This window comes from Xanthomonas hortorum (genome assembly GCF_024339125.1).
Lineage (GTDB): Bacteria > Pseudomonadota > Gammaproteobacteria > Xanthomonadales > Xanthomonadaceae > Xanthomonas > Xanthomonas hortorum.
Genome location: NZ_CP101417.1, coordinates 4976962 through 5089595, shown reverse-complemented (window position 1 = coordinate 5089595; position 112634 = coordinate 4976962). Strand labels below are relative to the sequence as shown.

Sequence of the window (112634 nt, the reverse complement as noted above, 5' to 3'; positions counted from 1 at the left end):
TGGAAGATATCGGCGGTGTCGGCGTGGATTTCCAGCGTGCCCTGGGTGATCACCACATTGCCGCTGAAGCGGCACTTGCCGCTGTCGTCGAGCATGTTGCAATCGTTGGCGTTGGAATCGATCGCCATCGGCTGATTGCGGTCGCTGGTCTTGGCCATCGCAAGGGCGGGCAACAGCAGCGCGGCAAACGCCAGTTTAGCGGGCAGCATTCGGTTCATAGCGGGTCTTGACCTGAGAAAGGAGCTTGTACTGGCGTGATTTGAGGTCGGCCTCGAAGCCGACCCCGCTCTGCATGATACCCGGCCGGCTCATGCTCACCGGGGCGGCGGTCTTGGCGAGGTTCTGCTGCGGGAACACGTCCAGGCTCTGGGTGCGGAACGTGGTCGGCGGCGTCGCGCCGGTGGTGGGGCTGTCGCCGGAGACATCGCCACGCAGGCGTAGTTCGTCGCCCTTGGGACTGATCCAGCCGGTCTTGGAACGTAGCGTCCACGGTTGGTTGGCGTTGTCGGGCAGCAGAAACACCGGCGTGGTGATGTCCGAGGTCTGGTCGGCGCGGTTGCGGTGCATTTCCGGCGCACGCAGCGTCATCGATTCCTTGCCGGTTTGCTTGTCCAGCGCAATCAGTTCGAAATCGCGCAACACGTAATCGGCGCGCGAGTCGTCGACCGCCGCCGCGACCGGGCGCGCGCGCTGTTGCCATGCCGACCAGCCGGAGATCACGGCGGCGGCGAACAGCACCACGCCCAGGGTGGTGCGCCAGTTCCAGCTCATGCGGAGAACCTTTCGATGATGCGCTCGACCTGGCCTTGCGCGGCCAGCACCACATCGCAGACCTCGCGTGCGGCACCTTCGCCGCCACGGACCCGGGTGTGCCACTGCACGCGCTCGGCGATCCACGGATGGGCGTTGGCGGGTGCCACCGGCAGGCCGACCGCCAGCAACGCCGGCAGGTCGGGCAGGTCGTCGCCCATGAACAACACCTGGTCCAGCGACAGGCCATGCTCCTGGCACAGGGCCAGCACCGCCAGGCGCTTGTTCTTGACCCCGATCTGCACATGCAGGCCCAGATCCTGGCCGCGCTTTTCCGCCGACAGGCTGGCGCGCGCGGTGATCAGCGCAACATGGATACCGGCGTGGTCGAGCTGCTTGAGACCCTGGCCGTCCAGCACGTTGAAGGATTTGCTCTCGTTACCGGCGTGGTCGTAATACAGGCGGCCGTCGGTCAGGGTGCCGTCGACGTCGAAACAGGCCAGACGAACGCGCGCGGCGCGGTCGATCAGCTCGGCGGGCAGGTGCTGCAGTGGGGAATAGGGCATCGGTACGAATCGGTGAGAACGGGGGTTCCAACGTTTGAAACTGAACCTGTTAAACCACCTTGGCGCGCAACAGGTCGTGAATGTTCAATGCGCCGACCGCGCGCTGCTGCGCATCGACCACGATCAAACCGTTGATCTTGTAATCCTCCATCAGCCGCGCGGCCTCGGCGGCCAGCTGGTCGGCGCTGATGGTGCGGGGGTTGCGCGTCATCACCTGCGCAATGCCGGCGCTGCGCACGTCGATGTCGCTGTCCAGCGCGCGGCGCAGGTCGCCGTCGGTGAACAGACCGATCAGGCGCCCCTCGTTGTCCACCACCGCGGTCATGCCCAGCCGCTTGCGGCTCATTTCCATCAACGCCTCGCTCAGGCTGGCGTCCTCGCGCACGCGCGGCAGGTCATCGCCGCTGTGCATCACGTCGGTGATATGCAGCAGCAGGCGCCGGCCCAGGCTGCCGGCCGGATGCGAGCGCGCGAAGTCATCGGCGGTGAAGCCGCGCGCGTCCAGCAGCGCCACGGCCAAGGCATCGCCCATAGCCAGCGAAGCGGTGGTGCTGGAGGTGGGCGCCAGATGCAGCGGGCAGGCTTCGGCGGAGACGCTCACGTCCAGATGCACATCGGCAGCCTGGGCCAGCGAAGAGCTCGGGCGCCCGGTCATGGCGATGATCGGGTTGCCCTGGCGCTTGAGCACCGGCAGCAGCATGCGCACTTCGTCGGATTCGCCCGAATACGACAGCGCCAGCACGATGTCGGCCTCGGTGATCATGCCCAGGTCGCCATGGCCGGCTTCGCCGGGATGCACGAAAAACGCCGGGGTGCCGGTGGAGGCCAGGGTGGCGGCGATCTTGCGCGCGATATGTCCAGATTTACCCATGCCGGTGGCCACCACGCGCCCACGCGAGGCCAGTACCAGCCGGCAGGCCGCGGCGAAGTCGCTGCCGATCCGCGCGCCTACGCCGGCCAGCGCCTCGCGCTCGATCTCGAGCACGCGCTGGCCACTGGCGACCAGGCTGGCGTCGCTGACGGTGGCGGTGGGCAGGTGCGAGACGGCCATGCGGGACTCGGGTGAAGAGTAGAATGTGCGCTCATTTTATGAGGAAACGCCCTTTGGACGCCGAAACCATCCGTAAACTCATCGAATCCGGCTTGCCCGAAGCCCGCGTCGACGTGCACGGCGACGACGGCGTGCACTTCGAGGCGACCGTGATCAGCCCCGCATTCGCCGGCAAGGCGCCGTTGGCGCGCCACCGCATGGTCTACGCGACCCTGGGCGAGTTGATGGGCGGGGCGATCCACGCGCTGCAGCTCAAGACGCTGACCCCCGACGAAGGCTGATGCGTTTGTCGGGCCTTGGCTGGTCGGGCTGCTCATCCGCCTCGATCGCAAGCGCCCGGCAGGCTCCCGGCGACTCCTCTCATTCCCCCGACATTCTTTTCAGATTCCCTGAGATCCCATGGCAAAAATCGTAGTGACCGGCGGCCACGCGCTGCACGGTGAAGTCAATATTTCCGGCGCCAAGAACGCGGTGCTGCCGATCCTGTGCGCGACCCTGCTGGCCGATGCGCCGGTGGAGATCAGCAACGTGCCGCACCTGCACGATGTGATCACCACGGTGAAGCTGCTCAGCGAGCTGGGCGCCGAGGTCACCATCGACGAGGGCACGCTGGCCAAGGGCCGCTCGATCCTGGTCGACCCGCGTTCGGTCACCCATCAGATCGCGCCCTACGAGCTGGTCAAGACCATGCGCGCCTCGATCCTGGTGCTCGGTCCGCTGCTGGCGCGTTACGGCAACGCCGAAGTGTCGCTGCCTGGCGGCTGCGCGATCGGCTCGCGCCCGGTCGACCAGCACATCAAGGGCCTGCAGGCGCTGGGTGCGGACATCAACGTGGAAAACGGCTACATCAAGGCCACCAGCAATGGACGTCTGAAGGGTGCGCGTTACGTGTTCGACATGGTCAGCGTCACCGGCACCGAGAACGTGCTGATGGCTGCGGTGCTGGCCGAAGGCACCACGGTGCTGGAGAACGCAGCGATGGAGCCGGAAGTCACCGACCTGGCCGACTGCCTGATCGCGCTCGGTGCGCAGATCGAAGGCGCCGGCACGCCGCGCATCGTGGTGCAGGGCGTCGAGCGGCTGGGTGGCGGGCATCATGCGGTGCTGCCGGATCGTATCGAGACCGGCACCTTCCTGGTCGCTGCGGCAATGACCGGCGGCAGCGTCACCGTGCGTCGCGCGCGTCCGGACACCCTGGATGCGGTGCTGGACAAGCTCACCGAAGCCGGCGCCACCATCACCACCACCGCCGACAGCATCACGCTGGACATGCATGGCAAGCGCCCGCGCGCAGTGAGTCTGACCACTGCGCCGTACCCGGCATTTCCGACCGATATGCAGGCGCAATTCATGGCGCTCAACTGCGTGGCCGACGGTGTGGGCGTGATCAACGAAACCATCTTCGAAAACCGCTTCATGCACGTCAACGAACTGCTGCGGCTGGGTGCGGATATCCAGGTCGAAGGCCACACCGCGATCGTGCGCGGCGCCGAACGCCTCAGTGGCGCGCCGGTGATGGCAACCGATCTGCGCGCTTCGGCGTCGTTGATCCTGGCCGGGCTGGTCGCCGACGGCGACACCACCATCGATCGCATCTACCACCTGGACCGTGGTTACGAAAACATCGAGGAGAAGCTGGGGGCGCTGGGCGCGACCATCCAGCGCACCGCATGATCCTGCGCGGACGCTTCACCACCCGCCGCAAGGTGCTGCTCGGCGTGATCGTGCTGATCCTGGCGTGGCTGGCCTACGCCTGGTCGGTGGGCATGGCGATCACCCAAGGCGTCGAGTTCAAGGACATGGACTGGAACAACGACGGCACTGCCAGCCGCGACGAGATTGCGCAGTCGTTCTACGCGGTGGCGGTCAAGAAGACGGTCGAAGGCAAGCGCCATTGCGACCTGTTCTATTGGCGCAGCACCGATGCGCAGATCCGCGTGGATTGCCGCACGGTGTTCAGTACTGGCGATGACAAGGCTGCGGGCAAGCCCTGAGGCGTGACTAGGTCGGCGCGGATGGATCACTTTTGCAGCAAGTGATAGGTCCGTGCGGATAAGACCACTTGTGGAGTTGCTGATCTGGGACTTCGTTGCAGGGCCCTTGCCCGCCCACCATCGCGGGACACGCCGCAAGTACGTCCGTGTAGGCTCTTACGCGGCATCCATGCCGCGTAAGAGCCCGCGACGGTGAGCGGGCAAGGACCAGTAGAGAGTGTCGGTGTGCATGGTGCAGGCAAGGCACGAGATCCGCGTTCAGATAACGGCGCTTTTTGTCATCTTTCCAACGCAAGCCGATCGACGGCCAAGCTTGTAATAAAGCAACGGTTAACTCTGCTTGTAAGAAAGCAATCGATTAACTCTCTGGTGCGGTGTCCTCGCCGATTGCGGGACCGTGTGGCGGCATGGATGCCGCCACCGAGCCCCCAGGGACGGGTTCACGGCGTGTCCCGCGAGCGGTGAGGGCACCGCGCCCTCGACTCAGTAAGCGTTTGACTGCACTAAACAACTTCACGACCGGAACTGCGGTGGCAATCAAACCGTTGGTCGAAGGTTCGGCGCACTCAGCGCAGCGCCTTGATGGTCAGGTCCAGCGCGTCCTGGCCCTTTTCCTTCTGCAGCAAACGTGCCGGCACCGGTAGGTCCTTGACCACCCAGGCGATCAGTTCCTTGTCGCCGTCCACGCGCGACACCTTGGTCGCCTGTTCCTGCTTGCCGTTGACGGTGATGGTTTCCTTGCCGACAACCTTGTAGCTCATCGGCTTGATGCGGCCTTCGTCCACCATGCGGTAGTTGAGCGGCTTGCCGGCGGCCAGGTCGCGGGTGATCGCCAGGTTGATCAGCAATGCATCCATGTCGCCGGGCTGCAACTTCACCGGGCCACGGCGGTCTGGCTTGATGTCTCCGCCCCAGGTGGCCTGGCTGGTCTTCCAGTCGTAATTGGCAGTGACGTTGCGGCGCTTGACCATCATCGACGAGGTGTCGTTGCTGCTGACCGGGCGCAGTTGACCGTTGCTCTCTTCGAACACGGTGCTTTGGGTCAGATTGGCCAGCTGGTTTTGGATGGTAAGCGTGTAGCGCCACTGCTTGTCGCCGGCCGCGGCCAGAGTCATGGTGCCGTTGGCCTGCATGCCCATGTAGTTGGCCGAATAATCGGCCTGGAACGGCTGCACGGCAAATGCGGGCAGGCTGGCCACGGCCAGTGCGGCAGCGGCAATCAGCGAAGATGTGCGGGAAATGGATTTCATGGCTCAGGCTCCTTGGTATTCGACCAGGCGCAGATCGACCTGATCCTCACCTTTGTCACGTTGCAGGATGCGCACCGGCGTAGGAACCCCGTTGGCGATCCAGAGGATGGTTTCGTTGTCGCCGCTGTTGACGCGATACACGCGCAACGCGTCGTAGCTCAGATCGCCGACCTGCACCACTTCGGTGGCATCTGCGACCTTGTAATCGTATTTGCGCACCCGGCCGACATCGACGTAGCGATAGCTCAGGCTGCGCCCGGGTTGCGCGTCGCGCATTAGCGACAGGTTCAACGACAGCGCGCTCTGGTCGCCACGCTGCAGCGGAATCGGCTGTTGGCGCTCTTTCTTCAGATCACCGTCCCACTGCGCGCTGGCGGTCTGCCAGTTGTAGACGCCGGTGACCTTCTTGCCGAAGAACATCGCCTTGCGCACGGTGCTCTGGCTCAGCGGCACATAGGTGTCGCCATCGACCTGGAACACGGTGCTCTGTTCCAGGTTCAACCCCAGGATGCTGGCAAAACCCTTGCGGCCGCGCACCGACATGTCGATGCGCCACTGGCTGCCCTCGCCGTGGCTGACCTGCATGGTGGCATCGCCGGCTTCCTTGCCGCGATAAAACGCCTGGTAGGTCGCAACGAAGGGTTGCAGTGGCGGTGGCGTCCAGGTGCTGGCAGGCAGTGCAGCTGCAGAGGCCGGCGCAGCCGGCGGCGCCGCAACCGGAGCAGGAGTAGCTGGCGCAGGCACGGCAGGGGCCTGTTGCGCACGGCCGGTGCCGGCTTGGGCGAGCAGGGCGGTGGTCAACAGCGCGGCGGCGATCGGGATGACGTTCATGCGCTGAGAGCGGGGCACGTGGCCCGCGAGGATGTCCGAGGCAGGATGAGGAGGGCGTATCCGCATTCAGGCGAGTGCGGTGTCATCGGACTCTAGTCGCAGTGGCGTAAACAGGCACTGACCGTCGATGTGGACGCTGTCGCCGTGCACCGCCACGCGCCCGCTGGCGAGCAGGTTCAGCGTGGCCAGCAGCAACGGGTGTTCACGCGCCAGCACGCGGGCGGCCAGCTGCTCGGCGGTGTCGTCGGGCAGCACCGGCACGCGCGCCTGTGCGATCACCGTGCCGGCATCCAGTTCCGGCACCACCAGATGCACGCTGGCGCCATGCTCGGCATCGCCGGCCTCCAGTGCGCGGGCGTGGGTGTGCAGGCCGCGGTACTTGGGCAGCAGCGAGGGGTGGATATTGAGCATGCGCCCGGCGAAGCGACGCACCAGCGGCTCGCCGAGGATGCGCATGTAACCGGCGCAGATCACCCAATCCGGCTGCGCGGCGGCGATGGCATCGCCCAGCGCGGCGTCGAAGGCAGCGCGGTCGGCGAAGTCGCGTGGGCTGGCGCTCCAGCGCCGTTCCTCGCGCACCTTCTGCAGGACCGGCGCCTGCGGGCGATCGGAAAACACCCCGACCACCTCTGCCTGCAGGCGGCCGCAGGCGATCGCATCGAGGATGGCTTGCAGATTGCTGCCGCGGCCGGAAGCCAGCACGGCCAGACGCAGACTCATTCGGTCGGATTCGCTGATGTCATGGGGCAGTGCGTGTCACGCTGCAGCGGTGACAGGCACGAACAGTGCCCTGACCTGCGGACGCAGCAGCACTACCGGCTTAAATACGTCGAGCACGGTGCCGATGGCAGGAAGGAGCAGGAACTGCCGAGTGAGTGAGGAAGCGTCCATGCAGTCTCCTGGATTAACCGATCCGCACGCGCTCATCGCCCTGCGCCGTCACTACCTGGCCAATGCGCCAATGCGCCAGCGACTGCGCATCCAGCGCCTGCTCCAGCGCGGCGGCCTGCTCGGGCGCGGCGATCAGCACGAAGCCAATCCCGCAGTTGAAGGTGCGCCACATTTCCGCATCGGCCACCGCGCCTTCGCGCTGCAGCCAGGCGAATACCGGCGGCAGCGTCCAGGCCTTTGCATCGATGTCCAGGCCCAGACCATCGGGAATCACCCGGATGATGTTTTCGGTCAGCCCGCCGCCAGTGATGTGCGCCATGGCGTGGATCGTCTGGCCGTGCGACTTGAGCAGCGCCAGGATCGGCTTGACGTACAGCGCGGTCGGCGCCATCAGCGCATCGATCAGCTTGACGCCATCCTCCAGCACCAGCTCGGCCGGGGCGCCGGCGCGCTCGTAGATCTTGCGGATCAGCGAATAGCCGTTGGAATGCGGGCCCGAAGAGGCAATGCCGATCAGCACGTCGCCTGCACGTACCTGCGCGCCATCCAGCAACTGCGATTTTTCCACCGCGCCCACGGTGAAGCCGGCCAGGTCGTATTCGCCCGGCGGATACATGTCGGGCATCTCGGCGGTTTCGCCGCCGATCAGGGCGCAGCCGGACAGCTCGCAGCCGAGCGCAATGCCCCCGACCACGGCTGCGGCGGTGTCCACGTCCAGCTTGCCGGTGGCGAAGTAGTCCAGAAAGAACAGCGGCTCGGCGCCCTGCACCAGCACGTCGTTGACGCACATGCCGACCAGGTCGATGCCGATGGTGTCGTGCCGGCCCAGCTGCTGCGCCAGCTTGAGCTTGGTGCCGACGCCATCGGTGCCGGACACCAGCACCGGCTCCTTGTACTTGCCCGACAGGTCGAACAAGGCGCCAAAACCGCCCAGGCCACCCATCACCTCCGGCCGGAAGCTGCGCTTGACCAGCGGCTTGATGCGTTCGACCAACGCGTTGCCGGCATCGATGTCGACACCTGCCTCACGGTAGGTCATGGGCGAGGGATTGGAAGGCGTTGGGCTGGTCACGGGCGGGGAGGGCTCGGCTGTAAAGGCGGCGATTTTAGCAGCCACGTTGGCGCTGGCGTCCCATTCGGGCAACAATTCACCCGGATACGCTTAAGTCATGGAACCGTCGATGCGCCGCAGTCTCGCTTTCTTTCTCGCCCTCGTGGTCGCCGCGCCCGTGCTGCCGGCCTTCGCACAGGCCGATCTGCGTACCGAAGGCGATGTCGCCAAGGCGCAAAGTGCCTACGATGCCGAGGTACCGGTCAATAGCCAGAGCGAGTCCGATCGCCCCGGTGCCCTGGCGCGCGCGCTGGGCGCGGTACTGGGCAAGGTCTCCGGTGATCGCGGTGCGATGAGCCGCCCCGGGGTGTCGCAGGCGCTGCGCAATGCGCCCAACTACGTCGAACACTACGATTACCGCCAGGATCAGGGCACCTCGCGCACCGGTGCGCCGACCTTCCGTACCACCCTGGTGGCGCGCTTCCGGCAAACCGATGTGGACAGTCTGATCGCGGCACTTGGCTTGCCGGTGTGGCCGCTGCCGCGTCCCAAGCCGGTGCTGTGGTTGGCCATCGACGACGGCAGCGGTCCGCGTCTGGTCAGCGTGACCCAGGCCAATGCCGCGCGCAGCGTGCTGGACCGGGCCATCGAGCGTGGCTACCGGCTCGGCCTGCCCAGTGGCGCGGCCGCCGAGCAGGCACTGGCCGGCGCGATCTGGCGCAAGGACACCGCTGCGGTGTCGCGCGCATCGGCCAAATACAGCCCGCCGATGCAGCTGATCGGCAAGCTCTACCGCACCGACGCCGGTTGGACTGCCGACTGGGTGTTCGTCGACAACGGCAACGTGCTGTCCAGCTGGACCAGCAACGATGGCGACGCGCGACGCGCGATGGCCGCCGGTGCCGACGGTGCGGCTGATGCCTTGGTCAAGCGCTATGCCAAGCGGGTGGACTCGGGCGTGCCCGGCGTCTATCGCGCGGTGATCACCGGTATCACCAGCGCCGACGATTACTTGCGTGTCTCGGCCGCGCTGCAGGGCGTGTCGGTGGTGCGCAGCATCCGCCCGGTCAGCGCCAACGGCGACCGCATGGAAGTGGATCTGGAATTGCTCACGGGCATTTCCGGCCTCAACCGTATGCTCGGCGACAACAGCCCGTTGGTACCGGTGTCGGTACCGACCGAGGGCCCGATCATTCTCGAAAACGAGCACGCCGAGTACCGCCTGAAATGACTTTGACTCCCGAAGCCGAAATTGCCCTGTTCCTGCGCCGCCTAAAGTGGGTGGCGGTGATTGTCGGCGTGCTGTGGGTGGTCTCGCTGCTGTCGCCGATCCTGACACCATTCGTGCTGGCGTTGCTGCTGGCCTGGCTGGGCGACCCGCTGGTGGACCGTATCGAGCGTGCCGGGCGCTCGCGCAACATGGCGGTGTCGTTGGTGTTCGTGCTGGCGCTGCTGCTGTTCGTGCTGGCGCTGATGATTCTGGTGCCGATGATCGAGCGCCAGATCATGACCTTGATCGACGCGCTGCCGCAGATGCGCACCTGGGCGATCAGTACCGCGATTCCGTGGCTGGAAGCCAAGACTGGTGTGGAGCTGATGGGCTGGCTGGACCCGGAGCGTCTGATCGACTGGATCCGCAGCCATTGGGAGCAGGCCGGCGGTGCCGCCAAGACGTTCTTCGGTTACGTGCAGCGCTCGGGCTTTGCGATGGTGACCTGGGTGATCAACCTGGCGTTGCTGCCGATCCTGGCGTTCTACTTCCTGCGCGACTGGGACCGCCTGGTCGAGCGCGTGGCGGCGGTCATCCCGCGTGCCTACATCGGCACCGTTAGCCGGCTGGCGCTCGAATCCAACGACGTGCTCGGCGGCTTCATCCGCGGCCAGTTCCTGGTGATGCTGGCGCTGGGCGTGATCTACGCCACCGGCCTGTCCATCATCGGGCTCAATCTGGGCCTGCTGATCGGCATTATTGCCGGCTTCATCAGCTTCATTCCGTATCTGGGCGCCACCACCGGCATCGTGCTCGCCTTGCTGGCAGCAGTGGTGCAGGCACAGGGTCTGGATCTGAAGTTGCTGATCGGCGTGGGCGTGGTGTTCACGGTCGGCCAGTTACTGGAAAGCTATGTGCTGACCCCGCGTATCGTCGGCGACAAGATCGGCCTGCATCCGGTGGCGGTGATCTTCGCAGTGATGGCGGGCGGCCAGTTGTTCGGCTTCCTCGGCATGCTGCTGGCGCTGCCGGTGGCAGCGGTGGCCAACGTGTTGCTGCGCTACGCACATGAGCAGTACACCCACAGCGATCTGTACGCAGGCGAGCGCGCCGGCATCGTGCTGCAATCGGGTACTACCGAGCGCAGCGTGATCGTCGAACCCGGCAAGGACGCAGATCGGTTGTGAGTGTTCCGCAGTTGCCACTGGCGTTGCGCGCGCCGCCGGATCAGCGCTTCGATAGTTACATCGCCGCGCCCGAGGGGTTACTCGCGCAATTGCAGGCCTTGGCTGCGGGGCAGGTGAGCGACTGGCTGTATCTGGCTGGCCCCGCCGGCACCGGCAAGACGCATTTGGCGTTGTCGCTGTGCGCGGCGGCCGAGCAGGCCGGCCGCGCTTCGGCCTATCTGCCGCTGCATGCGGCGGCAGGTCGATTGCGCGATGCGCTCGAAGCACTGGAAGGGCGTAGCCTGGTCGTGCTGGATGGTCTGGACACCATTGCCGGGCAGCGCGACGACGAAGTGGCTTTGTTCGATTTCCACAACCGTGCGCGCGCTGCCGGCACGACGCTGCTGTACACCGCGCGGCAGATGCCCGATGGCCTGGCGTTGGTACTGCCGGATCTGCGCTCGCGGCTGTCGCAATGCATTCGCATCAGCCTGCCGGTGCTCGACGATGCGGGGCGTGCTGCGGTATTGCGCGATCGTGCGCAACGGCGCGGGCTGGCATTGGACGAAGCGGCAATCGACTGGCTGCTGACCCATAGCGAACGCGAACTGGCCGGGCTGGTGGCCTTGCTGGATCGGCTGGATCGCGAATCGCTGGCTGCCAAGCGCCGTATCACTGTGCCGTTTTTGCGGCGGGTGCTTGAGGGTCGTGGGTCTTAGAACGGCTACTAAACGACTGCGTTTACCGCGTGTTCCGAGGGGTCTTGAACACTACTGATATATCAGTTTCAGAGCGGCTGATCTGGTGTTTGGCTGCAGGGCCCTTGCCCGCCCACCGTCGCGGGACACGCCGCAAGTACGTCCATGTAGGCTCTTACGCGGCATCCATGCCGCGTAAGGTCCCGCGACGGTGGGCGGGCAAGGACCAGTGGAGATGGTCGGTGCGCATGTCAATGCAGTCAGAGCAACAGGCAGGCTTTCATCCAACCACCGACCAACTTTCTGGTGCGGTGTCCTCGCCGCTTGTGGGACCGTGTGGCTGCATGGATGCCGCCACCGAGCCTCCACGGACGGATTCACAGCGTGTCCCGCAAGCGGCGAGGGCACCGCGCGCTCGACTGACCATGTTTTTGACTTGCAGCGGTTGAATGCGTCTAAACAACATAAGTCGCTATCTTTGTTGCTGTGAGCTGATTGAACGGTGTTGATGCGTCGGTTGCAGAGCGGCTGATCTGCGGTTTGTCTGCAAGGCCCTTGCCCGCCCACCATCGCGGGACACGCCGCAAGTACGTCCGTGTAGGCTCTTACGCGGCATCCATGCCGCGTAAGGTCCCGCGACGGTGAGCGGGCAAGGACCAGTCGAGATGGTCGGTGCGCATGGTTGCAAGCAAGGCATGACGGGTGCTGTTTGAATAATGCCGCGTCCGATCAGCTTCGCAACGCAACGAGATCAACAGGCAGGCTTCCAAGAGAGTAACCGACTCACTTTCTGGTGCGGTGTCCTCGCCGATTGCGGGACCGTGTGGCGGCATGGATGCCGCCACCGAGCCTCCACGGACGGATTCACGGCGTGTCCCGTGAGCGGCGAGGGCACCGCGCACTCGACCGACTAGCTTTAAACGCCCTAAACGCCGCGACGACTTGAAATCTCCGCGGCCAACACGTTGCCGCCATCGATACAACCTTCAAGAGGTTTTGTCAGCCGCTCTCGATTGCGGATTTTTGCAGGTGTATGGTGCGATTAGCTGCCGTCGTGCAGCAGTTCCGCATCCAGTTCCGCCAACCGCTGCGGTGTGCCCACATCGGTCCAGCGTCCCGGATGGTGGAGTCCGTCGATCAAACCTGCCGCCATCTGCGCGCGCAGGATCGGTGCCAGCGCAAACCGCGGTGCTGTGCCGGTCTGCTCTGGTAGCTGGCCGATGACCGATTGCCAATCGCGTAGCAGTGCAGGCCGATAGACACCGATGCCGGCGTAAGTGTGGGTTGCAGGCAGATCGGCGCTGACCTTGCCATCAGCCTGCAACGCGAAATCCGCTCGCGCCGCATACGCAGGTTGATCGACCAGCACCAGTTGCGCCAGTCCTGCCGGCGCGCTCGACAGCCGCGCGAAATCGAAGTCGGTCCAGATATCGCCATTGACCAACAGAAACGGCGCATCGCCCAGCAACGGCAACGCATGCAGCATGCCGCCACCTGTCTCCAGCGGTGTGGCGCCCTCAAAGGAATAGGTCAGGCGCAGCCCGAACGCACTGCCGTCGCCCAGTACTTGCGGAAATTGCTCGGCCAACCACGAGGTATTGATCACTACCTCGTCTACGCCCAGCGCGGCCAACTTGTGCAGATGCCAGACGATCAGCGGCGTGCCGCCGACCTTCAACAACGGCTTGGGCGTGCGTTCGGTGAGCGGGCGCATGCGCTCGCCAAATCCGGCCGCGAAGATCAGGGCCTTCATGCGCCGGCCTGTGTGGAGCGTGCCGCCAAGGCAGGTTTGACCAGGTCTTCCAGTAGCCCGATCAGCGGCGCCAGTTCGCTGTAGCGCGGCAGCACGTCGTCCAGATAGGCGATGAAGCGCGGCACGTTATCCAGATACCAATTTTTGCCGTCGCGATGGCTCAGGCGCGAAAAGATGCCCAGATTCTTCAGGTGCCGCTGCACGCCCATCCAGTCCGCATCGCGCAGGAAGTGCGCCAGCGGCGGCACCGGTAATCCGGCCGCTAGGGCACGTGCGTGATAGCGCTGCAGCCAACTATCCACGCGTGCGATCGGCCAACTGACCGAGGTGTCCTTGAACAGACTGATCGGGTCGTAGGCGATCGGGCCGATCACGCAGTCCTGAAAATCCAGCACCGCCGGTCCATTGCTGACCGGCATCAGATTGCGCGGCATGAAATCGCGATGGGTGAACACGCGCGGCTGCGCCAGTGCGTTGTCCATCAAACGGCGCTGCACCAGTTGCAGTTGCTCAGCGTGCTCGCAGCCCAGCTGCAGCCCCAGATGGCGACCGAGAAACCATTCTTCGAACAAGCCGGCATCGCGTTGCAGCAGCGCCTCGCCGAATACACCGCTGTCGGCGGGCGGTGGAATGCGCTGCAGCAGCAACAACTGATCAATCGCGTCATCCAGCAACGCGTCGGCATTTGCGTCGGTCAGTACCTGTGCCAGCGTCGGTACGCCCAGGTCTTCCAATAGCAAGAATCCGGTTTCAAGATCTTGCGCAAGCACTAGCGGCACCCGCACGCCGTGCTCGTCGAGCAGTGCATGCATGCGCAACCACGGCGCCACATTTTCCAGCTCGGGTGGCGCATCCATCAGGATGCGATCCATGCCGCTCCCTTGGGTACGCCAATAACTGCGAAATCCCGCATCGACCGACGCGCGTTGCAGGGTGACCTGCGGATCGTTCAACGTGTGCCGCGCCCATTGCAGACGGAGCGCATCGCGCGCGGTATCGGGAAGCAACGATGACGTCATGAGTAACTGCTGTGTCGTGAAGTGAGGCGCCGCCACGTCAGAGTGGCGGCGGGTCGATCAACGCTTGCTGCCGCTGAACAGGCGCAGCAGTGCCAGGATCGCGATCGCACCCAGCAATGCACCGAGAAAGCCGGCCGGTTCGCCGGCGTGGTACCAGCCCATGTAGCGCCCGAACCAGCTGGCGACCACCGCACCGGCAATGCCCAGCACGATGGTCAACAGGCAACCCAGGCGCTGCGTGCCCGGCGTAATGAAACGGGCCAGCAACCCGACCACGAAACCGACCAGAATGATGTAAAGCCAGCTGTCGCTACCGAAGAGATTGTTCATCGCAGGCACTGAGGTAAGTGGGATCGGCAGACTAGCACTTCACTAAGAGCAAGCTTCAAGCCCCTCTCCCACCGGGAGAGGGGTTGGGGTGAGGGTACGCAGCAAGGCGATGCGTAAGAACCACTCAGCCAAACGACCCACGCCCCTGCGTACGACCCCTCACTCAGTGCGATCTAGCACTTCCATCGCTCAGCGCACGCCGATGGCATGCGTCGGCTAAACCGCTAACTCAGCAGCAGCCATGCCCGCCGTGACGGGTACCGCTGTCGGCAGCCACCGGCGAGCCGCTGGTCTCGCCGCGCAGGCAGGCGGCGTGATGCTCGGCAATCACCTTGGCCACGCAGGCGGTCATGCGCTTGCCCATCGGGATGTGCAGGAACTCATTCGGGCCATGTGCGTTGGAATGCGGGCCGAGCACGCCGGTGATCATGAACTGCGCGCCGGGGAACTTCTCGCCAAGCATGCCCATGAACGGGATCGAGCCGCCTTCGCCCATGTACATGGCCGGCTTGTCGAAGAACGCCAGGCTGGCGTCGTCGATGGCTTTTTCCAGCCACGGCGCCATCTCGGGCGCATTCCAGCCGGACGATGCCTTTTCCAGTTCCAGCGTCACCTGCGCGCCGTTGGGCGGGTCGCGCAGCAGCGCTTCCTTGAGCAGTTCGCCACAGGTTTTGCCATCGGCAGTCGGCGGCAGACGCAGCGACAGCTTCACTGCGGTCTGCGGACGTAGCACATTGCCGGCCGAGGCCAGCGGCGGCATGCCGTCCACACCGGTGATCGACAGCGCCGGGCGCCAGGTGCGGTTCAATACCAGTTCGGTGAGGTCGTCATGCATCGGTACCAGGCCCTCGACCATCGGGAATTTGTCGAAGATGGCCGTATCCAGCGTCGCCGCTGCGGCTTTGGCCTGGGTCAGTCGCTCGGCCGGCACCTCCACATGCAGGCCTTCCAGCAGGATGCGGCCGCTGGCTTCGTCCTCGATGCGCGAGAGCAGCTGGCGCAGCAAGCGGAAGCTGGACGGCACCACGCCGGAGGCATCGCCCGAGTGCACGCCCTCCTCCAGCACCTTCACGCTCAGGTTGCCGCCGGTCAGGCCGCGCAGCGAGGTGGTGCACCACAGCTGCTCATAGTTGCCGCAGCCCGAATCCAGGCACACCACCAGCGACGGCTTGCCGATGCGCTCGGCCAGATGGTCGACATACGCCGGCAGGTCGTAGCTGCCGGATTCCTCGCAGGCTTCGATCAGCACCACGCAACGCGCATGCGGCAGCCCCTGGGTGCGCAGCGCCAGCACCGCCGCCAACGAACCGAAGATCGCGTAACCGTCATCGGCGCCACCGCGCCCGTACAACTTGTCGTCGCGCAGCACCGGCTCCCACGGGCCAAGGTCGGCGTCCCAGCCGGTCATTTCCGGCTGCTTGTCCAGGTGGCCGTACAGCAGCACGGTGTCGTCGCCCGATTCGGCGCCGGTGGCCGGAATTTCGATGAAGATCAACGGCGTGCGGCCTTCCAGGCGCACCACCTCGACCTGCATGCCGTCGATCGCCTGCGCCCGCGCCCAGGTTTCCATCAGGGTGACCGCCTGCTCCATGTAGCCATGCGCAACCCAGTCGGCGTCGAACATCGGCGATTTATTGGGGATGCGGATGTAATCGACCAATTGCGGGACGATCTCGCGGTCCCACGTGTCGCTGATGAATTGGTCGATCTTGGCGCTGTCCATGGAGACTCCGAATACGTGACGTAGCGGCACATTCTACGCCGGGGCCTGCTGGCCGCCTTTGCGAGGGGAGGGGGTAGGTATTTCCCTACAAGGCGGCGCGCAGTTCACCTGCTGTGTGAAAAGTTCGTTGGCGATAGGATTGCTGCATGTGGCGCGGGACACTGGCTCCGCCGGCAGGAATGCTGGCTAGGACCATCACCCAAGCCACAAGGAGCGTTGCAATGAAGTCATTTACCGTAGTCCTGAAGTCCCTGCTACTGGCGTTGTTGTTGTCCTCGAATGCGTATGCACTCGACAAGGTCGATATCAACACCGCGTCTGCTGAGGAATTGGACAAGGTGCTGACGAATGTCGGGCGATCAAAAGCCGAGGCAATCGTCGAGCACCGTCAGGCAAACGGTCCCTTCAAAAGTGCCGAGGAACTGGCACTGGTCAAGGGCATCGGACTCAAGACGGTCGAACGGAATCGAGACCTGATCGAAGTAGGAGCCACGATGGCTCCCGCCAAGAAGGCTGCCAAGGGGGCGGCGGTGAAACCGGTGGGACGGCGTTAAGGGGAAGGGATCCTAGATACGGTTCGACGCGAGGATGCGTGGCCGCAACCTAACTGGACAGGATGTCCGGGGGATGGCTGGAAGCCGACAAGGACGTGGAATCGCCCGGTGTTGCACTTGGATGTGCAGCCGGGCGTTTTTCGTTTTGGGGTCGCATGAGTTGCGAGCGCACACATGCGTAGATGACTGCAGGGAAGTGGCGGTTGCAGCATGAGGCGCCAGTCAGGGCATGAAGCGTAAGTCACAGCATCTAGCGTGAGGTAAAGGCCGCTATGCGTGTACCGCTCATGCGCATAACGCAGCGGCACGTTGGCCACACATGACGGTCCCAGCGCAACGCTTGGGGCACAATGCGCCAATGCAGCTGACAGACCTGAGCAGCCGGGTGATTCCGGCCACCGACTACCGGCGCGAGCGATGGCGCAACCAACTGGGCTGGACGCGCGAGATCCTGCGCCTCGGCGATGCCGACGCGTGGTCGCTGCGCTTGTCGATCGCCGAGATCGAGCAGGATGCGGTGTTTTCTGCTTTCCCAGGCATCGATCGCGAACTGGTGTTGTTGCATGGCAATGGCATGCGGCTACGGTTTGGCGATGGTGCGAGTGTCACCGGCACTGGCAGTAGCAATAACAGTAATAGTGGCAGTGGCAATAAAGGCGATGGCGGCGGTAGCAACGACGGCAGCGGCGCGGACCGCGGCGGCCATGATGTAGGCGCCGACGGCGGCACCGATGCGCCCGGCAGCAGTGAGCGCAGCTACGACTTGCTGCCGCCCTACCAACGCGTCCGATTCGCTGGCGAAGAAGCGGTCAGTGCAACGCTGCTCGACGGGCCGACCCAGGATTTCAACCTGATGTGGCGGCGCGATGTATTGCAGGCCGAGCTGCTGCATCGTCCGCTGGTCGGCACCATGCTGTTCTTTGCAGATCTGGGCAGCGCGTGGGCGATCCATCTGCTCGCCGGTCAGGCCAGCTTTGGACGCGATAGCGGCTTGCCACCTATTGTGGCCGGAGATACTGCCTGGCTCAGTGCCTCCACGCGCACCCGCTATGTGCTCGATGGCGGTGGCGAATTGCTGGCGATCAGGGTGAGTCCGGTTTAGTTGTCGGTCGTGCGTGCGATCACGCAGTGTCCGTGTATTGGTCGAGTTCTGGTTTGAGAGCGGCTGACAAAACTACTTCAGGCCGGTCTATTGCGGAGCCGCTGATTTGCCGCTTGGCTGAAGGGCCCTTGCCCGCCCACCGTCGCGGGACACGCCGCAAGTACGTCCCTGTAGGCTCTTACGCGGCATCCATGCCGCGTAAGGTCCCACGACGGTGAGCGGGCAAGGACCTGTCGAGATGGTCGGTGTGCATGGCTATTTGAAATGCCGCTTGGTGTGGAAGTGATTGGACAGTGCGGATAGATCAGTTGCAGAGCGGTTGATCTTCCACTTGGTTGCAGGGCCCTTGCCCGCCCACCCTCGCGGGACACGCCGCAAGTACGTTCGTGTAGGCTCTTACGCGGCATCCATGCCGCGTAAGGTCCCGCGAGGGTGGGCGGGCAAGGACCAGTGGAGATGGTCGGTGTGCAAGATGCAAGCAATGCATGAGGTGCGTTGTTCGGATAGCGCCGCGGCCGATCAGCTTCGCAACGCAAAACGCAACGCGATCAATAGGCAGGCTTTTACCCAACTACCGACCAACTCTATGGTGCGGTGTCCTCGCCGATTGCGGGACCGTGTGGCGGCATGGATGCCGCCACCGAGCCCCCAGGGACGGGTTCACGGCGTGTCCCGCGAGCGGCGAGGTCACCGCGCCCTCGATCAACCAGACTTTGACGTTTTGTTAGCCGCTCTTAGTGCCAACCAACGCTACTCGCGGTTCCGGGCAGCATTCATTCTGGACATCTAGGACATCGACGGATACTCCGTTGATGGCCGTTCGTCAGGTGGTGTTAGCCACCTTCAATACACGTCGCGGCGATAGCGCCCTTTGCGCAGCAGGTCTTGTCTTACATCGGTGCCAAGGATTGACTCAAGCGTCTGGTCGACTTCGGGTGCCATGCCGCGCAGGCTGCCGCAAACGTAGATACAGGCGCCTTGATCGACCCACAGACGTAGGTGGTCTGCGGAAGCGGCCAGTGCGTGTTGTACGTAGCGCACTGACTGTTGTTGATCGCGCGAGTACACCAGATCCAGACGGTCGATCCAGCCATCGCGTTGCCACTGCTGCAGCTCGTCGGCATAGAGCGCGTCGTGGGCGGCATTGCGTTCGCCGAACAGCAGCCAGTTGCGGCGTGCACCGGCTGCGATACGGGCGCGCAGATGGGCGCGCAGTCCGGCGATGCCGGTGCCGTTGCCAATCAGCAGCATTGGTTGTTCGGGCGCAGGCGGGTGGAAGCCGGAGTTGCTGCGCAGGCGCAGCGCAATGGACGTGCCGATGCGTGTGTGGATGCAGAGCCAACCACTACCTAGGCCCAGGCTGCCGTCGGCATGCCGGTGCTCGCGCACCAGCAGTTCGACGTGGCCTTCTTCGGGAATGGATGCGAGCGAATAGTCGCGATGGGGTAGGGCGGCAAGACGGCGCACCAATGCATCTGCGTCTAGCGATGAAGTTGTGCTTGTAGCTGCACCTGTATCAGTGGCTGTGACTGTGTCAGTACCTGGGCCGATTTTGACTTTGGCATCGGCATCGGCATCGGTGCCAGCACCAGCACTTGGGCCGGGGCCGGCAATGGCACCCACATCGACATCGACATCGACATCGACATCGACGGGAAGTTGCACGCCGCTGAGCCATTCGCGCAGTGTGCGGTCGTCAAAGCACTGGGCACCATCGCGCTGGTTGCGTTGCAGCCAGGACTCCACCGCATTCGGTGCGTTGTGCGGAACGATCTCCGCGATATCGCCTGCGCTCCATTGCGGCAACAGGCCATCGCTGGGCGTCAAACGCAGTCGGTAAATCGGTGCGCCCGCACTGCCGGGATTGACGTGGACACGCTCGTGTAGCTGCCAGGCGGTGTAGGCCGGCAGGCTCCAGTCGGGTTGTGTCGCAAGTGCTGGCGCCAGCTCTGCCAGACGCCGTTGCCATTGCTGCAAGGCGCGCGGGTCGGCGTTGTCGACCTCGATGCGTTGGAACAAACGGGTGGCGCCGCGTGCCTGCAGGCGATCGTCGATGCGTCGGCCAAATGCGCAAAATTGCGTATAGCCACGGTCACCCAGCGCCAGCACGGCGTACTGCACGGCCTTCAGATCCTGCGCATCACCGGCCAGCCAATCGCGCTCGGCTGCTTGCGCATGATCGGGTGCATCGCCTTCGCCGGTGGTGCTGACGATGCACAGCAGCCGCGGCACACGCGTGAGTTGATCGACATCGACAGCATCCAGTGGCAGTGCGTACGCACCCACGCCTGCCGACTGCAGCGCGGCCACGCTGCGTTCGGCCAGTTCACGCGCAAATCCGGTCTGGCTTGCCCAGACGATCAGCACGCCGCTGGCGTCTGCGCGCCGTGCGCCCACGCGCCGGCGTGCACGCAACAGCACGACCGTGCACAGGCCCAGGTAGAGCGTCAGCCCAAGACCTGCCAGCTGCCAGCGATGCGGGGTTGGTGCGCTCCACCATGCACCAGCATGCAAGCCGCCCAGCCAGCCGACGATGGCTGCAAGGGCAAGCAGAACCAGCCCGTTGCCAAGCCACACGCGGAGGTTATTGGCGGTCATGACGCAGCCAACTGCTGCTCGAAGGCCGGACTCATGGATTCAAGCAGAACGCCGTCCTTGCGCGTAAGAAAACGCACGGCCAACGCTGCAGTGCGTGCATAGGCAAGACCGGCATCGACGCCAAGCACGGTCATCGCAGTGGCCCAGGCATCGGCCTGCATCGCATTGCGTGCGAGCACGGTCACCGCTGCAGGCGCATGCGGAACGGGCGTGCCGATGCGTGGGTCGAAGGTGTGCGCATAGCGGATGCCGCCGGCATCGAAGCGGTGCCAACGATCGCCGGACGTGGCGACCGCCAGTCCGTCCAGCGACAGCACACGTGGCGGCAATGCAGCACCGGCGTCTTCGTCGGGTGCGGATTCGACCAGCACGCGCCACGCACTGCCATCGGGCTTGCGTCCGTAGCCGAACAGTTCGCCGCCCACTTCGATCAATGCACTGTCGATGTCGGCCCGCAGCAACGCGCGATGCACGCAGTCCACACCGAATCCCTTTGCAATGCCGGATAGATCCAGCGCCAGTGCGCCGGGCTGCCGCACGCGCATGCCGTCCAGTTGCAGACGTTGCCAGCCGCAGCGTGCGCTGGCCAAGGCGATCTGATCGGCTGCAGGCACTTGCCGTCGCCCGCCCGAGGCACCGAAGCCCCACAGCTCGACCATCGGGCCGACCGTGGGGTCGAAGGCACCATTGCTGGCTTGTGCGATCTGCAGCGCTGCGCTCAGCACGGTATGGAATTCATCAGGTAGGGTTTGCCACTGACCCGCAGCCGCGCGGTTGTAGCGGCTGATATCCGAATCCGCTTCCCAGGTGCTCATCTGCGCGACCACCCGATCGAGTGCGGCCTGGATGCAGGCATGCAACGGATGCAGATCGCGCCCGCGCGGCGCAATCAGTTTCACGCTCCAGGTGGTGCCCATGCTGCGGCCGCCGAGGGTGGCGATGGCGTGGTCGGCGGAAGACGATGCAGGCATGGAGAAATCTTATGAAGGCGGCGCGGCAGGATGCACGATGGGTGCAGCCCTGCCGCATGCGTGCGGATTACTGCGGCAGCACTTCCAGCGTGGCGACGTAACCCAGACGACGCTGTTTGGCTTGCGGCAGCGAGGTTTTCTTGTCTTCGGTGGTGGTTTCCAGCCAGTACATGCCGGCTTCCGGCCAGGTCACGCTGAAGCCGCCCTTGGCATCGGTCTTCAGCTTGATCTCGTTCTGCGCATCGCGATAGCGGGTGCCGCCGCGCACGATTTCGATCTCCAGCCCAGCCGCCGGCTTGCCATCCAGTTGCAGCGTGAACTGCGCCGCTTCGCCGACGACCAGATCGTTGGGATGGGTCACCGGGATCAACTCGATGCCCTTGCCGCTGGGCTTGAAGACCGTGGTGGTGGGCGCACCGCGGGTGACGAAGGTTTCCACGCGATTGAAGGACTGCGAGACCTGCAAATCCTGAGCATTCTTCGGCACCTCGGTGGCGAAGCGGGCTTCGTCGCCGCGCCAGCGCTTGGGCTTGCCGTCTTCTTTCCAGTTGGCGAACAGGCCGGCGTTGACGATGCTGAGCTTGTAGGTGCCGGGCTGGGTGAGTTGCAGGTCGAACACGCTGCGGTACTTGCCAGTGGCCGGAGTTTCCGGCTTGAGCGCGCTGCCATCCGGGGCGGTAATGCTCAAGTTATCCAGGCGCAGCGGCACGTGATTGAAGTAGAACAGGTCGTTGGAGACCGCTGCATCCACCGTGATCCACGGCGCTTCACCGGCGATGACGGTCTGCGACGGCAGCAACCAGGCCTTGTGGGCGAGTGCACTGACCGGCAGTGCGGCGAGCATGGCGATCAGGACGAGAGAACGTTTCATGACAACTCCTTGAAGGACGATGAGGACGGTGAATCACGTGTCTGATCAGCGCGAGGGTACGGCGCTGCGTGGATGCGTGGGAAGCGATATGTCTTTGCCAAAGCGATGAAGCGCGCGTGCGCCGTTACTTGCAGCGCACGCTCTGTGCGGCTGCCAACAACAGCGCAACGCTCAAGGCTTTGCGACCAGGCTGACGGCACCGAGCTCGCTGCTGCCGCTGGCCTTTGCGGTTTGCGAAGTCGTCGCCGGCCAGGTGAAAGGCACCTTGACCAATTCGCGTCCGCCCACTTCGCGCGCGGCTTCCACTACCAGCGTGTACTGGCCGGCCGGCAGCGACTTCAGCGCACCCTTGGTATCGGTGAACGACAACGCATGCGCGCCGGCCGGACGGGTGGGGCCGGTGACGCCATCGACCGGCACATCCAGCGTGCGACCGCTCTTGCGCCACCACTGGCGCAGATCCGGCAACCACTTGGTGCCGTGGCCTTCGGCGGTGTCCTTGGATTGATACCAGACCGACAGATTGGCAGCGACTTTCTGGTCTGCACCTTCCAGCCAGATCGCCACGTACGGGCGGTGATATTCGGCGACGTTGAGCTTGGGGATTTCGACATTGATGTCGAGCGTGGCCGCATACGCCGGCATGGCGAGCAGGCCGCTCAGGGCGATGGTCAGGGTGGCGCGCATGATCGTCTCCGGTGGGAAAAAGTCAGTGGATCAACAGCAGGGCGAGCAGCAGCGGAATCAGCAGACCCAGGCCGACCAGCGGCCAGGTCATGCGGCGCTGGCGCGCATGCAGGTGCAGCAGGAACAGCCCGGTGATGCAGAACACCAGGCAGGCGATGGCGAACACGTCGATGAACCAGCCCCAGGCCGGCCCCGCATTGCGTCCCTTGTGCAGATCGTTGAGATAGGCGATTGCGCCACGTCCGGTGCGTTCGTACTCGATCGCGCCGGTGCTGCGGTCAAGGCTCAACCACGCATCGCCACCTGGCCGTGGCAACGCGACATACACCTCGTCGGCCGACCATTCGCCGCTGCGTGTGCCGACGCTGATATCCAGTTCGCGCCCCAGCCATTGCGCCACCCGCGGCGGCAGCGGTGCATTGCCGTCCTGCCGGTTGCCCAAAGTCTTGAGCAAGGCAGGCGGCAGCGTGAGCGTGCGGTGTTCGGTCGAAGGGCTGGCTTCGATGCGCGCGGCGTGATTCAAGGTCAGCCCGGTGAGGGTAAACAGCAGCATGCCGATCAGGCATAGCGCCGAACTGATCCAGTGCCATTGATGCAGCATGCGCAGCCAGAAACCGCGACGTTGCTGGGTGGTGGCCATGGTGTCGTTGGAGGTCGACATGCTGCGCTCAGGCCGCATTCGCTGCGGCGGATACCTGCAGCAGCACTTGCCGTGCAGCGATTTCGCTCAGCAATGCCTGCAAGCGTGGATGGCGCGCACTCGCCAGCAGCGGTGTGAGTTGTTGCAGAAAGCCGGCATGCCCGCCTGCGATCGCACGTCGCATCCAGTATTCGGCCTGATCGAGGTCGCCACCATCTGCCAGCAAGGTGGCGTAACTGGCCTGGCCGCGAAAATCGCCTGCTTCGGCAGAGCGGCGATACCAGTCGCGCGCAGCGATTGGATCGGCATCGCAGGCCAGGCCCTGGTCGAGATAACGCGCCAGAAAGTTCATCGATTTGGCATGCCCGCGCTCGGCAGCAGTGCGGTACAGCGCCAACGCCTGCGCGTGGTCCTGCGCCAAGCCACGTCCCGAGCCATATAGATGCGCGAGGTTGTACATGCCCCAATCGAGCCCGTGCTCGGCGGCGCGGCGATACCACAGCGCGGCCAATACGATGTTGCACGCGGTGCCGAAGCCCAGTTCATGGCAACGCCCCAGCTGATTCATCGCTTCCGCATGCCCGGCGTTGGCGGCGACTTCGTACCACAGCATCGCCATGGCCGGATCGGCCGCGACGCCGCGACCTTCGGCGTACATCTGCGCGAGCAGCAGCTGTGCATCCACATCCTGGCGCGCAGCGGCCTTGCGCAGCAGTGCCGCCGCTTGATCGGGTTGCGTGCGCAGCAGGTCGATCAGCTGCGCGGTATCCAGTGCGGGCTCAGACATCGGCCCATTGCCGCAACAGGTTGTGATACACGCCAGTGAGCTGGATCAGCGAGGGATGGCCGGGGGTGTCTTGCGTCAGCCGGCGGATCGAGACATCCAGCTCGAACAACAGGCGGCGCTGCGCATCGTCGCGCAGCATGCTTTGGGTCCAGAAAAAACACGCCACGCGGGTGCCGCGGGTCACCGGCATCACCCGATGCAGGCTGGTGCCGGGATAGATCACCAGGTGCCCGGCCGGTAGCTTTACCGATTGCGTGCCGTAGGTGTCTTCGATCACCAGCTCGCCGCCGTCGTAGCTGTCCGGGTCGCTGAGAAACAGCGTGGCGGAAACGTCGGTGCGCACAGGGTCTGCGCCGCCGCGACTACGGTCGTAGCGGATCGCGTTGTCGACGTGATACCCGAACGATTGCCCGCCGCTGTAGCGATTGAACAATGGCGGATAGATGCGCCGTGGCAACACCGCCGAGAAGAACGTGCTGCTGCGCGCCAGCGCCTCCAGCACCAGCGCGCTGGCGTCGCGTGCGATGGCGCTGTCTTCGGGCAATTGCGCGTTGTCCTTGGCCTGCGCCGACTGATGGCCGGCGGTGATGCGGCCGTCTGCCCAGTCGGCCGCATCCAGCCGCGCACGCAACTCGCTGAGTTGCGCGGGAGTGAGGACATCGGGAATGGGCAGCAACATGCGCAGATCTCCACGCCGCCCGCACTGTGCGGGCGACGTGCCGGAGGCTTAGAAACTAAAGGTGGCGCTCAACACCGCCGAGCGACCATCGCCCGGCAGCGCCCAGCCATTGCCGGCAGTGACAGTGCCTGCCGCGTTGACGGTGAGGTTGTTGCGGATGCTGGTGTAGTACTCCTCGTCGAACAGGTTGTTGACGTTCAACTGTAGGCTGAGCCAGTCGTTGACGCGCAGGCCGACCATCGCGCGGTGCACCCAGTAATCGTCGGTCTTGACGTAGCCGGCCGCCGAGGAATTATTCGGATAGAAGCCGCCTTGGTAGGTGACGCCGTAGCCGAAGGTCCATTGGTTGAGCTGATAGGTGGTCCAGATGTTGCCGGCATTGCGCGGCGTCTGCACCAGCTCGCGCCCGGCGATGGGATCGCCGGTGAGGCTTTCGGTGCGGTTGGACACGCTCTGCAGCACTTCGCTATCGAGGAAGGTGTAGTTGGCGAAGATCGACCAGCGCTCGGTCAGGTAGCCGGCCGCGCCCAGCGCGATGCCGTCCACACGGGCCTTGCCGTCCAGCACCTGCTCGGGGATCAGCGGGTCGCCGCTGTTGACCTTGTAGTTTTCGCGCTCGTTGCGGAACACCGCCGCGGTGAGCGCCAGACGCTCGTTCAACACGTCCCACTTGCCGCCCAGTTCGATGTTGACCGCGCTTTCCGGCTCGACATTGCAGTTGGCGCCGGCCGTGGCGGTGGCGATCGGCGTGCACGAGCCGTTGACCGAGGCCTTGGACGGCGTCTTGCTGTTGGCGTAGGACAGATACAGGCTGGCGTTCTCGACCGGCTTGAACACCAGACCGGCGCGATAGGAGAACAGGTCCTCCTCGCTGCCGGCCGGGAAGCCCGGGGTCACACCAGTGACATCGCCGGCGGCGTTGACGGTGTAGGTGGTGCTGTCGCCTTCGTTGTGCTCGTAGCGGCCGCCCAGGTTGAGCATCCACTGCTCGTTGAACTGCAGCGTGTCGAACAGATACACCGCCTGATTGGTCAGGCTGCCCTTGCTGCGGCCGGTACGGAAGTAGTTCTGCGGGCCGGTCCAGATGTTGTACGGATTGTCGAACGACTGCAGCGGATAGGTGATGCCGGTGGTGGAGCCATCGGCGTTGCGGAAGATCGAACCGCTATTGAGCTCGAAGTCTTCCTTACTGAAGGCCACGCCGGCCACCAAGCGATGCTCGATCGCGCCGGTGTGCAGGGTGGCTGTCAGGTCGGTCTGGCTGTGCGCGATGAAGTTTTCCGTCTCGCGGACCAGGCCACGCGGGCCGCTGTTGGGGTTCCAACTGGCCGCCGGCTGGCCGACGCAGGCGCGGCCGGTGTACGGGTCGGTGCCGTTGGGCAGGCACCAGGTGCCCTGCGGTGCGGTGGCATTGGTGGTCTGGTCGACGCGCTGCACGCGCGCCAGGCTGCGCAGTTTGACGTTGTCGTCGAAATCCATTTCCAGCACGCCGGTCAGCATGTCCACGTCGATTTCCTGACGCGAGGTATTGCGGTAACCGAAGAAGGTTTCCGGGTCCACGCCCGGCAGCGGGCCGTCGTTGAACGGGCTGAGTGCGAACGGCACGCCGTACTGCGGCAGGTTGTTGTCGTGCTGGTGCAGGTAGCTCAGGGTGAAGCGGGTATCCGAGCCCAGGCCAAACGCCACCGACGGCGCAAAGCCCCAGCGATGACGGAACTCCTCATCGCGCCCCGGCACGTCCTGGGTGTGGCCCATCGCGTTCAGGCGCACCGCGGTGCCGTTTTCGAAGTCGTAATTGCTGTCGGCGGTCAGCCGGCCATAGCGGTCGCTGCCGCCACCGACCACGACGTTGGTGAAGTCGCCCTGGCCGGCGGTCTTGGTGACCAGATTGATGTTGCCGCCAACCGAGCCGGCGCCGGACATCGCCGAGTTGGCGCCGTTGATCAGCTCCACCGCTTCCAGGTTGAAGGTGTCGCTGCGGCTGTACTGCGCGCTGTCGCGCACGCCATCGGTGGTGATGTCGCTGCTGGCGGTGAAGCCGCGCAGGTTGATGCTGTCGCCATAGCCACCGCCGCCTTCGCCGGCGCCGAAGGTGATGCCGGGCAGGGTGCTGAGCACATCGCGCAGCGACAGCAGGTTCTGCTGGTCCATGGTCTGCTTGGTGACCACGGTGATCGTCTGCGGCGTGTCGCGCAGGGCCTCGGTGTACTTGGGCGAGGATGGTTTTTGCGCGCGTTCCTGCTGCACCCGGATGGCATCCAGATCCACCGCGCCCGGAGGTGCCGGCGCATCGCCAGGCTGGGCGAAGGCAGGAGCGGACAGCGTCAGCAGCACGGCCGAGGTGAGCGGGGAAATCCTGGGAGTCATGAGGTGTCTCGAAGAGGAAAGCGAGGCTCCGGCCTGGCGATGGCTCGGCGGATGCGGGGATGGGGTGAGGATTAAAAAAGGTGGATCGACAGTGCGCGCCGGCTAGCCCGATGCGATGTGCTGGCATGACCCGATGTCGCACACGTCAAGGCGCCGCGCGGAAGGGCGCAGGCGGGGCGAACGCAGGAGAAAACGGTCTGGCAGAGCTGGGCGCATGGGATCGCAGGGCAGGCCAGTTGTTAAGAAGGCCTGAAGGGCTGCGATCTTAAATGCAAATCATTCTTCTTTGCAATCTTTGTCTTCGGCCGACGTCGCGCCGTGGTTCCCGCTGCCTGAAGCGTTGTGGCAGCAAGGTTTGTGCGCTATTGAATTGGCGGACCAAACTACAATTGGCGGACGAACCTACTTCACGCCTGTCTGCTGGCCGCTAATCTGCCACTTCGCTGCAGGGCCCTTGCCCGCCCACCATCGCGGGACACGCCGCGAGTACTTTCGTGTAGCAGCGATGACCGCCGCATTAGCAGCTGATCTGCGCTTGGCTGCAGGGCCCTTGCCCGCCCACCATCGCAGGACACGCCGCAAGTACGTCCGTGTAGGCTCTTACGCGGCATCCATGCCGCGTAAGGTCCCGCGACGGTGAGCGGGCAAGGACCAGTCGAGATGGTCGGTTTTCATGGCTTTCAACAAAGCAACCAGCAGACTTTCTGGTGCGGTGTCCTCGCCGATTGCGGGACCGTGTGGCGGCATGGATGCCGCCACCGAGCCCCCAGGGACGGGTTCACGGCGTGTCCCGCGAGCGGCGAGGGCACCGCGCGCTCGACTCCCTAGGCTTTTTGACCTTGGCTTCTACGGCCAAAGCCACGCCACGATCACAGCCACAGCCGACCTGCCGCACTCACTGATCTAATCGCTCTCAGCGGTCGTCGCGTGCCCAGATGCCGCCGTGTTCGCGCTTGACCGGAAATTTGGGCACGGCGGTGTAGGCGGGTGCGCACAACGGGCGGCCGTCGCGGATATCGAAGCGGGCGCTGTGCAGCAGGCATTCGATGGTGCCGGCCGCCGGGTCGAACGTCCCGGGCGACAACTCGTAGTCTTCGTGGCTGCAGCGGTCTTCCAGCGCATACAGCTCGCCGTCGAGGTTGAAGACCACGATCGGGGCGTCGGTCACCTCGTCCCAGACGGTCTGCAATTCGCCGGGCAGCAGCGCCTCGCTGGCGCAGACGAAGGTCCAGTTCTCGCTCACAGCGCTGCGCCGCCGAGCGGTTTTTCCAGTACCTCGAAGCGCAGGTCCTGGCGCAGCGGCACGCCGAAACGCACGTCGCCATACGGAAACGGCTTGGTGATGCCGGTGCGGCGATAGCCGCGTCGCTCGTAAAAGGCGATCAGCTCATCGCGGATGTCGATCACCGTCATACGCATCACCGGAAGCTGCCACTCGCTGAAAGCGATGCGTTCGGCTTCGGCCAACAGCGTCTTGCCGAGCCCGCTGCCTTGCAGCGACGGGTCGACGGCAAACATGCCGAAATACCCGGCGCCGTGGTCGTCGGCGATATGCGCGCAGGCCAGCAGTCGCCCGTCTTGTTCGACCAGCAGCACCAGGCTGCGGTCACGCAACAGGTCTTCGCGCAGCACGGTGGGATCGATTCGTGCGCCGTCGAGGAAGTCGGCTTCGGTGGTCCAGCCAACGCGGCTGACATCGCCGCGATAGGCGGAAGTCACCAGCGAAACGAGGGCGTCGATATCGTCGACTGTGGCGGTGCGGAAGGTGGTGGTCTGCATGGGGAGCAGTTTAGCGGGAGTCGGGATTGGGGATTCGTCAAAGCGCAAGAAACGCTGTTTCTTGTGCCTTGCCGGATGCCCGAATTGGGGCGTTGCTCTGAGTCTATCGTGGGGGCACGTGCGCCAGCGCACGGACGTCTGGCGCAAGCACCGCAACTCGGCGAAAGGTTCTCCGAATCCCTAATCCCGACTCACCAATCACTGCCTCAAGCCAGCAGCCGACGCACCTTCACCAGCGCAGCAACAAAGCGCTCGATCTCGTCGTGCGTGTTGTAGAACGCCAGCGAGGCGCGGCAGGTGGCGGCAACGCCGTAGTACTGCAGCAGCGGGTGTGCGCAATGCTGGCCCGAGCGGATGGCGATGCCTTCCAGGTCGAGCAGGGTGGCCAGATCATGCGCATGCGCGCCTTCGATCAGGAACGACACCACTGCGGCCTTGTCCGGCGTGGTGCCGAAAATGCGCAGGCCCTCGATACGCTGCAGTTCTTCGGTGAAGTGTGCGAGCAACTCGGTTTCGCGTGCTTCCACGTGCGCCAGCCCAACCGACTCCAGGTAATCCACTGCCGAGCCCAGGCCGATGAAACCGGCGATGTTGGGCGTGCCGGCTTCGAACTTGTGCGGGGCATCGTTGAACACCGTGCCCTCGAAGCTGACTTCCTTGATCATCTCGCCGCCGCCTAAAAACGGCGGCATTGCCTGCAAGTGTTCGCGACGTGCCCACAGCGCGCCGGTGCCGGTCGGCCCGCACATCTTGTGGCCGGTGATGGCGTAGAAATCGCAACCGATGCCGGCCATGTCGATACGCCGATGCGGCGCGGCTTGCGAGCCGTCCACCACGGTGACGATGCCGCGTTTGCGCGCCTCGCGGCAGATCTCGCGCACCGGGTTGACCGTGCCCAGCACATTGGACACGTGCGTGATCGCCAGCAGCTTGACCTCCGGCGTCATCGCCTTGCGCAAGGCATCCAGATCCAGCGCGCCGTCTGGGGTGATCTCGGCCACGCGGATGGTCGCACTGGTGCGTTGCGCCACCAGTTGCCACGGCACGATGTTGGCGTGGTGCTCCATGCGCGAAATCAGGATCACATCGCCGGCGCCCAGGCGCGGCAGCGCCCAGGAATAAGCGACCAGATTGATCGCAAAGGTCGTGCCGCTGCACAGCACCAGCTCGTCGGCGCGCACATTGAGAAAACGTGCGAGCTTGCTGCGCGCGCCTTCGAACGCATCGGTGGCTTCGGTGCCCAGCGCATGCACCGCGCGGCTCACATTGGCGTTTTGACGACGATAGAACTCGTCGGTCGCGGCAATCACCTGCAGCGGCTTCTGGCCGGTGTTGGCGTTGTCGAAGTAGATCAGCGGCTTGCCGTGCACCTGCCGCATCAACAACGGGAAATCCGAGCGCACACGCTCCCAATCCGGCGCGGCCAGTTGCGGGACGGCGGGCGCGTTCATGCCACGCCTGCCGAGGTCAGTGCGCGGTCCAGCTGCAGCGCCAGTACCGCAGTCAGCGCGGTGGGCAGCACGCGCAGCGGCTCGTGGCAGAACGCGGCGCTCAGCAAACGCTGTGCATCGGCCTGCGGCAGACCGCGCGAGCGCAGATAGAACAAGGCGTTGTCGTCGAGCTGGCCGACGGTGGCGCCGTGCGCGGCCTGCACTTCTTCGGCATCGATCACCAGCACCGGCTGGGTGTCGATCTCGGCATTGGCCGACAGCAGCAGATTCTTGTTCGACAGCCGCGCATCGCTGCCGTCGGCACCGGGGCGAATGTGGATGCCGCCGTGAAACACCACACGGCTGCGATCGGCGCCCACGCCGCGCCAGACCAGCTCGCAGCTGGTATCGCGTGCAATGTGCTGGATGCCCAGACGCGTATCGACATGGCGACGGCCGTTGCCGAGCAGCACGCCATTGGCGGTGAGCTGGGCGTTGTTGCCTTCCAGGCGCACGTTGAGCTCGTGCCGCGACAGGTTGGCGCCCAGTTCCAGATCCACGCGCTGGTAGCGCGCATTGCGCGCCAACACGGCATCGGTACGCAACAGCGAGGTGGCGTGCGCACTGTCGGCCTGCACGCGGGCATGCGACAACACCGCATCCTGGGCCAGATGCACATGCATCAGGCTGTTATCCAGATGCGCGGCATCGCCGACATGCAGGTGATGCTCGACCACGTTCAGCGCCGCGCCGGCACGTAGTTCGATCAGGTGCCGGTGGTGCCAGGACAGGTCGTGCTCGCCGGCCACGCTGATAAAGACCAGCTGCAGCGGAATATCGATCTGCGCGCCTTCCTGCACGCGCACCAGCACGCCTTCGTCGGCAAGCGCGGCATTCAGACGGGCGAAGATTTCATCGCTGCCTTCGAAACGGCGACCGAGCAGCTGCTGCGCGTCATCGCTGGCAGCCAGCGAGGCAGACAAGGTCTCCAGCTGTACGCTGTCGGGCAGCGTCGAAAGGTCGCTCAGTGCGTCGGACGGGCGCCCGTTGACGAACACCAGCCGTGGCGAGGCGATATCGTCCAGCACGGAGGCATCGACCAGCGTCGGTACCAAGGGCGCCGTCTGAAAACTGCGCCGCTCCAGCTGCCGCAGCGAGGTGTATTTCCAGGCTTCGGCGCGCGGGCCGGGCAGGCCGGTCTGCAGCGCGGCATCGAGTTCGGCACGCCGTACATCGTTGCCGCAGAAACCGCGTGCGAGGGATTCCAGCAGGGCGCTCATCAGGCAGCCGCCTCGGGCACCACGCGGTCCTTGAGGAAGTGGTAGCCGTGTTTTTCCAGCTCCAGCGCCAGTTCCGGGCCGCCGCTCTGCACGATGCGGCCTTCGGCCAGCACATGCACCACGTCCGGGGTGATGTAATCGAGCAGGCGCTGATAATGAGTGATCACCAGGAACGAGCGCTCCGGCGAGCGCAGCGCGTTGACGCCGTCGGCCACGCTCTTGAGTGCGTCGATATCCAGGCCCGAATCGGTTTCGTCCAGGATGGCGAGCTTGGGCTCGAGCACGGCCAGCTGGAAGATCTCGTTGCGCTTCTTTTCGCCACCCGAGAAGCCTTCGTTGACGCCGCGATGCAACAGCTCGTCCTTCAGATGCAGTACCGCCAGTTTCTGGCGCACTAGCTTGAGGAACTGCATCGAGTCCAGCTCTTCCTCGCCACGCGCCTTGCGCTGCGCGTTGAGCGCGGCGCGCAGAAAATAGGTGTTGTTGACGCCGGCGATTTCAACCGGGTACTGGAAGGCCAGGAACAGGCCCGCAGCGGCGCGTTCTTCCGGCGGAAGGTCGAGCAGGTCCTTGCCTTCGAACTGCACGCTGCCTGCGCTGACTTCGTAGCCATCGCGCCCGGCCAGCACATTGCCCAGCGTGGATTTGCCCGCGCCGTTGGGCCCCATGATGGCGTGCACCTGGCCCGGCTTGATGTCCAGCGACAGGCCTTTGAGGATTTCTTTGCCGGCGATGCTGGCGTGGAGATTGTTGATCTTGAGCATATTCGTATCCAGTGATTGAGCCCCTCTCCCGCCGGGAGATGGGTTGGGGTGAGGGTTCGTGCGAAGCAGCGTGCTGTTTGGGTGCACCTGGCTTCGCCCGTACCCTCATCCGGCGCTGCGCGCCACCTTCTGCCGAGGGGAGAAGGGGAAAGGTGTCAGCCGACGCTGCCTTCTAAGGAAACTTCCAGCAGCTTCTTGGCTTCCACTGCAAATTCCATCGGCAGTTCGCGGAATACCTGCTTGCAGAAACCGTCGACGATCAGCGACACCGCATCTTCCTGGCTGATGCCGCGCGCGCGGCAATAGAACAACTGGTCGTCGCTGATCTTGGAGGTGGTGGCCTCGTGCTCGACGGTGGCGCCGGGATTCTTCACCTCGATATAGGGGAAGGTATGCGCGCCGCACTGCTTGCCGATCAACAGCGAATCGCACTGGGTGTAGTTGCGCGCGCCATCGGCGTTGCGATCCACCTTGACCAGACCACGATAGGTGTTCTGCCCGCGCCCGGCGCTGATGCCCTTGCTGACGATCTTGCTCTTGGTGCGCTTGCCGATGTGGATCATCTTGGTGCCGGTATCGGCCTGCTGACGATGATGGGTGAGTGCCACCGAGTGAAACTCGCCCACCGAGTCGTCGCCCAGCAGCACGCAGGACGGATACTTCCAGGTGATCGCCGAGCCGGTTTCGACCTGGGTCCAGGTGACCTTGCTGCGGTCGCCACGGCATTCGGCACGCTTGGTGACGAAGTTGTAGATGCCGCCAACGCCGTTTTCATCGCCCGGGTACCAGTTCTGCACGGTCGAATACTTGATCTCGGCGTCTTCCAGCGTCACCAGCTCGACCACCGCCGCATGCAGCTGGTTTTCGTCGCGCATCGGCGCGGTGCAGCCTTCCAGATACGACACATACGCCTTGTCTTCGCACACGATCAAGGTGCGCTCGAACTGGCCGGTATGGCCGGCATTGATGCGGAAATAGGTGCTCAGTTCCATCGGGCAACGCACGCCTTTCGGGATGAAAACGAAGCTGCCATCGGAGAACACCGCCGAGTTGAGTGCGGCGAAGTAATTGTCGCCAACCGGCACCACGCTACCCAGATACTGTTTGACGATCTCCGGATGTTCCTTGATGGCTTCGGACATCGAGCAGAAGATCACGCCCTTTTCGGCCAGTTCCTTGCGGAACGTGGTGCCGACCGAGACCGAATCGAATACTGCATCCACCGCCACGCCGGCCAGCCGGGCCCGCTCGTGCAACGGCACGCCAAGCTTGTCATAGGTGTCGAGCAGTTCCTTCGGCACGTCGTCCAGCGAGGCGTACTTCGGGCCCTTGGGCGCGGAGTAATAGCTCAATGCCTGGAAATCGATCGGGGAGATCTGCAACTTCGCCCATTCCGGCATCGGCATCTTCAGCCAATGCCGATATGCCTCAAGACGCCAGTCGGTCATCCATTGCGGCTCTTCTTTCTTGGCCGACAAGGCACGGATGACGTCCTCGTCCAGGCCGGGCGGGAGCGAGTCCGATTCGATGTCGGTGATGAAGCCGGCGTCGTAACGTCGGCCCAGCCGTTCGATAATCTCGGCGTTCTGCGGGGGAGCAAGTTCGGTGGCCATCGGGCTGCCTACAGGTCAGGTGGTCGCGACGCGTGCGGCGATGGAACGCCGACTGCTGTCGCCAGGGAGAGAGAGAGGCTGCAACATCTGTGCGAGCGTGACGCGACGCAATGCATCGCCGACCACGTCGTTGATCAAACGCCAGTTAGAGCGCACCCCGCATGTCTGCGCGATGCCGCACTGGCTGTGGTCCTGGCTGCATTCGGTGATCGCCAGCGGGCCTTCCATTGCCTCGACGATTTCAACAAGCGTGATCTCGCTGGCCGCGCGTGCAAGCCGGTAGCCGCCATGCACGCCACGCAAACCTTCGACCAGGCCCGCTTGCGACAACGGTTTGAGAATCTTGCTTACGGTCGGCGCTTCCAGGCCGGCCTGCTCGGCCAGCTCGCTCGCGCTGAGCACCTGATCGCCGCGTGCAGCCAGTACGGTCAGCACGACGGTGGCGTAATCGGTGAGTTTGGTGACGCGCAACATGAGGAGGCCAGGTAAATCCTAAAGCGGACCGAAATTGTACTCTTTCGCGCAGGGCAGGGCCAACCGCGCGGTTCAGCCGCCGGCAAGCGTTGGACGTTGCCGTTGGCAATGCGCTTGTGCTTGGCGCATCGCCGCGCTGCGGTCACAATGAGCGGCCCCATCACTGGACCCCGTTCATGTCGCGCAAAGTTGCCGCCCGCAAGTCACGTATCCACGGCAATGGCATGTTCGCCCTCGCCGCGCTCCGCAAGGGCGAGCGCATCATTCAATACAAAGGGCGCCTGCGCACGCATGCGGAAGTGGATGCCGATGACACCGGCGATGTGGAAAGTGGCCACACCTTCCTGTTCACGCTCAGCGACGACTACGTGCTGGATGCCAACTACGAAGGCAACGTGGCGCGCTGGATCAACCACAGCTGCAAGCCCAATTGCGAAGCGGTGATCGAAGAGGCCGAAGGCGACGATCGCAGCAAGGACAAGATCTTCATCGAGGCCAAGCGTGCGATCAAGGCCGGCGAAGAGCTCACCTATAACTACGGCATCACGCTGGCCGAGCGCCACACACCGCGTTTGAAGAAGATCTGGGAATGCCGCTGCGGCTCCAAGAACTGCACCGGCACGATGCTGCAGCCCAAGCGCTGAGCACGCGCGTGCCGGCATCGCGATGATGCGATGCGCACTCTCTTTCAGGAGTGCGCAACCGGGAATGCGCAATACGCGGGTTCGACCTGCATGCTTACGCAGTCGATTCACCTGTTAATGGATCGCTTCCAACAACAGCGTCACCGTCTTCCCAGACGTCTTTCGCAACAAAGGCCCGGCGATCGATGCGCCGGGCCTTTGTGTGTGTGCAACGCCTGCCGCGCAGTGGCACCGGTCAGCGAGCCCCGCGCTAGCGCAGCGCGGATCGTCTACTTGCCGGAAAGCGCTGTCGCCGGCACCAGTTGCTCGATGTTCTGATTGAAGTTCACCGCCACCCGTCCGTTCTGGATGCCCACCGACTCCACCTGCACATTGCCCATCACCGCCGCGATCGCCGGGTCGATACGATAGATCGGCTCCTTGCGCGCGTAATCGGCCAGCCAGGCATTGAGCAACTGGCGGGTGCTGTGATCAAGCTTGGCGCCGGCATTGGCAGGGCGGAAGTCATCGATGGTGGGTTGATCAAGATAAAAGCCTTGCTTGGCCACGTCGTAGCGCAGCGCACTGGTCAAGGTCACGTTGCCGACCGGTGCCGGCGCGCCGCCCGCGGTGGCCAGGGCCAGATCGAAGGCCATCTTGAGCCGGTCGCCCGGCGGCAGCGACAGCGCCGGATTGCTGACCGTCATTTCGACCAAGCCACCCAGTGCGTCATGCGTCTGCGGGAAGCGGCCACCCAGGAATTGCTGCAGATCGCTGCCCTGCACACTGATTTGATGTCCCTGGATCTGCGGCGTGGCCCAGGCACCGGTGACGGGCATCGCCAGGGCGAGGGCGAGCATGGATCCGGCAAGCGAACGCAGTTTCATCGGGTGACTCCGGTAGCAGATGACATCACCTTAGTCTGCGCCGGTGAACCACGGGTTAGCGCAGCACCGGCTGCAGCGTTGCCGAATAGATCTCCCATGTGTCGCTGCCGGCGCGGGGTTGGAGTCGATACGCACCGACCAGACGCTGCGTGCCGGCGGTGGTATGCACGGTCAGTTGCACCGGTACTTCGATCAGCTTGGGCGGATGCTGCTGGTCCAAGGCAATGGGTGGATCGTTGTTGATGCGCATCGATTGGATGTTGGTGATGCCGCGTAGCGCTGCGTCATCCGGCACCGGTGAGGGACGACCCCCGGTCCACAGCGCATCGGCATCCGCGCGTGCCGCGCCGGGTAGTGCGCCCAGATACCGATGCACGGTGGCGCTTGCTTTGGCCAAGTTGCTGCGCGCTGTGGCGTCGTTGGGGTCCGGTGCCGGCACCAGTGGTGCAGGCGCTCCAGCGTTGGTGACTGTGCCTGGAGTGCCTGTCACAGCCTCGGTTGGCGACGAGGGCGCAGCAACAGGCGTGCGTTTGTCTTCGGTGCGCTGACAACTGCAGCCAGCGATTGCAGCGGCAAATACTACGATTCCAGCCCAGCGCATGGCGCGTCCCCATCCCCGATGCGCGCAGTGTAACGGTCCGCGCAATGCGGCGATGCAGGCCTCAAGCGCCTGGCGTTGGGTGCACACGCTGCAGGCGCTCCAGCAGCAGTTGCAGCTTCGGCCGCAATACATCCAACGCATCGCTGGGCTGCGCGCGCGGGCGGGCGGCCAGATCTTCCAGCAGCTGCGAGCCGACTGTCAGCGCGGCGCATTCATCGCTGCTCAGGTCGCGGCGCAGGTGCAACTCTTCGAGCAGCCGCATCCAGTCGGCGCGCGAGCGCTGTTCGAACTCGATGGTGCAGCGGTCGTCGCAGGGGCGGCCATCGCTTTCGATGGGCGTGACCGTAATGCGATAGCGTTTTCGGGGCATGGAGATGGCGTCGTTGCTGGGCTGTCTCCACCATAGGCGCAGCGTGCGGTGGCCTCGATAGGGCAGGCCATGACGCAGTGTTCCAACATGTTCACTGTGCCGGCTGTGGTGCGGGTTTGCGCAGCAGCGGCAGCGGATCGTACGCACCGTTGCGCCCATAGACCCCATAGTGAAGATGCGGCGGCGTGCCGCGCGCGTTGCCGGTGGTGCCGACCATGCCCAGCGGTGTACCGGGCTCGACCACATCGCCGACCTCCAAGCCTGCGGCCCAGTCGTCCAGATGCGCATAGTAATGCCACTGCATGGCCGGCCCCAGCACCCAGACCTGCTTGCCGCCAAGGCCTTGATCGCGAATGGCGCTGACCACGCCGCGGGTTGCAGACAGCACCGGCGTGCCGCGTGGCGCGAAGATATCCACACCGGCATGGCTGCGATCGCGGCCCCGCGGCGCGCCGAAGGTATCGGCGATGCGGCGTGCCTGCACGCCTTCGACCGGAATCTGCAAAGACGTCGGCGGCGGCATTCGTGACAGCTCCCAGCTGGTGCGCAGCTGCTCGGCGATCGGCAACTGCCAGGCCCAGCGTGCGGCGACACCCAAGGCGCACAGCAGGGCGACCGACACCAGCAGGCGGCGCACGCGGCGTGCGGGGCTGCGGGCGGTGGACAGCGGTGTAGTCGATGGAGGGTGGGGCGATGGATCGGTCACATGCACCTGCTGGGTTGCGAATGAGCAGGCAGGGTAGGCAAGCGGCGATGAGCGGCATGTGGGTAATCACGCATGCGGTATCGCGCGCGCAAAAAAAAGACGGCCCGCAGGCCGCCTTCGTTACACCGGATGCGTGCTCGATTAGAGCGCGGCGTCCTTCAACTTCTTCAGCAAGCGAGCCTTGACCTTGAAGCTGGCCGGCTTTGCGGCAAAGGTCTGCTCTTCCTTGGTGAAGGGGTTGATGCCCTTGCGCTTGGGCTTGGCCGGCACATGGACGCTGGTCAGCTTCAGCATGCCCGGCAGAGTGAACGAGCCGGCGCCCTTCTTGCTCAGCGAGGAATGTGCAACGGATTCCAGCGTCGCCAGAACGGCGCGGACGTCCTTCGGAGCCAGCTGTGTGGATTCGGCGATGTGCGCGACCAGGCCGGTCTTGCTCAGTGCTTCCTTGATCGGCTTCGGCGCGGCGGACTTGGCAGCGGCGGCCTTCGCCGGCTTTGCGGTCTTGGTGGCGGCGACCTTTTTCACTGCCTTTTTGGGGGCAGCCTTCTTAGCGGCGGTTTTTGCCATGAGTTATGTATTCCGTATTCGTAGGTGGTGTTGGGTCTGCCGACCCAGTCGGCAACGCGAAATGTAGGGCAACTGCTGCGCGCCGCCAATAGGCAAACGATGAAACAACGCGAAAAAAGCGTCTTTCGACGGGGATTCGTTCACCAGCGGCAGAAAACGCGTACGAAACGCATTGTCGAGTCGGTTGCGATGTGCGCGTTGACGAAGCGTCTGACGCAGAGCAGCAGGTCTTCAGCGCGAGCTTGAGTGCATGATCGAGCAGGCGATCTGGTGTCGGGTGTTGCCGAAATCTGCGGCTGGCTGATGGCGTTGGTCGGCATGGCCAGCGCGGATGGATCGCCGTTATGCAGGATCCATGCAGTGCCGACGGATCGATTGCATACCTGCAATCAGCTTTGGTTGCGAGGAAATCCTGCGCTTCTTCGTTAGCGGATTCGCTAATCGTTGGCGGCCGACAGGCTACGGCCGCGCTCGGTGGCTGCGGCGATTGCGCTTGCGGTGAGCGCTTCGAAGCCGCCGGCCTGGAATGCCTCGATCGCCGCCTGCGTGGTGCCGTTGGGCGAGGTCACGCGGTGGCGGAGCTGCTCCGGTGCTTCGCCGGATTCTGTCAGCATGCGCGCGGCGCCAAGCACGGTTTGCAGCACCAGCGTGCGTGCGGTGTCGGCGGGCAGACCCTGCGCTTGCGCGGCAGCCTCCATCGCTTCGGCCAGCAGGAAGACATAGGCCGGGCCGCTGCCGGAGACGGCGGTCACCGCGTCCATCTGCGCTTCGTCGTCGATCCACACGGTGACGCCGGCGCTATCCAGCAAGCGGGTCGCCTGCACGCGTTGCGCGTCGGAAACGCGCGCAGTGGCGTACAGCGCGGTGACGCCGGCGCCGAGCAGGGAGGGCATGTTGGGCATTGCGCGCACTACTGCCACGTCACCGCCCGACCAGCGCTGCAGTTGCGTTGCAGTGATGCCGGCAGCGATGGACAGCAGCAGCGGCTGCTGCGCCTGCGCAAGGTCGGCCAGCTGTGCGCACACCGAAGGCAGCACCTGCGGTTTGACTGCCAGTACCCAGATGGCCGCTCCGTCCACGGCGGTGCGGGCGTCTTCCACGGCGTGCACGCCGAAGTCGCGCGATAACGCCTCGCGCAATTCGGCAATCGGCTCGGCCACGCGGATGCTGGCTGCGGGCACGCCTTGCCGGATCAGCCCGGCAATCAGGCTGCGCGCCATGTTGCCGCCACCGACGAACGCGGTGATTGCAGCGTTGGGATGCGAAGACGCGGGCGAAGAGGGCAGAGTCATTGCAGCACCTTAGGTCAGAAAGAGTCGGTGATCGGCGCGCGAGGCCGATCAGGACGCGGCGGCAGGCGACGAGGCGCGTTCGCCAAACAACGCGGTACCGACGCGCACCATGGTGGCACCGGCCGCGATCGCTTCGACGAAATCCGAACTCATGCCCATCGACAAGGTATCCACCTGCGGATAGCGGCCCTTGAGGTCTTCGAATAGCGCCTGCATGCGCGTAAACGCAGCCGCGCGCCGTGCCTGCTCGGGAAACGGCGCGGGAATCGCCATCAGCCCGCGCAACTGCAGACGCGGTTGCAGCGCGATGTCACGGGCCAGCGCATCGATCGCCTCCGGTGCGCAACCGTGCTTGCTGTCCTCGTCGTCGATATTGACCTGGATCAGCACGTTCAACGGCGCGCGATCGTCCGAGCGGTAGCGCGCCAGCAGCGGGATCAGTTTGGCGCGGTCCACGGTCTGTATCCAGTCGAAGCAGTGGCTGGCCAGTTCGGCCTTGTTGGATTGCAGGTGGCCGATCAGATGCCATTCCAATCCCAGCGCATGCAGTTCGTCGATCTTGGCCTGCGCCTCCTGCACGTAGTTTTCGCCGAACGCCTGCTGGCCTTGCGCCGCCAGCGCCTGGATTGCGCCGGCGGACTGGGTCTTGGAGACCGCCAGTAGCCGGGCGGGACGCCCAGCGGCGTTTTCCGATGCGACTCGGATGCGGTCGAGAATCTGCTGCAGCGACGAGGCCGGCACGTGGCGCCCTTGGCTTGAGGGAGGACCGCCTATAGTGAGGCCAGCGCCCTGGTCCTTCCAGCAGGTGGTGCATTCGGGGCAGCGCATGGGCGCCGATGTCCGGTCTGTTGGCCACCGGACATCGGTTTGCCGCACGCGATCTATGCAGGTGCCAGGTCAGTTGTAGTACCAGGCCTTGCCGAGATTCTGGTTGAAGTTATTGTCGATGAAAGGAACGTTGGCGGCACCGAAGTTTGTGTACGTCAATGCATCCTTCACCCATTGATCCATCGATTCCCATGCGATCAGCGGCTGCATGCCACCGACCGGGTTGTAGGGACCGATGAACATCTCATGGTTGGTCGGCCAGGTACTGCCGTAGACCACCTTGGGGTGATTGTCGCGCAGGCTGGCAGCGGGATTGCGCAGGTAAGAGTAGTTGCCATGTGCCGAGTAGGAAAGGGCATACACCGTCGGCCGCGGCACCGATGGATTGTTGATCCAGACGACGATGCTTTCCCAATCATGGCGATGTCCCAAACCACTGGATGGCGAGTCTTTCGGGAAGTACCAGCTGTACATGATGGCCCAGACGCCCCGGTACCAGCCCGAGCGCACGTAGACCTGGCCGGGACTGTGGCTGCAGCCGCCATTGGACGCACCGGTGGGCTTCAAACCCTTGCTCGGATGCCCCCACTGGTCGACTGCAGGAAACGGCACGCAGCCGTTGTGCACGAACAGGCACGGCCGGTAATCCCAGTCGCGCTGTCCGATCGGGCCTGCGGGAACCTTCTCGGGGATGGGTTTGATGTCGTCGTGGTTCCAGGCTTCGTTCGCATGTGTGACAAAAGGGCAAAGCAAAGCGACGACGCTGGCGATCAGCAGCGATTTCATGGTGTTTCACTCATTGGGGAGGGCGCTGCAACGGATGCAGGAGCGGTCGCCAACGTGTGCCGCGGGCCGTATCTATGCCGGGCCCGGGCAACGCGTCATCGTTCAGTCCGCTCTGCCTGCGCCATTGTGCGCAGCTGGATTGCGTCACGATGTTGTGTGGATGACAGCTTGAATTTCAGGCGCAACTGCGCGGCCGGACGGTGCGTTTGCGCACAATCGGCACGCAGCTGGATCGCGCAGCGTCGTGCGGCGATCGGCGCGTGGCCGGCCCTTGCGCAAGCTGGAGATGATTGCGGGGTCTGGAGAACCGGCCTCGCAGCTTTACCGTTCATGCCGGCATGGCTGCCGGCGCGACGATTGCTGGGCGTAGGCAGGTTCTGCCGTGAATCTGGCGGGCTGGGCTGGCCGCAGTGGACGCCGGCAGCAGGCGGCCAGTTCGCTGCAATGAAACCGATGCGCGGACTCTTCCAGGGCGGGGGCAGAACGCTATACTGCCGCTCGGGGAGTACCTTCCAATCGCAGCCTAGGGGAAAAGCAGCGCATGGATATCGCTGAACTATTGGCGTTTTCTGTCAAAAATAAGGCATCGGACCTGCATCTGTCGGCCGGCTTGCCGCCGATGATCCGTGTCGATGGCGATGTCCGTCGCATCAATATTCCGGCGTTGGACCATAAGCAGGTGCACGCGCTGGTGTACGACATCATGTCGGACAAGCAGCGCCGCGATTACGAGGAATTCCTCGAGGTCGACTTCTCGTTCGAGATTCCGTCGCTGGCGCGCTTCCGCGTCAATGCGTTCAACCAGAACCGTGGCGCCGGTGCGGTGTTCCGCACCATTCCCTCCGAAGTGCTGACGCTGGAAGACCTGGGCTGCCCGCCGATCTTTCGCCAGCTGATCGACCAGCCGCAGGGCCTGATCCTGGTCACCGGGCCGACCGGTTCGGGCAAGTCGACCACGCTGGCCGGCATGATCGACTACATCAACAAAAACGAATACGGCCACATCCTCACGGTCGAGGATCCGATCGAATTCGTGCACACCTCGCAGAAGTGCCTGATCAACCAGCGCGAAGTGCACCGCGACACGCACGGCTTCAACGAGGCGCTGCGCTCGGCCTTGCGCGAAGACCCGGACATCATTCTGGTCGGCGAATTGCGCGATCTGGAAACCATCCGCCTGGCGCTGACCGCTGCGGAAACCGGCCATCTGGTGTTCGGCACTCTGCACACCAGCTCGGCGGCCAAGACCATCGACCGTATCGTCGACGTGTTCCCGGCCGGCGAAAAGCCGATGGTGCGCTCGATGCTGTCCGAATCCCTGCGCGCGGTGATCTCGCAGGCACTATTGAAGAAGGTCGGCGGCGGACGCACCGCCGCCTGGGAAATCATGGTCGGCACCCCGGCGATTCGTAACCTGATCCGCGAGGACAAGGTGGCGCAGATGTATTCGTCGATCCAGACCGGCCAGCAATACGGCATGCAGACGCTGGACCAGCATCTGCAGGACCTGGTCAAGCGTAGCCTGATCACGCGCAACCAGGCGCGTGAGTACGCCAAGGACAAGCGGATATTCGAGTAGCCGGGATTCGGGATTCGGGATTCGCAATGGCGATCTCCCGGACCGGACCCCGCTCTTGCGAATCCCGAATCTCCCATCCCGAATCCCTGCTCCAAAGGAGCGCGCCATGAGCACTATCGACTTCACCTCGTTCCTCAAGCTGATGGCGCACCAGAAGGCGTCGGATCTGTTCATCACCTCGGGCATGCCGCCGGCGATCAAGGTCAACGGCAAGATTAGCCCGATCACCCAGACACCGCTGACGGCGCAACAAAGTCGCGATTTGGTGTTGAACGTGATGACACCGTCGCAGCGCGAAGAATTCGAAAAGACGCACGAGTGCAACTTCGCCATCGGCGTGTCAGGGGTCGGGCGTTTTCGTGTGAGCTGTTTCTATCAGCGCAACCAGGTCGGCATGGTGCTGCGCCGGATCGAAACGCGCATCCCCACGGTGGAAGAGTTGAGCCTGCCGCCGGTGATCAAGACGCTGGCGATGACCAAGCGCGGCATCATCATTTTCGTCGGCGCCACCGGTACCGGTAAGTCGACCTCGCTGGCGGCGATGATCGGTTACCGCAACCAGAATTCCACCGGACACATCATCACCATCGAAGATCCGATCGAATTCGTGCACAAGCACGAAGGCTGCATCATCACCCAGCGTGAAGTCGGCATCGACACCGATAGTTGGGAAAACGCGCTGAAAAACACCCTGCGCCAGGCGCCGGACGTGATCATGATCGGCGAGGTGCGTACCCGCGAAGGCATGGATCACGCGGTGGCATTCGCCGAAACCGGCCATCTGGTGCTGTGCACCCTGCACGCCAACAATGCCAACCAGGCGATGGACCGCATCATCAACTTTTTCCCGGAAGATCGCCGCAATCAGCTGCTGATGGATCTGTCGCTCAATCTCAAGGGCGTGGTCGCGCAGCAATTGATTCCGACTCCGGACGGGCGCAGCCGCCGCGTGGCGATGGAGATCATGCTGGGCACCCCGCTGGTGCAGGATTACATCCGCGACGGCGAGATCCACAAGCTCAAGGAGATCATGAAGGAGTCCACCAACCTGGGCATGCGTACCTTCGATCAGAGCCTGTTCGAGCTGTATCAGGCCGGCGAAATCAGCTACGAAGACGCGCTGCGCTATGCCGATTCGCAGAACGAAGTGCGCCTGCGCATCAAACTCTCGCAGGGCGGCGACGCCAAGACCCTGGCGCAGGGGATGGATGGTGTGGAGATTGCCGAGGTTCGGTGAGTCGCCCAGGACCGCTGCGCATTGGTGCACTCTGGTGCATGGCCGCGGCATAGCACGCTGAAGAAATTCACCTGCACAAGGGTCCCGGGACTTGGCGCTTCATGTCTGCGCACAGGCGTCTGCTGCAAAAAGACAGGGTAGAGACCGCGCTGTTGGTCGATGAACATGCAGCGCAGCAGTGCGCGCATGCGGTGACGTTTCAGATGTAACCAGGCGGGCCGATAGTGTCTAATATTGCACCCCATTGCAGTGCCCGAACCTGTGAGCCTTCCCGATTCCGATCTGCGTCCGGAGCAAGAACCGCTGCCCGATGACGGCGCTGTGGTCACCTCCGGCCCGTTGACGCCGCCGCCGGATTCGGCCGGCACCGCGGCCGACGATCATGCCTATCACCACTCGGTGGCCGAAGACGCGCAAGGCATGGTGCTGGCGACGCTGGTGGCCTCGTTGGGCCTGGCGATCTTCGCCAAGGGCGGCCTGATGATCGGTGGCATGGCCGGTGTCGCCTTCTTGCTGCATTACGCGTTGCACTGGAATTTCGGTCTGGTGTTCGTGCTAGTGAATCTGCCGTTCTATTGGCTGAGCGTGCGCCGCATGGGCTGGGAATTCACCTTGAAGACCTTCGCCGCAGTCGGCGCCTGCGGTGCGCTCACCGACCTGATACCGCGCTGGGCCGAGTACGCGCATATCAGCACGCTGTTTTCGGCCATCGTCGGCGGTGCGCTGGCGGGGCTGGGCATCCTGTTTTTCATCCGCCATCGCGGCAGTTTGGGCGGCATCGGCATCCTGGCGGTGTATCTGCAGCGCGAGCGCGGCTGGAGTGCGGGCAAGGTGCAGATGAGTTTCGATGCGATGCTGATGCTGGTGGCCTTCACCATCCTCACCCCGGACAAGGTGCTGTATTCGGCGCTGGGTGCGTTGATGCTGAGTCTGGTGTTGATGTTCAATCACCGCCCGCATCGTTATATGGGCGTGTGATCCGGAACGTCGTTGGCGACCTGCCGCCGACGCTGCAGTGGGCAGTTGCGCGCGTCGCTGGTGCGGTATGTAACGCATCGCGCTGCAACGTGTGCACAGTGCTTCTAGCGGCCGGCATGCGCTCGATCTTGTCGCCGCTACGCTTTTTCGCTCAGCATCCACGGTGGCGACAATGCCTGGATATGCGCAAACACCGGGCAATCTTCATGATGCGCGCCAGGTAGGTAGCCCAGGCTCATCAGGAATTCGCCGGTGATTTCGCCGCCGGTGAAGCGAAAGGTCTTCTTGAACAGCTTGATCCAGTCTGGCTTGGCGAGCGGATGCTGTGCATCCAGCCAGTGCGCGAAGCTGCCGTGCGAGGCGCGCAGCGTCTGGATGACCTGCGCGTTATGGATCGCCGCCAGCACCTTGAGCCGGTTGCGGATGATGCCGGCATCGCCCATCAGCCGAACGATCTCGGTCTCGCCGTACGCGGCAACCGTGTCCACATCGAAACCGTCGTAGGCGCGCTGGAAATTGCTGCGCTTGCGCAGGATGGTTTCCCAGCTCAATCCGGCCTGATTGATTTCCAGCACCAGCCGCTCGAACAGCTCGCGTTCGTCGCGCTGCGGGAAGCCGTATTCGTACGCGTGATAGTGGCCGTGGACCGGATGGCCTGGGGCGATGCTGCAATAGCCGCTCATGGGGGTGCCTGTGATGTGCGCCGTGGTGGTGGGCCGGCACGATGGAAAGAGGGGTCAAACCGGGCGAATACAGCGCCGTCCAGTGCCAAGTCTGGATGGACAAGCTAGCAGCGCAGAATGCACCGCACGAGCCCGGGTTGCATCGCCAGCGACAACCTGAACGCGCAGGTCAGAAGCGGCAACGGCACCGCGTTCGCGGTCCGGTCCATCGTCAGCGTCGGCAGCCCACAGCGCCAGGCAAGCGCCAAGTATGGCAGCGGCTCTGCGCGCGGCGGAGCGAACGGCTAGAATGCGGTCATGTCCGTTTTGCCCACGCCTCTGGCCAACCAACTGCTGATTGCGCTCCCGGCGCTGTCCGACCCCACCTTTTCGCGCAGCGTCGCGCTGATCTGTCAGCACGACGAGAACGGCGCGATGGGCGTGCTGGTCAATCGGCCCTCCGAGTACACGCTGGGCGAAGTCCTGTCGCAAATGGGCATCGACACCGTCGACGAGCACCTGCGCGAGCAGATCGTGCTCAGCGGTGGGCCGGTGCATCCGGAGCGCGGCTTCGTCATCCACGACGATGCGCGCGAATGGGATTCCTGCCTGGAAGTGGGGCAGGGCGTGTTCCTGACCACCTCGCGCGATATTCTCGAAGCCATGGCGGCCGGCGACGGTCCGCGCAATGCGCTGGTGGCGTTGGGCTGTGCCGGCTGGGGCGCGGGGCAGCTCGAGTTCGAACTGGGCGAGAACAGTTGGCTCACCGCGCCGTCGGATGCCAACGTGCTGTTCGCCACCGCGCTGGAAGATCGCTGGCAGACCGCTGCCGGGCGCATCGGCGTGGACCTGTTCCGGCTGACGGATTATTCCGGGCATGCCTGAGGCGGGCGCGATCCGCCCGGATGGCACGGTGCTGGGCTTCGACGTAGGGTCGCGCCGCATTGGTGTGGCCGTTGGCACCGCGCTCGGTGCCGGCGCGCGCGCGGTCGCCGTCATCAACGTGCATGCCACCGGTCCCGACTGGGCCGCGCTGGATCGTGTGCACAAGGAATGGCGGCCCGACGGCCTGGTGATCGGCGACCCGCTCACCCTTGACGACAAGGACCAACCCGCACGCAAGCGCGCCCATGCGTTTGCTCGCCAACTGCGTGAGCGCTATGCGCTGCCGGTGGTGCTGATCGACGAGCGCTCCAGTTCGGTCGAAGCCGCGCAGCGTTTCGCGCGCGAGCGCGCCGATGGACGCAAGCGCCGCCGCGATGCCGAAGCGCTGGACGCGATGGCGGCCGCGGTCATTGTCGAACGCTGGTTGGCCGCGCCCGACCAAGCCACTCTTCTTTCCCTGATATTTCCCGACCTGCGATGACCACCATGCAACTCGATTCGGACGGACGCCTGCGCCACCTGCTCACCCTGGAAGGACTGCCGCGCACCACGCTGCTGCAACTGCTCGATCGTGCCGGTCAGATCCGCGACGCCGCGGTAGGGCGCGTCGGCAAGCGCAGCGTGCTGGCCGGGACTGCGGTGTGCACATTGTTTTTTGAACCCTCAACGCGCACGCGCAGCTCGTTTCACCTCGCCGCGCAGCGGTTAGGCGCAGACGTGCTCAACTTCGATGCCTCCACTTCGTCCACCCGCAAGGGCGAGACCGCGCGCGACACCTTGAAGAATCTCGAGGCGATGGGCGTGCGTGGCTTTGTGGTGCGCCATCCCGACGACGGTGCGGTGGAAGCGCTGGCCGAGGCTGCAGGCGAGGGCACTGCATTGATCAATGCCGGCGACGGACGCAGCTCGCATCCCACCCAGGGCCTGCTCGACATGCTCACCCTGCGCCAGGCCAAGGGCACCGATTTTTCCAAGCTCAAGGTGGTAATTGTCGGCGACGTGAAGCACTCGCGTGTAGCGCGCTCGGACTTGCACGCGTTGCGCACCCTGGGCGTGGGCGAGATCCGTGTGTGTGGTCCGGCCAGCCTGCTGCCCGACGACGACATGCTGGACGGCTGCGTGGTGGGCGAAGATTTCGACGCGATGCTCGAAGGCGTCGATGCGCTGATGATGCTGCGCCTGCAACGCGAGCGCATGGAAGAAGGCCTGGTGCCGTCGCTGGAGCAATACCACACCGATTACGGGCTCACCCGCGCGCGCCTGGCGCGTGCCGGTCGCGATGCCGCCGTGCTGCATCCGGGCCCGATCAACCGCGGCGTGGAAATCACCGACGAGGTTGCCGACGGCGCGCAATCGTGCGTGCTGCGCCAGGTCGCCAACGGCGTCGCCGTGCGCATGGCCGTGCTGGAAACCTTGCTCGGCTAAGCAAACGCAGCAATGCGACCGCGTAGCCATAGTAGTGCGCGGTCGTTGCTCGGATAGGCATCGCAAGTACCTAGAACCTTGCTGCCAAGATCGCGCAGCGCGCTTCGCCTTTGCGAATCCCCAATCCCCAATCCCGGCACCAAGCCGTAACACCCACTGGCCTATCGTGGCAGCTCCTTTCATCGCAGGAGATCGCAATGGGTATTTCACGTCACGCCACCGCTCACTGGGAAGGCGACCTCAAGACCGGCAAGGGCCAGCTCAGCACGCCGCAGAGTGGTTTGCTGGAAAACACGCGCTATGCCTTCAGCAGCCGCTTCGGCGACGAGAAGGGCACCAATCCGGAAGAACTCATCGCGGCCGCACATGCCGGCTGCTTCACCATGGCGCTGTCGGCACAGCTGACCGAAGCCGGCTTTCCGCCGACCTCGCTGGATACGCGCGCCGACGTGGATCTGTCGATGGAGGGCGGCCCGCAGCTGTCGCAGATCCGGCTCAAGCTCAAGGCCGTGGTGCCGGGGATCGATGAAGCCAAGTTCCGCGAACTGGCCGATGTCGCCAAGAAGAATTGCCCGGTGTCCAAGGCCCTGAGCGCGGTGCCGATCAGCCTGGAAACCGAATTTTCTAGCTGATGCATACAAGGCTGCGCTGCGCCGGTGTTGCATGCCGGCGCACGCAGCTGGCGGCAACCTGAATAGGGCTTTGCAGGGCCGGTCTGGTTCAGGGCGGTTTCACTGGCGCAGGCCGAGCATCGGCAGCGTGTCCTCCCTGTAGAAGTGCCGCGATGAAAACTCTTGTGCTTGGTGCTCTGGTGATGGGTCTGGCGGTTGCGGGCAACGCAACGGCGCAGCGCTATGACAGCGGCTACCGCGATGGCGGTCGCAGTGGGTATGAGGACGGTCGTTACGAATACGCACGCGTGGTGCGTGTCGATCCGATCATCGTGACCGATTCGTATAACGAACGCAGCAGCGAACGCTGCTACAACCGCCCTTCCAACGGCTACTACACCAGCAACGATGGCTACTATCGCGATGGCGGCGGTTATGGCCAATCGGGCGTGTCCAATCGCGGTGTGGCCAGCGTGATCGGCGGTATCGCCGGTGCGGTGCTCGGCAGCCAGGTTGGCGGCGGCAATGGCCGCTTGGTCGGTACTGCGGTCGGCACCATGGCCGGTGTTGCGGCAGGCCGCTCGATCTACGAGGCCAACAATCGCAATTACCAAGGCAACGTCAGCGTGTGCGAGCCGGTGTCCTACCGTCGCGAGAGCGATCGTGTGGAAGGTTACGATGTGACATACGAATATGCCGGCCGCACCTACCACACGCGTAGCGACTACAACCCTGGCGATCGCATCCGCGTGCGCGTGGACGTGCGTCCCGACTGACCGGTGCGAGAAGGCGTGGTGTGTGTCGATTGACGGACGCTGCGTTGTCGAAAACAAAAACGCTGCGATCGCTCGCAGCGTTTTTTTATTGTGCAAACCACAGTCCGCATGCAGTTCCGTGTGCGATCGCTCGATCAAACAATCAAGCCCAATCCAGCGTCCCGCGAATCACCGTCTGCACCTGGCCGCCGGACCACACATCGCCATCGGCATCGATGCGCAATTCCAGCAAGGCATCGAAGCCGATTTCGCGGCCCTGGCTGACCACATAGCGTCGCGCCTTGCCCGGCAATGCCTGGCGGCTGTCGAGCCATGCGGCGAGCACCGCATTGGCCGCGCCGGAAGCGGCGTCTTCGAAGCGGCGGCCGTTGCCGACGAAGGCACGGACGGCGAGGTCGTAGGCGCCCGGCGCGGTGGCGCGCGCGTAGGCGAACACGCCCATGCTGCCGGTGGATTCGGCCAGCCCAGCGATCGCCTCCCACTCCGGTTGCAGACCACGCAGCGCGGCCTCGCTGGCCAGCTCCACCACCCACCAGGTGCGGCCGCCGTCCATCAGTGCAGGCGGCAGGCTGCCGAGCGGCCAGCCGCGCAAGGCATCGCGCAGGCGCGGGTCGTCGGCCTGCACCTGCTCGGCCACGCGCGCGCGCGGGGTGCGGATGGCGATGCTGCGGTGATCGTCGATCTGCTCCACGCGCAGCGGCAACTGGCCGGCGATACCGTCCTGGATCAGCACGCCGTCGTGCGGCGCGGCCAGGCCGGCCTCCAGCACCGCATGCGCGGTGCCGACGCTGGGGTGGCCGGCAAACGGCACTTCTTTGTGCGGCGAAAACATGCGCAGCCGATAACTGCTGTGCGCATCCGGTGCCGCAAACACGAAGGTGGTTTCCGGCAGCTTGGTCCAGCGTGCGATCGCCTGCATCGCCGCATCGTCCAGGCCTTCGGCATCGAGCACCACGGCCAGCGGATTGCCGCTGCCGGGGCGGGCGGAGAACACATCCAGTTGCAGGAAACGGCGGGTGGTCATGGTGGCTGATCTGCGGACAGGGCGCGGCAGCTTACCAATCGATACGACCGTCGATCACTTGTCGCGTCGTTCCGCCAATCCACACTTCGCCTTCGTCATCGACGTCGATGTGGACGCGCCCATCGCGGCCGACCTCGCGGCCCTGGCTGGCGACATAGCGCGACCCGGTGCCCGGCAAGCGACCTTCGCCGTGCAGGCGCGCGGCAATGCAGGCGTTGGCGCTGCCGGTGACCGGATCTTCCGGAATGCCGTCGCCCGGGCAGAATGCGCGCACCACCAGGTCGGCGTCGCCATGGGGATCCGGCGCGTAAATGGCCAGCCCGGTGGCTGCGCTGGCCTGGGTGAGGTGGGTGATGGCGGCCAGATCGGGTTGCGCCTGGCGCACCGCTTGCGCATCGGCCAGTTCCAGCAGCCACCAGTTCGGGCCGTTGTTCCACAGCGCTGGCGGGTGTTCGGCCACACGCAATCCCGTGCAGGCTGCGCGCAACGCTGCGGCGTGCACCTCGCCGGTCGCGATCGCCCGCGCGCGCGGTGCCCGCAGCCGCACCAGCAGCGCGCCATGCCGGTCCATCACCTGCACCGGCAACACGCCCGCCGCGCATTGCTGGCGCATAAAGCCATCCGGCTTGAACGCGACCAGCCCGTGCGTTGCCGCGGCCCATGCCGCACCCACGCTGGGGTGGCCGGCGAATGGCAGCTCGGCGCGCGGCGTGAAGATGCGGATGTGGTAGTCCGCATCGGGCGCGCTGACCGGCAGGAAAAAGATCGTCTCCGACAGGTTCAGCCACGCGGCAATCTGCTGCATCTGCGCGGACGACAACGTCTGCGCGTTGAGGACCACGCCCAACGGATTGCCGTTGCCGTGTTGGCCGCCGAAGACATCCAGTTGCAGGTAGCGGTACTTGCTCATGGTGGTGAATCTCGATCGATGTAATGCGCGGCGATGGTTGCAGCACAAACCGTTACGGCAGTGGGCGCGGCGCTCGGCATGCTGTGATCGCACTCGGGGTCATGCGGGCGATATTGGCAGTAGAATCGGAGGTTCCGCCCGGCGTACCGGGCATCTTTCCCCCATTCTAAACGCCTATCTCAATGTCAGCTCCCCACACTACCGATCGTTGGATCGTCCTCAAGTTCGGCGGCACCTCGGTGTCGCGTCGTCATCGCTGGGACACGATTGGAACACTGGCGAGCAAACGGGCGAACGAGACCGGCGGCCGCGTGCTGGTGGTGGTGTCCGCGCTGTCGGGCGTGACCAACGAACTCACAGCGATCGCCGATGGCGCCGCCGACAGCGCGCAGCGCGTGGTCGCGCTGGAGCAGCGTCATCGCGAATTCCTGGCCGAGCTGGAACTGGACGCCGATGCGGTGCTGGGCGAGCGACTCGCCGCACTGCATGCGTTGCTGGGCGATGCGCGCGCGGCAACACGCACGCTGGACTGGCAAGCCGAGGTGCTGGGGCAGGGCGAGTTGCTGTCCTCCACCATCGGTGCGGCCTATCTGCACGCCAATGGCCTGGACATGGGCTGGCTGGATGCGCGCCAGTGGCTGTCGGCATTGCCGCCGCAGCCCAATCAGAGCGAATGGTCCAAGCGTTTGTCGGTGTCCTGCCAGTGGCAGTCCGATGCGCACTGGCGCGCGCGCTTCGATGCGCAGCCCACGCGCCTGCTGATCACCCAAGGCTTCATTTCGCGGCACGCCGATGGCGGCACCGCGATTCTGGGGCGTGGCGGTTCGGATACTTCGGCCGCGTATTTCGGTGCGCTGCTTGGCGCCAGCCGGGTGGAAATCTGGACCGACGTGCCCGGCATGTTCAGCGCCAATCCCAAAGAGGTGCCGGATGCGCGGCTGCTGACCCGCCTGGACTATTACGAGGCGCAGGAAATCGCCACCACCGGTGCCAAGGTGCTGCATCCGCGCTCGATCAAGCCGTGCCGCGATTCCGGCGTGCCGATGGCGATCCTGGACACCGAGCGCCCAGATCTACCGGGCACCAGCATCGACGGCAATGCCGAGCCGGTGTTGGGCGTCAAGGCAATCAGCCGCCGCAACGGGATCGTGCTGGTGTCGATGGAAGGCATCGGAATGTGGCAGCAGGTCGGCTTTCTGGCCGATGTATTCACGCTGTTCAAGAAGCATGGCTTGTCGGTGGATCTGATCGGTTCGGCCGAGACCAATGTCACCGTGTCGCTGGACCCGTCCGAGAACCTGGTCAACACCGATGTGCTGGCGGCGCTGTCGGCCGATCTGTCGCAGATCTGCAAGGTCAAGATCATTGTTCCTTGCGCGGCGATCACCCTGGTCGGGCGCGGCATGCGCTCGCTGCTGCACAAGCTGTCGGACGTGTGGGCCACGTTCGGGCAGGAACGCGTGCACATGATTTCGCAGTCGTCCAACGACTTGAACCTGACCTTCGTCATCGACGAAGCCGATGCCGATGGCCTGCTGCCGATCCTGCATGCGGAGTTGATCGACAGTGGCGCGATGCCGGTGAGCGAAGGCGAAGTGTTCGGCCCGCGTTGGCGCGAGATCATCGGCTCGGTGCGCCCGCGGCCCACACCGTGGTGGCATGCCGAGCGCGCGCATCTGTTGTCGCTGTCCAAGGCCGGTACGCCGCGTTACGTGTATCACCTGCCCACGGTGCGTGCGCGGGCGCATGCACTGGCGCAGATTGCTGCAGTGGACCAGCGCTATTACGCGATCAAGGCCAATGCGCATCCGGCGATCTTGATGGCGCTGGAGCAGGCCGGTTTCGGGCTGGAATGCGTCTCGCAGGGTGAGTTGCGCCGCGTGTTCGACACCTTGCCCGAGCTGTCGCCGCGGCGCGTGTTGTTTACGCCGAGCTTTGCGCCCAAGGCCGAATACGAAGCCGGCTTCGCTCTGGGCGTGACCGTCACCGTGGACAACGTCGAAGCATTGCGGCGCTGGCCGGAGGTGTTTCGTGGCCGCAACGTGTGGCTGCGTATCGACCTGGGCCATGGCGACGGGCATCACGAGAAGGTCAACACCGGCGGCAAGGCCTCCAAGTTCGGGTTGTCGTCCACACGCGTGGACGAGTTTGTGGAAGTGGCGCGCACGCTCGAGGTCACCATCACCGGTGTGCATGCGCACCTGGGCAGCGGTGTGGAAACCGGCGAGCACTGGCGGATGATGTACGACGAACTGGCCGGCTTTGCGCGCCGCATCGGCACGGTGGAAACCATCGACATCGGTGGCGGCCTGCCGATTCCGTACAGCGCCGAGGACGAACCGTTCGATCTGGAGCTGTGGGCCAAGGGCCTGGCCGAGGTCAAGGCCGTGCATCCGGGCTATCGGCTAGCGATCGAGCCGGGCCGTTATCTGGTGGCCGAAGCCGGCGTGTTGCTGGCGCAGGTGACCCAGGTGATCGAAAAGGACGGCGTGCAGCGCGTGGGTCTGGATGCGGGCATGAACACGCTGATTCGCCCTGCGCTGTATGACGCCTGGCACGACATCGAAAACCTCAGCCAGCTGGACGCGCCTGCCGATGGAGTCTTCGATGTCGTCGGGCCGATCTGCGAATCCTCCGATGTATTCGGCAAGCGCCGTCGTCTGCCTGCCGCCACCGCGCCGGGCGATGTGATGCTGGTGGCCGATAGCGGTGCCTACGGGTATTCGATGGCCAGCACCTACAACCAGCGCGAATTGCCGCGCGAAGAGGTGATCGATGCGCCCGCAGGCTGAGTTCATCGCGCTCAGCACGCTGGCCGGTGGCGTTGCGATGATGTTCGCCACCGCGCTCCAACAACTGAGCTTTGGCATGCTGTGGTCCGATACGTTCAAATGGGCGCTGCCCGCGCTGGTCGCCGCCGGTATCGGTGCGTGGTTGGCCTTGCGTTGGCAACGTCGAGGCGATGCGCCGATTCCCACGCGTCGCAGTGGTGGGATGGCGGTGCGCACGGTGCTGTTGAGTGCGCTGAGCTATGTGCCGGCGGTGGCGCTGTATCTTGCCGTTGCCTTCGCGGTGTCTGGCGGTGCAACGGCCGGACGTCTGGATGTGCTGTTGCTGGCGGTGCTGTTCGGTTGCCTGCCGCTGCTGTGGGCCGCGGTGCCGTTTTCCATGATTGAATATGTCCTGTGCCGACGTTATCTGCGTCGCGTACGTGTTCCTGCAGGTAGTCCATGAGCGCTTTCGACAAACACCAGATTTCCACCTTTCGTTTCGTGCGTTGCGCACTGGATGCGCAGACCGGCGTAGCGACGCTGGTGTACGCCTTCGATCAAGGCCCGGAGCTGGTCGAGACCGTCGCGGTGCCGGGCGCACCGTTCGCGCTGGACGGTGCGCACGCCACTGCCGTGCAGCAAGCGCTGCGCATCCTGCATCTCATCGCGGGCGTGAGTTACTTCAAGGCTGCCGTGCCGCCGACCATCCAGATCGATGAGTATGCGATCGATGCCGACACCGCTGCGCTGGTGGAGAGCGTCTATCTGCATGGATTGGGCGAGTTCGCCTATCGCAATGGCTTGAACCTGCACGGCAAGATCAACTTTCCGGTCGGCACACAAACTGCTGGCGATGCGCCTGCGATCGGCCTGCGCGAGCATGCCTTGGTCGCGATCGGTGGCGGCAAGGATTCGCTGGTCAGTATCGAAGCGCTGCGGCATGCCGGCATCGAGCAGACCGTGAGCTGGATCGGCGGCTCGCAGCTGATCCGCGCCTGCGCCGAGCGCACCGGTTTGCCGGTGCTCAATATCGGCCGCGTGCTGGCATCGGAGCTGTTCGAACTCAATCGCCAGGGCGCGTGGAACGGGCATATTCCGGTCACTGCGGTGAACTCGGCGATTCTTGTGCTGGCTGCGTTGCTCAATGGCGTGGATCAGGTGGTGTTCTCCAACGAGCGTTCGGCCAGTTACGGCAGCCAGATTCCCGGCACCGGCGAGGTCAATCACCAGTGGTCCAAGGGCTGGGCGTTCGAGCAGGCGTTCGGCGATTACGTGCAGCGGCATGTTGCGGCGGATCTGCGTTATTACTCGTTGCTGCGGCCGTTGTCGGAGTTGGCGGTGGCGCGTCAGTTCGCCAAGACCGACCACTACGACGCGCATTTTTCCAGCTGCAACCGCAACTTCCACATCATGGGCGAGCGCCCGGTGCATCGCTGGTGCGGGGTGTGCCCCAAGTGCCATTTCGTGTTTCTGGCGTTGGCCCCGTTCATGCCGAAGACGCGCCTGGTCAGTATCTTCGGGCGCAACCTGCTCGACGATCCCGCGCAGGCCGGCGGCTACGATGCGCTGCTGGAATTCCAGGATCACAAGCCGTTCGAATGCGTCGGCGAAGGCCGCGAATCGCGCGCGGCGATGGCGGTGCTGGCCAGCCGTGCCGAGTGGAAGGAAGACGCGTTGGTGATGCGCTTCAGCCGTGAGATCCAGCCGCAACTGGACCAGCAGGAGCTGCAGCTGGAGCCGTTGATGGCCATCGATGGCGAGCACCGTATTCCGTCGGCGCTGTGGGAGCGCGTGCGTGCGAATTTCGCAGCTTGAGGGCAGGGCGGTTGCGTTATGGGGCTGGGGACGTGAAGGGCGCGCGGCATATCGCGCGCTGCGCGCCGTGCTCCCCACGCAATCGCTGACGGTGTTCTGCAACGCTGAAGAGGCGCGCGAGCTCGATGCGCTGGCAGACCCCGCGTTGCATGTAGAAACCGATGCCAGCGCGCAGGCGCTGGGCCGGTTCGACATCGTGGTGAAATCGCCCGGCATCAGCCCGTATGGCGCGCAAGCGCAAACCGCGGCAGCCGAGTCCGGCACGCAGTTTATCGGCGGCACCGCATTATGGTTCGCCGAACATGCGCAGCCTGACGGCTATGTGCCCGGCGCCATTTGCGTCACCGGAACCAAAGGCAAGAGCACCACCACCGCGTTGCTGGCGCATCTGCTGCGCGCGGCCGGGCATCGCACCGCTTTGGTCGGCAACATCGGTCAGCCGCTGCTGGAAGTGTTGGCGCCACAGCCGCCGCCAGCGTATTGGGCGATCGAGTTGTCCAGTTACCAGACCGGCGAAGTCGGGCGCAGCGGCGCGCGTCCGGAACTTGCGCTGGTGTTGAACCTGTTCCCGGAGCATCTGGACTGGCATGGCGACGAGGCGCGCTATGTGCGCGACAAGCTGTCGCTGGTGACCGAGGGCCGCCCGCGCATTGTCTTGCTCAACGCCGCCGACCCGCATCTTGTCGATTTACAACTGCCCGACAGCGACGTGCGCTGGTTCAACCATCCCGATGGCTGGCATCTGCGTGGCGATGTGGTCTATCGCGGCGAACAGGCCATCTTCGATACCGCCGACGTACCGCTGCCGGGCGAACACAATCGGCGCAATCTGTGTGCTGTGCTGGCGGCCGTGGAAGCGTTGGGTCTGGACGCTGCAGCACTGGCACCGGCCGCACTGAGGTTTCGCCCATTGCCGAATCGCTTGCAGTTGCTTGGCAGCGTGGATGGCATCAGCTACGTCAACGACTCGATCAGCACTACGCCGCATGCCTCGTTGGCGGCGCTGGCGTGCTTTGCGCAACGTCGTGTGGCCTTGCTGCTCGGCGGGCACGATCGAGGTCTGGATTGGCACGATTTTGCCGAACAGATGGCGCAGCAGGCGCCGCTGGAAATCGTGACCATGGGAGCCAACGGGCCGCGTATCCATGCGCTGCTGGCCCCGTTGGCGGAAGCCGGTCGCTTCGGTTTGCATGCTGCCAACGATCTGGAGCACGCCATGCAGTTGGCGCGCGATGCGCTGGGCGAGCAGGGCGGGGTGGTGTTGCTGTCGCCAGGGGCGCCCAGCTTCGGCGCGTATCGCGATTACGTCGCGCGCGGCCGGCACTTCGCACAGCTGGCGGGGTTCGATCCGGCCACGATCAGTGCGATTCCTGGATTGGGTGTGCAGTAGGTTCAATCGGCGCCGATCAGGTGCCGATCAGCGCATCACAACATTCGCACCAGGCGCGGTTTCGTCCATCCCGCTTCACTCTGGCGAGTGCGTTGGCGCCGTGTGCCTGTAGGGCCTGCGCGCAGCCAACTACGCATTCCCTGCGCTAGAAGATTTCTTCAACGAAGGCGCTGGCGACCGGTGCGGCGCCAACGCCGCTCGATCAATGCGTGCGTTCCACCGCATAACGCGCCAGGCCGCGTAGCGCGGCAACTGCGGAGCTGGCCGGCAAGCCATCCAATGCCTGTTCTGCGGCGGCGGCGTATTCGGCCGCGCGTTGACGGCTGTAGTCCAGGCCGCCGGTGGCGTGGATCGCCGCCAGCACTTCGGGCATTGCGCTCGCATCGCCTTGTTCGACGATCTGGCGCAAGCGCTCCCTGGTGGTCGCATCCGAGTGCGCCATGGCGTGGATCAGCGGCAGCGTGGCCTTGCCTTCGGCCAGATCATCGCCCAGGTTCTTGCCCAGGTCGCTGGCGTCGGCGGCATAGTCGAGCACGTCGTCGGCAATCTGGAAGGCGAAGCCCAACTGCATGCCGTAGTCGTACAGGCGTTGCTGCACGTCGGCATTCGCGCCCGAGGCCAGTGCGCCCAGGCGCGTGCCGGCCGCGAACAGCACCGCGGTCTTGCGCTCGATCACGCGCAGGTAGGCGGCTTCGTCGGTGTCGGGGTTGTGCACGTGCAGCAGCTGCAACACCTCGCCCTCGGCGATGCGGTTGGTGGTGTCGGCGAGGATCTGCATGACTTCCATGCGGTCCAGCTCGACCATCAACTGGAAGCTGCGCGAATACAGAAAATCCCCCACCAATACGCTGGGCGCATTGCCCCACAGCGCGTTGGCGGTGCTGCGGCCGCGACGCAGATCCGATTCGTCCACCACATCGTCGTGCAGCAGCGTGGAGGTGTGGATGAACTCGACGATCGCCGCCAACTGATGGTGCTCCGGGCCGGAGCCGCCAGCGGCGTGGCCGGCCAGCATCACCAGCATCGGACGCAGGCGTTTGCCGCCGGCGGAGATGATGTGATCGGCAATCTGGTTGATCAGCACGACGTCCGACGCCAGACGACGGCGGATCAACGCATCCACCGCAGCCATGTCGGGCGCGGCGAGGGACTGGATCTGGGGCAGGCCCAGAACGGTGGGGAGGTCTTCGGCGATGGTCATGCGCAGGCGTTCGTGATGTACGTGGATTATAGGTGCCTGGGCCAGATCCGTCCCGCCGGCGCTGTCGCCGGCCTTCACATCGGTCGCAAACCCTTGTGGCGCTTGATGCCGGCATGGCGCGCAGATGCCGGATCCCGACCTGCCCGCGCGGTATTCCCCGGCCCGCAGGTGCGCCAACGCGCCGGTGTCGGGCGCGGGGAGTGCGGTAACATTGGCGCCAAGACATTCACCGCCGCGCCCCACTGGCGCTGGCGCACCATCTCGGAAATATCTATGGCCCGCGGCATCAACAAAGTCATCCTCGTCGGCAACCTCGGCAACGATCCCGACACCAAGTACACCCAGGCCGGCATGGCGATCACCCGCGTGAGCCTGGCCACGACCAGCATGCGCAAGGACCGCGAAGGCAACAACCAGGAGCGCACCGAGTGGCACCGCGTGGTGTTCTTCGGAAAGCTGGGCGAAATCGCCGGTGAGTACCTGCGCAAGGGCTCGCAGGTGTACGTCGAAGGCGAGTTGCGCTACGACAAGTACACCGGCCAGGACGGCGTGGAAAAGTACAGCACCGACATCGTCGCCAACGAAATGCAGATGCTCGGCGGCCGTGGTGAAGGCGGCGGTGGCGGTGGCATGAGCGGCGATCGCCCGCAGCGCACGCAGGCGCCGCGCCAGCAGCAGGGTGGCGGCGGTGGTGGCGGTCAGGGCGGCGGTCAGGATTATGCCCCGCGTCGTCAGCAGCCGGCCCAGCAGCAGTCCGCGCCGCCGATGGACGACTTTGCGGATGACGATATTCCGTTCTAATCTCGACAGCACTTTGTGTCACCAGAATCCCGGTAAGGTCTTGCGCCTGCCGGGATTTTTGCTGTTGACGCGGGACTGTCGCGCGCGCTGAGTACATGCCCGTGGCGTGCAGCCGCGGTGGTCTAGCCAAGGCAGGCCGAACCCAAACGCCGATGCGCAACGTCTTGCCCACACCGATGTCATCAACTCGGGGCGCCAAGCGAAAGGTGCAATAATTGCCCGTCGTCTGCGTGCTTCTGGACGGCTACTCAGCCAGGGAACCCGCGTCCCCAGCCAGCGTCTCACTTCAAGCTGACCAGGTCCCCTGCATGCGCGCCTATGTCCCGCATTTCCTGTCGCTGCGTCCGCGCGCGCGACTTGCCGTTGCCATCGCCTGTTGCTGTGCCGCGCCGATCGCCTGGTCGCAGCAAGCTGCAACGCCCCTCGACACTGCCAAGACGCTCGACACGTTGACCGTCACTGCCGACGGTTCGCAGGTCGAGCTGCCGCCCGACTATGCCGGCGGCCAGGTCGCCACCGGCGGCCGCGTCGGTCTGTTCGGCAACCTCGACGTGATGGACACGCCGTTCAACAGCATGAACTTCACCGCCGAGTTGATGCGCAACCAGCAGGCGCGCAGCGTGGCCGACGTGGTGCAGAACGATCCGGCGGTGCGGGTGGCGCGTGGGTTCGGTAACTTCCAGGAGTTGTACGTGGTGCGCGGATTCCCCGTGTTCTCCGACGACATGAGCTACAACGGCCTGTACGGCTTGCTGCCGCGTCAATACGTGGCGGTCGAGTTCCTGGAGCGGGTGGAAGTGTTTCGCGGCGCCAACAGTTTCATCAACGGCGCCGCGCCCGGCGGCAGCGGGATCGGCGGCGCGTTCAACCTGGTGCCCAAGCGCGCGGGCGAGAACGACGTCACCCGGCTGACGCTGGGCACCGAGACCGGCGGCCAGGTGTATGCCGCGGCCGATGCGTCCTACCGCTTCGGCCCGGACCGTGCCTGGGGGCTGCGCGCCAACCTCGCGCGCCGCGATGGCGAGAACGCCACCAATGAGGATCGCGAGCTGGGCATGGGCTCGCTGGGCGTGGATTACCGTGGCGAGCGGCTGCGCCTGTCGGCCGACATCGGCTGGCAGGAACAGCGTACCGACCGTCCGCGTCCCAGCATCACTCCGGTGGGTGGAATTCCGATCGCACCCGATGCCGATGTCAACTTCGCCCAGCCTTGGACCTTCGCCCAAGAGCGCGACACCTTCGGCGTGATCCGGGCCGAATACGACCTGACCGATAACGTCATGGCCTGGGCGGCGATCGGCATGCGCGACAGCGACGAGCACAATGTGCTGGCGAATCCAAACGCCGATGCCGCCGGCAATTTGAACACCGGCCGCTTCGACAACTACCGGGAAGACAAGGTCACCACCGGCGATGTCGGCATCCGCGCGACATTCGATACCGGCCGCGTCGGTCATCGCCTGAGTGCATCGGCGTCGGCCTTCAAGCTGGACTCGAAGAATGCGTTTGCATTCGGCAGCTATGGCACAGAGGTCGGTACGCTGTACGACCCGGTGGCGGTGGCACCGCTGGGTGGCCTGTTCCCCGGTGGCGTGCTGTTCGAGCCGCTGACCACCAGCAAGAACGAGACCCGCAGCGTCGCCATCGCCGACACGCTGGCCTTCGCTGACGGCCGCATCCTGCTGACCCTGGGCGCACGCCACCAGACGCTGGAGCAGTACGGTTACGACTACAACACCGGCGCGCGACTCAGCAGCTACAGTGACAGTGTGGTGACCCCGGTCGGCGCGGTTGTCTTCAAGTTCGGCCGTGCGGTGTCGCTGTATGCCAATTACGCCGAAGCGCTGTTGCCTGGCCAGGAAGTGCCCGCCGTGTCCGGCAGCACGCCGCTGGAAAACGCCGGCGAATTGCTGGCGCCGTTCAAGTCCAAGCAGTTCGAAGTAGGCGCCAAGTACGACGCCGGCAGCTACGGCGCAACCGCGGCGCTGTTCCGCATCAACCAACCCAATACCGTGGTCAGCAACGCACGCCTGACCAGCGACGGCGAACAGCACAACCAGGGCCTGGAGCTGAGCTTCTACGGCCAGCCGATCGACGGCCTGCGCGCACTGGGCGGCATCACGTTGCTGGATGCCGGCTACAACAAGACCCAGGGCGGCGTGAACGAAGGCAACGACGTGCTCGGTGTGCCGGAAAAACAGGCCAATCTGGGCCTGGAATGGGATATCGCTGCGCTGCCGGGTCTCACGCTCGACGGGCGCGCGGTCTATACCGATCGTCAATACGCCGATGCGGTCAACGTGCTGGAAATCCCGTCCTGGACGCGTGTCGACCTGGGCGCGCGCTATGCGTTCCAGGCCGCCGGCAAGGCCTGGAGCGTGCGTGCGCGCGTGGACAACCTCTTCGACCGCAGCTTCTGGTCATCGGTCGGTGGCGCTTCGGGTGCGAATTATCTGGTCCTGGCCGCGCCGCGCACGTTCACCGTCTCGTTCTCGATCGATCTGTGAGCCGTGCTTGAAACCGGCCTGCGCAATGCAACTGCGCAGGCCTCTGGCATGATCCGACGCCGCCCGAGGAGGGTGGCGCCTTGATGAAGGAGCGTGGCGTGCGTCAGTGGTTCGGTCTTGGCCTGATGGGCTGTCTATCGATCGCCGCGGCTGCCGCGCTGGCCCACGATCCCGCCGAGCACCTGCCGCTGCCGTGGCTGGCCGATGCTGCAGGTACAGCCGCGGCGGCCAGCGTGCCGCGCCCGCAGCAGGCGCCGGGACAGACGCTGCCATTGCGCGCCACGCGCCGCATCGCCTTCGAGACCGATGAAGGCACCTGGATGGGGCTGGACGTGTCGCCGCGTGATGGCCGGCTGGTGTTCGACCTGCTCGGCGATCTGTACACGCTGGACGCCGACGGCGGCCGGGCCAAGGCGATCAGCCGCGGCTTGGGCTTCGACAGCCAGCCGACGTTTTCGCCGGACGGACACTGGATCGCCTTTGTCAGCGACCGCAGCGGTGCGGAAAACCTGTGGCGCATGCGGCCCGATGGCCGCGATGCGCAGCAGCTCACGTTCGGCGACGACGATACCGTGTTGGTGTCGCCGGCCTGGGCGCCCGATGGCAGCGCCCTGTACGCCAGCCGCTTCCGCTGGTCGGTCAACGATTACGAGCTGTGGCGTTACGGACTGGATGGCAGCGAACGCCTGGTCGCACCGGTCCGCGCGGAGGGCGCCGGCAGCGACCAGAGCACGCTGGGCGCGGTGGTGTCGCCAGATGGCAAGCAGCTCTATGCAGCGCGCCGCAGCGGCGACAAGGACAGTGCCGAGCTGGAGCTGTGGTCGATCGTGCGACGCGACTTGGCCACCGGCAGGGAAGAGACGGTCTTGCCAGTGCCCGGTGTCCCGGGGCGCCGGCCGTTTCCCGGTACCTATTTCAGACCGCAGCTCTCGCCGGACGGCAAGCAGCTGGCCTACGCCACCCGCCAGCAGGGCCAGACCGGTCTGCGCCTGCGCACGCTCGCCACCGGCGAGGACCGCTGGATTGCCTTCCCGATCGAGCACGACCAGAGCCAGGCGCAGAGCTGGCAGGATCTGGTGCCGCGCTATGCCTTCACGCGCGACGGACGTGCGCTGCTGCTGAGCCGCAACGGCCGCTTCGAGCGCATCGCGCTGGATCGTGAGGCCCCCCCGCGCGATTGGATTCATCGCGTCGGTCGATCTGGAGCTGGGGCCATTGACCGGCGCCGACATCCGTCAGGAAACAGGCCCGGTCCAGGCGCGGCTGATCCAGGATCCTGCAGTGTCGCCGGACGGCACGCGGGTGGCGTTCTCTGCGTTGGGCGCGCTCTATCTGATGGACATGGAAGGTGGCGCGCTGCCGAAGCGGCTGCCCACCGGCGATGTGCCGGCCTTCCATCCCAGCTGGGCGCCGGATGGCAAGGCGCTGACCTACGTCACCTGGGAAGGCGGGGAGGGTGGCCAGGTCTGGGCACTGGCGCCCGGCGGCGCCGCGCCGCGCCAGCTCAGCCGCGGGCCTGGCGCGTACTACACCCACCCGGTGTTTACCCGTGATGGGCGCGACGTGCTGGTGGTGGCCTCCGACAATGTGGCACGCATGCAGGCCTCGATGGTGTTTGGCAGCGTGCGTGAGGCGCAGCTGCAACGGCTGTCTGCGCAGGGCGGCCAGGCCAGGATCCTCCATCGTGGGACGTTGGGCGGCACGCTGCACTTCGGTGCGGATGTTGACCGCGTTTACGCGATGGGCAGCGGCGGCCTGCTCGGCATCGATCTGCGCAGCGGCCTTGCCGATGCACCGATCGTGGTGAAGGGGCCGGGTTGGTACTTCCAGGACGGCAGCGTCTCGGTGGACGACCTGCGGATCAGTCCCGACGGCCAGTGGCTGCTGGCCCAGGTCGCCCAGCAGTTGCACCTGCTGCCGGTGCCGGCGAAGGGAACAACGGTCGATCTGCTGGCGCCGGGCATGCGCCATCGGCGCATCACCGATGTTGGCGCGGATTATTTCGGGTGGAGTGCGGACGGCCGCACGATGACCTGGTCGATCGGTTCCAGCGTCTACCGCCGTGCACGCGCCGACATCGCCCTGCATGCTGCCGATGCGCCGGGCTGGGATGCAGACGTGCCAACGCCAGGGCGGAACACGCAGGTTGTGCAAGCCAGGGTGGACGTGCAGCGTGATGTGGCCAGCGGCACGCTGCTGCTGCGTGGCGCCACTGCGCTCACGCAGCGTGGCGATGAGGTCATTGCCGATGCCGACCTGCTGGTGCGCGATGGACGCATCGCCGCGATCGGCCCGCGCGGCAGCGTGGAAGTGCCGGCCGGCGCGCAACTGCGCGATGTCAGTGGGCGCTTCATCATTCCGGGCCTGATCGATGTGCACGACCACGTCGCCGATTTTCGCCGCGACCTGCTCGACATGCGGCCTTGGGGCCTGCGCGCGCGACTGGCTTACGGGATCACCACCGCCTTCGATCCATCGTCGCTGAGCATCGACATGCTGGCCTACCAGGATCTGGTCGATGCCGGGAGGGTAGTGGGTGCGCGCGCGCCGACCACCGGCATGGCGATGTTCTCGTTCAACCGCATCGCCTCGCTGGATGAGGCGCGCGCCTTGCTTCATCGTTATCGCGACCACTACCGCACACGCGCCGTCAAACAGTATCTGGTCGGCAATCGCCGCCAGCGCCAGTGGCTGGTGCAGGCCGCGCACGAGCTGGGCATGCGCCCCACCAGCGAGGGCTCGCTGGCGCTGAAACTCGACCTCAATCAAGTCATGGACGGCTATGCCGGGCACGAACACGCACTGCCAACACCGCTGTACCGCGACGTGATCGAGCTGATGGCACGCAGTGGCACAAGTTATGACGCAACGCTGATGATCGCCAACGGTGGCCCTGCGGCGCAAAACAACTACGTCATCCGCGATCGGCCGCTAGGCGATGCCACGTTCCGCGCAACGCGCCCGTACGAGGTGGCCATGCAGCAGGTGCAGTCGCAGCGCTGGATCGATCCGTCGCTGATGCTTTATCCGCGCATCGCCGGCGATGTGGCGCGTATCCAGCGTGCGGGCGGGCTGGTGGCGATGGGCTCGCATGGCGAGATCGCCGGACCCGGTCTGCACTGGGAAATGCAGGCGCATGTGGAGGGTGGCATGACCCCGGCCGAGGTATTGCAGGCGGCCACGCTGGGTGGTGCGCGCAGCATCGGCCGCGGTGCGGAACTGGGCAGCCTGGAGGCGGGCAAGCTGGCCGATCTGGTGATCCTGCAGGCCGACCCGCGCCTGGATATCCGCAACGCGCAAAAGATCGACGCGGTGATGCTGGGCGGCCGTTTGCGCGAGGTGCCGACGCTGGATGAACTCTGGCCAAGAGAAATAGAGACTCCCGCGCTCTGGCATCACGACCAACTGGCATCACGACCAATGATTGAGCTAGGTGCAGCGTGGCAAGCCCAGGTGTTTCTGGCCGGGGCGAATCCCGCAACGCGTGGCCAACCTCTGCGATGAGAGTCCACTGGCCGGAAGCTGCAGAGAGGGACGCCCTGGTGCCGTGTTGGTGCTTTAGTCGCGGATCAGCGTGTCGAACAAGTGGGTAAACGACGTTGCATCCATTGCGGTACTTGTGGGCCTCGGATGCGTGCGACGGCTGACTCAGGCAGACGTCCGATCCCGCCCGTTCTGCTTGGCGCGATACAGCGCCGAGTCGGCGTCGTGCACGAACGCGTCGGGTGTCAGTGGCGCTTCGCCCGGTTCGAACGTCGCCGCGCCCACGCTCACGGTGACGTGCGCGCTGGTAGGGCTGGACAGGTGCATCAGGCCGAGCCCGGCGACCGCGCTGCGCACGGCATCGGCCAAGCGCAGCGCGCCGGCAGCGTCGGTGTGCGGCAGGATCATGCCGAACTCTTCGCCGCCATAGCGCGCGGCAATGTCGTCGCTGCGCCGTGAACACTCGGCGATCGCACGCGCGATCAAACGCAGGCAGGCATCGCCGTTCACGTGGCCATAGGTGTCGTTGTAGAGCTTGAAGTGGTCGACATCGATCATCAGCACCGACAACGGTGCCTGCAGACGCACCGCGTCCTGCAGCGCGCGCGACAGCCGGTAGTCGAATGCACGCCGGTTTGCGATGCCGGTCAGCGCGTCCACCCAGGCTTCGGAGCTGAGTTTGGCTTCGTTGCGATGCATGCGGCGCAATTGCAGATCCAGCCAGAGGCCGACTGCCAGCAATAGTGCAAACCCCAGCGTGGCGATCACGATCCGCTGGCGTGCGGATTGCCGCCAGGTTGCCAATGCATCGTCCACCGACACACCGGTCAGCACGGTCAACGGATACGGGCGTGCGGGAGCGAAGCTGGAAATGCGCTTCACACCGTCGATTGGTGAGCGATAGGTCGCAGTGCCATGTTTGTGTGCGCGGATGTTGACGTAGATCGCGGTGCCGGCGATCGAGGTGCCGATCACGCCCTGTTTGTCGGGCCGGCGTACCAGCACGATGCCATCGTCGTTGATGATGCCGATCGTGCCATTGGGGCCCACTTCGAAAGTGCTGTAGTAGTTCTGGAAATACTTCAGTTGCAGCGTGACCAACACCACCCCTGCAAACTCGCCACCGGGCGTGTTGAGTCGCCGGCTCAGGGTAAGTACCCAGCTGCCATCGGAACGGCTTTGGACGGGCGGGCCGACCAGCGACAAGGCATCGCGATGATCGCGGTGATATTTGAAGTAAGCGCGGTCGGCATTGTTCTGCTTTCTAGGTGCGCTGTTCAACGACGAACTCACCCAACTGCCATCTGCGGCGTAGATGAAAATGCCATGCAGCCGATCCGAGCGGCGTGCCTCGCGCACCAGAAATCCATGCATCGCTGATCGCGCGGCTGCCGAGGCCTGATCGTGTTCTACCCGCGCAACCAGACCCGACAACACCGCATCGGCGATCGCCATGGTGTCGCCGGCATGCTGCGCAAGCGAGTTGGCCAGATTCAAGGACTGCGCTTCGGCGGTGCGCAACGCGGTGGCGCGTTCCTCGTGGATCGACCAGTACTCCGAACCCAGCAGTAGCAGCCACGAGGCGATCAGCACGAAGTGCAGCGCAATGCGCTGTGCACGTTGTCGCCGTTGCTTGCTGACTGATGTCACGGTGGCTACCTGTCTGGACACCAAGACCCTGCAATGGGTGTGCCAGCGTACGCGTTGCCCTGGACCGCAGCTGTACGGCATTCAAGAGCGCTGCACCAATCTGTGATTGTCTCCGCATGTGCTCGGCAGCCGTCATTTGATCGCCGACGGTTGCACTGTCCGGCTTGCTTGCGAGCGACCATGCGTGTGATTGGATGACGAGAAACACGCCTGGTGCGCGTATGCGAACACGTCGTGAAATCCCTGGCCGCAATGATGAGCGGGGTTCATAGGCGCATGCACCACATGCCGCCAATGCGCGCATAGACCGGCACTAAACTCGGTCCATCCCTGTGTTTCACCTCCGTGTTCAAGCCCGCGCCGATGGCACTTACTCACGCGCTTGTGACCGGCCACGCTTCACATTATTTAAGAACTGAATAAGCCAGCATTGTTGGAGATGCCAGCCATGAGAGACATCAAGATGACCCGTCGCGAGGTATTGATCGCTGGCACGGCGTCGGCGGCCAGCGTTGCCGCAACCCACTCGATGGCGGCGACTGCCGCCAATGCGATGTCGCAGCGTCAAGCGGTCGAACCGGCCAATGCGTCTAGCCAAGTTGCGTTCGAGGTCAACGGCAAGCCGGTGACATTGACGTTGGATAATCGCACCACGTTGCTGGATGCCTTGCGCGAACACTTGCACCTGACCGGCACCAAGAAGGGCTGCGACCACGGCCAATGCGGTGCGTGTACGGTCATCGTCGATGGGCAGCGCATGAACTCCTGCTTGTCGCTGGCCGTCATGCATCAGGGCGGCAAGATCACCACCATCGAAGGACTGGGAACGCCCGACAAGCTGCATCCGATGCAGGCCGCGTTCGTCAAACACGATGGCTATCAATGCGGCTACTGCACGCCGGGCCAGATCTGTTCGGCGGTGGCGGTGCTGGACGAAGTCAAGCGCGGCATTCCCAGCCACGTCACTGAAGATCTCACCGGCAAGACCAGGCTCACCACTCCCGAACTGCAGGAACGCATGAGCGGCAATATTTGCCGCTGCGGCGCCTATTCCAACATTGTCGACGCGATCAACGATGTCGCCGGGGACCGCGCATGAAGGCCTTCAGTTACGAGCGCGCCACCTCGCCGGCCGATGCTGCGGCCAAGGCTGCGCTTCAGCCGGGCGCCAAGTTCATCGCAGGCGGTACGAACCTGCTGGATCTGATGAAGCTGCAGATCGAAACCCCCTCGCACCTGATCGATGTCAACGGCCTGAGCCTGGACACGATCGACGCTACGCCGGAGGGTGGCCTGCGGATCGGTGCGCTGGTGCGCAATACCGATCTGGCTGCGGATGCGCGCGTTCGTCGCGATTACGCACTGTTGTCGCGCGCATTGTTGGCAGGTGCCTCGGGGCAGTTGCGCAATCGTGCGACCACCGCCGGCAATCTGCTGCAGCGTACCCGCTGCCCGTATTTTTACGACACCAATCAGCCGTGCAACAAGCGCCTGCCTGGCAGCGGCTGCGCGGCGATCGGCGGTTTCAACCGGCAGCTTGCAGTGATCGGTGTCAGCGAAGACTGCATCGCCACCCATCCAAGCGACATGGCGATTGCGATGCGCGTGCTGGATGCGGTGGTGGAAACAGTACGCCCCGATGGGCAGACGCGTGCCGTGCCGTTGTCCGAGTTCTATCGCGCGCCCGGCAAGACACCGCATCTGGAAACCGTACTGGAACGCGGTGAGCTGATCACCGCGGTGAGCTTGCCCAAGCCGATTGGCGGGACGCATGTCTATCGCAAGGTGCGCGACCGCGCGTCGTATGCGTTTGCATTGGTGTCGGTTGCAGCAGTCGTGCAGCGCGACGGCAGCGCACGTGTGGGTGTGGGTGGCGTTGCGCATAAACCGTGGCGCAGCGAAGCCGCCGAAGCGCAGTCGCGCCAAGGTGCGCGTGCCATCGCCTCTGTGTTGCTCGATGGCGCACAGCCGACCGAACACAATGCATTCAAGCTGCCGCTGGTGGAGCGCACCTTGACCGCGATCCTGGCCGACACGAGGGCCTGATATGAAATTCGACACTCCCGCCGGTACCAATCCCATCGATCAACTCAAGGTCGTCGGCAAGCCTGTCGATCGCATCGATGGTCCGCTCAAGACCACCGGCCAGGCGCCGTATGCGTACGAACACCACGACCTGCCTGCTCGCGCGGCCTACGGCCATGTCATCGGTGCAGGCATCTCCAAAGGCACCATCCGCAGCATCGATCTGAGCGCTGCACGCAATGCACCCGGCGTGCTGGGCATCGTCACTGCGCAGAACGCCGGCAAGCTGGACAAAGGCAAATACAACACGGCCAAATTGCTGGGCGGGCCGGAGATTCAGCACTATCACCAGGCCATTGCCGTGGTGGTTGCCGAGACTTTCGAACAGGCGCGTGCCGCAGGCCAGCTGATCAAGGTCGACTACGGTCGCCATGTTGGCGCCTACGATCTGGAAAAAGCACGCGATGGCGCCAAGGTCACCAAGGAAGGCGGCGCGCCGAATAGTGCAGTCGGTAACTTCGCCGGCGCCTTTGCAGCCGCACCGGTGCAGCTGGATGCCGAATACACCACGCCCGACCATTCGCACGCGATGATGGAGCCGCATGCATCGATCGCACAGTGGGAAGGCGACAAGCTCAGCGTCTGGACCTCCAATCAGATGATCAACTGGAGCGCGGGCGATCTGGCGAAGACGCTGAATATTCCGCGCGAAAACGTCCGCTTGATGTCGCCGTATATCGGTGGTGGCTTCGGTGGAAAATTGTTCCTGCGCGCCGATGCGGTGCTGGCCTCGTTGGCTGCCCGCCAGGTGGGGCGCCCGGTCAAGGTGATGTTGCCGCGGCCGCTGATCTTCAACAACACCACGCATCGCCCGGCCACCCTGCAGCGCATCCGTATCGGTGCGCAGCGCGATGGCAAGATCACCGCGATCGCGCATGAAAGCTGGTCCGGCGATTTGCTTGAGGGCGGTGCCGAGAACGCCGCTGCGCAGACGCAGTTGCTGTATGCCGGTGCCAATCGCCTGATCGCCACGCGTCTGGCCGTGCTGGATCTGCCGGAAGGCAACGCCATGCGCGCGCCTGGCGAGGCACCGGGCTTGATGGCGCTGGAAGTGGCGATGGACGAAATGGCCGAAAAGCTCGACATGGATCCGGTCACGTTCCGCATCGTCAACGACACCCAGGTGGATCCTGAAAACCCGCAGCGTCCGTTCTCGCAGCGGCAATTGGTCAAGTGTCTGGAAGACGGCGCCAAGCGGTTCGAGTGGTCCAAGCGCAAGGCCAAGCCAGCCAGCACCCGTGATGGTCGCTGGTTGGTTGGCATGGGGGTGGCGGCCGCATTCCGTAATTCACCGGCGATGACCTCCGGCGCGCGCATGCGCCTGGAGCAGGGCGGGCGCGTGGTGGTGGAAACCGACATGACCGATATCGGCACCGGCTCCTATACCATCATTGCGCAGACTGCTGCGGAAATGATGGGCGTGCCGCTGGATTGGGTGGATGTGCGCCTGGGCGATTCCAGCTTTCCGGCATCGGCCGGTTCCGGCGGTCAGTGGGGCGCCAATAGCTCGACGGCCGGCGTGTATGCAGCGTCGGTGAAGCTGCGCGAAGCCGTTGCCAAGCAACTCGGTCTGGACCCGGCCAAGGCCGAATTCGCCGACGGCCATGTACGCGCAGGCGGCAAGCGCATCGCGCTGGGTGATGCGGCGGCCAACGGTGCGTTGGTGGTGGAAGACAAGATCGAGTTCGGTGATTTGTCCAAGACGCATCAGCTCTCCACGTTCGGTGCGCACTTTGTCGAAGTCGGCGTGGATATCGCCACTGCAGAGGTACGCATCCGGCGCATGCTCGCGGTGTGCGCCGCCGGACGCATCCTCAACCCCAAATCGGCGCGCAGCCAGGTGATCGGCGGCATGACCATGGGCGCAGGTGCCGCCTTGATGGAAGAGCTGGCGGTCGACAAGCGGCTGGGCTTTTTCGTCAATCACGATCTGGCCGGTTACGAAGTGCCGGTGCATGCGGACATCCCGCATCAGGAAGTGATTTTTCTCGAAGAAAGCGACCCGATGTCCTCGCCGATGAAGGCCAAGGGCGTGGGCGAGTTGGGCATTTGTGGCGTCGCTGCGGCCATCGCCAATGCGGTCTACAACGCCACCGGCGTGCGCGTGCGCGATTATCCGGTCACGCTCGACAAGCTGCTGCCGCACATGCCCGAGTTGCTGCGCGCGTGAGTGCGTTGGTGGCCCCGGTCGCGCATGCGCCGCCGGCTGAGCCGGCATGGCCGGCATGGCCGAGTTATGCGTTGCACGACGATTTGCTGCCCACGCTCACCGCCTGGCATCGGGCAGGGCAGCGGGTGGCGATCGCCACGCTGATCGATGTGCAAGGCTCGTCGCCGCGCCCATTGGGCAGCGAGATGGCGATCAGCGCAGACGGCCGGGTGGCCGGTTACGTCTCCGGCGGGTGCGTGGAAGCGGCGGTGGCGCACGAAGCCATCGCGGCACTGCGCGACGGCCAGCCGCGTTGGCTCGATTACGGCGAGGGCAGCGAGGTGCTCGACATCCAGCTCAGCTGTGGCGGACGCATCGGCGTGCTGGTCTGGCCGGTGCCGGATCTGGGCGAGCATCTGGCGCGCTGGCGCAATGCGCGTCAGCATCGCCGCGCGTTCCACGTCGCGCTGGATCGAGAGTCCGGCGCAGTGCGCTACCCGGCGAATACGCAGGATGTACGCGCCAGCGAATTCCTGCGCACGCATCGGCCGCCATTGCGATTGATATTGGTCGGCGCCGATCCTGCGCTGCTGGTGTTGGTGACCCTGGCCAGCCAGATGGGCATCGAGCTGCGCGTGCTGCGACCGCATGGTCCCAGCGAACCACCGCCTGGCCTGGCCCCGGAACACTACGATCGCCGCGCGTTGAGCGAGGCGTTGCAGGATGTGGTGCTGGATGCAGACAGCGCGTTGTACAGCCTGGCCCACGACAGCGATATCGATCTGCAGGTCGCGCATCGTGGGCTCGCATCCAACGTCGCCTGTATCGGCATTCTGGGTAGCCGGCACAAACGCGAAGCGCGTCTGCAGGCACTGCGCGCGCTCGGCCACGACGACGCAGCGTTGGCGCGTGTACGAGTACCCGCTGGTTGGCGCATGGGACGCTCGTCGCCGCACACCATCGCGCTCGGCATCGTCGCCGAGGCCACGCAGGCGGTCGCCGATCTGCAGGCTGCTGCGGTGGGAAGTGGTGGGTTGGCTCGCGGTATTGCTGCACGAAGTGCGTAAGGCGATAGGCCGCTGCGCCAGATCAGCGCACGGATGCTCACCATTGACGGTTGCTTGAAAAAGCAGAAACACCGAGTGTCAGCCGGGCAAGAGGCTGCTTTAATTTGAATTATTTCTAATATGTATTATTGGGCATTGGTTGGTTTAGCCGCGTCGCTCCCGGCGCGCGGATTCCTTGCCAACAAGTGCCGCAGACACGCGCCACGTAGTCACCCCGCACGCACAGTCGGATCTCTACGCTGAGCGCATCTCCACTACGCGCGACGTCGCCATGACCGTATTTTCTGATCACGATGACGACGCATCTCGCGACGCTGACCAAGGTCCGTCGCATGCAAGCATGGCACCCATTTGCAATGGGCAGATAAGCCGTTCACGACGCGATTCACAGCCGATACCGCGAGGTTCTTCGCCACGCACGACGGCATCGAGCGCATGAGCAGCGATCATGCTGCACTGATACTCGCCGCAGGCGCCGGCCGTCGTCTGGGCCGGGCAAAACAATTGCTGATGCGCGATGGCGAGCCACTGTTGCGTCGCTTCGCGCGTCTCGCGCTGCAGACCTCGCCGCGCCGTTGCGTGGTGGTGCTGGGCGCAGAGGCCGACGCACTGACCGATGTCCTGCAAGGTCTGGAGGTGGAAGTGCTGCGGCACGGCGACTGGTCTGCAGGCATGGGCTCCAGCCTGGCCGCGCTACGGCACTACGTGCAGGACGACACAACGCTGCGGCGCAGCCTGATCCTGGGCTGCGACCAACCCGCGCTGGACGCACCGCATCTGCGTGCGCTACTCGAAGAGGCCGGTCATGCAGCCTCGGGGTGCGCCACCAGCGGCTACGCCGGGGTACGTGGCATCCCCGCAGTGGTGACGCATGCCGCGTGGGCAGATGTGCCGTTGCAGGCCGATAGCGGCCTGCGCGGCCTGTTCGCCAGCCTGGACGTGCAGACGCTGGGCTGCGTGAGCGCACCGGCACTCGCGCTGGACGTGGACACGCCCGCCGACCTGGCAGCCGCACAACAGCGTGGCTGGGTGGACGCGGACTGAGACGCCATGACGGGTCTCGGTCCGTGCGATGCGGCAGCCTGAGCGTCAGAGGCCTGACGTACTCAGGACCACAAGACGATCGCTTCCCGGATCACCAGGACATAACCCACCACCATCGCGGATTTGACCGGAAACTGGAACTTCCTGAGCAGATGCATGCAACTCCTCCCCCGAGGCACTTCCCAAGCGCGATTGACCTCCCCGCTGCCACCGTCCGCGCCATCTGACGGCCGCTCGCGACGTCTGTTCGCCGCTTAGGGTCGACTGTAGCGCTGCGCATGAGCGGTGTCATGTAAGAATTTTCCTACCGCACTGCCAGTGTCCACCCGACGGTATTCCCATAATCGAAAGAACATTCTGGCTATGCCGGACGCGGGGCCCTTGGCCACTCTCCCGCGGCCCCTTGAGTAAGGGCACGTCGGCATGCTGATGGGAGAACGCGTTCCCACGCGCAGCGCGCTGCGATAGCCCGCACGCGTTACCCACCATCGTTCGATCGCTGCACGCACCGGCCGGAGGCCTGATGGACGAGTCCCGCTACGTTGTACGCATCCATCCCGAGCAGGGCGGCTGGTGGGTCACCCGGCCGCAGTGGTCGCCGCTGCGTTATCTGCGCGAGCAGGGCGCGTTGGAAAACGCCGAGGTGATGGCCAGGCTGCATTGCCTGACCACTGGCCAGCCCAGCGGCGTGGTGTTGAAGACCGCCGAGGGCGAACGCGTGGTGCGGCGGTATGGCTGAGAGCGTCTGACAAACATCTAGAAGAACTACCTCTGTTCGCTTTACATCTGCGACATCGGCGATTGGCTTTCCCGCACAGCCCACGAATCATCTCTGCGGCAGGCTCGTAGTGACGATGCTGATGTCAACATCGATACCAGGGTGTGCGTAGAGGCCCGGGTCGGCTAGATTCATGCCATCGGCCGCTGTAGGTCGATCCGCGCATTGGCGGCCACTTTCTGGATGTCCGCCCGTAGTGAATGCTGCCGGTTCTGCGCTGATTCAAAACGATATCGTCGTCTTCGGCTTGATTGCCGCCACCTTGGGGGCGGTGTTCTGGACCTCCTCGCGCGAGCGCGGCCCGTGGCGGAGTTTCTATGCCGTGGTGCCGGCCTTGTTGCTGTGCTATCTGCTGCCGGGCATCTACAACACCGTTGGCCTGATCGACGGTGCCAACACCCGTCTGTACAACCCGATCGCCCGCGACGTGCTGCTGCCGGCGGCGCTGATCTTACTGACGCTGAGTATCGACCTGCGCGCGATCCTGGGGCTGGGGCCCAAGCTGGTCGCCATGTACCTGGGCGCGTCGCTGAGCATTATGCTGGGTGCGGTGGTCGCGTTCTGGGCGATGCGCTGGCTGCATCCGGCCACCGTGGCTGGCGACACCTGGGCCGGCATGGCCGCGCTGGCCGGCAGCTGGATCGGCGGCGGCGCCAACATGCTGGCGATGCGCGAAGTCTTCGATGTGGACGCCACCACCTTCGGCCAGTTTGCGGTGGTCGATGTCGGTGTCGGGTATGTGTGGATGGCGGTGCTGATCTTCCTGGCCGGGCGCGCGCGCAACATAGATGCGCGTAGCGGCGCCGATACCCGGGCGCTGGATGCCTTGCAGGAGCGCATGGCGCGCTTCCAGGCCGAACACGCGCGCATTCCCACGCTGGCCGATTTGATGGTGATCGTGGCGGTGGCGTTCGGCGGCGTCGGCCTGGCGCATGCGCTGGCCAATCCGCTCGCGGCATGGTGCAAGGCCAACCTGAGCTGGGCCAGCCAGTTCAGTCTGGACACCCCGTTCGTCTGGGTGGTGGTGCTGGCGACCAGCCTGGGCTTGCTGCTGAGCTTCACCCGCGCCCGTACGCTGGAAGGGGCTGGCGCCTCCAAAATCGGCACGCTGCTGCTGTACTTCCTGATCGCCTGCATCGGCATGCAGATGGATCTGCTGGCGCTGCTGGACCGGCCATGGCTGTTCCTGCTCGGGCTGATCTGGATCGCTGTGCATATCGCGCTGCTGTGGGGTCTGGGCCGGTTGCTGCGGGTGCCGTTCTTCTATTTCGCAATCGGCTCGCAATCCAACATCGGTGGCCCGGCGTCGGCGCCGGTGGTCGCTGCGGCCTTCCACCCGGCACTGGCGCCGGTCGGTGTGTTGCTCGGCACGATGGGCTATGCCACCGGCACCTATCTGGCCTATATGGTCGGCATCACCTTGCGCGCGATGGCGGGCGCGGGCTGAGCCAGGCACTGGCGCGCGCCAGTGCCCTGAGACTGGCAACGACGACTACTGGATCAGGCGGCGATGCTCTTCCTGCTGCGGGGAGGGCGGCTGCGATTGAAATTGCGCCTGCTGCTGGTTGTGTTGCTGCAGCTGGCCGACATTGCCTTGCGCCGGTTCGTTAGCCGCCGCCGCGGTCTGCACCTGGCTGCGCAGATGGGTCGGATCGTCCATGCGGCCTTGCACCGCGAACAGGCTGTCGCCTTCGCGGCTGGGGACCAGGTGATCGATCCGTTGCAAGCCGTCGCTGCTTGCGCGCGCGGCCACGCTGGCGGCCGTGTTGAGAAACGCGGTGTCGTCGCGCAGCCCCAGGCTCTCGCGCTGGCTGTCCAGCTGCACTACTGCATCGTTGAACAGCTGGCTGCCGGTGTGCAGGGTCGTGCCCTGCGCCTGCCTCGGCGACTGCATGTCCTGCGCCTTGATCACCGAGTCCATGCCGTGCAGGTCCATGCGGTGCATCAACATCATGCCTGGCACCAGGCGTCGCCCGAACGACAACGGGTCCGGCTCCGGCAGCTCGATCTGATGGCCGGCCGCATTGGGCATCGCCCACTTCAACGGGATGCTGTCTTCCTGCAGATGGGTGAGGATCTCGTTCTTGACGTGGTAGCCGCGGATCAACTCGCTGCTGGCGTACTCCTTGGCCGCCGATGCATCCAGACCTTGCCGCTCCAGCGTGCGGTCGCTGACGCCTGCGGCGTTGTAGGTCACGGCGGGGATGTCGTTGACCATCGCCGATGCCGCCGCCAGACCGCCGCCAAGCGAGTGACCGGTGATCACCACCTGGTCGCCAAATGCCTGCCTGGCCTGGCTGCCCAGTTGAATTGCGGAGGCGTACTGCGCATCGTCGAAGCCCAGGCCCTGGCCGATGTTGTGCTTCCAGTCCTTGCCTTCGTCGGTGCCGCAAAAGCCAAGCACCACGTTGCCTTGATCGTTGCGGTAGAACGCGGCATCGAAACCGCTTTTAGCATCGTGCAGCAAACTGGGGTCGATACCTGCCCGTTGCAGCGTGCTGTCGTCCATGCGCGTCCAGCCATTGGGCAGGGGCGTAAAAGTTTCAGCGCTGCCTTCGCGTCGCTGCGAGGCAGTCGCGTAGAGGTCTTGCAGCACTGCCGGAAACTGTTGGTCTTCCGGGCGTGGCTGTTGTCCGCGGATCGACTCTGCGAACGGAGTGGAGGAATCAGTGGGATTTGACGGGCTCATGCGCGGCTCCTTGCGTTCGTCGTGCGAAAAGCCCGCTTAGCGGCTGCTTTCCACGGGAATGTTGTGCGCGCTCAACCATGCGCGTACCTCCGACCTGACCTGCTGGCCGGCGGCATTGAGCAAGCGATCCGGGGTGGTGAAGAAATACGCCTGGAAGGTTTTCTGCTGCGCGTTGCGCAGCGTGGGGTCCACACCGGCTTTGAGCAATTGCAGCACTGCAGGACTTGCCGCGCCGCTCTGTGCGGCCAGATGCAGCACGCTGTTGCCGGTGTGGTCGACACGCTGCACATCGGCACCGGCCTCGATCAACAGGCCGATCTGCGCATCGCGCTTGCTCTGCACAGCGCGGAACAACGGCGTCCAGCCGGCACGCGCGCTGACCACATCGATCGGCGCCTTGTGCTGCAGCAGCACCTTCAGATACTCCGGGTCCTGCGCCATTGCGGCCATATGCACGACGGTTTCCTGGTCCATGCCAGGCAATGACGGATCTGCGCCCGCGTCGAGCAATGCGGCCAGTGCGCGTGGTTGTTCGTTCCAGATCGCCCACTCCAGCAAGGTGACGTTCTGATCGCCGTGTGCGGCGAGATCGACAGTGGGGGCGAGTGCACTGATTCGGGCGACGTCACCATGCGCGATGGCCTTGGCGATGTCGGTCAGACTGGGGTCGCGGAAGGCGACGGTGTGATCCTGCAGCGTAGCTGACATGGTGGTTTGCTCCTTGGCACCGGGCGAGGCGGTGCATGAGACCGCGAGAAACGAGGTCGCAAGAACGAGCAGGGCAGGGAATCGCGGTTGCATCGAAATCTCCTTCTCCTGATCGCATTCCTGATGACGCTGCATGAAGTCCTTCCGCAGCGGGGCCGATCCTACCAGCTGCCCGAACGACGCGCGGTAAGATTGTGTGACATGCGCCGGCGCTGCGGATTTCACTTGTTCAGCCCGCTTGCCGCTGCTCGTTGGTCTGTGCATCACGACGGGCATTGCGCACGCGTGCAACCGGCCACAGCCAACGGTCACAACCCGGCCGGCATAATGGTGCTTTGCGAGCAGATGGGTGCAATGGTCTACGACTTACTGATCAGCGATTGCGATGGTGTGCTTGTCGACAGCGAGATACTGGCCGACCAAGTGATGCGTGAGGCACTGGCAACATTCGTGCCGGCCGAGGCATTGGAGCATTTGCTGGGGACCACGTTCGGGCAGACCACGCATGAGGTGTTGCTGCGGGTGCAGGAGCATTTCTCGGTGCAGTTGCCAGAGACGTTGCTGGCACAGATTCAGGCGCGCAGCGAAGCCTTGATCAAGGCGCAAGTGCAGCCGATTGCAGGCGCACGCGCCGCGCTGGAACAGATCCCGTTGCCGCTGGCGGTAGCCTCCAACAGCCGCCGCCACAATGTGATCGCCTCGGTCGAACGCGTCGGTCTCACCGCACGCGCGGCAGGCAATATCTTCAGTGCCGATATGGTGGAGCGGCCCAAGCCGGCGCCGGATGTCTATCTGCTGGCCGCCCGCACACTGGGCGTGGCGCCGCAGCGTTGCTTGGTGATCGAAGACAGCCCCACCGGTGCGACGGCCGCAATGGCGGCGGGCATGCAGGTACTGGGCTTTACCGGCGCCAGCCATATTCCGCAAGGGCACGGCGACACCCTGCGACGGATCGGCGTGCTGGAGGTGTTCGACGATATGCGCGATTTACCTGCGTTGTTCGAGCGGCTCGCGCAAAAGCGCGCTAGCTGAGGAGGTCGAGTCGTCGCTTGGTTTGGCTGCAGTCAAATGCGTTAGATCAAGAGCCTGGTTAGTCGAGCGCGCGGTGCCCTCACCGCTTGCGGGACACGCCGTGAATCCGTCCCTGGAGGCTCAGTGGCGGCATCCATGCCGCCACATGGTCCCGCAAGCGGTGAGGACACCGCACCAGAACGTTCGTCGGTAGCTAGGGATGGTCTGATCAACGGCATCGGAGGATGAGCCTAACCACATCGACCAGGCTGACGGCGCTCAGATCCTCGATTTTTTTGCCGTTTCCGGCGCGTTTGCAGGGTGTTGCCCGGGTTACAGGCGCACGTTCCCCATCGTCGGCAGTAACTGCTTTCGCTTCATCCACAGGTTCGATAGCGCAAACAAGGTCAGCACCTGCGCGGTGTTCTTGGCCAGGCCGCGATAGCGGACCTTGGTGTAGCCGAACTGGCGCTTGATCACCCGGAATGGATGCTCCACCTTCGCGCGCACGCTGGCCTTGAAGTGTTCCCAACGTCTTTCCCGAGCACGCTCGCGTTTGTTGCCGAGGGCTTGCATCGTCGAGGGCCTGGCGGCGATGAAGAATGCAGCCTTGCAGGCCTGCAGTTCTTCGCGTTTGTCCGCACCGGTGTAGCCGCTATCGCCGAACACGCTGTCTTCTTTGCCATGCAGCAACGTGTGCATCACCGTGACATCGGCGACGTTGGCGGCTGTGCAATGGACGTGGTGCACCAACCCGGAAAATTCATCCACGCCGATGTGCGCCTTCATCCCGAAATACCACTGATTGCCCTTCTTGGTCTGATGCATCTCAGGGTCGCGCGCGTTGTCGGCATTCTTGGTCGAACTGGGCGCCGCGATCAGCGTCGCATCGACGATCGTGCCCGACCGCAGGCTCTGGCCCTTGCGCGCCAGATGCGCGTTGACCGCTTCCAGCATCCGCGCGGCAAGGCCATGGGTCTCCAGCAGGCGCCGAAAGTTGAGAATCGTGGTCTCGTCCGGAACGTTGTCCAAGCCACCGAGCTGGGCAAACCGCCGCAAGGTCGGGATCTCGTGCAGTGCTTCTTCCATCGCCGGATCGCTCAGCGCATACCACTGCTGCAGCAGATGAATCCGCAACATCGTCGCCAGTGCGTACGGCTGCCGACCTGGCCGGCCCGATACCGGATAGTGCGGCGCGATCAGACCGAGCAGTTGCTGCCACGGAACCACCTGCTCCATCTCGGCCAGAAAGATCTCGCGCCGGGTCTGCTTGCGCTTGCCCAGGCCCTCAGCGTCACCGAACGTCAGTTGCATGGATCACTCCTCAACATCAGGCGGGTAGTGTCGCGTATCTGTGGTGCGTTGTTCAGAGGTTCCCTAGGTGGAAAGCGGGCCATCTGGCTAGTTGCATTGGCTTACTGGTGCGGGTCGAAAGAAGAGGAGAGTTAGCGAATTAGAAGCGCCTCATGCATTGCTTGCACCCTGCACACCGACCGTCTCGACTGGTCCTTGCCCGCCCACCGTCGCGGGACCTTACGCGGCATGGATGCCGCGTAAGAGCCTACACGGACGTACTTGCGGCGTGTCCCGCGACGGTGGGTGGGCAAGGGCCCTACAGCAAATCCGCAGATCAACCGCTCTGCAACCAACGCATTGCCATCAACGCAACAGGGCGCGATTCGCATCGCGCCCTGTTGCGTTTCTACTTCTTGATCAACCGATCACCGATCACCGATCAACAGCAACGAAACCCGCTCTTGCCACCGTACCGCGCGTCCTGGCGCTCGCGGAAGAAGGCCGGGTAGTCCATCACCGGTTTGTCGGGATGTTTTTCCAGCATGTGGCGCACGTAGTTGTCGTAATCGGGAATGCCGCAGCACAGGCGTGCGGTCTGGATCAGGCGGCGCCAGATGCGGCGATGCACCTGGTATTGGCTGGCAAGGACGAGTTGGGTGCCCATCACAGGTCCGCCATCTGATGTGGCTGCAAGGCCACGTACGGAGTTTCGCGGTCGCTGCGCTGCGGATTGCGGCGTGCAATCACGATCGTCTTGACCGCGTAGATCAGGATCGAACCCACCACGAACAGGAACAGCACCGTCAGCCCCGTGTTGACGTAGGCATTGGTGACGATCTGCTGCATCTGCGCCACCGTCTTGGCCGGCGCGGTGATGGTGTTGCTGGCGATCGCGTCCTGATACTTGTGCGCCTGCGCCAGGAAACCCTGTGCCGGGTTGCTGTCGAAGATCTTGATCAGCCCTGCATACGTGGTGCAAATCAGCAGCCACAGTGCCGGCACGATGGTGACCCAGGCGTAGCGGTCGCGCTTCATCTTGAAAAGCACCACCGTGCCCAGCATCAGCGCGATCCCGGCCAACATCTGGTTGGAGATGCCGAACAACGGCCACAAGGTCTGGATGCCGCCGAACGGATCGATCACCCCGGTGTAAAGCAGATACCCCCACAGCGCCACGCACCCGGCGGTGGCGATGATGTTGGCGGTCCACGACTCGGTCTTCTTCAATGCCGGAATGAAGTTGCCCAGCAGGTCCTGCAGCATGAAGCGGCCCGCGCGCGTACCCGCATCCACCGCAGTGAGGATGAACAGCGCTTCGAACAGGATGGCGAAGTGGTACCAGAACGCCATGGTGTCTTCGCCCGGCAGCAGCTGGTGCAGGATCTGCGCGATACCCACGGCCAGTGTGGGCGCACCACCGGCGCGTGCCAGGATGCTGTGCTCGCCGATGTCCTTTGCGGTGGCTTCCAAAATCTCGGGAGTGATCGCAAAGCCCCATTCGGAGACTTTGGCCGCCACCGCCACGGTGTCGCTGCCGACCAGCGAAGCAGGGCTGTTCATCGCGAAGTAGATGCCCGGCTCGATGATCGAGGCCGCTACCAGCGCCATCACCGCCACGAACGATTCCATCAGCATGCCGCCGTAGCCGATGTAGCGCATGTGGCCTTCGTTGGCGAGCAGCTTGGGCGTGGTGCCCGAGGCGATCAACGCGTGGAAGCCGGAGACTGCGCCACATGCAATGGTGATGAACAGGAACGGGAAGATGCCGCCCTTCCACACCGGGCCATCGCCGGTGGAGGCGAACTGGGTCAGGGCCGGCATTTTCAGATCCGGCATCACGACCAGGATGCCGATCGCCAGCGCCAGGATCGTGCCGATCTTGAGGAAGGTGGACAGGTAATCGCGCGGGGCCAGCAGCAGCCACACCGGCAATACCGACGCGACGAAGCCATAGCCGATCAACATCCAGGTGATCTGCTTGGCGGTGAAGGTGAAGGCCGGGCCCCAGCTCGGGTCGGCGGCAACCTTGCCGCCCAGCCAGATCGCGCCCAGCAACAGGATCAGCCCGACCACCGAAATCTCGCCGATCTTGCCGACCCGGATGTAGCGCATGTACACGCCCATCATCAGCGCGATCGGCATCGTGGCGATCACCGTGAACATGCCCCACGGGCTCTCGGCCAACGCCTTGACCACCACCATCGCCAGCACCGCCAGGATGATGATCATGATCAGGAATGCGCCGAACAAGGCGATGGTGCCGGGCACCTGGCCCATTTCCTCGCGCACCAGATCGCCCAGCGAGCGGCCGTTGCGGCGGCTGGACAGAAACAGCACCACGAAGTCCTGCACCGCACCGGCAAACACCACGCCGACCACCAGCCACAGCAGCCCGGGCAGGTAGCCCATCTGTGCGGCAAGCACCGGGCCGACCAAGGGCCCGGCGCCGGCAATCGCGGCGAAGTGGTGGCCAAACAGCACATGCTTGTTGGTGGGCACGTAGTCCAGGCCGTCGTTGTTGCTCACTGCCGGCGTGGCGCGGGTGATATCCAGCTGCATCACCTTGTCGGCGATGAACAGACTGTAGAACCGGTAGGCGATCAGATAGATCGAGACGGCGGCAACCACGATCCACAACGCGTTGATATGTTCGCCGCGCCTTAGCGCCACGGTACCCAGACAGAACGCGGCCAGCAGCGCCAGCGCGCCCCAGGCCAACTTCGAGAACCCTTTCATGCATGCCCCTCAGGAACGATTCACTTAAGGGTCGCCCCCTGCCTGCCTGCGGTCAATGGCGCCATTCCGGGCCGGGGTAAAACTTTAGTTGTAGAGCATCTTGGCTGCACTGGGCGATCGCGACGTGGCAGCCAGGCGCAGCAGCCGGACGCGGCAGCCAGGCAATAGAACGATCGGTTGCGCCGGCTGCGGTTGGGACGCCTGTCGCGCGCATCCATCATGTGAGGCTATTCAATCCGCACAGGGAGAGTTCGATGAGCGCCACCTCCACCACCGCAGCAGTCCAAGTGCTGCGCACGATTCGCGGCATGCCCACCTCCGACGGAGCCGGGGTCAAGCTGACCCGCGTGATCGGCACCCAGCAGCTGCCGGACCTGGACCCGTTTCTGATGCTGGACGAGTTCGGCACCGACAAGGCCGAAGACTATCTGGCCGGGTTTCCCAGCCACCCGCATCGCGGCTTCGAGACGGTGACCTACATGCTCGACGGCCGCATGCGGCACAAGGACAACCACGGCAACGAGGGCCTGCTGACCCCGGGCAGCGTGCAGTGGATGACCGCCGGGCGCGGGCTGATCCATTCGGAAATGCCCGAGCAGGAATCCGGGCGCATGCGCGGCTTTCAGCTGTGGGTAAATCTGCCGGCGCGCGACAAGATGACCGAGCCCAAGTATCAGGAATACGCACCGGAGAACATTCCGGTCGCGCAGCCGGCGCCCGGTGTGACGGTCAAGGTGATCGCCGGAACCGTCGGCGAGGTGCGCGGGCCGATCGTGCAACCCGCCACCGACCCGCTGTATCTGGATATCGCACTGGCACCGAACGTCAGCTGGGACTACGTGCTGCCCAGCGGGCACAACGCATTCGCGTATGCCTTCGAAGGCGCGGTGACGGTGGGCGAGGGCGATGCGGCGCGCGCGCTGCCGGCACAGGAACTGGCGGTGCTGGGCGGTGGCGAGCGTTTGACGCTGCACGCCGGTGCCGAGGGTGCGCAGCTGATCCTGGTCGCGGGCCGCCCGCTCAACGAGCCGGTGATGCGGCACGGCCCGTTCGTGATGAATACCAAGCAGGAATTGATGCAGGCCTTCGTCGATTTCCAGGAGGGTCGGTTTTGAACCGGCCCGCTCGAGCCGCCGTGGGAGAGCGTCATGAGTGACAGACCCGTCAGCGTCAGCACCGGCGCAGTGCCGTACACCGTGAGCATCCACGATGGTCAGCACACCTGGAGCGGCGATACCCAGCCGGCCAACGGCGGTGCCGACGCCGGGCCGGATCCCGAGTCGCAGGTGTTGGGCGCGTTGGGTGCCTGCACTGCGATCACGGTGTCGATGGTGGCGGCGCGCAAGCAGTGGCCGCTGACGGCGGTGCACGTGCATTTGCATTACACCCAGCGCGGCGCTGCGGGCACGGTGATCACGCGTGAGATCGTGCTCGACGGTGCGCTGGATGAGGATCAGCGCACGCGCTTGATGGAAGTGGCCGACAAGTGCCCGATCCATCGGCTGCTGACCGGGCAGGTGCGGATCGACAGCGCATTGCAAACCGGCACAGTGGCAGACACTGGAACAACCCAAACCTGAGAGTCCGCGACGCGGCCCGGCCGGCCGATCAGCGCCGGTTAGCTCGTCGCTGGTCATCGCTCATCGCTGCTTGCGCACCATGCCGCGTGGATTGCAGCCCGGGTGGGTTTAGCGCTGTAACGCCAGGCTGGCCGGCTGCAGATCCATGTTCTGCACCAGCGACTGCATCAAGGCCAGCTCTTCGGTATTGGCGCCGTCGATCCACAGCTGCGCGTAGCGCTTCTTGCCCAGCTCGACCACGGTGACGCGGCGCGATTCCATGCCAGGCATCTGACGGCCGCCCAGATCGAGCTTGTACCAGTAGAAGTCCTCCTGCTGGATCTGGCCTTTTTCCGCGCGTCGGTCGCGTGCCAGCGTCATTGCCGGGTCGCGGGTGGTGAGCATGACGCCCACGACCTGGCGACCGTCGGCCGTCACGGCTTTGCAGACCAGATAGTCGGCGCCTGCGAGTTCGTTCCATTGCAGCCCGGAGGCCGGCGGCAGTGGCGGGCAGACCGGCGAGGTTTGTGCGTAAGCGGTGGCGGCGGCCAACAGCAAGCTCAGGCCGACAAGGCAGGATGCAGACTTCATTCAAGTGTTCCCCGGCGATGGATGACTGCGCAGGGGGCGATGCCTTCCAGCGTGTCGTCGTAACAGCCCGTGCGCTCCCCGCCCGGCTGTGCCTCGCACGCAACATGCCCCCGACCTAGAGCGACATCACTACCACAGTTTTGTCTGCAAGCTCAAGCGTGGTCGCAAACATGGCTGGAATTGGCTGTGCGCAGGGGCACTCGCGCTTCGGGATCGATTCGAGACTTGGGCGTATCGCCGCGCCCGCATCGCTGTCTTCAGGGGTAATTGACCGGCTTGGGCGCCGGGGTCTCCGGCAATGGAATGAATTCCTTGTCGTCGCCGGGAATGCTGCCGAAACGACCGGCCTGCCAGTCGTCCTTGGCCTGCTCGATGCGCTCCTTGGAGCTGGACACGAAGTTCCACCACAGGTGGCGCGGGCCATCCAACGGCTCGCCGCCGAGCAGCATCGCCTTGAGCGGTGTCTTGGCACGCAGCCGTCCGCGCGCGCCGGGCGAGGGAATGATCAGATGGCGGGCAGGAACATCCGCGCCATCCAGTTGCGCATCGCCGTCGAGAATGTAGAGCGCGCGTTCGAGGTGGCCGGTGTCCAGGTCGATTTCGGCATCGGCCTCCAGATCGATCGCCACGTTGAGCGTATCGCTGAAGACCTTGACCGGCGATTCTTCGCCATAGGCACGCCCGGCGATCACGCGCAGCAAGGCGCCATCGCGGCGTTGTTGCGGCAAGCTGGCGGCGGCATGGTGGTAGAACGCTGGCGCGGTTTCTTCGGCCGAGCGCGGCAGCGCGACCCAGGTCTGCATGCCGTGCAATGCATGCTCGCGGGCGCGCTCGGGGCCGGGCGTGCGTTCGGAATGGGCGATGCCGCGGCCGGCGGTCATCCAGTTGACGTCGCCGGCGCGAATCACCTGATCGGAGCCGAGCGTGTCGCGGTGGCCGATCTCGCCGGACCACAGGAAGGTGACCGTGGCCAGGCCGATATGCGGATGCGGGCGCACGTCGATGCCGTGATCCGGTTCCAGCACGGCCGGGCCCATCTGGTCGACGAACACGAACGGGCCGATGCTGCGCGCCTGGAGGGTGGGCACGGCGCGGCGCACTTCCAGCCCGCCGATGTCATGGACGCGTGGAGCGATGATCGTGGTCATGGCGGCGGCTCGTGGCGATCGAAAGAGAGCGCAAGCTTCGCACGCGCGCGCGATGGCGGCCGAGTGGTTGGGCAAGACGGTACGTTCCGCGTTGTTGCCGGCGCCGGCGGTCAGCCCAGCAGGTCGCCTTGCACGTCAGACATGACCTCGCCGCGCCGCGAGGCCAGCCGGTCGGCCAGACGCGTGGGCTCGGGCAGGCGATACGCGCGCAGCGTGCGCAGTGTCCACGCGAGCGCGCCCTGCATGGAGACGCGATGCCCGGGCGAGACGATCAGCGGGTTGCAGCGCGGCTTGCTGCGCAGCGCCCAGCCGATCTGCGCGCCGCCGAGCAGGATCGGGCTGTGCTCGCCGCGTTCGGGTCCGGGTTCAGTAAAGCTGCCGGCCAGGCGCTGCTTGGCTACACCGATGCAGGGCAACCCGGTCACCACGCCGAAATGCGCGGTGATGCCCAGCTTGCGTGGATGCGCGATGCCCTGGCCGTCGATAAAGACCAGATCGGGCGTGCGCGAGAGCAAGGCCAGTGCCTGCAGCAACGCAGGCAGTTCGCGAAAACTGAGCAGGCCGGGCACATACGGCATCGAGGTGGGCAAGCGCGCCACATGCGTTTCCAGCGGCAGCAGGGTGTGCGCATCCAGCAGCACCGCTGCGGCGCGCGTGGTCTGGCCATCGTCTTCGAAGCCGACGTCGAAACCGGCCAGCACCTGCGGTGCCGTACTGACTTGATCCTGCAACACCACGCGCTGTGCCAGTTGCTGTTGCAACTGTCTTGCCTGGAGGATGCTGCCGTCCCAACCGGCAAAGACGGGAGTGTTCGTCGCTTGCATGGTCACAGCATCGCGCGCCGCACGTAGCGATCTCGTGCACGCCAGCGATGCGCTGGCTGCCGCTACAATCGCAGACTGATCGGCCCCCATCGGAGAACCTGAGTGACCCGCAAACTCGTACTGCTGCGCCATGGCCAGAGCCAATGGAATCTGGACAACCGTTTCACCGGCTGGGTGGATGTGGAACTCACCGAGCAGGGCCGCCAGGAAGCCGCCACCGCCGGCAAGCTGATGAAGGACGAGGGCCTGCAGTTCGATGTAGCCCACACCTCGGTGCTCAAGCGCGCCATCCACACGCTGCAGGGCGCATTGAAGGAACTCGATCAGGACTGGCTGCCGGTGTCCAAGAGCTGGCGCCTCAACGAGCGTCATTACGGCGGCTTGCAAGGCTTGGACAAGGCCGAAACCGCCGCCAAGCACGGCGAGGAACAGGTCAAGATCTGGCGCCGTTCCTACGACATTCCGCCGCCGGCGATGGACGTCAACGATCCGGGTCATCCGTGTCACGACCGCCGTTACGCCACGCTGGATCGCAACGCATTGCCGGGCACCGAATCACTGGCGACCACGCTGGTGCGCGTGCTGCCGTACTGGCACGACGCGATCGCCCCGCAGTTGAAGGCCGGGCAGACCGTGCTGGTGACCGCGCACGGCAACTCGCTGCGCGCGCTGTACAAGTACCTCAATGACGTCTCCAACGAGCAGATCCTGGAGCTCAACATCCCGACCGGCATTCCGTTGTTGTTCGAACTGGACGACGAGCTGCAGGTGCAGAGCTTCCGTTACCTGGGCGACCCGGAAGCGGCCAAGCGTGCTGCCGAAGCGGTGGCAAACCAGGGCAAGGCGAAGTAAGCACGGCGTTCGCTGGCTGCGCTGCGTGCAGTGCGCGTAGCGCGTCGCGGGTTTCGCACCGCGCGGTCGGATGACGCGTGCGGGTCTGAAACGTGAGCGGTGCCTGTTCGTGGATCGAACAGGCACCGCATGCGTGTGTTCTTGCAGGGGAGACATGATGTCCGGCAAACGTAAAACGCAGCAGATGAGTGCCACCTACTGCCGCGCGTATCTGGTGACCTTGGGGCTGCTGTTGGCCGGTGGGGGCGGTGCGTTCGGCGTGCTGGCCAATGGCCATGTGTCCGGTTCGGCGATGGGAGTGGCGCTGCTGATCTGCGTGGTTGGGGTGTTGCTGCTGGCGTTCGGGCTGTTTGGGCCGTCGCGGCAGATGGAATCCTGGGCGGACGCAGCGTCCGGGCATGAGGTCGCGCTGGTGCTGATGGTGTTGGCGTATCCGGTATACCTGTTGATGGCACCGTTTTACGCACGCAAGTAACTGCACTCGATGGCGCGTCATGCGCCGGAAGGCAGCGTTCGATCGGTTGACGACAAAGCGTCATGAGCGCCCGGTTGGATGGCGCACAGATGATTTTTCCCCAGAGCGCGATCTCTGACGTCAGGGCGTCGCGGTTTCGCTGCAATGACTTGCGTGGTTGTCTTTCGGACGATCGCCTACTTTTCGACTGCGCATGACGCGGTCTTGTGCCTTGGAGAATTCAATGATGTTGAGCAAGTTCGCCCCGCTATCGCTTGCGGTGGCCATCGCGGCGATGCTGTCGGCATGCGGCAAATCCGATGACGCTGCAAAGCCGGCGTTTACTGCGCCACAGGCCGCGCCGACCAGGGTGGATGTCTCCAAGCTCGATGCGCCGATCGTGGCGTTCGGCATCAACGATCTGGATCCGGCCATCAACGCGTGCCAGGACCTCAACGGATTCGTCAACGCCAAGTGGCTCAAGGCCAACCCGGTGCCGTCCGATCGCACCAGCTGGGGCAGTTTCGAAGTGCTGGCCGAGCGCTCCTTGACCATCCAGCACGCGTTGGTGGAGCAGCTGGCGCGCGGCAATCTGTCGGCCGGTTCGGTGGATGCCAAGATCGCCGACCTGTGGCGCACCGGCTCGGACGAAGCGGCGATCGACAAGGCCGGCATCACGCCGCTGCAGCCGCAGTTGAAAGCGATCGACGCGCTGACCGATGCGCCTGCCATCGCGGCGTGGTTGCGCAATAGCTATGCGCAGGGCCAGGGCTTCATGTTCTCGTTCGGCGCCAATGCCGATTACAAGCATTCCGAGCAGATGATCGCCTACGCGGGGCAGGGCGGTCTGGGTCTGCCCGAGAAGGGCTATTACACCGATCCGGCGCAGGCCAGGATCCGCGAGCAGTACGTGGCCTATATCGCACGCGTGCTGGAATTGTCCGGCGTTCCGTCAGCGCAGGCGGCGACGCAGGCCAAGGCGGTGATGGCGTTCGAAACGCGGCTGGCCGATGCCTCGCTGTCGCGCATCGAACTGCGCGACCCGGCCAAGCGCTACAACCCTGTCGATGTGGCCGGCGCCAATGCGGTGACGCCGCACTTCGATTGGCAGGCGTTTTTCAGCGCGCTCAAAGTGCCGGCAGGGACCTTCTCGTTGAGCCAGCCGGGCTACTTCGCCGAGCTCGATGCGATGCTGGCCGACACGCCGGTGGAGACCTGGAAGGCGTACCTGCGTTTCCACAGCGTGGATGAGGCCGCGCCGTATCTGGCCAAGCCGTTCGAGCAGGCCAACTTCGATTTCTACGCCAAGACGCTGCGTGGTCAAAAAGACATGCTGCCGCGCTGGAAGCGCACCTTGAACGCGGTCAACGAGGCGATGGGCGAGGCGCTGGGCCAGCTCTATGTGCAATCTGCGTTCTCTGCCGAGTCGAAGGAGCAGATGCAGCAGCTGGTGCAGAACCTCTCCGTCGCGCTCAAGGCGCGGCTGGAAAAACTCGATTGGATGAGCGCGGAAACCAAGCAGCGCGCACTGGAAAAATGGGCCAGCTTCACGCCCAAGATCGGCTACCCGGATCAGTGGCGCGACTGGTCGGGCCTGGAAACCCGTGGCGATGGGTTTCTGGCCAATATGCAGGCCGCGCAGGCATTCAACTATCGCTACATGCTGGACAAGATCGGCAAGCCGGTCGACAAGCGCGAGTGGCATATGACCCCGCAAACGGTGAACGCGTACTACAACGCCACCCGCAACGAGATCGTGTTTCCGGCGGCGATTTTGCAGCCGCCGTTCTTCGATCCCAAGGCCGACCCGGCATTGAACTATGGCGGCATCGGCGCAGTGATCGGGCACGAGATGATGCATGGCTACGACGATTCGGGCAGCCAGTTCGATGCCAAGGGTAACTTCGATACCTGGTGGACCGATGCGGACCGCAAACTGTTCACTCAGCGCACCGATCAGCTGGTGGCGCAGTTCGATGGCTACGAGGCGATCCCTGGCGTCAACGTCAAAGGCAAGCTGACCTTGGGCGAAAACATCGGCGACCTCGGTGGCCTGACCGTTGCCTACGATGCCTTGCAGATGGCGTTGAAGGAACAGCCGGACGCCAACAAACAGATCGATGGCTATACGCAGGATCAGCGCTTCTTCATGAACTGGGCCACGGTGTGGCGCCGCAACTTCACCGATGGCGAATTGCGCGTGCGCTTGAACACCGACCCGCATGCGCCGGCCAATTTCCGCGCCAATGGTGCGCCGTCGAACATGCCGGCGTTTGCGCAGGCATTCCAGTGCAAGCCTGGCGATGCGATGGTGCGTGGAGACAAGGATCGCGTCGCGATCTGGTAAACGTGATTGCATCCGGCGAGCACTGTTGCGGCAGCGCTCGCCGGAAACCCGCTGTTTTTGCGGGGTTTGTCGAGCTCGCTTGTGCGCTTGCGTCTGCACATCGACATGCATGTGCAGCGTCTAGACTGCCGCGCTCTGCAATACGGGGCCGGCAGTGACAAAGCGACACATCTTCAAATGGATCGGCATCGGGGCGCTGGTGCTCGTGCTGGGTAGCGTGCTGTCGCTGTACGGTTACGGCCGCTTTGCCGATCGCCAGCGTGGCCCGGCGAGTCATGCGTTGCCAGCTACCGCATTGGCGACGCCGATCGATCAAGTCGTCGCGCCGCTGCAGCAGGCGCATGCCGATCAAACCGGCATGGTGATCCTGCCCGACAATATCGATGCGTTTGCGGTACGCGCGCTCACCGCGCGTGCGGCCGGGCGCAGCCTGGATCTGCAGTATTACATCTGGCATGCGGACTTCACCGGCAACCTGTTGCACAACGAATTGCTGCACGCGGCCGATCGCGGCGTGCGCGTGCGCCTGCTGCTGGACGACATGAACATCCACGGCAGCGATTCGGTGCTGGCAGCACTGGACAGTCATCCGTTGATCGAGATCCGCTTGTTCAATCCCACCCGTGCGCGGGAAGGCACATTGATGCGCGGCGTGGAGATGGTGCTGCGCATGTTCAGCATCAATCGGCGCATGCACAACAAGGCCTGGATCGCCGATGGCCGCATCGCGGTGGTGGGTGGCCGCAATGTGGGCGACGAGTATTTCGACGCGGCGCGCGACACCAACTTCATGGACATGGACGCGGCAGTGATGGGGCCGGCAGTGGGCCAGGCCGAGCAGGTGTTCGATGCGTACTGGAACAGCCCCAATGCGCTGCCGCTGGCTGCGCTGGTGACGGCCAAGCCGCAGGCACTGGATGCGTTGCGCGGCAGTCTGGATGCCGGCCTGGAATCGGCACGCGCGCATCCCTACGTGGAGCGGCTGCGTCAATCGCCCAGCGTGCAGGCGTTGACGCAGGGCGAGCGCAAGGTGCATTGGCTGGATCGGGCGCGCATCGTCTCCGATCCGCCGGAAAAGGCCGAGGGCGCACCGCCGCAGGCAGACTGGATGACGCCGACCTTGATCGGCGAGATGGCGCACGCCCAGCGCGAATTGAAAGTGATTTCGCCGTATTTCGTGCCGGGTGAAGAAGGCATGCGCTGGATCGGCGAGTTGCGTCGGCGCAATGTGCGCGTCAGCGTGTTGACCAACTCCCTGGCTGCCAATGATGTCGTTGCCGTGCACAGCGGCTACGCCGATTACCGCGTGCCCTTGCTCACGCAAGGCGTGCGCCTGCACGAGCTCAAGCCGATGGGCAAGCCGGACGGCAGCCTGTTCGGGTCCAGCGGTGCCAGCCTGCATACCAAGGCGTTTGTGGTGGACGACAGCAGTGGCTTTATCGGTTCGTTCAACCTCGATCCGCGCTCGATGAACCTCAATACCGAGATGGGTTTGCTGTTCGACGACCGCACTGTGACCGCAGAGTTGGAACGCTTGTACAGCCACAAGATCAGTGCAGCGCTGAGTTATCGCGTGACCCTGGACCAGGGCGAGCTGCGCTGGCACGACGATGCGGCGCAACCGCCCGAGGTGTGGTCGCAAGAGCCGGCAGCGAGCGTGTGGCGGCGTGGCGCAGCGACAGTGATGGGCTGGTTGCCGTTGGAGTCGCAGTTGTAACGCCAGTGCTCTTCGCGCAGCGCGTTACTGCAGCTGCGTCACGATCTCGCGCGCCATCGCGCCTAGCGGAAGAATGCGCTCGGCGCCGCCGCGTTTGATCGCTTCCTTGGGCATGCCGAACACGATGCTGGTGTGTTCGTCCTGTGCCACGGTGCGTGCGCCGGCCTGACGCATTTCCAGCAGCCCGGCGGCGCCATCGTCGCCCATGCCGGTCATGATGATGCCCAGCGCATTGCTGCCGGCGGCGCGTGCGGCCGAGCGAAACAGCACATCCACCGAGGGACGATGGCGGTTGACCGGCGGGCCTTCCATGACCTCGACGAAGTACTGCGCGCCACTGCGGCGCAGCAGCAGGTGCTTGCCGCCGGGTGCGATCAACGCGCGGCCCGGCATTACCCGATCGTTGTTGGCGGCTTCTTTCACTGCGATCTGGCACAGGCCATTGAGGCGCGCGGCAAAGGCGGCGGTGAATTTCTCCGGCATGTGCTGCACGATCACGATGCCGGGGCAGACACGCGGCAACGCGGTTAGCACTTCTTCCAGCGCCTGGGTGCCGCCGGTGGAGGTGCCGATGGCGACGATGCGCTCGGTGGTCTGCGCCAGCGCGCGCCCGCTCTGCGCCGGCAGGATCACATCGGCGGTGTGCTTGACCTCCGCTTCCAACGGCACCACAGTGACGCGCGCGGCCAGCCGTTTGACGTTGGCGCGTGCGGCGCTGCGCACGGTATTGACCAGTTCGTCGGCCGAATCGGTGAGGAATTGCTTGAGCCCCAGTCGCGGCTTGGTCACCACCGCCACCGCGCCGGCGGCCAGCGCATCCATCGTGACGCGCGCGCCTTTTTCGGTGAGCGTGGAGCAGATCACCACCGGGGTGGGCCGCTCGCTCATGATCTTGCGCAGGAAGGTGATGCCGTCCATGCGCGGCATTTCCACATCCAGCACGATCACGTCCGGCCATTGCTTGCGCATCTTCTCGATCGCCAGCAGCGGGTCGGCCGCAGTCGAGATGACCTCGATGTCGGTCGCGTCGTTGAGCACGCTCACCAGCACCTGGCGCACCACCGCCGAGTCGTCGACGACCATGGCCTTGATGGTCTTGGTGTTGGCAGCCGGGCTGGCGGCGGGGCGGTTGAAGGCTGTCGACACGGGCGATCCTTGGCTCAGGCCTTGCGGAAAATCGAGGGTGCCACCTGGACCAGATCGATGTCGAGTTCGCTCAGGCTTTCCGAATGGCCGATGCAGAAATGCCCGCCCGATTTGAGATTGGACAGCACGCGCAGGATCACCTCGCGCTTGGTCTGGCCATTGAAATAGATCATGACGTTGCGCAGGAAGATCGCATCGAAGCTACCCAGCGCCGGTAACGCGGTATTGAGGTTGGCGTGCACGAACTTCACCCGATCGCGCAGCCGGCGTTCCACCAGCAAGGTGCCGTCGTACTCGCCCTGACCACGCAGGCAATAGCGTTTGAGATACGCCTGCGGAATGCCGTCGATGCGTTGCAAGGCGTAATGCCCGGTGCGCGCCTTGGCCAGCACGCGGGTGCTGATGTCGCTGCCGACCACCTCGAACGGGCGGCCTTGCAAGGTGTCGTCCAGCACCATCGCCATGCTGTAGGCCTCTTCGCCGCTGGAGCTGGCTGCGCTCCAGCACCGGAACGGCAGACCGCCACGATGGTCGCCGGCCAGCTTGCGCAGCAGCTCGAAGTGCTTGGGCTCGCGAAAAAAATAGGTTTCGTTGGTGGTCAGCAGGTCGATCGCGGTCTGGATCTCGGCGCGGTCCTGCCGGCTTTCCAGCAACTGCAGGTACTGCGTGTAGTTGCTGAACTGATGTTCGCGCAGGCGCTTGCCCAGGCGGCCGCACAACATGGCTTTTTTGCCGGAGGAAATGCTGATGCCAGCCGCTTCGAAGATGAAGCGCTGGAAGCGGCCGAATTCCTGTTCGGTGATGGCGGTGGCGGTGCTCATGGCTCAGGCGACATCCGCATCGCTGGCCAGCGCGCTGTCGCTCAGGCGCGCGATGCGCACGGCGTGTTCGCGCCACCATTCCGACAGCATCGGCCCGGGCATCGGCGAGCCCATCAGATAGCCTTGCGCCAGATCGCAGCCGAGCTCGCGCAGCAGGCGCCAGTCCTCGGGTGTTTCCACGCCTTCGGCCACGGCGGTGAGTTCAAGCCGGTGCGCCAGTTCCAATGTGGATTCGAGCACGGTGCGCTGGCTGCGGCTGCGATGCGCGGCATGCACGAAGCTGCGATCCAGTTTGAGTTCGGTGAACGGAATACTGGCCAGGCGCTGCAGCGAGGAGAAACCGGTGCCGTAATCGTCGATCGACAGACCGAAGCCATGCAGACGCAGTCGTGCCAGCATGCTCAAGGCATTGGCCGGCTCCACGATGGCGCTTTCGGTGAGTTCCAGCACCAGATCGGCCGGGCTCAGGCCGTTGTCGCTCAGCTTGGCGCACAGCTGTTCGAGAAAATCCTGCTCGCTGAGCAGGTTGGGCGACAGGTTCAATGCCAGCGTCAGCTGGAATCCTTCTGCACGCCAGTCCACCAATTGCGCAATCGCCTTGTCGATCACCTGCTGGGTCAATGCATGGATCAAGCCTTCGCGTTCGGCCAGCGGAATGAAGCGGTCCGGCCCGATCATGTCGCCTTGCGGGCGGCGCCAGCGCGCGAGCGCTTCCACACCGCGCAGCCGGCCATCCTTGAGATCGAGTTTGGGTTGGTAGGCCACACGAATTTCGCCGCGGCGCATCGCACGGTCCAGGCGCGACGCGGCCGCGCCACCGCTGGACATCAGCGGCGACATCGCGGGCGGTGCAAACGCCGCTGCGCCAGCTGCGGGCTCGGGTTCGCACTCCAGCACAGTGGCCAGATCCTGCAGATGCATCGGTTTTTCGATACCGCCGAGCACGCGTACGCCGGCGCTGCGGCTGAGCTGCATCACCGCATCGATCAAGGCGCTACCGCGTTGCGACACCACGATCACCGGCACGCTGTACTTGCCGCGTGCCAGTGCGTCGAGCAGCTGCACGCCGTCCATGCCCGGCATTTCCAGATCGATCAGCAGCAGCGATGGCGCGATGGCGCTGCTCAACCAGGCCAGCGCGGCGTGGCCATCCACCGCGCCGTCGACCGCAACGGCGCCGAGTTGGCGGCATAGCGCCATCGCATGCTCGCGCTGGACCACGCTGTCGTCGACGACCAACACCGGGCCGTCCAGCGCGCAGCTGCAGGAGAGAAGGGTGGGGCGCATGGGAGTCCTTGCGTGCATGCGGAGCATGTCAGGCCGCCAGCTCGGCGACAGGAAGCTTGGCGAGGGTGTCGTTGCTCAGCACGGCATCGGCATCGAGCAGGATCACGAAGCGCTCGCCGATCTTGGCCATGGCGTGGATGAAATCGCGGGCGATGCCGGCGCCGAAGCTGGGCGCGCCGGCGATGTCGTCGGGCGCGATGTCCAGCACTTCGCTGACCGCATCCACCAGCAAGCCGAGCACCTGCTGCGTACCGCCATGGGCGATCTCCACGATCACGATGCAGCTGCGCTTGGTGATTGCGCTGGCGCTGCGGCCGAAGCGTTGCTGCAGATCCACCACCGGCACCACCGCGCCGCGCAGGTTGATCACCCCGCGCAGGGCCGGCGGCATCATCGGCACGTCGGTGGGTGCGCGGTACTCGATGATTTCCTTGATGCCGAGAATGCCCAGGCCGAACATCTCCGTGCCCAACAGAAAGGTCAGGTATTGCTGTGGTGCCGTCGAGGACGGCGCACTGGTGGTGTTCGCTGCGCTGCTGTGCGATTGCATCGTCGGTTCCTCAGAAGCTGGCGAACTGCGATTCGTCGATCGCATCGGCGGTGGCAGCCACTGCGCTGATCTGGCGCACGTTGGTGCGCCGCGGTGGCGCGCTGAGCGCGGTGCTGTTGCTGTGCGGCGCGATCCGGCGCGGACCCGGCTTGCTACTGCCTGAGCCCACGGCGCGGCCGCCATTGCCGAGCCGGAAGAAGCCCATCAGTTGCTGCAGCTGCTCGGCCTGCGCGCTCATTTCCTCGGAGGTTGCCGCCAGTTCTTCGGCATTGGCCGCGGCCGATTGCGTGGTCTGGTTCAACTGGCCGACCGCGGTGTTGATCTGGCTGACGCCGGCGGTCTGTTCTTCGGAGGCGGCAGCGATTTCCTGCACCAGATCGGAGGTGCGGCGGATCGAGGGCACCATTTCGCCGAGCACGCGGCCGGCGCTTTCGGCCAGCTCCACGCTGGAACCGGCCACCTCGCCGATCTCCTGCGCGGCGATCTGGCTGCGCTCGGCCAGCTTGCGCACTTCCGCCGCGACCACCGCAAAGCCCTTGCCGTGTTCGCCGGCACGCGCGGCCTCGATGGCGGCGTTGAGCGCAAGCAGATTGGTCTGGTAGGCGATGTCGTCGATGATGCCGATCTTCTTGGCGATGTCCTTCATCGCCACCACCGTGGCGCGCACGGTGTCGCCGCCGTCTGCGGCTTCGCTGGCGGCCTTGGCGGCCATGCTGTCGGTGACGCGTGCGTTCTCGGTGTTCTGTGCGATGGAGGCGGTCATCTGTTCCAGCGAGGCGCTGGTTTCTTCCACGCCGGCCGCCTGCTCGCTGGCGGCCTGTGCAAGCGCCTGCGCAGTGGCGCTGACCTGTTCGGAGGCGCTGGCCAGATTTTCGGCATTGCGGTTGACCTCATCGACGATCTCGGTCAGCCGGCTCATGGTGGTGTTGACGTAGCGCTGCATGTCGGCGAATGCGCCTTCGTAGCGGCCTTCCACGGTGTGAGTGAGATCGCCCTCGGCCATCGCGCCCATCACCTGGATGACTTCGGAGATGCTGCGCAGGTTGCCGCGCGCACGCTCCACGGTGTCGTTGATGAAGGCCTTCTTGCCCGGCAGCTGCGCCAGCGGGGCGTCGAAGTTGCCGCGACCGAATTCGGCCACCACGCCCATCGCCAGCTTCTTCACCGCGATATGCGCGCCCACCATCTGGTTGATGCCGGTGGCCATGCTGCGGAAATCGCCATCGAAACCGCTGCTGTCGATCACCACATCGATATCACCGGCTTCGTGTTCGGCCGACATGTGGTTGATCTCGCGGATCAAGCCGGTGAGGCTGCCGCGCACCTGTTCCAGTGTGTCGTTGATGAAGCGCTTCTTGCCCGGCAGCAACGGCAGCTGCGCGGTGAAGTTGCCGCGGCCGAATTCGGCCACGCAGGCGATGGCCTGCTTCTTGACCGCGATGTGGCTGGCCACCATCGCATTGATGCCTTCGGCCATGCGCCGGAAATCGCCGGTGAAGCGTTGCGTGTCGATGACCACGTCGATGTCGCCGGCATCGTGCTCGCTCGCCATGCGGTTGACCTCGGCGACCATGCCGGTGAGGTTGCCGCGGATCTGGTCGACAATCTCGTTGATGAAGGCCTTCTTGCCCGGCAGGCGTTCCAGCTCGGCGGAGAAGTTGCCGCGCCCAAACTCGGCCACGCAGGCCATGGCCTGTTTCTTCACCGCGATGTGGTTGGCGACCATGCGGTTAATGCCTTCGCCCATCGTGCGGAAGTCGCCGTCGAAGCGTGCCACGTCGATGCGGACATCGATCTCGCCGGCATCGTGTTCCTGCGAGACGCGGTTGATCTCGTCGTTGACATGGCGAATGCTGCTTTGCACCTTGCGTAGTGCATGCAAGACCTCGCAGGCCTGCTCATCGCGCACCTGCGGCATGGCCACATCGAAGTTGCCGCGCGCGAATGCGTCCAGCGTGGTGGTGGCGATACTCAGCGAGTCGTTGGCGATGCGGATCGACCAGGCCAGCAACGCGCCGCTGACGAGGGCGGCCACCACGCTGGCGGCGAGCAGGGCGCCGTGCGACAGCGTCAGCCCAAAGCCGGCCACGACCACGACGACGGGCAGAACAAGGGCGAGGGCGGCGGTAAACCACAACTGGGTGGCGATCGGGAGACGGTGTGACATGGCGGCAGCTTCCTGGGGTCAGGGAACAACGAATAACGCGGTGATGTGGGGAGTGATGGTGTAAACGCTCAGGCCGCCAGGGCGTCCTGGTTGGGATGCAATTGCTGGAGCAGGCTGGGCACATCCAGAATCAGCGCGACATCGCCGCTGCCCAGGATGCTGGAGCCACTGATGCCTTTGACCTGTGCGAAGACCTTGGACAACGGCTTGATCACGGTCTGCCATTCGCCCAGCAGCGTGTCCACGACCAGGCCGAAGCGCTGCGCGCCCTGGCGGATCACCACGATGCTTTCGCGTGCAGGCGTCTTGCCGCCGAGCGCGAACAATTCGCGCAGGCGCACATACGGCAGCACGCTGCCGCGCAGATCGATGTAGTCGCTGGCGTAGTCGGGCGTGAACTCCACGCACTCTTCCACCACATCCAGCGGCACCACGAACACCGATTTGCCGACACCGACCTGGAAGCCGTTGATGATGGCCAGCGTCAGCGGCAGCCGCACCGAAATGGTGGTGCCCACGCCGGCGGTGCTGTCGATCTCCACAGTGCCGCGCAGCGCGGTGATGTTGCGCTTGACCACGTCCATGCCGACGCCGCGCCCGGACAGGTTGGTGACCTTTTCGGCAGTGGAAAAGCCCGGCTCGAAGATCATCGCGAACACTTCGCGGTCGCTGAGCTGGCGGCCGGCCTCGATCAGGCCGCGCTCCAGCGCCTTGGCCAGGATGCGGTCGCGGTTCAAGCCGCCGCCGTCGTCGGTGATCTGGATAACGATGCTGCCGGAGTCGTGATAGGCGTTGAGGCCCACGGTGCCGCGTGCGGGCTTGCCGTGTGCCACGCGCACGTCGGCCGGCTCGATGCCGTGGTCCATCGCATTGCGCACCAGATGGGTGAGCGGGTCGCCGATCTTTTCCACCACCGACTTGTCCAGCTCGGTGTCTTCGCCGGCCACCACCAGCGCGATGTCCTTGCCGAGTTCGCGTGCCACATCGTGCACCACGCGCTGGAAGCGGCCGAAGGTGCCGCCGATCTTGACCATGCGCAGTTGCAAGGCGCTCTCGCGCACCTCTTCCACCAGGCCGGCCAGGATCGAGGCCGATTCCAGCAGCTGGGCGTCGCCGGTGCGCTGCGCGTTGGCGTTGGTGCCGGCCACCGCGATGATGAGTTCGCCGACCAGATCGATCATGCGATCGAGTTTGTCGGCGTCCACACGGATCGAGCGCGCCTCGGCGTTGCGTGAGGCACCTTCCTGGGGGGCACGTGGCGGCGTTGCAGCCGAGGTTGAATTCGGAACCGCAGCGAGCGTGCTGGCGACCGGTGCAAGCGCTGCAGGCTCGCTGACGAGAAGAGCGGCAACATCGGTCGGTGCCGGCACCGAGGTGATCTCCAGATCGCAATCCTCGCGCACGAACTCGAACACTTCTTCGATTGCGGCGCGGTCGGCATCGCTGCGCAACAGGATCTGGAAACCGAGATAGTTGGCTTCCGGATCGAGGTCTTCAAACGTCGGCAATTGGCTGTAATCGGTGCTGATCGATTCGACCGACCCCAGGCCGCGCAGATTGCGAATCAGCTTGAGCGGCGAGTTGCCGAAGCGCAGCGCATCGGCAAACAGCGTCAACGAAATACGCCAGTAGCCACTTTGTTTTTCAGGTGTGCCGAGCTGGATGGCGGCCTCAGTGACGCCGCACACGCTGCCTTGCAGATAGGTCTGCAACTGCGCGAGCAACGGCTCGGCCTCGGTCGCCAGTGCGGCCGCGTCGGCGTGGCTCGGATCGGCCGCAGTTTCCACCAAGGCGTGGATGTGGTCGCAGCACACCAGCAGCAGCGCGATCAATTCAGAGCTCAGGCTCAGCGCTTCATCGCGCACCAGATCCAGCACGCTTTCCAGCACATGGGTGAAGCCGACCAGCTGCGGCAGATCGAACAAGCCGCCCGAGCCCTTGATGGTATGCGCCGCGCGAAAGATCGCGTTGACCGCATCGGGCGATGACTCGCCACGCTCGGCTTCGAGCAGATGGCGTTCCATGTCTTCGAGCAGATCCCGGCTCTCGGCCAGAAAGGTCTGCATCAGCTGGTTCATGTCCATGCGCGTGTTACCTGTCCGTTAGTGAATGCGTTCGCCGAGGCACGCGACCGCATGCGGGTACAGCGCTTCGAGCAGGCCGAGTAGTTCGATCACATCGACCACCGCACGGCTGGAATCGGTGAGCGAAAACGGCCGCCCATCGGCCTGGATCGCCTGCTTGGTGGCCAGCAGCAATTGCAGGCCGGTGGTGTCGATCTCGCTGACCGCAGCGAGGTCCAGATGCAATCCACCCGGGTGCAGCAATGCCGGCTGCAAGAGCGGCTTGAGTTCTGCAGCGCGACGGATCGTCATCTCGCCTTCCAGGGCGAGTGTCAGCGGCGCGGGTAGAGCGGACAGTGGCGTGTTCATTGATGCCTCAAGCGATGCGATAGCGCACGGATGCGCGCCATGACGCGGAAGAAGGTCGCTCCGGCGTGGGCTTGCGTGGGCAGCTCTGCACACGGGGACATGCCGGTCTATGCAGGTATCGGCGCGCGGCAGGAATATTTAGGCAAAATTCAGCGCGGTGACGGATTTGAGAAATCCATCACTGCCTGGGCATTAATTGCTCAGGTTTGTCGCAAGCAGGCTCGGGAGTCGAATGTCCCGGACAGTCCTGCAGGACAGATAGCCGCATTTCAGCCGAATTCTTTAATGCATGCGGGATGGGTGTTCTGCAGTGTCACTGCAGAAAATGTGCATTAGAAAGGCCACACGTGTCGTGCGCCAGCAGCGCAGCGTGCGATGGGTTTTGGTGAAAATGCCGCATCGAGTTCGCATGTCCTTGCGCAGCGATTACAACGTGATCGACGCGTCCTTGCGTCGTCTATTGTCGAGATCGGTGCGCCAAGCAAACGCAACCGATGAAGCAGGCCTTTTATCTCGGCGCCAGCATCGTCAACAAGCCACGCGCGGCGTTGAAACGATCCACGCCTTCCGGTAGCGGCAGCTTGATGCGCAGCTTGTCCGGGCCGTCCATGGTGTAGATCTTGGGCTGCTTCTGGATCACTAATGCCAGCTTACAGATGATCCACTCGGCGTCTCTGGCGTTGCTGTTAACGAGCCTTTGCACAGGCTCTTAGCCAATGGTCCGCCAGGAAAGGCGCCTAGACCAGAGGTCGCAGGTCGCCACTCTTACGCAAAATTTGCGTTAGCCTCGACACTGAAAACATTAGGAACGACTAGGGATGTGGACCCATGCAGTGGAAAAGGACGAGTTCTTGGCCGGCAGCAAAGTAGCGGCCAAGATACTGTTCGATGCGATCAAGCATCAGCGGCAATCCTCGCAATTCAAAGCGCTCACCTCACTTTGCCAGCCTAAGATTTGCTTAAAGGATTTTAACTCTTCAGGGTCTGAGTATGTGGCCTGCGAAATGCTAGCAGGATCGTTGATAGTGCTTGCTCACAAAATCATTGACCTGCATGGCGCCTCGCCAGTTAAGGGAACAGGTGCGCTGCATTTTGAATCTGAAATCAACCGTCTAATCCACGATTATCCGGGTGCCCGGATCAAGAAGAAGTTCGAACTTCCTCTGAAATTTTGCGTTGGCAGAGAAGTGGGACACCTGCCCCTAGGCGTCATCGTTCATGGGGCGAGAAACCAGTACTGCCACTTTGGAGAGAGTCGTCGTCTCGACCCTATCAACGAGCTCGTGTTCAATCATCTGCAGCAACTCTATGCCGACGCAGAATGGCTAAACTTCGATGCAAAAGCCGGGGGCAGAATACTCGCGCTCACTGCAACGTCCACGCTCTACTGGACCGCTGACGAGAACGATGGGGGCGTTGGATTCGAAAGATTTTGCGTGGACATGTCAGATGTCATTGGGCAGGCCTACTGAGCTAATCGCCGGGTGAAATTCACGCGTGCCTGCGCGTGATGCACTTCTGGCGATGTGTCTTCTCAGCTCCGCGGCTAGCTAGGCCGTGCAGATGGTTTGCGGTATCTGATCTCGACGGAGCGGCGAGCCTGCTGCAGGCCACGCTTGCTGACAGCGCAGGAGGGGCCGATATCGCGCTTTCGCTCAATGGCGGTAAAGCTTGCTTAAACGGTATCTGCGTCCAATAGACTGCCCAGCCAATGCCTGTGAGAAGATTAAAGGACGATATCGTCCTTTATGGGGTCAAGGTGAAGGCTAGCGACCAACAAACTTTTCGAACGCTTAGAAGGGGGAGACCCAAAGCGAGCGAGGCTGGGCTTGTAGATGCGCTACTCATGGATGCTGCGACTGCCTTGTTCCTCGAACAGGGGTTTGGACGGACGACACTGGATCAAGTGGCAAAGCACGCCAGGGTGGGGAAGTCGGCGTTGTATAGCCGATATCGCAGCAAAGAGGCATTGTTCGAAGACGTCGTCCTGCGCTCGATCCAGCTGATGTTCTCCGAAATGACGCCGGTTTCGTCTGAGCTTGACGTTGAGGACCGCCTTCGGCATGTCGGAAACGCTTTGGCAGAGGGCTTCAAATTGCCGCGCTGTATTGCCTTCATGCGCATGGTTGCTGCTGAGGCAGATAACTTTCCGCAGCTGGCAGAGCATGCCTATGCGTCCAGTTTTCGCGGTGCTGTGGACGGTGTCGCAGTAGCACTACGAGGAACCAAGGGGCTCGATGCGTGTGGCGAGGGTCGCGCGGAAAAAGCGGCGACACGTTTTGTCGAGGTTGCCCTGCAGCCGCTGTCCTTTCAGGCAACGTTCGGAACAGATCCACAACAGATTTACGCACGCGCAGAGGAGATGATCGAGGACGCGATTCTGCTCTTGAAAGTGCGAGGCGACGTTCCCCAGCAGTAGAGACTGTGCAAACACCGACGCTCGCTCTCGATGACGCGTGCGTTTCATAGATGACACCGCGTCATCGCATCCAGACGGCAATCAAGTCATGTCGAATAAGACAAAAATCAATGCGGTCTACCGCACGCTCAGTCGCACCTATACCACTTTCGATAAGACGGACGATCCCTGGATGACCAATGGGCTCTCCAGCACGCCTTTTCGAAGCATCGTCTCAGGTGCGCTGTCTACAATGACGACGACCAAGCGTGTCGTGTCTGCCTGCGTGCCGCTTTTCAAGAAAGTGTCGACCTTCGAAGAACTGTACGCACTGGACGATGAAGAACTTCGCGCGATCATCAAGCCGGTGGCGCACTACAACAAAAAGACGAAAAGTATCAAAGAGATGTGCCGGCAAATCATCGAAGACTTCGATGGGCAGCTTCCGAATACCAAAGAAGATCTGCTGAAGCTTCAAGGAGTGGGGCTCAAGGTTGCCAGCTTGATCATGAACTTCATTTTCGAGGAGCCGTTGATTGCCGTCGACACGCATATCCACCGGCTGCTGAACCGGCTGGGCATCGTCCACACCACCTCCACTGACGTCACCACGCGAGAGATCAATGAACTCACGCCGAAAGACTACAAGCGTCATGCGCACGAATGGCTGATCCAGCACGGAATGCAGATCTGCCGCGCCAGAAATCCCAAATGCGACGAGTGCGTGATCCGGTCCCACTGTGAGTTCTATGCGGAACGCCGAGCGGCCTAAGTCTTCTGAAGTAGCTGTTGACTGCTACTAAGAGCGATTAACAAGACTATTGCGCCGCCGCCGTGCGAGCGCGGCCGGTGCTCGGAATCCTCATGTACCACTCGCACACTCCGGTTCCTTCGCGCCGTCCGCGCGCCCCTGTTAACTGCTCGCTACGTGTTGTTAGCTACTTTAAGAGCAGTGCGGCTAGCCGACCCGATAGCTCACGCTGAATCTGCTATCTCTTTCAGTTGACAACCCAATCGGCCAGCAGCAAGCTCTACCTCAAGGAGCGTAGAAACTCCCCTAGTAGCGGTACCCACCTCCGTCAAACCGGTGGGTTTTTTGTGCCTGCATTTTTTTGCAGGTGCAGCCGACGTGATGCCTGCGTCGGGAGGGCGGCTAATACAACACCCTTCGGGGAAATACGCCCGCCGACTACTAGCGGTTTCTAACCTCCCGACATCCCGTCGCCACGTGGCGGCGGGGCCTGTTCGTCAAGGAGGATTTGTCATGCGTCAACCGCCGTCCAGCCCCAACAATGCGCGTAAGCGTGTACCACATCAGCCCAAGCGCGACGCGGTCTGGCGCATCGTGGAGTCATCGTCTGCTCGTATGCTCACAGCCGAAGAAGTAGAGGCAGCAAATGCCGCAGATCTTGCACGTCAGCAACGCGCCCCGCGCCGCCCGCGTCCACCACAGCAGTGCACCATTGGCTATGGCTACTATGCTGCCAGCCAGCAACGCGTACCAACGTTGCGCCTGCGCGGCCGCTGGCTAGAGCAACTGGGCTTTGTCATTGGCAGCAAGCTGGATATCCGCATGCGCGACGGCGAACTGGTGGTGAGCTTGGCTCGTAATGACTGAGAAACTTGCTGTGCAACACCGCCACCCGCGCGATCCTGCAACCGGCCTTGGCAGAGCATGCGCAGGCGGTTGCCTCCCTCCAGCAATCGCCGCCATCGCCGCAGGACGTGCAGCGCGAGCAGACGTTGTATCGCTACCGCCTTGTGGGGACAGAGTTGTAGCCACAGTGGCGCGAAGTGATCGAGCTGGCGTCGCAGCGTTGCGTTTCTTGGATGCAGGAAGAGCCCGCTTTGCTATATTCCGCTGAGTGTGCATTGTCTGATACCCACCTAATTTACTCCCGCGCCCTTCGACATGGAGTCCCCCGACATGTTCAACATTCCTAATCTACATCTGGCAAGAAAAAAGCCGGGCGAGCCGTGGCCGCTGCGGTTTGATAGTTATTCGTTTGATCCGCGGTGTTATCACGTTATGCGGTGCAGCATCATTTTTGCGCGGCAGCAGCATTCCAGTTATCTGGACAAGCCCTCTGGTGCGCCCCCCAAACCGAACTGGAAAGATGACTGGACGGGCGGCTTCGGCAGTACCGAAGAGTTCGAGACGCGCGGGTTTCCATCGACGGTGGATATCCGCTGGACCGCAATGGACGGCGTGGAGCGCTATGTCGAGATCGATTTCGAGACGATCTTTCCAGGCCATTTGATCCTGCACAACGTCCCCAAAGAGGATGTTGATGAATTTTTCTTGGTCTATGGCTACTCGGCAAACGGGCGGCATCACGTTTACATCTTGCTGGAAGTCAATGACCGCACGATCAATGTGTATATGCGTAGCCGGATTTTGACGAAACACCTGGCTGATCCAGAGCATGATCCCAATCTGAAAATCAGCCGAGGGGAACTGATCCTGGCCTGGACCAAGACCTACTGACGGAACGTTCGCCATGGACAAGAAGACGGTTCTGCAACTGGGCGAAGACGGCCTGCCGCTGGATGATGTGTCGCACTACGCGGCCACGCCGGAGCATCTGCAAACCTACGATCAGGCGGCGCAGGACCTGTATCGCTTCAAGGTGCCGGAGCTGTTCGACCGTGCCGACCCGCATTCGTATCTGATCGTTGGCCTGATGGATGGCACCGGCAACGATGCCGACAAGGATCCGTTGCACGCCACCAATGTCGCCAAATTTCGTCAGCAAGTTAGAGATTTGAAAGACGCTGGCGTGGAACGCATCCGCGTCGAATACATCGAAGGCGCCGGCACCCAGGACCAGATACTGGCGCGCACCGTAGACGGTGCCACCGGCCGCACTAGGGATGGTCTGATCAACGGCATCGGAGGATGAGCCTAACCACATCGACCAGGCTGACGGCGCTCAGATCCTCGATTTTTTTGCCGTTTCCGGCGCGTTTGCAGGGTGTTGCCCGGGTTACAGGCGCACGTTCCCCATCGTCGGCAGTAACTGCTTTCGCTTCATCCACAGGTTCGATAGCGCAAACAAGGTCAGCACCTGCGCGGTGTTCTTGGCCAGGCCGCGATAGCGGACCTTGGTGTAGCCGAACTGGCGCTTGATCACCCGGAATGGATGCTCCACCTTCGCGCGCACGTTGGCCTTGAAGTGTTCCCAACGTCTTTCCCGAGCACGCTCGCGTTTGTTGCCGAGGGCTTGCATCGTCGAGGGCCTGGCGGCGATGAAGAATGCAGCCTTGCAGGCCTGCAGTTCTTCGCGTTTGTCCGCACCGGTGTAGCCGCTATCGCCGAACACGCTGTCTTCTTTGCCATGCAGCAACGTGTGCATCACCGTGACATCGGCGACGTTGGCGGCTGTGCAATGGACGTGGTGCACCAACCCGGAAAATTCATCCACGCCGATGTGCGCCTTCATCCCGAAATACCACTGATTGCCCTTCTTGGTCTGATGCATCTCAGGGTCGCGCGCGTTGTCGGCATTCTTGGTCGAACTGGGCGCCGCGATCAGCGTCGCATCGACGATCGTGCCCGACCGCAGGCTCTGGCCCTTGCGCGCCAGATGCGCGTTGACCGCTTCCAGCATCCGCGCGGCAAGGCCATGGGTCTCCAGCAGGCGCCGAAAGTTGAGAATCGTGGTCTCGTCCGGAACGTTGTCCAAGCCACCGAGCTGGGCAAACCGCCGCAAGGTCGGGATCTCGTGCAGTGCTTCTTCCATCGCCGGATCGCTCAGCGCATACCACTGCTGCAGCAGATGAATCCGCAACATCGTCGCCAGTGCGTACGGCTGCCGACCTGGCCGGCCCGATACCGGATAGTGCGGCGCGATCAGACCGAGCAGTTGCTGCCACGGAACCACCTGCTCCATCTCGGCCAGAAAGATCTCGCGCCGGGTCTGCTTGCGCTTGCCCAGGCCCTCAGCGTCACCGAACGTCAGTTGCATGGATCACTCCTCAACATCAGGCGGGTAGTGTCGCGTATCTGTGGTGCGTTGTTCAGAGGTTCCCTAGCCTGGCGCGTGCAGAGGATATGTATGAGCGGATGAGAACGCAATCGCAAGAAATCTTCCAGACCGACCCGCAAGCCAAGATTGCTTTCCATCTGGAAGGTTTCAGCCGTGGCGCCAGCCAGGTCCCAATGCTGGCCCGCATGATCGATGCGCGGGGTATTCCCAACCCTGACGGCGGCATCCGAGGCATACATGAAAACGGGCTGCCTCTCTACAACCGCTATCACCAGGCTCCCGGTCTGACGCCGATGAGCCTGGGCCTGTACGATCCGGTGCCTACCGGCTACATGGAGTTGTTCGACCGGCGCCTGCCGCCGTCGGTGGTGTCCGGCTTTCAGGTCAGCTCCGCGGATGAGCGGCGGGGCTTGTTTCCGGTGGATCAGATCATTCCGCATGGCGCCTCGGAAGATGGCCGGTTCCTGCATGTCACCGTGGCCGGTGCGCATTCGGACATCGGCGGCAGCTACCTGCGCGGTGGGCTGGGCGTGCGCAGTCTCAACATGATGACCGATTACCACAACGGCTTGCTCAGCGAGCCATTGCTGCCGCGCATGCACGAGCCGACCGATGCGCGCATGAATGTGATTCACCGCTCGGAAGAGGGCAATGTGCTGTTCCGCAACACGCCGAAGATGGACCGTGCCACGCCCGGCGGGCAGGTGCATCAACTCACCGCCGACTACGCGCGTTATGCGCAACCTGGCGAGGTGGTGCAACTGCCTTCGCATATGCCCGAACCGCTGCACAGCGCATTTGCACCTATGGCACAGACCGCACGGCCGGTGCAACGCAGCGCGCAGGTGGCCGATGCCGCGTTGACAGAGGGCGATGCGCTCACTGCACGCCTGTTGCGCACGCCCGGTGTTGAAGTCAGGCCTTACCCACCCCCCATGCTCGACCGCCCCGGCGTCAAAGCCGCCGGGGCGCTGGGCGTAGCCGCCACGCTCTACGAAGCGACACAGTCCGGTGAGAAGATCGCCACGCTGCTCTCGCAAGATAATCCGCTGGCCGCACGCTCGGAGCTGGTGCATTTTGCCGGCCGCAATGTCGGCGGCTGGGCCGGTGGCACGGCGGCGGCGTACGCGCTGGGCGCCTCCGGCGCTGGCCCGATGGCGCTGATTGCCGCCGATGCGTATTTCATGAGCAAGGCCGGCGAGAAGGCTGCCGACCTGCTCGACAACCGCGCCATCTACCAGCAGACCGACCGCCAGGGCGTGCAGTGGGCGTTCAACGGCACCGCCTGGACGCGCGAGGGCATGGCCGATGCCACGAATGATGGCAGTGAAAATCCCAATTCCACACGGATCACCGCCAGCTACGAAAAAGCCCGCGAACTGAATTACAAGGCCACCAATGCGGCGGCAGAACTGGCGCTGCGGGATGCGCCTGCGCCACAGAATCCCTATCGCCTACCTGCAAGCGACACCGACGCCCCGAGCCTGAGCAGCGCCGACTGGATGCGCGACGCCACAGACGGCCAGTGGCATCGCCAGGCCAAAACCGGCGTCAGCGGCGCAAACGATCGCGGTGTTTACGTGCAGGAAACCGCATCGCCACCGCGCGCGGCAGAACTGGATGCGCAAGCCGAGGCGGTGATCGCCCGCAACATCGCCAACAGCCCCGGCGCCATCGCCGCGCGCTATGAGCTTGCCTATCACCGCAGTGGCTGGGCTGCCGATGGTCTTCCGCTCTCCGACGCGATGCAGCAGGCCTTGCCCAATCCAGACGCACTGACTGCATCGGACGGCCAGCAGTATCGCCGCGATGCCGACGGCCGCTGGACGGGCGAGGCCGGCGCTGCGGCGGGCAATGTCGCGCGGGAATTGGACACCACCCGCGCGATCCTGCAACCTGCCTTGGCAGAGCATGCTCAGGCGGTTGCCTCTATCCAGCAATCGCCGCCATCGCCGCAGGACGTGCAGCGCGAGCAGACGTTGTATCGCTACCGCCTTGTGGGAACGGAGTTGCAGCCACAGTGGCGCGAGGCGATCGAGTTGGCGACGCAGCGCACGCGCGACACAGGTGGGCTCTCCGGCGATGGCGCGATGCAATTGCAGCGCGGGCCAGGCGGCATGTTCGGGGCCGACAGCCCCGTCGCCCATTTTCAGCGCGGGCCCGATGGCGTAGATCGCATTGCTGCCGTTACCAGCAGTGAAGAGATCCGTCAGGCCCTGAGCGAAGTGCAAGCGCAAAGGCAAGCGCGTTCCTCCTCTGCCGATGTGCTGGTGCAGCGACTGACATCCACAGCGCAAGCAGCCGAGGGATCGGCCGACAGCGACACGTCGAGCTCCAACGCATCTGCCAGCCCGCAGCTGGTGATGGATATGCAGGTGCGGATGCAGGCAGCCAGCGCCGCACAAGCGCGTCAGGAACGCGTACAGCAGGAACGCCAGGCGCAGGAGCAGCAGGCTGCGCAGGTGCGCGAGCACACGTTGCAAGCGCAGTCCGTACATGAAGAGCGTGGGCGCGCCGCACAGGCGCTGCAAGCCCACGCAACGCTTGCGCATCAGGGCCAGGTGCTGCAGCAACGGGAGCAAGAGGAAAAACAGGCACAGCAAGCACATCACACCCAACAGCGTGAGCAGCAACGGCAGGCGCAGGACACACAACAGATCCAACAAGAACAGCGTCAGGTTCAGCAGCGCGAAACCCAGACACATCAGGCGCAGGATGCCCAGCAACACGAGCAAGAACAGCAACAAGCGCAGAACGCTCAACGGCATGAACAACAGCCGCTTCATGGCCCGAAGGCGCTGCAAGGCGAGCAGGCGCAATCGCTTCAGGCACAACACGCGCAGCAGCGCGAGCTGCCGTCCATCCATACGCAGAGTGTTCAAGAGCGCGAGCAGCATCAGGCACGGGACGTACAGCAGTACCAGCCATCGCAGTTACAAACGCAGGATATTCACGCGCGCGAACAGCAGCAGCGTCAGGTCCAGACTGAGCTCGCTCAAACCACGCCAGAGCAGCAGGCCCAGCGCGGGCAATTGCATACGATCGATATCGCTCCGCAACAGGCGCAAGGCCCGCAAACGCTAGAGTCCGGCACACAAGAAGCCACGCAACTGTCACAGCAGACCACCGCGAGTGCGCATGCATCGCCAGCATATCCGCAGCAGGATGCGGGTGCGCATACCGGTCAAGAGCTGCCGACGATGCAAGCCTCGGCTGCGCATCATGAAGCGTTGGCGCAGCTGACAGAAGAGCAAGCGCACGCGCATCTTGGTCAGATGACGAACGCGCTGCCTGCTCCGTCGCTCGCTACATCGATCGTTGTAGAACGCAGTGACGAGCAACAGCAACAGACGCCGCTGCCTTACGTGCTGGAAGCGCCCAATGCCCCAGCAGCGTTGCCATCGTTTGCACACCTTGCACAAGCGGCAGCGCCATCCCTGGCCACGCCGACGGCCGACCGTTCTGCCGAGATGCTCGAGGGTGTGGCCGATGCGCGGCAGTCGCCTTCCGTGTCCCAAGCAGCTGAGCAAGATCTTCTTGCCACACCTGTGCTTGCGGATCCAGACTCCTGGGAGGAAATAACGCGCACCATGCGTGCGCTCCGCATCCAGATCGAACAGGATCTCGAAACAGAAACCCGCGTCGCAGAAGCGCGGCAAGCGCGCGTGGAGCGCGGTGAGCAGCCGTTTACCGAGCTGGAATTACGTAATGGGTACGATCCCGATGGCCCCTCCGCGCTCAGACGGCCAGCCCCCGCGCCAGCGGACGCCGTGCCGCAACGCTATGCTTTTGCTGCCGGCGCGCAAGCGGTTGGCGAGCAGGACGATCGGCCACCGTCTACGCGCAAGAACATCACCGGCGATCCCGATGTGGATGATCTGCTGTACGCCCTCGATTCCAAGAACGATCTTGCGATCGAACAGGCATTGAGCCGGGTCGCCAACAGCGCGTATAGCAATGCCCTCGCACAGCAGGGCCACGAACATCTGGAAGCCAAGGCATTGCAAGAGGCGCAGGAACAGGTGACCACGCGCCAGGCATTGGGCATGGACGTCTCAACAGAGGTACAGACCAGCCGTGGCCCGGTGATGGTGATGACGCTGCCACAGTTCGCCAATGCACCGGCGATGCAAAACGGCCCGCAAGGTGACGGAGGTGGGGGTGGCGACGGTGGTGGTGGAGGAGGGGGCGGTGGAGGCGGCGGGTAGCTGGAAGACCATGCACACAGTGGAATTTTCAGGGGAATATTATGGACATGAAGAGCACCTCGGCGCTGCCTGAAGCCAACCAGCTGGACCATGCGACGCGAGAATCAATCAAGGCCATGGCAGGACTGATCGCGGTGCTGCAACAGCGAGAACAGTCCTTGGAAGATCTCGTGCGGCAACAACTGCAGCTGCTACAGAGCGCGGTCAATAACGCCGATCAACGCGTCAATCGGGTGGTGGAGAACGCGCTCCCCCGGCTGACGCAATTGACCAATCAGGCGTTGACGCAGGCGCTGGAACCGGCGGTGGAGCGATTCAACAAGAAGATGGTCGATGCAGACCAGACGCTCCACCACGCCACCTACCGCTATACGCAAGCACAGCAGTCTCTGGAAACAACAGCCACGCGACGCATGTGGATCGGATTCGCTGCGATGATCGTTGGGGCGATCATGTGCGTGGGCGCGGCTGGTTACGCTGTCAAAGGCGCAACGCCGATTCTGGCCGAAGCCAAACAGCGTCGTGCAGAGATCGACTATCTGGATCGTGTGACCCGCGCCAACCTCGTTGCCTGCGGCGAAGACAGGCTATGCGCCGAGTTCGAGAAGAAAGGGCCGCGATACGGTGATCGCGGTCAGTATCGTGAGATCACGCTGCGCAAATCCACGTTGCAATAAATGCCCGCAAACGTCCCCGATTCCGATGAGGTCCGATCTATCTGCATCCGGATTGTTTCGTCGATATCGTGCCTGAGTACTTAGATACGGGTCGCGTACTTTTCGTCATCAGCCAGCGCTTGCGCGATGATCGAGGCGATTGGGCCCTCAAGCGTTCTCGCCGACCCGCATACACCGGCCTGTTTGCAGACATCGCCTCGGCGTCATCTCGGCGCCAACATCGTCAACAAGCCACGTGCCGCATTGAAACGATCCGCACCTTCCGGTAGCGGCAGCTTGATGCGCAGCTTGTCCGGGCCGTCCATGGTGTAGATCTTGGGCTGCTTCTGGATCATCTGGATCACCGCCACCGGGTCGATCGACGGCTTGGCCTCGAATACCAGACGGCCGCCGTTTTCGCCCAGATCCAGCTTGCGCACACCCAGCGCATTGGCCTGCAGCTTGAGCTCGGCAATGGCGAACAGATGCTTGACCGGATCCGGTAGCAGGCCGAAGCGGTCGATCATTTCCACCTGCAACTCGCGCAGGGCATCACTGTTGCGCGCACTGGAGATGCGCTTGTACAGCGTCAGGCGGGTGTGCACGTCGGGCAGATAATCTGCGGGAATCAACGAGGCCACATGCAGCTCGACCTCGGCACCGCGCACTTCGTCGCCGGCA

106 protein-coding genes, 1 other RNA gene and 3 pseudogenes (2 of these 110 only partly in view) are annotated in these 112634 nt (G+C 64.1%); 51 read left to right on the top strand and 59 right to left on the bottom strand.

The annotated features are described in order from the left end of the window. The 4 genes in view from lptA to NMB96_RS21935 are tightly spaced (at most 49 nt apart) and all read right to left on the bottom strand, a layout consistent with a single transcriptional unit that may run on beyond the window. Positions 1 to 218, bottom strand: partial view of a lipopolysaccharide transport periplasmic protein LptA gene (gene lptA, locus NMB96_RS21950; RefSeq protein ID WP_255085708.1) — the beginning only. 331 nt of this gene lie to the left of the window's left edge; only the first 218 of its 549 coding nucleotides appear in the window; its start codon is at positions 216 to 218; its stop codon lies beyond the left edge, outside the window. Next, a complete protein-coding gene (lptC, locus tag NMB96_RS21945) occupies positions 196 to 771 on the bottom strand; it encodes an LPS export ABC transporter periplasmic protein LptC (protein WP_023904633.1) in 576 nt (191 codons plus the stop codon). The genes lptA and lptC overlap by 23 nt, the downstream gene beginning before the upstream one ends. After that, the gene (locus NMB96_RS21940; protein WP_183086695.1) at positions 768 to 1316 is read right to left on the bottom strand and encodes a KdsC family phosphatase; all 549 of its coding nucleotides are present in this window, start codon (positions 1314 to 1316) and stop codon (positions 768 to 770) included. The genes lptC and NMB96_RS21940 overlap by 4 nt, the downstream gene beginning before the upstream one ends. Positions 1317 to 1365: 49 nt before the next feature. Beyond that, positions 1366 to 2367: a KpsF/GutQ family sugar-phosphate isomerase gene (locus NMB96_RS21935; RefSeq protein ID WP_183086696.1), complete on the bottom strand. Its 1002-nt coding sequence runs from the start codon at positions 2365 to 2367 to the stop codon at positions 1366 to 1368. A 53-nt stretch (positions 2368 to 2420) separates the two neighbouring features. Here NMB96_RS21935 and NMB96_RS21930 point away from each other — a divergent pair, with 53 nt between their 5' ends. The 3 genes from NMB96_RS21930 to NMB96_RS21920 all read left to right on the top strand — a co-directional run bounded on the left by NMB96_RS21930 (position 2421) and on the right by NMB96_RS21920 (position 4361). Continuing rightward, the gene (locus NMB96_RS21930) at positions 2421 to 2648 is read left to right on the top strand and encodes a BolA family protein (RefSeq protein ID WP_016905061.1); all 228 of its coding nucleotides are present in this window, start codon (positions 2421 to 2423) and stop codon (positions 2646 to 2648) included. Positions 2649 to 2766: 118 nt separating this feature from the next. Next, the gene (murA, locus tag NMB96_RS21925; RefSeq protein ID WP_023904629.1) at positions 2767 to 4041 is read left to right on the top strand and encodes a UDP-N-acetylglucosamine 1-carboxyvinyltransferase; all 1275 of its coding nucleotides are present in this window, start codon (positions 2767 to 2769) and stop codon (positions 4039 to 4041) included. Continuing rightward, complete coding sequence (locus NMB96_RS21920) at positions 4038 to 4361, top strand: hypothetical protein (RefSeq protein ID WP_023904628.1); 324 nt, start codon at positions 4038 to 4040, stop codon at positions 4359 to 4361. Before murA ends, NMB96_RS21920 begins: the two co-directional genes overlap by 4 nt. A 566-nt stretch (positions 4362 to 4927) precedes the next feature. On the opposite strand, the gene NMB96_RS21915 is transcribed toward NMB96_RS21920, so the two are convergent. From NMB96_RS21915 to purM, 5 genes are all read right to left on the bottom strand, one after another. Beyond that, on the bottom strand, positions 4928 to 5611 hold the full coding sequence (locus NMB96_RS21915; protein ID WP_023904627.1) for a DUF3108 domain-containing protein: 684 nt from the start codon (positions 5609 to 5611) through the stop codon (positions 4928 to 4930). Positions 5612 to 5614: 3 nt separating this feature from the next. Then, positions 5615 to 6442 carry a DUF3108 domain-containing protein gene (locus NMB96_RS21910; protein WP_043889335.1) on the bottom strand — a complete coding sequence of 276 codons (828 nt, stop codon included), beginning with the start codon at positions 6440 to 6442 and terminating at the stop codon, positions 5615 to 5617. Positions 6443 to 6508: 66 nt separating this feature from the next. Continuing rightward, the gene (purN, locus tag NMB96_RS21905; RefSeq protein ID WP_023904625.1) at positions 6509 to 7162 is read right to left on the bottom strand and encodes a phosphoribosylglycinamide formyltransferase; all 654 of its coding nucleotides are present in this window, start codon (positions 7160 to 7162) and stop codon (positions 6509 to 6511) included. A 36-nt stretch (positions 7163 to 7198) separates the two neighbouring features. Beyond that, complete coding sequence (locus tag NMB96_RS21900) at positions 7199 to 7333, bottom strand: hypothetical protein (RefSeq protein ID WP_023904624.1); 135 nt, start codon at positions 7331 to 7333, stop codon at positions 7199 to 7201. A gap of 13 nt (positions 7334 to 7346) precedes the next feature. After that, the gene (gene purM, locus NMB96_RS21895) at positions 7347 to 8480 is read right to left on the bottom strand and encodes a phosphoribosylformylglycinamidine cyclo-ligase (protein ID WP_255085705.1); all 1134 of its coding nucleotides are present in this window, start codon (positions 8478 to 8480) and stop codon (positions 7347 to 7349) included. A 22-nt stretch (positions 8481 to 8502) separates the two neighbouring features. Between purM and NMB96_RS21890 the strand changes: the two genes are divergently transcribed. The 4 genes and pseudogenes from NMB96_RS21890 to NMB96_RS23645 all read left to right on the top strand — a co-directional run. Further along, complete coding sequence (locus NMB96_RS21890) at positions 8503 to 9615, top strand: DUF2066 domain-containing protein (protein ID WP_255085704.1); 1113 nt, start codon at positions 8503 to 8505, stop codon at positions 9613 to 9615. Continuing rightward, on the top strand, positions 9612 to 10781 hold the full coding sequence (locus tag NMB96_RS21885; protein ID WP_023904621.1) for an AI-2E family transporter: 1170 nt from the start codon (positions 9612 to 9614) through the stop codon (positions 10779 to 10781). Before NMB96_RS21890 ends, NMB96_RS21885 begins: the two co-directional genes overlap by 4 nt. Beyond that, positions 10778 to 11479, top strand: a complete 702-nt coding sequence (hda, locus tag NMB96_RS21880) for a DnaA regulatory inactivator Hda (protein WP_115040589.1) — start codon at positions 10778 to 10780, stop codon at positions 11477 to 11479. Before NMB96_RS21885 ends, hda begins: the two co-directional genes overlap by 4 nt. Positions 11480 to 11657: 178 nt before the next feature. After that, positions 11658 to 11881: pseudogene (locus NMB96_RS23645) on the top strand (hypothetical protein); the annotation flags it as partial. A gap of 619 nt (positions 11882 to 12500) precedes the next feature. On the opposite strand, the gene murU reads toward NMB96_RS23645, so the two are convergent. The 4 genes from murU to NMB96_RS21860 form a co-directional block, all read right to left on the bottom strand. Beyond that, positions 12501 to 13211: an N-acetylmuramate alpha-1-phosphate uridylyltransferase MurU gene (murU, locus tag NMB96_RS21875; RefSeq protein ID WP_255085702.1), complete on the bottom strand. Its 711-nt coding sequence runs from the start codon at positions 13209 to 13211 to the stop codon at positions 12501 to 12503. Beyond that, positions 13208 to 14230 carry an aminoglycoside phosphotransferase family protein gene (locus tag NMB96_RS21870; protein ID WP_023905411.1) on the bottom strand — a complete coding sequence of 341 codons (1023 nt, stop codon included), beginning with the start codon at positions 14228 to 14230 and terminating at the stop codon, positions 13208 to 13210. The genes murU and NMB96_RS21870 overlap by 4 nt, the downstream gene beginning before the upstream one ends. Before the next feature lie 57 nt (positions 14231 to 14287). Next, the gene (locus NMB96_RS21865) at positions 14288 to 14560 is read right to left on the bottom strand and encodes a GlsB/YeaQ/YmgE family stress response membrane protein (RefSeq protein WP_006452367.1); all 273 of its coding nucleotides are present in this window, start codon (positions 14558 to 14560) and stop codon (positions 14288 to 14290) included. 229 nt (positions 14561 to 14789) lie between these two features. Next, complete coding sequence (locus NMB96_RS21860) at positions 14790 to 16283, bottom strand: M20 family metallopeptidase (RefSeq protein ID WP_023905410.1); 1494 nt, start codon at positions 16281 to 16283, stop codon at positions 14790 to 14792. Positions 16284 to 16462: 179 nt separating this feature from the next. Here NMB96_RS21860 and NMB96_RS21855 point away from each other — a divergent pair, with 179 nt between their 5' ends. Both NMB96_RS21855 and NMB96_RS21850 read left to right on the top strand, forming a co-directional pair. Next, positions 16463 to 16837 (top strand): ComEA family DNA-binding protein, encoded by a 375-nt coding sequence (locus tag NMB96_RS21855; RefSeq protein WP_006452365.1) that lies wholly within the window; start codon positions 16463 to 16465, stop codon positions 16835 to 16837. Positions 16838 to 17195: 358 nt separating this feature from the next. Then, entirely contained in the window at positions 17196 to 17939 is a 744-nt protein-coding gene (locus tag NMB96_RS21850; protein WP_023905408.1) for a HutD/Ves family protein, read from the top strand. 843 nt (positions 17940 to 18782) lie between these two features. Here the strand turns inward: NMB96_RS21850 and NMB96_RS21845 are convergent. From NMB96_RS21845 to NMB96_RS21810, 8 genes are all read right to left on the bottom strand, one after another. Continuing rightward, on the bottom strand, positions 18783 to 20537 hold the full coding sequence (locus tag NMB96_RS21845) for a flavodoxin domain-containing protein (RefSeq protein WP_255085699.1): 1755 nt from the start codon (positions 20535 to 20537) through the stop codon (positions 18783 to 18785). After that, positions 20534 to 21508 (bottom strand): FAD:protein FMN transferase, encoded by a 975-nt coding sequence (locus NMB96_RS21840; protein WP_255085698.1) that lies wholly within the window; start codon positions 21506 to 21508, stop codon positions 20534 to 20536. The genes NMB96_RS21845 and NMB96_RS21840 overlap by 4 nt, the downstream gene beginning before the upstream one ends. A gap of 67 nt (positions 21509 to 21575) precedes the next feature. Next, positions 21576 to 22379, bottom strand: coding sequence for a DUF4198 domain-containing protein (locus tag NMB96_RS21835; RefSeq protein ID WP_023903343.1), 804 nt, complete (start codon positions 22377 to 22379; stop codon positions 21576 to 21578). A 171-nt stretch (positions 22380 to 22550) separates the two neighbouring features. Then, on the bottom strand, positions 22551 to 23066 hold the full coding sequence (locus NMB96_RS21830; RefSeq protein WP_023903341.1) for a DUF2271 domain-containing protein: 516 nt from the start codon (positions 23064 to 23066) through the stop codon (positions 22551 to 22553). A 22-nt stretch (positions 23067 to 23088) separates the two neighbouring features. Continuing rightward, entirely contained in the window at positions 23089 to 23727 is a 639-nt protein-coding gene (locus tag NMB96_RS21825) for a PepSY-associated TM helix domain-containing protein (protein WP_255085697.1), read from the bottom strand. Positions 23728 to 23734: 7 nt separating this feature from the next. Then, positions 23735 to 24493 (bottom strand): tetratricopeptide repeat protein, encoded by a 759-nt coding sequence (locus tag NMB96_RS21820; RefSeq protein ID WP_023903339.1) that lies wholly within the window; start codon positions 24491 to 24493, stop codon positions 23735 to 23737. Beyond that, positions 24486 to 25172 carry a Fe2+-dependent dioxygenase gene (locus NMB96_RS21815; protein ID WP_023903338.1) on the bottom strand — a complete coding sequence of 229 codons (687 nt, stop codon included), beginning with the start codon at positions 25170 to 25172 and terminating at the stop codon, positions 24486 to 24488. Before NMB96_RS21815 ends, NMB96_RS21820 begins: the two co-directional genes overlap by 8 nt. A gap of 48 nt (positions 25173 to 25220) precedes the next feature. After that, a complete protein-coding gene (locus NMB96_RS21810; protein ID WP_255085696.1) occupies positions 25221 to 27539 on the bottom strand; it encodes a TonB-dependent receptor in 2319 nt (772 codons plus the stop codon). Positions 27540 to 28163: 624 nt separating this feature from the next. Here NMB96_RS21810 and NMB96_RS21805 point away from each other — a divergent pair. After that, a pseudogene (locus NMB96_RS21805) lies at positions 28164 to 28360 on the top strand (hypothetical protein); the annotation flags it as partial. Between the two features lie 92 nt (positions 28361 to 28452). Here the strand turns inward: NMB96_RS21805 and NMB96_RS21800 are convergent. The 7 genes from NMB96_RS21800 to NMB96_RS21770 form a co-directional block, all read right to left on the bottom strand. After that, positions 28453 to 28782, bottom strand: a complete 330-nt coding sequence (locus NMB96_RS21800; protein ID WP_255085695.1) for a non-heme iron oxygenase ferredoxin subunit — start codon at positions 28780 to 28782, stop codon at positions 28453 to 28455. Beyond that, positions 28779 to 29318, bottom strand: coding sequence for a GNAT family N-acetyltransferase (locus tag NMB96_RS21795; RefSeq protein ID WP_255085694.1), 540 nt, complete (start codon positions 29316 to 29318; stop codon positions 28779 to 28781). Before NMB96_RS21795 ends, NMB96_RS21800 begins: the two co-directional genes overlap by 4 nt. Positions 29319 to 29524: 206 nt before the next feature. Next, the gene (locus tag NMB96_RS21790; RefSeq protein ID WP_023904617.1) at positions 29525 to 30769 is read right to left on the bottom strand and encodes a cysteine desulfurase; all 1245 of its coding nucleotides are present in this window, start codon (positions 30767 to 30769) and stop codon (positions 29525 to 29527) included. Then, the gene (sufD, locus tag NMB96_RS21785) at positions 30766 to 32028 is read right to left on the bottom strand and encodes a Fe-S cluster assembly protein SufD (RefSeq protein ID WP_023904616.1); all 1263 of its coding nucleotides are present in this window, start codon (positions 32026 to 32028) and stop codon (positions 30766 to 30768) included. Before sufD ends, NMB96_RS21790 begins: the two co-directional genes overlap by 4 nt. Beyond that, positions 32028 to 32792, bottom strand: coding sequence for a Fe-S cluster assembly ATPase SufC (sufC, locus tag NMB96_RS21780; protein ID WP_006448897.1), 765 nt, complete (start codon positions 32790 to 32792; stop codon positions 32028 to 32030). Before sufC ends, sufD begins: the two co-directional genes overlap by 1 nt. Positions 32793 to 32947: 155 nt before the next feature. Then, positions 32948 to 34405, bottom strand: a complete 1458-nt coding sequence (gene sufB, locus NMB96_RS21775) for a Fe-S cluster assembly protein SufB (protein WP_006448896.1) — start codon at positions 34403 to 34405, stop codon at positions 32948 to 32950. A 15-nt stretch (positions 34406 to 34420) separates the two neighbouring features. Next, positions 34421 to 34879, bottom strand: a complete 459-nt coding sequence (locus NMB96_RS21770) for an SUF system Fe-S cluster assembly regulator (protein WP_023904615.1) — start codon at positions 34877 to 34879, stop codon at positions 34421 to 34423. Positions 34880 to 35055: 176 nt separating this feature from the next. Between NMB96_RS21770 and NMB96_RS21765 the strand changes: the two genes are divergently transcribed. Further along, complete coding sequence (locus NMB96_RS21765; RefSeq protein ID WP_006448894.1) at positions 35056 to 35523, top strand: SET domain-containing protein; 468 nt, start codon at positions 35056 to 35058, stop codon at positions 35521 to 35523. 269 nt (positions 35524 to 35792) lie between these two features. On the opposite strand, the gene NMB96_RS21760 is transcribed toward NMB96_RS21765, so the two are convergent. The 8 genes from NMB96_RS21760 to NMB96_RS21725 form a co-directional block, all read right to left on the bottom strand. Beyond that, positions 35793 to 36389 (bottom strand): YceB family lipoprotein, encoded by a 597-nt coding sequence (locus NMB96_RS21760; RefSeq protein WP_006448893.1) that lies wholly within the window; start codon positions 36387 to 36389, stop codon positions 35793 to 35795. Positions 36390 to 36444: 55 nt separating this feature from the next. Beyond that, entirely contained in the window at positions 36445 to 36831 is a 387-nt protein-coding gene (locus tag NMB96_RS21755; RefSeq protein ID WP_084218051.1) for a hypothetical protein, read from the bottom strand. A gap of 220 nt (positions 36832 to 37051) precedes the next feature. Continuing rightward, entirely contained in the window at positions 37052 to 37360 is a 309-nt protein-coding gene (locus tag NMB96_RS21750; RefSeq protein ID WP_006448891.1) for a DUF3861 family protein, read from the bottom strand. A 91-nt stretch (positions 37361 to 37451) separates the two neighbouring features. Then, the gene (locus NMB96_RS21745) at positions 37452 to 38072 is read right to left on the bottom strand and encodes a M23 family metallopeptidase (RefSeq protein ID WP_084217901.1); all 621 of its coding nucleotides are present in this window, start codon (positions 38070 to 38072) and stop codon (positions 37452 to 37454) included. A gap of 135 nt (positions 38073 to 38207) precedes the next feature. Then, positions 38208 to 38633: an HU family DNA-binding protein gene (locus NMB96_RS21740; RefSeq protein ID WP_043889331.1), complete on the bottom strand. Its 426-nt coding sequence runs from the start codon at positions 38631 to 38633 to the stop codon at positions 38208 to 38210. A gap of 437 nt (positions 38634 to 39070) precedes the next feature. Then, on the bottom strand, positions 39071 to 39925 hold the full coding sequence (gene proC / locus NMB96_RS21735) for a pyrroline-5-carboxylate reductase (protein ID WP_023904611.1): 855 nt from the start codon (positions 39923 to 39925) through the stop codon (positions 39071 to 39073). A 48-nt stretch (positions 39926 to 39973) separates the two neighbouring features. After that, positions 39974 to 40666 carry a YggS family pyridoxal phosphate-dependent enzyme gene (locus tag NMB96_RS21730; protein ID WP_023904610.1) on the bottom strand — a complete coding sequence of 231 codons (693 nt, stop codon included), beginning with the start codon at positions 40664 to 40666 and terminating at the stop codon, positions 39974 to 39976. A gap of 156 nt (positions 40667 to 40822) precedes the next feature. Then, on the bottom strand, positions 40823 to 41539 hold the full coding sequence (locus NMB96_RS21725; protein ID WP_255085688.1) for an NPP1 family protein: 717 nt from the start codon (positions 41537 to 41539) through the stop codon (positions 40823 to 40825). Positions 41540 to 42080: 541 nt separating this feature from the next. Between NMB96_RS21725 and NMB96_RS21720 the strand changes: the two genes are divergently transcribed. From NMB96_RS21720 to NMB96_RS21710, 3 genes are all read left to right on the top strand, one after another. Then, complete coding sequence (locus tag NMB96_RS21720; protein WP_006448885.1) at positions 42081 to 43118, top strand: type IV pilus twitching motility protein PilT; 1038 nt, start codon at positions 42081 to 42083, stop codon at positions 43116 to 43118. Positions 43119 to 43224: 106 nt separating this feature from the next. After that, the gene (locus NMB96_RS21715; RefSeq protein WP_006448884.1) at positions 43225 to 44355 is read left to right on the top strand and encodes a PilT/PilU family type 4a pilus ATPase; all 1131 of its coding nucleotides are present in this window, start codon (positions 43225 to 43227) and stop codon (positions 44353 to 44355) included. Between the two features lie 303 nt (positions 44356 to 44658). Then, positions 44659 to 45333, top strand: coding sequence for a YitT family protein (locus NMB96_RS21710; protein ID WP_043889842.1), 675 nt, complete (start codon positions 44659 to 44661; stop codon positions 45331 to 45333). A 137-nt stretch (positions 45334 to 45470) separates the two neighbouring features. Here the strand turns inward: NMB96_RS21710 and NMB96_RS21705 are convergent, their stop codons facing one another. Further along, on the bottom strand, positions 45471 to 46016 hold the full coding sequence (locus NMB96_RS21705) for a DNA-3-methyladenine glycosylase I (protein WP_255085686.1): 546 nt from the start codon (positions 46014 to 46016) through the stop codon (positions 45471 to 45473). A 297-nt stretch (positions 46017 to 46313) separates the two neighbouring features. Here NMB96_RS21705 and NMB96_RS21700 point away from each other — a divergent pair, with 297 nt between their 5' ends. The 5 genes from NMB96_RS21700 (at position 46314) to NMB96_RS21680 (ending at position 49692) form a co-directional block, all read left to right on the top strand. Next, positions 46314 to 46880, top strand: a complete 567-nt coding sequence (locus NMB96_RS21700; RefSeq protein ID WP_006448880.1) for a YqgE/AlgH family protein — start codon at positions 46314 to 46316, stop codon at positions 46878 to 46880. Further along, on the top strand, positions 46873 to 47361 hold the full coding sequence (gene ruvX, locus NMB96_RS21695; RefSeq protein WP_023904602.1) for a Holliday junction resolvase RuvX: 489 nt from the start codon (positions 46873 to 46875) through the stop codon (positions 47359 to 47361). Before NMB96_RS21700 ends, ruvX begins: the two co-directional genes overlap by 8 nt. Next, a complete protein-coding gene (locus NMB96_RS21690) occupies positions 47358 to 48305 on the top strand; it encodes an aspartate carbamoyltransferase catalytic subunit (RefSeq protein ID WP_006448878.1) in 948 nt (315 codons plus the stop codon). The genes ruvX and NMB96_RS21690 overlap by 4 nt, the downstream gene beginning before the upstream one ends. A gap of 197 nt (positions 48306 to 48502) precedes the next feature. Further along, on the top strand, positions 48503 to 48937 hold the full coding sequence (locus NMB96_RS21685; protein ID WP_006448877.1) for an OsmC family protein: 435 nt from the start codon (positions 48503 to 48505) through the stop codon (positions 48935 to 48937). Positions 48938 to 49089: 152 nt separating this feature from the next. Then, a complete protein-coding gene (locus tag NMB96_RS21680) occupies positions 49090 to 49692 on the top strand; it encodes a glycine zipper 2TM domain-containing protein (protein WP_074057700.1) in 603 nt (200 codons plus the stop codon). A 142-nt stretch (positions 49693 to 49834) separates the two neighbouring features. Here the strand turns inward: NMB96_RS21680 and NMB96_RS21675 are convergent, their stop codons facing one another. Next, on the bottom strand, positions 49835 to 50716 hold the full coding sequence (locus tag NMB96_RS21675) for a PhzF family phenazine biosynthesis protein (protein WP_023904599.1): 882 nt from the start codon (positions 50714 to 50716) through the stop codon (positions 49835 to 49837). Between the two features lie 31 nt (positions 50717 to 50747). Continuing rightward, positions 50748 to 51626 (bottom strand): PhzF family phenazine biosynthesis protein, encoded by an 879-nt coding sequence (locus NMB96_RS21670; protein WP_255085685.1) that lies wholly within the window; start codon positions 51624 to 51626, stop codon positions 50748 to 50750. A gap of 182 nt (positions 51627 to 51808) precedes the next feature. On the opposite strand from NMB96_RS21670, the gene NMB96_RS21665 reads away from it, so the two are divergent. The 4 genes from NMB96_RS21665 to murD are packed head-to-tail and all read left to right on the top strand — an operon-like array spanning position 51809 to position 57602. Then, on the top strand, positions 51809 to 54418 hold the full coding sequence (locus tag NMB96_RS21665; protein WP_255085683.1) for a bifunctional aspartate kinase/diaminopimelate decarboxylase: 2610 nt from the start codon (positions 51809 to 51811) through the stop codon (positions 54416 to 54418). Next, entirely contained in the window at positions 54402 to 54860 is a 459-nt protein-coding gene (locus tag NMB96_RS21660; RefSeq protein ID WP_255085682.1) for a hypothetical protein, read from the top strand. The genes NMB96_RS21665 and NMB96_RS21660 overlap by 17 nt, the downstream gene beginning before the upstream one ends. Continuing rightward, positions 54857 to 56212, top strand: coding sequence for a UDP-N-acetyl-alpha-D-muramoyl-L-alanyl-L-glutamate epimerase (gene murL / locus NMB96_RS21655; RefSeq protein ID WP_255085681.1), 1356 nt, complete (start codon positions 54857 to 54859; stop codon positions 56210 to 56212). The genes NMB96_RS21660 and murL overlap by 4 nt, the downstream gene beginning before the upstream one ends. Next, complete coding sequence (gene murD / locus NMB96_RS21650) at positions 56193 to 57602, top strand: UDP-N-acetylmuramoyl-L-alanine--D-glutamate ligase (protein WP_255085679.1); 1410 nt, start codon at positions 56193 to 56195, stop codon at positions 57600 to 57602. The genes murL and murD overlap by 20 nt, the downstream gene beginning before the upstream one ends. A 202-nt stretch (positions 57603 to 57804) precedes the next feature. On the opposite strand, the gene NMB96_RS21645 is transcribed toward murD, so the two are convergent. Continuing rightward, on the bottom strand, positions 57805 to 58803 hold the full coding sequence (locus NMB96_RS21645; RefSeq protein WP_043889330.1) for a polyprenyl synthetase family protein: 999 nt from the start codon (positions 58801 to 58803) through the stop codon (positions 57805 to 57807). Between the two features lie 273 nt (positions 58804 to 59076). Between NMB96_RS21645 and NMB96_RS21640 the strand changes: the two genes are divergently transcribed. From NMB96_RS21640 to NMB96_RS23455, 4 genes are all read left to right on the top strand, one after another. Continuing rightward, a complete protein-coding gene (locus NMB96_RS21640) occupies positions 59077 to 59604 on the top strand; it encodes a single-stranded DNA-binding protein (RefSeq protein WP_255085678.1) in 528 nt (175 codons plus the stop codon). A 308-nt stretch (positions 59605 to 59912) separates the two neighbouring features. Beyond that, complete coding sequence (locus NMB96_RS21635; protein WP_255085677.1) at positions 59913 to 62111, top strand: TonB-dependent receptor; 2199 nt, start codon at positions 59913 to 59915, stop codon at positions 62109 to 62111. Between the two features lie 83 nt (positions 62112 to 62194). Then, on the top strand, positions 62195 to 63664 hold the full coding sequence (locus NMB96_RS21630) for a TolB family protein (RefSeq protein WP_255085676.1): 1470 nt from the start codon (positions 62195 to 62197) through the stop codon (positions 63662 to 63664). Positions 63665 to 63707: 43 nt separating this feature from the next. After that, positions 63708 to 65615 (top strand): amidohydrolase family protein, encoded by a 1908-nt coding sequence (locus NMB96_RS23455; protein ID WP_343237638.1) that lies wholly within the window; start codon positions 63708 to 63710, stop codon positions 65613 to 65615. Between the two features lie 144 nt (positions 65616 to 65759). Here the strand turns inward: NMB96_RS23455 and NMB96_RS21620 are convergent, their stop codons facing one another. Continuing rightward, positions 65760 to 67325 (bottom strand): sensor domain-containing diguanylate cyclase, encoded by a 1566-nt coding sequence (locus NMB96_RS21620; protein WP_374728737.1) that lies wholly within the window; start codon positions 67323 to 67325, stop codon positions 65760 to 65762. Between the two features lie 367 nt (positions 67326 to 67692). Here NMB96_RS21620 and paoA point away from each other — a divergent pair, with 367 nt between their 5' ends. The 7 genes from paoA (at position 67693) to NMB96_RS21585 (ending at position 75814) form a co-directional block, all read left to right on the top strand. After that, a complete protein-coding gene (gene paoA, locus NMB96_RS21615) occupies positions 67693 to 68343 on the top strand; it encodes an aldehyde dehydrogenase iron-sulfur subunit PaoA (protein WP_043889326.1) in 651 nt (216 codons plus the stop codon). Then, on the top strand, positions 68340 to 69290 hold the full coding sequence (locus NMB96_RS21610; RefSeq protein WP_023904585.1) for an FAD binding domain-containing protein: 951 nt from the start codon (positions 68340 to 68342) through the stop codon (positions 69288 to 69290). Before paoA ends, NMB96_RS21610 begins: the two co-directional genes overlap by 4 nt. A 1-nt stretch (position 69291) precedes the next feature. Then, positions 69292 to 71499 carry an aldehyde oxidoreductase molybdenum-binding subunit PaoC gene (gene paoC / locus NMB96_RS21605; protein WP_183086701.1) on the top strand — a complete coding sequence of 736 codons (2208 nt, stop codon included), beginning with the start codon at positions 69292 to 69294 and terminating at the stop codon, positions 71497 to 71499. Next, entirely contained in the window at positions 71496 to 72545 is a 1050-nt protein-coding gene (locus NMB96_RS21600; protein ID WP_255085672.1) for an XdhC family protein, read from the top strand. Before paoC ends, NMB96_RS21600 begins: the two co-directional genes overlap by 4 nt. A 435-nt stretch (positions 72546 to 72980) precedes the next feature. Beyond that, positions 72981 to 73589 carry a nucleotidyltransferase family protein gene (locus tag NMB96_RS21595; RefSeq protein WP_043889325.1) on the top strand — a complete coding sequence of 203 codons (609 nt, stop codon included), beginning with the start codon at positions 72981 to 72983 and terminating at the stop codon, positions 73587 to 73589. 523 nt (positions 73590 to 74112) lie between these two features. Then, positions 74113 to 74328, top strand: coding sequence for a hypothetical protein (locus NMB96_RS21590; protein ID WP_006448858.1), 216 nt, complete (start codon positions 74113 to 74115; stop codon positions 74326 to 74328). 235 nt (positions 74329 to 74563) lie between these two features. Further along, entirely contained in the window at positions 74564 to 75814 is a 1251-nt protein-coding gene (locus NMB96_RS21585; protein WP_023904581.1) for a DUF819 family protein, read from the top strand. Between the two features lie 45 nt (positions 75815 to 75859). Here the strand turns inward: NMB96_RS21585 and NMB96_RS21580 are convergent, their stop codons facing one another. Together NMB96_RS21580 and NMB96_RS21575 are read right to left on the bottom strand one after the other, a co-directional pair. Beyond that, on the bottom strand, positions 75860 to 77056 hold the full coding sequence (locus tag NMB96_RS21580) for a Tle-like phospholipase domain-containing protein (protein WP_255085668.1): 1197 nt from the start codon (positions 77054 to 77056) through the stop codon (positions 75860 to 75862). A 36-nt stretch (positions 77057 to 77092) separates the two neighbouring features. Beyond that, positions 77093 to 77857: an ankyrin repeat domain-containing protein gene (locus tag NMB96_RS21575; protein ID WP_162498364.1), complete on the bottom strand. Its 765-nt coding sequence runs from the start codon at positions 77855 to 77857 to the stop codon at positions 77093 to 77095. 234 nt (positions 77858 to 78091) lie between these two features. Here NMB96_RS21575 and NMB96_RS21570 point away from each other — a divergent pair, with 234 nt between their 5' ends. Continuing rightward, positions 78092 to 78796 carry an HAD family hydrolase gene (locus tag NMB96_RS21570; RefSeq protein WP_255087001.1) on the top strand — a complete coding sequence of 235 codons (705 nt, stop codon included), beginning with the start codon at positions 78092 to 78094 and terminating at the stop codon, positions 78794 to 78796. A 312-nt stretch (positions 78797 to 79108) separates the two neighbouring features. On the opposite strand, the gene NMB96_RS21565 is transcribed toward NMB96_RS21570, so the two are convergent. The 3 genes from NMB96_RS21565 to NMB96_RS21555 all read right to left on the bottom strand — a co-directional run bounded on the left by NMB96_RS21565 (position 79109) and on the right by NMB96_RS21555 (position 82807). Next, positions 79109 to 80089, bottom strand: coding sequence for an IS5 family transposase (locus tag NMB96_RS21565; RefSeq protein WP_183086593.1), 981 nt, complete (start codon positions 80087 to 80089; stop codon positions 79109 to 79111). 421 nt (positions 80090 to 80510) lie between these two features. Next, positions 80511 to 80735, bottom strand: coding sequence for a YbdD/YjiX family protein (locus NMB96_RS21560; protein ID WP_005926176.1), 225 nt, complete (start codon positions 80733 to 80735; stop codon positions 80511 to 80513). Further along, complete coding sequence (locus NMB96_RS21555; protein ID WP_168958884.1) at positions 80735 to 82807, bottom strand: carbon starvation CstA family protein; 2073 nt, start codon at positions 82805 to 82807, stop codon at positions 80735 to 80737. The genes NMB96_RS21560 and NMB96_RS21555 overlap by 1 nt, the downstream gene beginning before the upstream one ends. A 254-nt stretch (positions 82808 to 83061) precedes the next feature. Between NMB96_RS21555 and NMB96_RS21550 the strand changes: the two genes are divergently transcribed. Then, positions 83062 to 83922 (top strand): pirin family protein, encoded by an 861-nt coding sequence (locus NMB96_RS21550; RefSeq protein ID WP_255085658.1) that lies wholly within the window; start codon positions 83062 to 83064, stop codon positions 83920 to 83922. A 33-nt stretch (positions 83923 to 83955) separates the two neighbouring features. Beyond that, entirely contained in the window at positions 83956 to 84387 is a 432-nt protein-coding gene (locus tag NMB96_RS21545) for an OsmC family protein (protein ID WP_023904575.1), read from the top strand. Positions 84388 to 84495: 108 nt separating this feature from the next. Here NMB96_RS21545 and NMB96_RS21540 read toward each other — a convergent pair whose 3' ends face one another. The 3 genes from NMB96_RS21540 to nfi all read right to left on the bottom strand — a co-directional run bounded on the left by NMB96_RS21540 (position 84496) and on the right by nfi (position 86929). Beyond that, entirely contained in the window at positions 84496 to 84957 is a 462-nt protein-coding gene (locus NMB96_RS21540; protein WP_023904574.1) for a hypothetical protein, read from the bottom strand. Positions 84958 to 85214: 257 nt separating this feature from the next. Next, positions 85215 to 86105, bottom strand: coding sequence for a pirin family protein (locus NMB96_RS21535; protein ID WP_023904573.1), 891 nt, complete (start codon positions 86103 to 86105; stop codon positions 85215 to 85217). A gap of 110 nt (positions 86106 to 86215) precedes the next feature. Beyond that, positions 86216 to 86929, bottom strand: coding sequence for a deoxyribonuclease V (gene nfi, locus NMB96_RS21530; protein WP_343237619.1), 714 nt, complete (start codon positions 86927 to 86929; stop codon positions 86216 to 86218). Positions 86930 to 87031: 102 nt separating this feature from the next. Here nfi and gpmA point away from each other — a divergent pair, with 102 nt between their 5' ends. The 4 genes from gpmA (at position 87032) to NMB96_RS21510 (ending at position 92299) form a co-directional block, all read left to right on the top strand. Further along, positions 87032 to 87781, top strand: coding sequence for a 2,3-diphosphoglycerate-dependent phosphoglycerate mutase (gene gpmA / locus NMB96_RS21525; RefSeq protein ID WP_023904571.1), 750 nt, complete (start codon positions 87032 to 87034; stop codon positions 87779 to 87781). A 157-nt stretch (positions 87782 to 87938) separates the two neighbouring features. Further along, positions 87939 to 88256: a hypothetical protein gene (locus NMB96_RS21520; RefSeq protein WP_255085655.1), complete on the top strand. Its 318-nt coding sequence runs from the start codon at positions 87939 to 87941 to the stop codon at positions 88254 to 88256. A 223-nt stretch (positions 88257 to 88479) separates the two neighbouring features. Next, entirely contained in the window at positions 88480 to 90582 is a 2103-nt protein-coding gene (locus NMB96_RS21515; protein WP_255085654.1) for a M13 family metallopeptidase, read from the top strand. A gap of 154 nt (positions 90583 to 90736) precedes the next feature. Next, positions 90737 to 92299, top strand: coding sequence for a phospholipase D family protein (locus NMB96_RS21510; protein ID WP_255085653.1), 1563 nt, complete (start codon positions 90737 to 90739; stop codon positions 92297 to 92299). A gap of 24 nt (positions 92300 to 92323) precedes the next feature. On the opposite strand, the gene NMB96_RS21505 is transcribed toward NMB96_RS21510, so the two are convergent. The 7 genes from NMB96_RS21505 to NMB96_RS21475 form a co-directional block, all read right to left on the bottom strand. Further along, positions 92324 to 93463, bottom strand: a complete 1140-nt coding sequence (locus NMB96_RS21505; protein ID WP_043889323.1) for a protein-glutamate methylesterase/protein-glutamine glutaminase — start codon at positions 93461 to 93463, stop codon at positions 92324 to 92326. Then, the gene (locus NMB96_RS21500) at positions 93460 to 94266 is read right to left on the bottom strand and encodes a CheR family methyltransferase (protein WP_255085652.1); all 807 of its coding nucleotides are present in this window, start codon (positions 94264 to 94266) and stop codon (positions 93460 to 93462) included. Before NMB96_RS21500 ends, NMB96_RS21505 begins: the two co-directional genes overlap by 4 nt. 3 nt (positions 94267 to 94269) lie before the next feature. Further along, positions 94270 to 95553, bottom strand: coding sequence for an EAL domain-containing response regulator (locus NMB96_RS21495; RefSeq protein ID WP_255085651.1), 1284 nt, complete (start codon positions 95551 to 95553; stop codon positions 94270 to 94272). A gap of 28 nt (positions 95554 to 95581) precedes the next feature. Continuing rightward, entirely contained in the window at positions 95582 to 96103 is a 522-nt protein-coding gene (locus tag NMB96_RS21490; RefSeq protein WP_023904564.1) for a chemotaxis protein CheW, read from the bottom strand. A gap of 10 nt (positions 96104 to 96113) precedes the next feature. After that, positions 96114 to 98270 (bottom strand): methyl-accepting chemotaxis protein, encoded by a 2157-nt coding sequence (locus tag NMB96_RS21485; protein ID WP_023904563.1) that lies wholly within the window; start codon positions 98268 to 98270, stop codon positions 96114 to 96116. Positions 98271 to 98338: 68 nt separating this feature from the next. Further along, entirely contained in the window at positions 98339 to 100354 is a 2016-nt protein-coding gene (locus tag NMB96_RS21480) for a chemotaxis protein CheA (protein ID WP_023904562.1), read from the bottom strand. 18 nt (positions 100355 to 100372) lie between these two features. Beyond that, a complete protein-coding gene (locus tag NMB96_RS21475; RefSeq protein ID WP_006451387.1) occupies positions 100373 to 100702 on the bottom strand; it encodes an STAS domain-containing protein in 330 nt (109 codons plus the stop codon). A gap of 39 nt (positions 100703 to 100741) precedes the next feature. Between NMB96_RS21475 and NMB96_RS21470 the strand changes: the two genes are divergently transcribed. Further along, positions 100742 to 101038, top strand: coding sequence for a hypothetical protein (locus tag NMB96_RS21470; RefSeq protein WP_152025565.1), 297 nt, complete (start codon positions 100742 to 100744; stop codon positions 101036 to 101038). A 172-nt stretch (positions 101039 to 101210) separates the two neighbouring features. Here the strand turns inward: NMB96_RS21470 and NMB96_RS21465 are convergent. Continuing rightward, positions 101211 to 101342 (bottom strand): annotated as a pseudogene (locus NMB96_RS21465) (hypothetical protein); the annotation flags it as partial. Positions 101343 to 101535: 193 nt separating this feature from the next. On the opposite strand from NMB96_RS21465, the gene NMB96_RS21460 reads away from it, so the two are divergent. The 7 genes from NMB96_RS21460 to NMB96_RS21430 all read left to right on the top strand — a co-directional run bounded on the left by NMB96_RS21460 (position 101536) and on the right by NMB96_RS21430 (position 106003). Further along, the gene (locus NMB96_RS21460; RefSeq protein ID WP_126967528.1) at positions 101536 to 102174 is read left to right on the top strand and encodes a hypothetical protein; all 639 of its coding nucleotides are present in this window, start codon (positions 101536 to 101538) and stop codon (positions 102172 to 102174) included. Positions 102175 to 102548: 374 nt separating this feature from the next. Then, positions 102549 to 103121, top strand: coding sequence for a TetR/AcrR family transcriptional regulator (locus tag NMB96_RS21455; protein WP_043889840.1), 573 nt, complete (start codon positions 102549 to 102551; stop codon positions 103119 to 103121). Between the two features lie 88 nt (positions 103122 to 103209). Continuing rightward, entirely contained in the window at positions 103210 to 103872 is a 663-nt protein-coding gene (locus tag NMB96_RS21450; protein WP_255085649.1) for an endonuclease III domain-containing protein, read from the top strand. A gap of 92 nt (positions 103873 to 103964) precedes the next feature. Next, positions 103965 to 104040: non-coding RNA, sX9 sRNA (locus NMB96_RS21445), on the top strand. Between the two features lie 324 nt (positions 104041 to 104364). After that, positions 104365 to 104718 (top strand): SymE family type I addiction module toxin, encoded by a 354-nt coding sequence (locus NMB96_RS21440; protein ID WP_043889321.1) that lies wholly within the window; start codon positions 104365 to 104367, stop codon positions 104716 to 104718. Between the two features lie 309 nt (positions 104719 to 105027). Then, the gene (locus tag NMB96_RS21435; protein ID WP_023904555.1) at positions 105028 to 105588 is read left to right on the top strand and encodes a hypothetical protein; all 561 of its coding nucleotides are present in this window, start codon (positions 105028 to 105030) and stop codon (positions 105586 to 105588) included. Positions 105589 to 105601: 13 nt separating this feature from the next. Then, positions 105602 to 106003: a DUF2235 domain-containing protein gene (locus NMB96_RS21430; RefSeq protein WP_255085647.1), complete on the top strand. Its 402-nt coding sequence runs from the start codon at positions 105602 to 105604 to the stop codon at positions 106001 to 106003. Positions 106004 to 106087: 84 nt separating this feature from the next. Here NMB96_RS21430 and NMB96_RS21425 read toward each other — a convergent pair whose 3' ends face one another. Beyond that, entirely contained in the window at positions 106088 to 107068 is a 981-nt protein-coding gene (locus tag NMB96_RS21425; RefSeq protein ID WP_255084985.1) for an IS5 family transposase, read from the bottom strand. A 98-nt stretch (positions 107069 to 107166) separates the two neighbouring features. On the opposite strand from NMB96_RS21425, the gene NMB96_RS21420 reads away from it, so the two are divergent. Both NMB96_RS21420 and NMB96_RS21415 read left to right on the top strand, forming a co-directional pair. Beyond that, positions 107167 to 111297 carry a hypothetical protein gene (locus tag NMB96_RS21420; protein WP_255085646.1) on the top strand — a complete coding sequence of 1377 codons (4131 nt, stop codon included), beginning with the start codon at positions 107167 to 107169 and terminating at the stop codon, positions 111295 to 111297. Between the two features lie 41 nt (positions 111298 to 111338). Beyond that, the gene (locus NMB96_RS21415; RefSeq protein WP_255085645.1) at positions 111339 to 111974 is read left to right on the top strand and encodes a hypothetical protein; all 636 of its coding nucleotides are present in this window, start codon (positions 111339 to 111341) and stop codon (positions 111972 to 111974) included. A 203-nt stretch (positions 111975 to 112177) separates the two neighbouring features. Here NMB96_RS21415 and mfd read toward each other — a convergent pair whose 3' ends face one another. After that, positions 112178 to 112634, bottom strand: partial view of a transcription-repair coupling factor gene (gene mfd, locus NMB96_RS21410; RefSeq protein ID WP_255085644.1) — the 3' end only. It continues 3014 nt past the right edge of the window; 457 of the gene's 3471 nt are visible here — the last part of the coding sequence; the start codon falls outside the window, past its right edge; it ends in the stop codon at positions 112178 to 112180.

Bases quoted from the DNA above. Each gene is read 5' to 3' on its own strand.
- lptC (WP_023904633.1), bottom strand. From the start codon at position 771: ATGAGCTGGAACTGGCGCACCACCCTGGGCGTGGTGCTGTTCGCCGCC.
- NMB96_RS21940 (WP_183086695.1), bottom strand. From the start codon at position 1,316: ATGCCCTATTCCCCACTGCAGCACCTGCCCGCCGAGCTGATCGACCGC.
- NMB96_RS21935 (WP_183086696.1), bottom strand. From the start codon at position 2,367: ATGGCCGTCTCGCACCTGCCCACCGCCACCGTCAGCGACGCCAGCCTG.
- murA (WP_023904629.1), top strand. From the start codon at position 2,767: ATGGCAAAAATCGTAGTGACCGGCGGCCACGCGCTGCACGGTGAAGTC.
- NMB96_RS21920 (WP_023904628.1), top strand. From the start codon at position 4,038: ATGATCCTGCGCGGACGCTTCACCACCCGCCGCAAGGTGCTGCTCGGC.
- NMB96_RS21915 (WP_023904627.1), bottom strand. From the start codon at position 5,611: ATGAAATCCATTTCCCGCACATCTTCGCTGATTGCCGCTGCCGCACTG.
- NMB96_RS21910 (WP_043889335.1), bottom strand. From the start codon at position 6,442: ATGAACGTCATCCCGATCGCCGCCGCGCTGTTGACCACCGCCCTGCTC.
- purN (WP_023904625.1), bottom strand. From the start codon at position 7,162: ATGAGTCTGCGTCTGGCCGTGCTGGCTTCCGGCCGCGGCAGCAATCTG.
- NMB96_RS21900 (WP_023904624.1), bottom strand. From the start codon at position 7,333: ATGGACGCTTCCTCACTCACTCGGCAGTTCCTGCTCCTTCCTGCCATC.
- NMB96_RS21890 (WP_255085704.1), top strand. From the start codon at position 8,503: ATGGAACCGTCGATGCGCCGCAGTCTCGCTTTCTTTCTCGCCCTCGTG.
- NMB96_RS21885 (WP_023904621.1), top strand. From the start codon at position 9,612: ATGACTTTGACTCCCGAAGCCGAAATTGCCCTGTTCCTGCGCCGCCTA.
- murU (WP_255085702.1), bottom strand. From the start codon at position 13,211: ATGAAGGCCCTGATCTTCGCGGCCGGATTTGGCGAGCGCATGCGCCCG.
- NMB96_RS21870 (WP_023905411.1), bottom strand. From the start codon at position 14,230: ATGACGTCATCGTTGCTTCCCGATACCGCGCGCGATGCGCTCCGTCTG.
- NMB96_RS21865 (WP_006452367.1), bottom strand. From the start codon at position 14,560: ATGAACAATCTCTTCGGTAGCGACAGCTGGCTTTACATCATTCTGGTC.
- NMB96_RS21860 (WP_023905410.1), bottom strand. From the start codon at position 16,283: ATGGACAGCGCCAAGATCGACCAATTCATCAGCGACACGTGGGACCGC.
- NMB96_RS21855 (WP_006452365.1), top strand. From the start codon at position 16,463: ATGCTGGCTAGGACCATCACCCAAGCCACAAGGAGCGTTGCAATGAAG.
- NMB96_RS21850 (WP_023905408.1), top strand. From the start codon at position 17,196: ATGCAGCTGACAGACCTGAGCAGCCGGGTGATTCCGGCCACCGACTAC.
- NMB96_RS21845 (WP_255085699.1), bottom strand. From the start codon at position 20,537: ATGACCGCCAATAACCTCCGCGTGTGGCTTGGCAACGGGCTGGTTCTG.
- NMB96_RS21840 (WP_255085698.1), bottom strand. From the start codon at position 21,508: ATGCCTGCATCGTCTTCCGCCGACCACGCCATCGCCACCCTCGGCGGC.
- NMB96_RS21835 (WP_023903343.1), bottom strand. From the start codon at position 22,379: ATGAAACGTTCTCTCGTCCTGATCGCCATGCTCGCCGCACTGCCGGTC.
- NMB96_RS21830 (WP_023903341.1), bottom strand. From the start codon at position 23,066: ATGCGCGCCACCCTGACCATCGCCCTGAGCGGCCTGCTCGCCATGCCG.
- NMB96_RS21825 (WP_255085697.1), bottom strand. From the start codon at position 23,727: ATGTCGACCTCCAACGACACCATGGCCACCACCCAGCAACGTCGCGGT.
- NMB96_RS21820 (WP_023903339.1), bottom strand. From the start codon at position 24,493: ATGTCTGAGCCCGCACTGGATACCGCGCAGCTGATCGACCTGCTGCGC.
- NMB96_RS21815 (WP_023903338.1), bottom strand. From the start codon at position 25,172: ATGTTGCTGCCCATTCCCGATGTCCTCACTCCCGCGCAACTCAGCGAG.
- NMB96_RS21810 (WP_255085696.1), bottom strand. From the start codon at position 27,539: ATGACTCCCAGGATTTCCCCGCTCACCTCGGCCGTGCTGCTGACGCTG.
- NMB96_RS21795 (WP_255085694.1), bottom strand. From the start codon at position 29,318: ATGCAGACCACCACCTTCCGCACCGCCACAGTCGACGATATCGACGCC.
- NMB96_RS21790 (WP_023904617.1), bottom strand. From the start codon at position 30,769: ATGAACGCGCCCGCCGTCCCGCAACTGGCCGCGCCGGATTGGGAGCGT.
- sufD (WP_023904616.1), bottom strand. From the start codon at position 32,028: ATGAGCGCCCTGCTGGAATCCCTCGCACGCGGTTTCTGCGGCAACGAT.
- sufC (WP_006448897.1), bottom strand. From the start codon at position 32,792: ATGCTCAAGATCAACAATCTCCACGCCAGCATCGCCGGCAAAGAAATC.
- sufB (WP_006448896.1), bottom strand. From the start codon at position 34,405: ATGGCCACCGAACTTGCTCCCCCGCAGAACGCCGAGATTATCGAACGG.
- NMB96_RS21770 (WP_023904615.1), bottom strand. From the start codon at position 34,879: ATGTTGCGCGTCACCAAACTCACCGATTACGCCACCGTCGTGCTGACC.
- NMB96_RS21765 (WP_006448894.1), top strand. From the start codon at position 35,056: ATGTCGCGCAAAGTTGCCGCCCGCAAGTCACGTATCCACGGCAATGGC.
- NMB96_RS21760 (WP_006448893.1), bottom strand. From the start codon at position 36,389: ATGAAACTGCGTTCGCTTGCCGGATCCATGCTCGCCCTCGCCCTGGCG.
- NMB96_RS21750 (WP_006448891.1), bottom strand. From the start codon at position 37,360: ATGCCCCGAAAACGCTATCGCATTACGGTCACGCCCATCGAAAGCGAT.
- NMB96_RS21740 (WP_043889331.1), bottom strand. From the start codon at position 38,633: ATGGCAAAAACCGCCGCTAAGAAGGCTGCCCCCAAAAAGGCAGTGAAA.
- proC (WP_023904611.1), bottom strand. From the start codon at position 39,925: ATGACTCTGCCCTCTTCGCCCGCGTCTTCGCATCCCAACGCTGCAATC.
- NMB96_RS21725 (WP_255085688.1), bottom strand. From the start codon at position 41,539: ATGAAATCGCTGCTGATCGCCAGCGTCGTCGCTTTGCTTTGCCCTTTT.
- NMB96_RS21720 (WP_006448885.1), top strand. From the start codon at position 42,081: ATGGATATCGCTGAACTATTGGCGTTTTCTGTCAAAAATAAGGCATCG.
- NMB96_RS21715 (WP_006448884.1), top strand. From the start codon at position 43,225: ATGAGCACTATCGACTTCACCTCGTTCCTCAAGCTGATGGCGCACCAG.
- NMB96_RS21705 (WP_255085686.1), bottom strand. From the start codon at position 46,016: ATGAGCGGCTATTGCAGCATCGCCCCAGGCCATCCGGTCCACGGCCAC.
- NMB96_RS21700 (WP_006448880.1), top strand. From the start codon at position 46,314: ATGTCCGTTTTGCCCACGCCTCTGGCCAACCAACTGCTGATTGCGCTC.
- ruvX (WP_023904602.1), top strand. From the start codon at position 46,873: ATGCCTGAGGCGGGCGCGATCCGCCCGGATGGCACGGTGCTGGGCTTC.
- NMB96_RS21690 (WP_006448878.1), top strand. From the start codon at position 47,358: ATGACCACCATGCAACTCGATTCGGACGGACGCCTGCGCCACCTGCTC.
- NMB96_RS21685 (WP_006448877.1), top strand. From the start codon at position 48,503: ATGGGTATTTCACGTCACGCCACCGCTCACTGGGAAGGCGACCTCAAG.
- NMB96_RS21680 (WP_074057700.1), top strand. From the start codon at position 49,090: ATGAAAACTCTTGTGCTTGGTGCTCTGGTGATGGGTCTGGCGGTTGCG.
- NMB96_RS21675 (WP_023904599.1), bottom strand. From the start codon at position 50,716: ATGACCACCCGCCGTTTCCTGCAACTGGATGTGTTCTCCGCCCGCCCC.
- NMB96_RS21670 (WP_255085685.1), bottom strand. From the start codon at position 51,626: ATGAGCAAGTACCGCTACCTGCAACTGGATGTCTTCGGCGGCCAACAC.
- NMB96_RS21665 (WP_255085683.1), top strand. From the start codon at position 51,809: ATGTCAGCTCCCCACACTACCGATCGTTGGATCGTCCTCAAGTTCGGC.
- NMB96_RS21660 (WP_255085682.1), top strand. From the start codon at position 54,402: ATGCGCCCGCAGGCTGAGTTCATCGCGCTCAGCACGCTGGCCGGTGGC.
- murL (WP_255085681.1), top strand. From the start codon at position 54,857: ATGAGCGCTTTCGACAAACACCAGATTTCCACCTTTCGTTTCGTGCGT.
- NMB96_RS21645 (WP_043889330.1), bottom strand. From the start codon at position 58,803: ATGACCATCGCCGAAGACCTCCCCACCGTTCTGGGCCTGCCCCAGATC.
- NMB96_RS21640 (WP_255085678.1), top strand. From the start codon at position 59,077: ATGGCCCGCGGCATCAACAAAGTCATCCTCGTCGGCAACCTCGGCAAC.
- NMB96_RS21635 (WP_255085677.1), top strand. From the start codon at position 59,913: ATGCGCGCCTATGTCCCGCATTTCCTGTCGCTGCGTCCGCGCGCGCGA.
- NMB96_RS21630 (WP_255085676.1), top strand. From the start codon at position 62,195: ATGAAGGAGCGTGGCGTGCGTCAGTGGTTCGGTCTTGGCCTGATGGGC.
- NMB96_RS23455 (WP_343237638.1), top strand. From the start codon at position 63,708: ATGCAGGCCTCGATGGTGTTTGGCAGCGTGCGTGAGGCGCAGCTGCAA.
- NMB96_RS21620 (WP_374728737.1), bottom strand. From the start codon at position 67,325: ATGCCGTACAGCTGCGGTCCAGGGCAACGCGTACGCTGGCACACCCAT.
- paoA (WP_043889326.1), top strand. From the start codon at position 67,693: ATGAGAGACATCAAGATGACCCGTCGCGAGGTATTGATCGCTGGCACG.
- NMB96_RS21610 (WP_023904585.1), top strand. From the start codon at position 68,340: ATGAAGGCCTTCAGTTACGAGCGCGCCACCTCGCCGGCCGATGCTGCG.
- paoC (WP_183086701.1), top strand. From the start codon at position 69,292: ATGAAATTCGACACTCCCGCCGGTACCAATCCCATCGATCAACTCAAG.
- NMB96_RS21595 (WP_043889325.1), top strand. From the start codon at position 72,981: ATGAGCAGCGATCATGCTGCACTGATACTCGCCGCAGGCGCCGGCCGT.
- NMB96_RS21590 (WP_006448858.1), top strand. From the start codon at position 74,113: ATGGACGAGTCCCGCTACGTTGTACGCATCCATCCCGAGCAGGGCGGC.
- NMB96_RS21580 (WP_255085668.1), bottom strand. From the start codon at position 77,056: ATGAGCCCGTCAAATCCCACTGATTCCTCCACTCCGTTCGCAGAGTCG.
- NMB96_RS21575 (WP_162498364.1), bottom strand. From the start codon at position 77,857: ATGCAACCGCGATTCCCTGCCCTGCTCGTTCTTGCGACCTCGTTTCTC.
- NMB96_RS21570 (WP_255087001.1), top strand. From the start codon at position 78,092: ATGGTGCTTTGCGAGCAGATGGGTGCAATGGTCTACGACTTACTGATC.
- NMB96_RS21565 (WP_183086593.1), bottom strand. From the start codon at position 80,089: ATGCAACTGACGTTCGGTGACGCTGAGGGCCTGGGCAAGCGCAAGCAG.
- NMB96_RS21560 (WP_005926176.1), bottom strand. From the start codon at position 80,735: ATGGGCACCCAACTCGTCCTTGCCAGCCAATACCAGGTGCATCGCCGC.
- NMB96_RS21555 (WP_168958884.1), bottom strand. From the start codon at position 82,807: ATGAAAGGGTTCTCGAAGTTGGCCTGGGGCGCGCTGGCGCTGCTGGCC.
- NMB96_RS21550 (WP_255085658.1), top strand. From the start codon at position 83,062: ATGAGCGCCACCTCCACCACCGCAGCAGTCCAAGTGCTGCGCACGATT.
- NMB96_RS21545 (WP_023904575.1), top strand. From the start codon at position 83,956: ATGAGTGACAGACCCGTCAGCGTCAGCACCGGCGCAGTGCCGTACACC.
- NMB96_RS21540 (WP_023904574.1), bottom strand. From the start codon at position 84,957: ATGAAGTCTGCATCCTGCCTTGTCGGCCTGAGCTTGCTGTTGGCCGCC.
- NMB96_RS21535 (WP_023904573.1), bottom strand. From the start codon at position 86,105: ATGACCACGATCATCGCTCCACGCGTCCATGACATCGGCGGGCTGGAA.
- nfi (WP_343237619.1), bottom strand. From the start codon at position 86,929: ATGCAAGCGACGAACACTCCCGTCTTTGCCGGTTGGGACGGCAGCATC.
- NMB96_RS21520 (WP_255085655.1), top strand. From the start codon at position 87,939: ATGTCCGGCAAACGTAAAACGCAGCAGATGAGTGCCACCTACTGCCGC.
- NMB96_RS21515 (WP_255085654.1), top strand. From the start codon at position 88,480: ATGATGTTGAGCAAGTTCGCCCCGCTATCGCTTGCGGTGGCCATCGCG.
- NMB96_RS21500 (WP_255085652.1), bottom strand. From the start codon at position 94,266: ATGAGCACCGCCACCGCCATCACCGAACAGGAATTCGGCCGCTTCCAG.
- NMB96_RS21495 (WP_255085651.1), bottom strand. From the start codon at position 95,553: ATGCGCCCCACCCTTCTCTCCTGCAGCTGCGCGCTGGACGGCCCGGTG.
- NMB96_RS21490 (WP_023904564.1), bottom strand. From the start codon at position 96,103: ATGCAATCGCACAGCAGCGCAGCGAACACCACCAGTGCGCCGTCCTCG.
- NMB96_RS21485 (WP_023904563.1), bottom strand. From the start codon at position 98,270: ATGTCACACCGTCTCCCGATCGCCACCCAGTTGTGGTTTACCGCCGCC.
- NMB96_RS21480 (WP_023904562.1), bottom strand. From the start codon at position 100,354: ATGGACATGAACCAGCTGATGCAGACCTTTCTGGCCGAGAGCCGGGAT.
- NMB96_RS21475 (WP_006451387.1), bottom strand. From the start codon at position 100,702: ATGAACACGCCACTGTCCGCTCTACCCGCGCCGCTGACACTCGCCCTG.
- NMB96_RS21470 (WP_152025565.1), top strand. From the start codon at position 100,742: ATGACGCGGAAGAAGGTCGCTCCGGCGTGGGCTTGCGTGGGCAGCTCT.
- NMB96_RS21455 (WP_043889840.1), top strand. From the start codon at position 102,549: ATGGATGCTGCGACTGCCTTGTTCCTCGAACAGGGGTTTGGACGGACG.
- NMB96_RS21450 (WP_255085649.1), top strand. From the start codon at position 103,210: ATGTCGAATAAGACAAAAATCAATGCGGTCTACCGCACGCTCAGTCGC.
- NMB96_RS21440 (WP_043889321.1), top strand. From the start codon at position 104,365: ATGCGTCAACCGCCGTCCAGCCCCAACAATGCGCGTAAGCGTGTACCA.
- NMB96_RS21435 (WP_023904555.1), top strand. From the start codon at position 105,028: ATGTTCAACATTCCTAATCTACATCTGGCAAGAAAAAAGCCGGGCGAG.
- NMB96_RS21430 (WP_255085647.1), top strand. From the start codon at position 105,602: ATGGACAAGAAGACGGTTCTGCAACTGGGCGAAGACGGCCTGCCGCTG.
- NMB96_RS21425 (WP_255084985.1), bottom strand. From the start codon at position 107,068: ATGCAACTGACGTTCGGTGACGCTGAGGGCCTGGGCAAGCGCAAGCAG.
- NMB96_RS21420 (WP_255085646.1), top strand. From the start codon at position 107,167: ATGAGAACGCAATCGCAAGAAATCTTCCAGACCGACCCGCAAGCCAAG.
- NMB96_RS21415 (WP_255085645.1), top strand. From the start codon at position 111,339: ATGGACATGAAGAGCACCTCGGCGCTGCCTGAAGCCAACCAGCTGGAC.